The following is an 85,184-nucleotide window of genomic DNA, read 5'->3' as shown; positions in this document are numbered from 1 at the left end:
GACGGCGCCCGCGGGGGTTGGGGTGTGCGGGCGGGTGGAGTGCATGGGCTGAGTTTACTTGGTGGGCGGAGTGCGGGCGGGGCTTGCGGGACCGGGCGGGGGCTTGCAAGGCACGGTGTGGGTCACTCGAACGTTTGACTGGCTGAACTTGACTCATTCAAGAAAACGGGCGAGACTGCGGCCGTGCCCACCACCGCCGAGTTCGAGCGCCTGCTGCGCGGGGCCGACCTGCGCGTGACGCGCCCCCGGCTGGCGGTCCTGGACGCGGTGCACGCGCATCCGCACGCCGATACCGACACGATCATTGGCGTCGTCCGCGAGGACCTCGGCGCGGTGTCCCACCAGGCCGTCTACGACGTCCTGCGCGCGTTGACCACGGCCGGTCTGCTGCGGCGCATCGAGCCGCCGGGCTCCGTGGCCCGCTACGAGGCGCGGGTCGGCGACAACCACCACCACGTCGTCTGCCGCTCGTGCGGGGTCATCGCCGACGTGGACTGCGCGGTCGGCGCGGCGCCCTGCCTGAGCGCATCCGACCACCACGGCTTCGTCATCGACGAGGCCGAGGTCCTCTACTGGGGCCTGTGCCCCGACTGCTCCTCCACCACCACGACAAGCACCACGACAAGTTCCCGGAAGGATTCGCGTGGCTGACAGCCCCAACGCCGTTGTTGGCGAGATGAACGAGGAAGCCGCGGGCGGGTGCCCGGTCTCGGCAGGCCGCTTCAACCACCCGACCGAGGGCGGCGGCAACCGTGACTGGTGGCCGAACCAGCTCAACCTGAAGATCCTCCGGAAGCACCCCGCCGTGGCCAACCCCATGGGCGAGGACTTCGACTACGCGGAGGCGTTCCTCGGCGTCGACCTGGACGCGCTGGCCAGGGACGTCGACGAGGTGCTCACCACCTCCAAGGAGTGGTGGCCCGCGGACTTCGGCCACTACGGGCCGTTCATGATCCGCATGGCCTGGCACAGCGCGGGCACCTACCGCATCCAGGACGGCCGCGGCGGCGCTGGCGCGGGCATGCAGCGCTTCGCCCCGCTCAACAGCTGGCCGGACAACGGGAACCTGGACAAGGCCCGCCGCCTGCTGTGGCCGGTGAAGAAGAAGTACGGCCGCACCGTCTCCTGGGCCGACCTGATGATCTTCGCGGGCAACCGCGCGCTGGAGACCATGGGGCTCAAGACCTTCGGCTTCGCCGGTGGCCGCGCCGACGTGTGGGAGCCGGACGAGGACGTCTTCTGGGGCCCGGAGCGCACCTGGCTCGGCGATGAGCGCTACACCGGCCAGCGCGACCTGGAGAACCCGCTCGCCGCGGTGCAGATGGGCCTCATCTACGTCAACCCCGAGGGCCCCAACGGCAACCCGGACCCGCTGGCCGCGGCGCGCGACATCCGCGACACCTTCGGCCGGATGGCGATGAACGACGAGGAGACCGTCGCGCTGATCGCGGGCGGCCACACCTTCGGCAAGGCGCACGGCGCGGCCGACGCCGACAAGTTCGTCGGCGCCGAGCCCGAGGGCGCCCCGCTGGAGGAGCAGGGCTTCGGCTGGCGCAACTCCTTCGGCTCCGGCAAGGGCCGCGACGCCATCACCAGCGGCCTGGAGGTCACCTGGACCTCCACGCCGACCAGGTGGGGCAACGGGTTCTTCGACAACCTCTTCGGCTACGAGTGGGAGCTGACCAAGAGCCCCGCCGGTGCCAACCAGTGGCAGCCGAAGGACGGCGGGGGCGCGAACACCGTGCCGGACCCGGAGAGCGGTGAGCTGAACCGGCCGCCGACCATGCTCACCACCGACCTGGCGCTGCGCTTCGACCCGATCTACGAGCCGATCTCGCGGCGCTTCCACCAGAACCCGGAGGAGTTCGCCGACGCGTTCGCCCGCGCGTGGTTCAAGCTGACCCACCGCGACATGGGCCCGCTGCAGCGCTACCTCGGCCCGCTGGTGCCGCAGGAGAAGCTGCTCTGGCAGGACGTCATCCCCGAGGTGACCCACGAGCTGGTCGACGACGCGGACGTGACCGCGCTCAAGGCCAAGGTCCTCGACTCCGGCCTGTCGGTCTCCGAGCTGGTCTCGGTGGCGTGGGCCTCGGCCTCGACCTTCCGCGGCAGCGACAAGCGCGGCGGTGCCAACGGCGCCCGCATCCGCCTGGAGCCGCAGCGCTCCTGGGAGGTCAACGAGCCCGACACGCTGGCCCGCGTGCTGGGTGTCCTCGAAGGCATCCAGGCGGAGTTCTCCGCCTCCGGCAAGCAGATCTCGCTCGCCGACCTGATCGTGCTCGCCGGTTCCGCGGCCGTCGAGCAGGCCGCCCGCCGCGGCGGCGTCGACGTCCAGGTCCCGTTCACCCCGGGCCGCGCGGACGCCTCCCAGGAGCAGACGGACGTGGAGTCCTTCGCCGCCCTGGAACCGACCGCGGACGGGTTCCGCAACTTCCGCGGCAAGGGACACCGGCTGCCCGCCGAGTTCCTGCTCGTCGACCGCGCGAACCTGCTGACCCTCAGCGCGCCGGAGCTGACCGTGCTCGTGGGCGGTCTGCGCGTGCTCGGCGCGAACTTCCAGCAGTCCGAGCTGGGTGTGTTCACCGCGGAGAAGGGGTCGCTGACCAACGACTTCTTCGTGAACCTGCTCGACATGGAGATCGAGTGGAAGCCGACCTCCGGCTCCGGCTCGGAGGCCGAGACCTTCGAGGGCCGCGACCGCGCCACCGGCGAGGTCAAGTGGACCGGCAGCCGCGTGGACCTGGTGTTCGGCTCCAACTCCGAGCTGCGCGCCGTCGCCGAGGTCTACGCCAGCGATGACGCGCGGGAGAAGTTCGTCCGCGACTTCGTCGCCGCGTGGGCGAAGGTCATGGATCTGGACCGCTACGACGTTTCCTGATCCCAGCACCGAAAGCGGCCCCCGGGTTCTTGCCCGGGGGCCGTTTCACGTGCCGGTGTGCAGGTAGGCGGCCCACTGGGTGGGCAGCCTCGGGTAACGGTCGCGGTGGCGCCGGATCGTGTGATGCAGGGCCGTGGCCGCAACGTCGGTGTCGCCAGCCAGGCGCGTGTAGAAGTCCGCGGCCACCACTGTGGCGGCGTGATCGTTGATTGGCCACAGCGTCCCGATCACACTGCGGTACCCGGCCAGCTGGAACGCGGTGGTGATGTGCGTGGCCTCGTCGGCGTGCCAGCGCGTGGTGTCGGTGGTGCTGCACGCGGAGAGGTACGCCAGCTCGCAGTGTTCGAGGCGCAGCCTGGCGATGGTGGCGACGCTGAGCGGCCGGTCGAGGTGGTCGTGCAGCAGCAGCCTGCTCTCGGCGGGCGCGGACAGGTCGGCGACGCCGTGGCACGCGAGGTGCGCGATCCTGTGGCGCCCCAACGCTTCCGCGACGTCGTCGTGGGTCGGGTGAGGCAGTCGCACCGCGTTGGGGAACAGCTCCTGGAGGAGTTCGGCTTCGCGGGTCACGCCCACCAGCGGGGGACTGTCGGGCGCGTCGGGCACGGCCACGATCAGCATCGACGGCGACCGGCTCGCCCGGCCGGAGGCGCGCGCGTGACCGAGCGCGCGAATCGTTGGTGTGTAAGAGGAAACTACTCGATCCAGCACTGTGTCGCCGGACCGCCGCGTGTGCTGTCCGGCGGCGTGCAGCGGCAGGGAGGCGGTGATCCCGACGGGGCACCACCAGACCCTCGGCCAGGGCTCTCCGGCGGGTGGGGTGGCGTCGTGGCCGAGCTCCGCCAGGATCGGTTCGGTGACCGCGTCCCACAGCCACCCGAGCACTCGAAGCATTTTCTCTTGCGCCGCAACGCGTTCGGCGGCCGTTCGGTTCGAGGCGGAGGCGGTTCGCCGGGCGTCGCGGAGGAGATCTGCTTGCTCCGCGGCCGTTTCGTGGGTGAACTCCGGGAGCTTGACGACGCGGACCGGCTGATCAGGGTCGTCGACGAGGATGAGCCCGTGCCCGCTCTCCCGGTGCGCGGTGACGTAGACGATCGGCCCTTCCCTTGCCTCACCGCGGAGTTGCGCGATCAAGGGCGTCAGCAGGAAGTCGGCGTGCCCGGGGAGTTCGCGGATGCGGGCGAGGAGTTCCGTCCAGCGCCGGTTCAGCTCGGCGCGCTCGTCGGGATCTTCGGCTCGCTCGATCGCTTTGCCAACGGCGGCGAACTTGCGGGCGAGCTTCGCATCGGTCGCTCGGACCGCGGTGAGACTGCCGCGGGTGTCGAGGAGGTCGGCCAGCACGATCCCCCGGGTCTGTTCGAGCAGTTCCACCGCGCGGTTCGGCTCGCCCGCCGCCACGAACACCGCCGCCGCGGTGGTGGCCAACCCGGTGAGGGCGCTGGCCTGGTCGCCGCGGTTGGCCCAGTCGAGTCGGGGCGAGGCCACGCGCGGGATCAGCGTGACGGCCAGTTCCACCTTCGCCTTCGCCTGGCGGAGATCACCGGCGCGCAGCTCCAGGTCGGCCGCCATCCGCAGCGCGGCGATGCGGCGCGCCGCCGGTTGCCCCACGATCGCCACGCTGCGGCCGAGCACTTCGTGCGCCTCCTCCGCCAACCCCAAGTGCAGCAACGCATTGACGAGGGGAACTGACACCAGGCTCCGTTCGGTGCTGTTCCCGGGCAGGATGGCGAGAGCGCGCCTGCCGACTCGCGCGGCTTCCTCCCACACCTGTTCGTCGTCGTCGCGTTCGCCGAGGCGTTGCAGCGCGGCGCTGAGCGCGGCGAGTCGTCTGCCCAGCCCGGGATCGTCGTCGAGGGTGGCGTCGACCGCCCGCCGGGAGAACTCGACGGCCTCGCGGAGCACGGCCACGTCACCGGTTCGCCTGCCCAGCATCTGGAGCGCGGTGCTGAGGTTGGCGAAGCACATGGCTCGAAGTGGGCGATCGGCCCGCACGTCCGCGCTGGCGACGGCTTCCCGGCCCACCGCGATGGCCTCCTCCAACGCGGCCGTGTTCGCGGAGCGCGAATCCTCCGTCGCGAGGGCCGCAACGAGGTTGGCCATGCGCTCGATCCGCATCGGGTCCTCGCGGTCGGTCGCGGCTAGGACGGCGCGGGTGATCCGCACCAGCTCTTTCTGGATGGTCCAGTCCCCGGTGAGCTCGAACCAGAGGTAGAGCGGGAACGCCAGATCCGGCAGCTCGCCGACCTTGGAACCGTCGTCACCGGGAGCGGAGGAGAGCACTTCCCTGACCCATCGCACCGCCTCTTCCAGCACTTCCTCGTCCCTGTTCCGGGTGTACAGGATCGTCAGGGCGCGGGCGAGGACGGCCAGGTACGTGGTCCGCGACGGATCATCGGGCGCCGTGAGGCGGATCGCGTCGCGGCCGACCCGCACGGCTTCTTCGACGAGCTCCACGTCGTCGACGCTGTTGGCCAGGAGTATCAGTGCGTCGCACAGGGTTATCAGGTACTTCGGCCGATCCGGGTGCGTCAGCGGGGTAACCGCGACTACCTGCCTGAACACCGAGACGCTGGCCTTGACCTTGTCCAGGCGCTTGGAACGGATGGCTTGGGTGTGCAGTTTGCGAGCGTGCCGCCAGAGCCTGGCGTGGTCGAAAGGCGCTGCTGCCCTGGTCGTGATCACCCTGTGCGGCCTGATGATCAGCAACGCCACCGGGAGCAGGAGCCACCACGTCCCCCACGTCGCGTGGACGAGCATGCCGATCGCGTAGAGGGACACCAGGAACCCGAGTCCGCCGCCGATGCTCATGCTGGTCAGCACCACCAGCGTGATCGCCAGCCACTGCGGGCCGCCCACGACCCGGGTGACGATGAAGGCGATGATCAACACCGCGCTGAAGCCCGGACCACAGCCCGGTCTCAGCAGTGCCCAATCGGCCTCCGCGGGTATTCGGTCGGCCTCGTTCGTCACACGTGCCCCCCAAAGCCCGAACGCGGACGGTAGTCGTCTGAGTACGGTACTCGTGTGGGTGAGGCGGGGGAGGGAGTTCTGATGGTGAAGGAACGCCTCGGGCGGCTGTGCCTGAACCTGGCGCGAGATCCCGGGTTGTCGGCGGTGCTCGACGATGCCGGGCTGCCCGCCGAGCACTGGGACGCCCTGGCCGACGCGGTCCGCGCGGGCGCCGATCCGGACGCGCTGACGCGGGTGCTCGACGCGGTGGAGGAGGCGGCGGCTGCCGCGGGCATCGACGGGCTCACCAGTACTGATCGGCGTTTCCAACCGTTGCCCGGCGCCGCGTCCGGGGTTCGGGTCGCCCACGGCTGGCGCTGTCCGCACGCGCATCCGTGCGGCCGGGTCGAGGTGCGTGCTGACGGCGCGCCCGAGTGCTCGCTCACGGCTGACCCGCTGACGCCGGTGAAGGTGGTCAGCGGGTGACCGCGTTCCTGGAGTCGCTGAGCAAGAAGCTCGCCGAACGTTGGCTCACCCTGCTGGTCCTGCCCGGCGCGCTGTGGGTGGCGACCGCCGTTGTGGCGGCGCGGCTGCACAACCACGGCGCGCTGAATTTCCGTGCGCTGATTGAGGAAATCAACCGTTGGGCAACGCGTCCGCACGGCACGGGAGCGGTCGTGCTCGTGATCGTCGGGCTCCTCCTGGCCAGCGCGGTGGCGGGGTTGGCGGCCACCGGGCTGGGCGCCGTGGTCCGCCGACTGTGGATGACGCGCGGTCGCCGCCGACCAGCTCGATGGCTCGTCGGCTGGCGGCAACGGCGATGGCGGACGGCGTCGAAGGAGGCCGATTCCCTGGTGGCGGAAGCGATCCGCGCCGAGACGCGCGAGGACGTCGTGGTCAGCGGCCCGGAGATCGCGGACGCGCTCGCCCGCCGTGACGCCATCGCACTGGAGTTCCCGCAGCGACCCACCTGGATCGGGGATCGCTGGCTCGCGGGCACCGTGCGCGTCCGGCGGGCCTACGGGCTGGACCTGACCGTGGCCTGGCCGCGCCTCTGGACGGTGCTTCCGGAGCCGCTCCGCGTGGACATCGCCACGGCCCAGGCGTCCTACGTCGCCGCGAGCACGCTCAACGGCTGGGCCGTGCTGTACGGAGTGCTCGGTGTCTGGTGGTGGCCCGCTCTGCTCTGCGGTGCGGCGACCGTGATCGCGGGCGCCATCCGGTCCCGCGCGGCCACGGCGACCCTGTGCGTTCTCGTCGAGACCGCCGCGGACCTCCACGGCGTCACGCTCGCCGAACACCTGCGGCACCCGCTGAGCGCGAGCGAGGGCGACGAACTCACCAGCCTGCTCCGCAAGGACGACCACCCGCCCCCGGGCTCGTGAACCCGGGGGCGGGTGCGGTCTAGCGGTACCAGAGGCGCCAGCCCAACGAGAACGCCTCGCAGTAGAACTCCGACCACCGGCCGGCGGCGATGCCGTTGTTGCCCGCGAGGGCGCACCCCTCGTAGCTCGGCCACGCGCCGTGCGGATAAAGCGTCCACTGAGCGACCTCGGCGGTCACCGCGGGCCGCGGACCGGGTTCCACCGGCGCGGCCGAGGCCATTCCCGCCGCCGCGACCAGCGCGGGCAGCATCAGCGCGGGCAGGAACAGAACGACACTGCGTTTCATTTCTTTCTCCCCTTGCCTGAATTCCCCTGTCGGAAATCCGTTGTGCGACACGGGAATCGGTTTACCGCAATCAGGTTGTCCGGTATCGACGTCGTGGACGCCGGACAACAACGGCTGGACAATGGGCCGCCGACACACAGGGGGCGACACGCGATGCCACGGTCCGAGCGACCACTCGACACGGACGGCTCCACGCTCACGGAGTTCGCCGTCGACCTGCGGAAACTGCGGGTCCGCGCCGGGAGCCCGCCCTACCGGGAGCTGGCGCGGCTGGCCCACTACTCCGCCACGACGCTGTCGGACGCGGCGTCCGGGCGGAAGCTGCCGAGCCTCGACGTGACCGTGGCCTACGCGCGGGCCTGCGGCGGTGACCCCGAGGAATGGGACCGGCGCTGGCACGAGGTCGCGGCCGCGGTGCGCGCGGCCGAGGAGACGGTGGAGGACGCGGATACCGAAGAATGGGACGACGTCGTCTCGCCCTATGTGGGACTGACGGCGTTCGGACCCGAGGACGCCGAATGGTTCTTCGGCCGGGAAAAGCTCACCGGCGAGTTGCTCGACCGGCTCGGGGAACGGCGGTTCCTCGCGGTTTTCGGCGCGTCCGGGGTGGGGAAGTCCTCGCTGTTGCGGGCCGGGCTCGTACCGGCGACCCGCGGTCCGGTCGCGATTTTCGTGCCCGGAGCGCGGCCACTGGAGGAATGCGCGATCCAGCTCGCCGGATTCGCCGGTGTGTCCTCCGGGCGATTACGCCAGGAGCTGGCCGACGATCCACGCGCACTGCACCGGGTGGTGCGCGAGGCGCTCACCGGGCGGCCCGACCTCGCGGACCTGACCCTCGTCGTCGACCAGTTCGAGGAGGTGTTCACCCTCTGCGACAGCGCGGAGGAGCGGGCGCGCTTCATCACCGCGCTGATCACCGCGACGACGGAGGAGAACAGCCGGTGCCGAGTGGTGCTCGGGGTCCGCGCCGACTTCTACGCGCACTGCACGGGCCAGCCCGGCCTGGCCGAAGCGCTCCGCGACGCGCAGTTCCCGGTGGGGCCGATGACCACCGACGAGCTGCGCAGCGCGATCGTCCAGCCCGCGCGGCGCGCGGACTGCGCAGTCGAGGGCGCGCTGCTGGCCACCCTCATCGCGGAGACCAACGGCCAGGCCGGAGTGCTGCCGCTGCTGTCCCACGCGCTGTTGGAGACCTGGCGGCGTCGGCGCGGCCACACGCTCACCCTCGCCGGGTTCCACGCCGCGGGCGGGATCGACCACGCGCTCGCGCAGACCGCGGAATCCCTTTACGCGGCAATGGATTCCGGGCAGCAGCGGCGTACGAGGAGCCTGTTCCTGCGACTGGTCGCGCCCGGTGACGGCACGGAGGACACCAAGCGCCGCGTCCGCTTCGACGAGCTGGACCCGGCCGAGCCGGACACCGCGGCCGTGCTCGACCGGCTGGCGCGGGCGCGGCTGCTCACCCTGCACGAGGACAGCGTGGAGATCACGCACGAGGCGCTGATCCGCTGCTGGCCCCGGTTGCGCGAGTGGCTCGCCGACGACCGCGCGGGCCTGCGTGTGCACCGCCAGCTCACCGAGGCCGCCGACGCGTGGGAGGCGCTGGGCCGCGATCCCGGCAGCCTCTACCGGGGTGCCCGCCTCGCGATCGCGCGGGACTGCCCGCACGAACTGTCCACAAAGGAGCGTCAGTTCCTCGGCGCGAGCTCGGCCGCCGAGGCCGCCGAGCTGTCCTCGGTCCGCCGGAGGACCCGCAGGCTGCGGCAGCTCGTCGCGCTGCTCACGGTGCTGCTCGTGGTGGCCGGGTCGTCCACGATCTACGCGATCAACGCCGGGCGGGACGTGGCCGAGCAGCGCAACACCGCCGTCGCGCGGAAAGCCGCCGGGGACGCCGAGGCGCTGCGTCGGAACAACCCCGCGCTCGCGCGGCAGCTGAGCCTGGCGGCGCACCGCCTCGCGCCCGGCCCGGAGACCCGCGACACGCTGCTCGGCGTCGCCGCCGACCCGTACTCCAGCAGGCTGATCGGGCACACCGGCGACCTCTCCGGGAACGCGCTCACCCCGGACGGCCGGACGCTGGTGACCGGCAGCGGCGACCGCACCGCGCGGGTGTGGGACGTCAGCGACATCCTGCGTCCGCGCGAGCTCGCCGCGCTGCGGCACGCGGAGGGCCTGCGCTCGGTCGCGCTCGGCGCGGGCGGGCGGCTGCTGGCCACCACGGAAAGCCGCTCGGTTGTGTTGTGGGACATGGGAAATCCGGCGAGCCCGAGCCGCGTCGCCACCCTCGGCGAACCGGCTCGGATCCGCTCGGCGGTGCTCGACCCGGCCGGTGGGACCGTCGTCACTGCGGGCGAGGACGGCATGATGCGGCTGTGGGACGTGGCCGATCCGCGGTCACCGACCCGGCTCGCGACGGTGCGCGGAGAAGTCGGCTGGCTCTCGTCCCTTGCCTTCAGCCACGACGGGAAGTGGCTCGCCGCGGGCGGTCGCCAGGTGCGGCTGTGGGACGTCGGTGATCCCCGCGCACCGCGACCGGCGGGTGTGCTCGGCGAGCACGGTGACGCCGTCGCGGCGATCGCGTTCAGCCCCGACCGGCGCACCGCGGCCACCGCCAACTTCGACCACAAGGTGCGCCTGTGGGACATCGCCGATCCCGAACGGCCGCGCAACCTGGCCACGCTCACCGACCACAGCGGGATCGTCTGGTCCGTGGCGTTCAGCCCGGACGGCCGCACGATGGCCTCGACCGGGGACGGCACCAGGCTGTGGGACGTCACCGACCCGAGCAGGGTGAGGAGCCTGATCACCGTCCCCGGCGGCATCTGGGGCGCGGTGTTCGGGCAGGACGGCGCGCTGCTGGTGACCGGGGAGGACGACCGGTCGGTGCGGCTGCACGACCTGCGCCAGTTCCCGTTCATGGGGCACACCAACGTCATTTCCTCGCTGTCGCTGCGCGGGGACGGCCAGGTGCTGGCGACCGGGAGCTGGGACGGCACGGCGAAGCTGTGGCACGTCGGTGATCGACGGCTGATCGCCACCATCCCCGGTACCGGCGGCTTCATCAGAAGGGTCGCGTTCAGCCCGGACGGCGCGACCCTGGCCACCGCGAGCGACGACGGCATGGTCGGCCTGTGGGACGTCGCCACCCCGGCCGCGCCCCGGCGCGCGGCGGCTTTCACGGCGCACCGGGACGAGGTCACCTCCCTGGCGTTCCGCCCGGACGGCGGGGTGCTGGCCACCGGAAGCGATCGGAGCGTCAAGGCGTGGGACGTCACCGACCGGGCGAATCCGCGCGCGCTGGCCGACCTCGACGGGCACCAGGGAGTTGTCTGGTCGCTGGAGTTCAGCTCCGACGGTCGCGTCCTCGCGGCGGGCAACGACGACAGCGGCACCAAGCTGTGGGACGTCGCGGATCTCCTGAGCGCCCGGGAGCTGCCGTTCCCCTTCGGGGCCGATCACACCGTGCCGAACGGCGGCTTCAGTGCGACCGGCCGGACGATGGCGGCTGTCGACGCGAACACGGTGCGCCTGCTCGACCTGACCGAACCGGGCCGCGCCACCGCCCTCTCCGTCCTCAACGGCCACACCGACATCGTGTACGCGGTCGCGTTCAGCCGGGACGGCCGTTCCCTCGCGACCTCCAGCGCCGACAAGACCGTGCGGCTGTGGGACATCAGCGATCCTCGCGCGCCGCGGGCGCTGGCCGTTCTCACCGGCCACACCTCGCACGTGGGGACGGTGGTGTTCCACCCCGATGGGCATAGGGTGATCTCCGGCAGCAACGATCGGACCGTTCGGGTGTGGGACATCAGGATCGAGCGTGCGGTCGAGCACGTGTGCGCGGTGGCGCGTCCGGGGATCACACAACGGGAGTGGGAACGGCACTTCCCCGGAATGTCGGAGTTTTCCCTTTGCTGACAGGAGATCCTTCTTTGGTGCTGGAAGACGTCAAGCGGCTCGAAGACCGGTCGTACAAGACGTACCTGGCCCGGGTGCAGGCCCACCGGCGGCTGACCCGGATGCACGTCTCGTGGAACACCTCGCTCATCTCGTTGTCCACCTCGACGACCATCGCCTCGACCGGGCAGCTGGTCGAACCCAAGATGTACGGTGCGGGCGGGAACGCGTTGATGGTGGTGCTCGCCGTGCTGTCCCTCGTCGTCTCCCTCGTCGTGTCCAGCGTCAACTACGGTGCGCGGGCGCGGGCGATGGAGGCCAGCTACAAGCGGATCCAGCAGATCTCCCTGATGGCGGAACGGCTTCCCCGGGTCGTCGGGGCGGACGAGCTGACGCAGCGCTACGTCGAACTCCAGAAGGAGTACGAGATCGCCGTCGAGGCGTCGGAGAACCACGTGAGCGCCGACCACGACCGAGCGCGCGGGGTGCTGTCGATGGCCACCGCGAAGCACTTCACGCTGGACGTGCTGCCATACCTCACACTCCTCATCCCGGTGCTGTTGATGGTCCCGTTCGTCAACTGGTTCTTCCGCGTGTTCTAGCTCAGCCGAACCAGGGGCGGCCGACGAACGCCTCGGCACCGTCCGGCAACCGGACGTCTTCGCCCGCTGCGAGGCGACGGCACAGGTCGATCGCCACGGCGTGGTCCGTGCCGCCACCGGAAACCCCGCCGCCCGGGTACCACTGCGCCTGCCAGCCCGGGCCGCGCACCACGACGAACGGCCCGCCGATGACGCTGACGATCGCTTCGTCGATCGCGTCGAGCAGATCGGCCGAGCCCCAGTCGCACGCGTCGCACCCGCAGTCGGGCAACGTCGTGATCACCAGGTCCGGGCGGGCCACGGCGACGCGCAGCACGGCCAGCGTGGCATCCTCGGCATCGGTCACGGGAACGTTGTCGGTCAACAGAAACAGGGACAGCGCGCCCGGCCGCGACGAGGTGATCCGGACCCCGTCCTCGACCGAGACCCCGGGGAGCTCGCCCAGGTGCTCGGCCCAGAGCCGGGCGCGGGCGTGGACGATCTCGTACCGCTCCGGGTTGGTGACTCGTGTGTACTCCTCGTCGCGTGCGGGTGCTCCGTCGGCGTGCGGGTTGGGCCAGGAGGGCAGGTCGAAGCTCGCCGTCACCCGCGCACGCACCTCGGTTGAAGTCACCATGGGTCCACGATAGGGGCACGGTGTTGGTTCGCCGCGTGATTGCAGCGTTCGTGGGCTGGGTTTCCGGCTGGGGGCTGGGTTTCCTGCTTATGTGGCTGGGCTTCCAGCGTGGTCGGCTGGGCTTCCAGCTCGCGTCGGTACCAGCGTGGGGTCGGCTTGACCTGGGGCCCCTTGCGCGTGCCCTTGGGCCTTTCAGGGGCACGGGGATGGAACCCCGGCCCTCGCGGGAAGCGTATGGCACGCGCTCCCCAGGTAAAGCCGACCGTTTCGTGGGCGGCCTGCGGTGGGGCGGCGCCTGGGTTTTTCCTTGTGTGGCACCGATTTGACATCCTGAGAAGTTGTGATTGAGTGGAGGTATCCGCACTGGAGGGAGGTGTGATCATGTTGGATACCAAGGCAATCAAGGATCTACTCGCCGCGCAGCTGGCGGCCAACGACTCCTACCAGTTGCCCGAGAACGAGCACCTGGAGTTCCTGCTGGAGTTGGAGACGATCGGCAGGCTCCTGACCGCGGTGAAAACCGACGCCAACACTCAGGCTGATGACCGTGTCCTGCACGCCACCTACGGGTGTAAAGACCTGGCGATGCTGTTGTGCGGCAAGCTGAAGATCCACCCGAGTGAGGCGAAGCGGCGCACGAGGTTGGTGCGGGAGTTGCCGAATCTCCCCCACACCCGCGACGCGATGTATGCCGGGGAGATCAGTGGCGAGCATGCGTTGGTGATCTCGGATGCGATCAAGCGTCTCCCGTCGGAGTATGTGGCGGATGCGGATCGGGTGTTGGCTGATGTGGCGTCGACGTTGGACCCGCAGTTCCTCATGCGCGCCGGAAAATACGTGCGGACCGTGGTCGACCCCGATGGTGTCTACCGCGATGAGAAGGACGCGATTGCGCGGCGTGCGGCGCGGATGTTCCGGGACAAGGACGGGAGCCTGTCTTTCAGTGCCATGGTGGGTCCGCTCGATGGTGAGAAGATTTTCAACTTCTTGTTGGCGTTGTCCAAGCCCAGGTCGGTGGATGGGGAGAAGGACCCGCGTACGTTCGAGCAGCGGTTGGCTGATGCGTTCGTTGAGGCGATGACGATCGCGATGACCGCCCGCGACATCCCGGGTCTGCCGCGTTCCCTGCTGGTGGTGACGATGGACGCGGACAACCTGGCGGACAAGACCGGGTGCGCTCGGACCGACACTGGGCAGCCGGTGTCCCCGGGACTGGCCCAGCACACCGCCTGCGACGCCGACCTCGCCCACATCGTCCTCGGCGGAGAGGGCGAACCCCTCGCCTACGGACGCACACGACGACTCGCCTCACCCGCCCAACGCAGAGCCCTTGCCGTGCGGGACAAGGGATGCGCCTTCCCGGGTTGTGATCGGCCTCCGGCATGGACGGAAGCTCATCATGTGGTGCATTGGATCGACGGCGGGCCGACCGACCTGAACAACCTTGTTCTCCTGTGCGTGTATCACCATCATGTGATGCACGAACAGGATTGGGTGATCGTTTTCGAGCAGGGGATACCGAGCTTCATCCCGCCGAAATGGATCGACCCTGATCAGGCACCGTTACGGAACATCAGGGTGAATTGCCCATTGAAGCTGTGACGCTGGAAGTCAAGGGGCGTAAGGGAACGGAGGTGTGCGAGGATCGGTGGATGGCCGTGCCCGCGTAAGGCACTGGAGCACGCGCGAGGGACCCGGGTCATGCTGACCCGCGCCGGGAACCCCGGCTCGCTACGGTGATCGGCGAGAGAACGGAGAGCCCGATGACGCAGCTCGACCAGGCCGAGTCGGTGTTCGCGGAGGTGCGGCCGAGGCTGTTCGGCATCGCGTACCGGATGTCGGGCAGCGTCGCCGACGCCGAGGACCTGGTGCAGGAGGTCTGGCTGCGCTGGCAGGCCGCCGACCGCGCGGCCGTGGTGAACCCGGCGGCGTACCTGGCGACGGCGGTCACCCGGCTGGCGATCAACGAGAGCCAGAGCGCGCGGGCCCGCCGGGAGACCTACGTGGGGCCCTGGCTCCCGGAGCCCGTCGACACCTCCGCCGACCCGCAGCTCGGGGCCGAGCGGGGTGCGGTGCTGGAGCTGGCGGTGTTGGCGCTGCTGGAAAAGCTCACTCCGACCGAACGCGCGGCGTACGTGCTGCGCGAGGCGTTCGACTACCCGTACCCGCAGATCGCCGAGATCGTGCGGACCACCGAGGTCGCGGCGCGGCAGCTGGTCAGCCGCGCGCGCAAGAGGCTGGCGGGCGAGCGGCGGGCGCGGGTGGGGGCGGCCGAGCAGCGGCGGTTGCTGGCCGCGTTCGTGGCCGCCGCGGAGGCCGGTGACCTGGCCGGTCTGGAGCGGTTGTTCAGCGAGGACGTGGTGAGTTACTCCGACAGCAACGGCAAGGCGCGCGCCGCGCGGGTCCCGCTGATCGGCGCGGCCACCCTGTCGAAGGTCGTCGCCGGATGGGGCCCGGAGTTCTGGCGCGGCGCGGAAACCGAGTTCGTCGAGGCGAACGGGCAGGCGGCGGTCGCGCTGCGCCGGGAAGGCAAGACCTACGCGGTGGTGACCGTGACGGCCTCGGAGGCGGGGATCGACCAGGTGCTGTGGCTGGTCAACCCTGACAAGATCACCGCGTTCGGCGCGGTGTGACCGGGTCCCGTCACAACCGCGACCGCTGCCTTGTCCTAGCTCGTGAACGCCCGCGCGTCAGCGGGCTCACGAAGGGACGAAGGCCATGAGGATCGTTGTCATCGGCGGAACCGGGCTCATCGGCTCCAAGGTGGTTACCCGACTCGACGAGCACGGCCACGACGCCGTGCCCGCCTCCCCGACGAGCGGGGTCGACACGCTCACCGGGGAGGGTGTGAAGGAGGTGCTGCGGGGCGCCGACGTGCTGGTCGACGTGTCGAACTCGCCCTCGTTCGCCGACGACGACGTGATGCGCTTCTTCCGCACCGCCACCACCAACCTGGTCGAGGCCGCCAGGAGCGCCGGGGTCGGCCACTACGTGGCGCTGTCAGTGGTCGGTGCCGACCGCCTGCCGGAGTCCGGGTACCTCCGCGCGAAGGTGGCCCAGGAGCGGCTGATCACCGAGTCCGGGCTGCGCCACTCGCTCGTCCGGGCCACCCAGTTCTTCGAGTTCGCGGGCAGCATCGCCGACGCCGCCACGGAGAACGGCACGGTGCGGCTGTCCGGCGGGGGCGTGCAGCCGATCGCGGCCGAGGACGTCGCCCACGTCGTGGGCCGGACCGCGGCGGGTGATCCCCTGGACGGGGTGCTGGAGATCGCCGGGCCGGACGCGTTCGGGCTCGACGAGTGGGTCCGCGCCGTGCTCACCGCCCGAGCCGATGCGCGCCAGGTCGTCACGGACCCGGGTGCGCGGTACTTCGGCGCGCTCCTCGGGCCGAACTCGCTGCGGCCCGGCCCCGGTGGCGAGGTGGCGCCGACGAGCCTCGCGGAGTGGCTCGCCCGCTGAGCGCGTGCCGTCCGGTTCAGCCGGTGTGCGCGAGGATCTCCTCGACGATCTGGCCCTGCCGGGCGCGCGGCATCTCGTGACCGACCCCGGTCAACGGCACCAGCCGCGCCCCCGGCACCAGGCGGGCCATCTCCTCGGCGTGCTCGAAGGGCACGATCGGGTCCTCGGTGCCGTGCAGCACCAGAACCGGGAGAGTCAAGCCGCGCAACAACTCCCGGCGGTCGCGGGAGCCCGCGGCGGCGAGGCTGTGGTTCGTCGTGCCGTTGTTCGACGGAGCGCGCTGGAGATCGTTCTCGACGAGGCGGCGCACCGCGTCCTCGTCGAACTCCGTGCCGCTGCCGGTGACCGTGCGGGCCAGCCGCACCATGAAGTCGACGTGCTCCGCGTGGGACTTCGGCGGACTGGTGGCCATCTCGGCGGCGATCGCGACGACCTCCGGCCGCCTGCCCGGCAACGTCCGCCAGTCCATCGTCACCGGGTCGACGGTGTCCGGGCTGGACATCCACGACGTCAGCGACAACACGCGAGCGGGGTGCTCGATCGCCATCTCCTGCCCGACCATGCCGCCCATCGACGCGCCGACCACGTGCGCCGCGCCGATGCCGAGCGCGTCCAGCACACCCACGGCGTCGGCGGCCATGTCGGTCATCGTGTACGGCGAGGCGGTGAAGTCGACGCTGTCGGACCGGCCGGTGTCGCGGCTGTCGAAGCGCACCACGTACCTGCCGCCCTCGACCAACGCCGAGCAGAACGACTCGTTCCACGACGTGCCCTGCCCGCCGAGGCCCATCACGAGCAGGACGGCCGGGTCGGCGGGATCGCCGAAGTCCTCGCACCACAACGTGATCCCGTTGCTGCGCACCATGCGTTCCATCTGCTTCAGTCCTTGATGTCGAGAAGGTCGGCCGCCGCGCGCACCATCGCCGCCCGCACCGCGTCGTGTTTGTCGGCGAAGCGCGCGGTGAACATCACGCCCCACAGAGCAATGTCCACCCGGACACCGGCGTCCTGGCCGTCATCGGCGCGCAGCAGTTCGCGTAGCCGCATCCCGGCTTCGGCGAGCGCGTGCAGTTCGGCGTGCCTGCCGGACAGGTCCAGCAACGCGCCAAGTTCGGATCGGGTCAGCGCGAGGTCGACATAGCGCTCCACCGCGTGGCGCCGGGCGTCGTCGCCGGAGCGCGCGGCGTCGTCGTCGACGATCTCGGTGATGCGCGCGGCGGCCTCGCGGAGCACTGCTCCGAGCAAGGCGTCCTTGGACGGGAAGTGGTAGAGCACCGCGGCCTTGGAGTAACCCATGGCGTCGGCGATCTGCTGCACGCTCGTCGCGCCGTAGCCCTGGGAGCCGAACAGCCGTCCCGCGATCGCGACGATCTCCGCGCTGAGCTGCTCCTGGGTCTGTCGTGGCATGGGGTCGCCCTTTCGTTCGCCACCAAGCTACCTGACCGTGTGGTCAGCAATCAACCATGTGGTCAGTACGGGGCTTCTGCCTGGCGTGAAAGGATGACGCCATGACTTCCGCGCCCGAGGGCACGTCGGCCAGGTACGTCGAGCTGCTTGAGGCGGCCTACCGCTACGTCCTGGACCGCGGCATCAGCGAGTTGTCGTTGCGTCCGCTCGCGACCGCGATCGGGTCCAGCCCCCGGGTCCTGCTCTACCTCTTCGACAGCAAGGACGGACTGGTCCGCGCATTGCTGGCGCGCGCACGCGAGGACGAGCTGGCGCTGCTCAGGAGCGAGGCGCACGGCACGCTGGCCGAGGCCGCGCGGCACGTGTGGTCGTGGCTGGCCTCCGCCGAACACGCGCCACTGCTGCGCCTGTGGCTGGAGGCGTACTCCCGCTCGGTGATCGACCCGGACGGGCCGTGGGGCGAGTTCGCGCGGTCCACAGTGGAGGACTGGCTGGCCGTGCTCGCCGCGGCGCAGCCCCCGGCAGTGCGCAGGACCGCGCGCGGCTCGGCGGAGCGCACCCTTGCCCTGGCCGTGCTGCGCGGTGCCCTGATCGACCTGCTCGCCACCGGCGACGCGAAGCGGATCACCGCGAGCGTGCACCGGTATTTCGCATGAGGGAGACGCGCACCCGGCCGTTTCCGACGGCGAACTGTTCGTCTGCCGAGTCCTGTCCGACCGTGACCCCGTCCGCGCCGACGTCCCGCGCGAGCCGGTCGCGCCACCGGTCGAGCATCGCGGCGATCTCCCCGTCCGGGTCCCGCTCCACCGCCACCCGGAGCACGATGCGCTCGCCGCGCCGCAGCCCGCTGCGCCTGCGCAGGTCGTTGACCGAACGGGCCAGCTCCCTCGCGTGTCCTTCGAGCCGCAGGTCCTCGTCCAGCGTGACGTCCAGCGCGCAGCTGAACGGGCCATCGGTGGCCACCTGCCAGCCGGTGAGCGGCTTCTCGATCAGCTCGACCTGATCCGCGGTCACCGTGACCTCGGCGCCGTCGACCACCACCTGGAAGGAACCGCCGCCCGCCACCGCGGCCGCGTCCACCTCCCTGATCGCCTGCGCCACATTCGGTGTCGCGCGCCCGAAAACCTTGCCGAGAGCCCGGAAATTCGGCTTGAGCTCCACCGAGTGCTCCAGTCCGCCGAGGTCGACCTCCTTGACGTTGAGCTCGGCGGCGAGCACCTCCGACACCGCGCCGAAAGCCTCCCGCCACTGTTCCGGCAGCGTGATCGAGGCGCGTCGAAGTGGTTGGCGCACAGGGATTCCCGCCGCGCGCCGGGCGGCCCTGCCGAGCGTGACGACCCGCCGGGCCACGGCCATCACCGCGCGCAGGTCGTCGTCGCGCAGCCCGTCGTCGGCGGTGGGGAAGTCGGTGAGGTGCACCGACTCCGCCGCGTCCGGCCGCCACGAACGCACGAGGTTCTCGTGCAGCTCGTCGGCGAGGAACGGGACGAAGGGGGCGAGCAGCCCGCTGAGCGTCACCAGGCACGTGTGCAGCGTGGCAAGCGCTCCCGCGTCTCCGGCGAAGCGCGCCCGGCTGCACCGCACGTACCAGTTCGAGAGGTCGTCCACGAACCGGGCGAGGCGGTCACCGGCCCCATTGGCGTCGAAGTCGGCTAGTGAACTGTCCACAGTAGACACCGCATCGGCGAGTTCGGCCAGGACGTAGCGGTCCAGCACCGATCGCTGCGGCACTGGGGGAGCGCCGCGATCGGGCGTCCACCCAGCCTGGTTGGCGTGCTCGACGAAGAACAGGTAGGTGTTCCACAGCGTCAGCAGGAGCCTGCGGGTGATCTCGCGCAGCGACGCGTCACCGACCCGCCGCGACTGCCACGGGTTGCCCTCCACCAGCAACGACCAGCGCAGCGCGTCCGCGCCGTGCCGGTCGATCAGCGTCCACGGGTCGACGGTGTTGCCCGCGGACTTCGACATCTTCCTGCCGTTGTCGTCGACGATGTGCCCGAGGCACAAGGCCCGCTGGTAGGCGTGGGTGCCGAACACCGAGGTCGACACCGCCTGCAACGAGTAGAACCAGCCGCGAGTCTGGTCGATCGCCTCGCAGATGTAGTCGGCCGGGGCCATCTCGGCGAACCGTTCCCGGCTGCCCTCGGTGTGCGGGAAACCGAACTGTGCGAACGGCATCGACCCCGAGTCGTACCAGGCGTCGACGACCTCCGGCACGCGGTGCATCGTCGCCCCGCAGTGCGAGCAGTCGAAGGTGATCCGGTCGACGTGCGGGCGGTGCAGGTCCATTGTGGACAGATCATCCCCTGCGAGCTTGCTGAGCTCGGCGCGTGAGGAGACCGCCTGGACGTGGTCGCAGCCCGCACAAGTCCACAGTGGCAACGGTGTTCCCCAGTACCGCTCCCGCGACAACGCCCAGTCCACGTTGTTGGCGAGCCAGTCCCCGTACCGCCCCGTGCGGATGTGCGGCGGGCGCCAGTCGACCTCCGCGTTGTCCTCCACCATGCGATCCCGGACGGTCGTCGTCGCGATGTACCACGACGGCTTCGCGTAGTAGATCAACGCGGTGCGGCAGCGCCAGCAGAACGGATAGGTGTGCGAGTAGTCGTGCTCGAAGACCAGCAGCCCCGCGTCCTCCAGGTCCCGCACGATCGACGCGTCCGCCTCGCGCACGTCCATCCCCGCGTACGGTCCCGCGGTGTCGTCGAAACGCCCGTCCCGGCCGACGGGGTTGACCACCGGCATTCCGTTGTTCCGCGCCACGCGCATGTCGTCGGCACCGAAGGCGGCGCCCGTGCTCACGATCCCGCTGCCCTGATCGGTGGTCACGAAGTCGTCGACCACGACGGTCCGCCAGCTCGCCGGATCACCATCGGGATCAGCCGGCGAACCCGGGCCCACCAGGTCGAACGGCCCCCGGTAGCGCGCGCCGACGAGCTCGTCGAGCGAGACCTCCCGGATGATCTCGGCGTCCGCGCCCAGCGCGGCGGTCACCCGCTCCTCGGCCACGACGACCGGCCGCTCACCAGCCCGGCCGCCGCGCGCGAGGACGTAGCGGATGTCCGGCCCGACCACCGCCGCGGTCGTCGCGACGAACGTCCACGGCATCGTCGTCCACACCAGCAGGTCCACGTCCTGGGCCAGGGGACCGGTCAGCAGCGGCAGGCGCACGTACACGCTCCGGTCGTCGACCTGCTGGTAGCCCTGCGCGACCTCGTGCTCCGACAACGCGGTCCCGCACCGCGGGCAGTACGGGCTGACGCGGTGGTCCTGGTACAGCAGGCCCTTGTCGAACAGCTGCGCCAGCGACCACCAGACGCTCTCGACGTAGGTGTCCGACATCGTCCAGTAGGCGTCGTCGGTGTCCACCCAGAACCCGATGCGCTCGGTCAGCCGCCGGAACTCCGCCACGTACCGGGTCACCGACTCCCGGCAGCGCGCGTTGAACTCCTCGACGCCGTACTTCTCGATGTCACCCTTGCCGGAGAAGCCCAGGTCCTTCTCGACCTCCAGCTCCACCGGGATGCCGTGGCAGTCCCAGCCCGCCATCCTCGGCACCCGTTCGCCCTTCATGGTGCGGTACCGGGGAAAGACGTCCTTGAAGACCCGTGCCTCGACGTGGTGCACGCCCGGACGGCCGTTCGCGGTGGGCGGCCCCTCGTAGAACCTGAACAACGGCCCGTCCGCCGTGCGCTCCAGCGACCTGCGGAAGATCTCGCGCTCCCGCCACCGCGCGAGCACCCGCTCCTCCAGCGCCGGTAGATCGACTTCGGGGGACACCGGCTCGAACGCCATCCTCGACCTCCACTGACACGAGTGTTTCAGTTGGCGAGCATAGACCCAGGTGTTTGGCGATCGCGACCCGCTGGATCCGGTTGGTGCCCTCGCCCGCTCGCACGGCACTGCCCTTTGGGGCCGATGCGCGCGCGAACGCCGAATCTCCGGCAGCCGCGCTGGTGTACTCGACGTCCGCGCCAGGGCGAGAGGTCAAGAGCCATGAACCGTCGAGCGGACGTGCGCCGGAACACGACGCCTGAAGTGCCCCAAGCCGTGCACTCGGTGCTGTCCTCCTCGGGAGCACCACTGGAGGCGGCGACCCGCACCCGCATGGAGTGCTTGTTCGGCCAGGACTTCACCCAGGTCCGCGTGCACACCGACGACCGTGCCGCGGAATCCGCGCGAGCCGGTGAGCGCGCAGGCGTACACCGTGGGCCCGCACGTCGTCTTCGACTCCGGCCAGTACTCGCCGGGATCAGCGGCCGGTGACCGGCTGCTGGCGCACGAGCTGACCCACGTCGTGCAGCAGGGGACAGCTCCGGTGAGGCCGAGTGCCGTGGGCGGACCGCAGGACTCGGCGGAACGGGACGCGTCGGCGCTCGCGGACAGGGCCGCCGCCGGAGTCGGGGTGAGCCGGGAAGCCGCGCGGACGCGGGCGAGCCACGACGGCGTCATGTGCGTCCGGCGCCAGCACCGGGAGTCCCCGCAGATGACCGAACCGCTGAGCCCGCGGGAATGGCAGAGCGTGCAGGCGTGGCAGAGCGCGGGCCAGATCGGGGTCGACCCGCTCACCGAGGACTCCGCCCACAACGTCCTGCTGGTCGCGGACGCCATCTTCTGCGATCGCTTCATGGTTCGTGGCAACCCGCACACCGAGGACCCGCTGCTCTGCATCGACCGAGCCGTCACCCAGGCCGATCCCCGCGTCAAGGAGATCGCCAAGCACGTCGCCGCGCGCGGGGAGATCGTCAACTGGGCACGCGCCACCAGCGATCAGCGCATGCTGCGCGTGATGACCCGCCTCGTCACCAAGCACGGCTTCACCCCGCACGGTGCCGCCGGGCTCGTCGGCAACCTCTCGGCCGAGTCCGGCCTGATCCCGAACCAGGTGGAGGGAACCGTCATCGGCGCGGGCACGCCGATGACCGCGCCCGACAAGTCCGGCAAGCAGCGGGCGTTCAGCGCGCAGGAGGTCATGAACCGCACCGGCACCCGGGGGCCTGACAAACCCGGTGTCGGCCTCGCGCAGTGGACGTCGCCGTCCCGGCGGGAGGCGCTGTTCAAGCACCAGAACCAGGGCGCCTCCATCCTGTTCGACATGGACGCGCAGGTCGACTTCCTCGTCGCCGAGCTCCAGGGCTCGTTCTCGTTCGTGCACAAGGCGATCGTCCGCTCGGCCTCCGAGAGCGCGTCGAGCGACCTCGTCGTCAAGCGGTTCGAGGCCCCGGGAGCCCTCCTCAACGCCTCCGGCAGGCTCAAGCCGGACTCCGATCCCGGTGTCCAGAAGGTCCTCGCGGAGCGCAGAAGGCTTGCCCAGCAAGCACTCCGCGTGTTCCAGCAGAGCCAGAAGCCGAAGCCTAGCCCTGGCGGCGCACCATCTCCGTGATCCAGGCGGGCGCGAACGGGGACGTGCAGTTCGGGGGAGTCGGGTAGTCCTTGAGCACCTCCAGCCGCTCGCCGATGTCGAGCGCGCGCGGGCGGTGCTCGGCGTGCTCGATCCCGATCTGCGCCAGGCAGTGGTTCATCGCCCACTGCAGGCGGTCCGGGGCGTGCTTCATCTCCTTCTCGATGATGTCGAGCAGCCCGACCAGGTCGAGGCCCTCGGGCTTCTTCGCCACGCGCTCGGTCGTCAACGCCCAGCCCGCGCTCGCGACCACCGGGTCCGGATCGGTGAACCAGGCCACGCGCAGCTCCTCGGCGTGCGCGTTCTTCTTCACCACGTAGTTCACGAGCCAGTCGTGCACCTTGGGCGTGCGCGCGTCGCGCAGCATCCCGTCCAACTCCTCGCGCGCGAACGCCTTCGGGCGGCAGATCAACAGCGCCAGCAGCCTCGCCGCGGTGTCGCCCGTCGCCCACAGCTCAAGCGCGAGTTCCTGCTGCGTCTTCAGCCGCTTCGCGATCGCGCGCAGCTTGCCGAGGTTCACCCCGTGATCGTCGCCGTGCTTCTCGTTCACCGCGCGCATCTTCGGGTCTTCGAGCTCGGCCAGCTCGGCCAGCACCTCGGTCACCGTCTCGGCCACCTGAACCTCCAGTCCGTCACGTGCGCGTCAGCCTACGAGCAAGGACTGACAAGCGCGTCGAGGCAGCGCAGCACCGGCACCGCCCACAGAACCCCGTTTCGTACTCATAACGGCTCAAGAAGCGCTCCAAAGCCCGCTATGAGTACGAAACGGAAACAGGGGCGAAGCGCTTGTCCTGCAACGCCTCCAAGCACCCCGCACACCACGTAGACTGTGCCCATGCGCCCCACCCGCCCCCGCACCCAACGTGAGGCGGCCGCAACCTAGAGATCTCCCGTTTCGTACTCATAACGGGGAAGAGAGCGCTCCCAAATCCCGGCAAGAGTACGAAACGGGACTTGGGGCGGCGCCGGTGATGTTTCGGGGGGCACGATCGGTGGGGACCGTGTGCGCTTGGTTTGGGTTCCCAGTGCAGCGCGGGAAGTCACCGTCGTTCGTGCGCCCCGGTATCACCGTTTCGCTGATTCACCTGGGGGCAGGGTGAGGGACACGGTCAGACCGCCGTCTTGACGGGGCTGGGCCTCGACATCCCCGCCGTGGGCGTGGGCGACCGATCGCACGATGGACAGGCCGAGTCCGCTGCCGCGCCCGGTGGCGAGGCGGTCAGCGCCGAGGCGGCGGAAGGGTTCGAACAGCTGGGGCAGATCGTCGGCGGCGATGACGGCCCCGGTGTTGCTGATCGTGAGGGTGCCGGGCGGGCCGCAGCGCACGTGCACCCAGCCGCCGTCGGCGGCGTTGTGCCGGATACCGTTGTCGACCAGGTTCTGCACGGCTCGTTCGAGGAGTACTGGATGGCCGTTCACCGGTGTCGGGGTGAGGCTGAACCGCAGGGTGATCCCGGCCGCTCTCGCCTCGGCACCAGCCTGATCACCGACCCGGCGAGCGATCTCGGCGAGGTCCACCCGCTCCGTCTCGACCAGTTCGCCCTCGCTGTGGGCGAGGGTGAGCAGCCCTTCGATGAGGCGTTCCTGCCGTTCGTTGACGACCAGCAGCGCCTCGCCCAGCCCGCGCACCTCGGGCGGGGCCTGCCTGCGGCGCATGGCTACCTCGACCAGGGTTCGCTGCAGGGTCAGCGGGGTGCGCAGCTCGTGCGAGGCGTTGGCGACGAACCGGCGCTGGCCGTCGAAGGAGTGGTCGAGCCGGTCGAGCATGGCGTCGAAGGTGTCGGCGAGCTCTTTGACCTCGTCGTCCGGGCCGTCCAGCGCGATGCGCTCGTGCAGGCTCCGGCCCGCCACCTGCCGGGCGGTGTCGGTGATCCGGCGCAGCGGCCGCAGCATGCGCGCTCCCGTCACCCAGACCAGCACCACCGTCGCCGTGCCCACGACGGAGAACGCGATGGCGCCCTGCGACAACAACGACTGGAGGGCCTCGGCCCGCACGAGGGCGCGCTGGTCGGCGAGCAGGGCGGGGATGCTCACCTTGGGCGCTGAAACGGGCGCCATGTCGAGACTCGGGGTGGCCATCCGGTCGAGGCTGTGCCCGACGAAGAGGTAGGTCAGTCCGAGCAGTGCCGCGCTCGCGCCGAGAACGAGGCCGCCGCACAGCACGGTCAACCGGAGCCGGATCGTCCAGCGCTTCACCGGACGCGGTACCCGGTGCCGGGGAGGGTCTCGATCACCGGCGGGTCACCGAGCTTGCGGCGCAACTTCATCACCGTCACCGGGACCACGTTGGTGAACGGATCGATGTGCTCGTCCCAGACCCGCTCGAGCAGCTCCTCGGCGGACACCGGCAGCCCGTCGGCCCGCAGCAACTCCTCCAGCACGGCGAATTCCTTGCGGGACAACGAAAGCGGCCGTCCGGAGCGGTATGCCTCCCTGCGCCCGGGGTCGAGCTGGATATCGGCGCGGACCAGCACCGGGGGCGCGGCGGGACGGCAGCGGCGGCCGAGCGCGCGCACCCGGGCGACCAGCTCGACGAAGGCGAACGGCTTGGGCAGGTAGTCGTCGGCACCGAGGGCCAGGCCGTCCACGCGCTCGATGACCGAGTCCGCGGCGGTGAGCATCAGCACGCGGGTGGCCGCACCGGAGCCGACCACCGTGCGGCAGACCTCGTCACCGTGCACCGACGGCAGGTCCCGGTCGAGGACGACGACGTCATAGGAGTTCACGGCGAGACGTTCCAGCGCGGTGGCGCCGTCGTAGGTCACGTCCACGGCCAGCGCCTCTTCACGCAGACCTTCCGCGATCGCCTCGGCCAGCATCCGTTCGTCCTCGACGACCAGCACCCGCATCCGGATTCTCCTCTTCTGCTCCATTCGGACACTAGCCCGCCGGGGATAACCACGCGATAAACGTCAGTGGTTATCGCCGATTTATGTCCGGTGTTGCTGAATGTGTGCTCGCGAATCCATTTCCGTTGGGGAGGCACACTTGCGGTTCACCGCTTTGGGCGCGGCTCTCGTGCTCGGCGCCACGCTGTTGTCCACCGCGACCGCGCGAGCCGGGCAGGAGCCACCTCCGCTCACCGGCCCGGTGCGCTGGGTGACCTTGGTGACCGGGGACCGGGTGGGCGTCGCACCGGGCACGATCGCGGCCAGCACGATCACCCCGGCTCCCGGGCGCGAGCGGATGCGGTTCAGCACGCAGCAGATCGACGGACGCCTGCGGGTGGTGCCCGAGGACGCCGCCGATCTGCTCGCCCGCGGTGTGCTGGACGAGCGGTTGTTCGACGTCACCACCTTGATCGAGTCCGGCTTGGACGACTCGGCCAGCACCGATCTGCCCTTGATCATCAGTCAGCCGCGGGACCGCTTCCGCGACGCCCCGGGTGCGCGGGTCACCGCTGATCTGCCCAGCCTGCGCGCGGCGGCGGTGACCGCGGACAAGCGCCAAGCCCCACAGCTGTGGACGAGGCTCACGGCCTCCGGCGTCGACCGGTTGTGGCTGGACGGCGTCCGAAAGGCCACTTTGGACCGCAGCACCGCGCAGGTCGGCGCGCCCACCGCGTGGCAGGCGGGGCTGACGGGGGCCGGGGTGAAGGTCGCGGTGCTGGACACCGGGGTCGACCAGACCCATCCCGACCTCGCCGACCGGGAACTGGCGGAACGGAACTTCACCGACGAGGCCGACGCCGTGGACCGCAACGGTCACGGCACCCACGTCGCCTCGACCATCGCCGGGACCGGCGTGAAGTCGGGCGGCGCATACCGGGGTGTCGCCCCCGGCGCGCGAATCCTGGACGCGAAAGTGCTCAACAGGGCGGGGTCCGGCCGTGACTCCTGGCTCCTCGCGGGCATGCAGTGGGCCGTCGAGCAGGGGGCCAAGGTCGTCAACCTCAGTCTCGGCACCCGCGACACCCCGGGCACCGATCCCGTGGAGCAGGCGGTGGCCACCCTGACCGCCGAGCACGGCGCGCTGTTCGTCGTGGCCGCCGGAAACTCCGGTCCCGACGCGCGGACGCTGGACTCGCCGGGCACCGTCGAGGCCGCGCTCACCGTCGGCGCCGTGGAGCGCGACGAGAAGGTCTACGCCCGCTCCAGCCGGGGACCGGCCCCCTTCGACGGAGCGATCAAACCCGACATCACCGCTCCCGGCGTCGGCATCGCGGCGGCCAAGGCCGCCCACGGCACCATCGGCACACCCGGCGCGGACGGGTACGTGGCGCTCACGGGCACGTCCATGGCCACCCCGCACGTGGCGGGCGCGGCGGCCCTGCTCGCGCAGCGCAATCCCGGGTGGAAGGCCGACGAGCTCAAGTCGACGCTGACCGGCTCCGCCACCCCCAACCCGGCGCTGGGGCTCTTCGACCAGGGTTCCGGCAGGCTGGACATCGCCAAGGCGCTGACCCAGACCGTGACGACCACCCCCAGCAACCTCGGGTTCGGCGTCCAGCGCTGGCCGCACGACGACGACAAGGCGGTGACGAAGCCGGTCGTCTACCGCAATCCCGGCGCCGTTCCCGTCACGGTCGACCTCCGGGTGGAGGCGACCGGGCCGAATGGGAAGCCCACACCGCAGGGGATGTTCACCCTCGACCGCTCCACCGTGACCGTGCCAGCGCGGGGCGAGGTCACCGTGCAGGTCACCGCGAACACCGCGATACCGGGAGCAGACGGGCAGTACACGGGGCGCCTGATCGCGACCTCCACGGCGACGACCGTGAGCGTTCCCCTTGCCGTGGACAAGGAAGTGGAGAGCTACGACGTCACCATCGACCACATCGACCGCGCGGGCGCGTCCGCCCCGGCATTCACCGACACCATCGTGAATTCCACGGCGGAAAGGTGGCAAGCCACGGGCAGGCCCGACGGCAAATCCACTTTCCGGCTACCAAAAGGCCGTTACAGCGCCTGGTCGGAGGTGAAGAGCGACGACGACATGAGCCTGCACCTGAACCCGGCACTTGAGGTCGCCGGCGCCACCACTGTCACCGTCGATGCCAGGCGCGCCAAGCCGATCGTGGTCGGCCTGCCCAACGCCGCGGCCAGGAGCAAGGGCGTCGACGTCGGCTTCACCAGGCACATCGGTCAGGAACACCACTTCGTGGCCTCCGTCTTCCGCGACGACTTCAGCGGGATCTACACCGAACAGACGGGCCCCGCGATCGGCGCGGAGGAGTTGATCGGCAAGGTGGCGGGCCACTGGGCCGAGCCCGGCCCGGACGGCGGCTTCGCCACCAGCCCCCGCACCTACCACCTCGCGTGGTACGAGCACGGAGGGATCTCGACCGGGCTCCAGCGCCAGGTCCGGGACAGCGATCTCGCCGCCGTCCATGCCGATCACGCCAGCACGTCCAACGCTCGCCTCGGCCAGAAGAACGTCTTTTCCCTTCCCGTGCGCGGTGAATGCCCCGTGTACATGCCGCCGCTGGAGGTGTCGTTGCCGTCTCGGCGGACCGAGTACTACCTCGCCGAAGGCAACCGGTGGTACGCCACGCTCACGCGGCCCGACCTCAGAGATCCGGAGATGTCGCTGGAATCGACTCCGACCCGGTACCGGCCGGGGGAGTCACGGCAGCAGCGGTGGAACGGCGCTGTGGTGAGCCCGGGACTGCCCTCGCTCATCCGCGACGGTGACCGTCTCGCAGTGCACGCGCCGCTGTTCACCGATGGGGCGGGCCATCGTGGTGGCCCCACCGCGTCCGATCGCGGGACAACCACGGTGTACCGCGACGGCACCAAGCTCGCCGAGGTTCCCAGGCCCGGGGCCGGTGACTTCACCCTGCCCCCTCAGGAAGCCGAGTACCGCGTCGACACCGAGGTGACCAGACCCGCGACCACACTGTCCACAAAGGTCAGTGCATCGTGGACGTTCCGATCGGGACACACTGGCGAGCAGGTGGTCCTTCCCGCGCTGGCCGTCCGATTCGCCCCGAAGACCGACGAGTTCAACCGAGCACCGGCGGCGACGCGCTTCACCATCCCGGTCATCGTCGACCACACGCCAGGCTCACCGGCGGGCCAGCTACGCGACCTGGCTGTGGACGTCTCCTACGACGACGGCAAGACGTGGCAACGGGCACAGCTCGGAAACGACCAGTCCGCTGAGGTGAACCATCCCGCGGGGCCCGGATTCGTCTCGCTGCGCGTCAAGGCCACCGCCGCTGACGGCACCACATTCGAACAGACGACGCTCCGCGCCTACGCGCTGACCTCGTGATCAAGGAGAAGATTCGTGCGCAAGACGACCATGCTCGCCGCCATGTCGGTGGTGTTGACAGCCAGCGGGACGGTGTACGCCGAAGTGCGGGCCGCCGGACTGTCGTGGCAGCCCTGCAACGGTGTCTGGCAGGCGCCCCGGGTGGAGTGCACGAGTGTCGAGGTGCCGATCGACTGGGAACACCCGGGGAAGAAGATCGCGCTGACCATCGGCAGGCTCAAGCACACCGGCACGGGGCCGAGCCGAGGCGTGGTGTTCAGCATCCCCGGTGGGCCGGGCGGCTCGGGAATCCGGGACCTCAAGGAGCACGAGGCGAGCTTCGCCGAGATCCGCAAGGACTTCGACGTCGTCTCCTTCGACCGGCGCGGCCACGGGTACTCCGACCACCTGCCGAAGGAGTGCCACCAGCTCGGGATGCCGGTGGACGCCCCCGTCACCAAGGCCGACTTCGACGCGCTGAGCGCCACGAACCGCGCCGCCGTGCGCGCCTGCCAGGACCGCGCTCCGAAGGACTTGCTGCACCACGTGGACTCCGCCGCCGTCGCGCGGGACATCGACGCGGTCCGCGCCGCCCTCGGGCAACAGCAGCTGCGGATTCTCGCCAACTCCTATGGAGGCGTGCCCGCCACGACCTACGCGCGCCTGTTCCCGCGGCGGGTGGCGGCGCTGGTGATGGACGGCGCGATCGGCCACGTCATCACCCTCGACGAGGACGAACAGGAGGAAGTCACCCGTTTCGAGAAACTGTTCAACGTGTTCCTGGCGTGGTGTGAGGCCAACACCTCCTGCGCACTGCACGGCCGGGATGTGCGGGCCGACTGGCGCGGCGTGATCGACAAGGCCGAGCGGGAACCACTGCCCGTTCTCGGCACCGACATCACCTACACCAGCGCGGAGCTCCAGCGGGTCGCGGGCGCCTACCTCGGTCGGGGCACCAGGAACCAGGAGCTGTCCGTGGCGATCGACATGGCCATGAAGGGCAACGCGAAAGCCTTCCACGACACCTTCGGGGCGAAGCCCCTCGGGTCGCCCTGGCTGATCAGTGTCGAGTGCGGCGACGAGATGAACCGGACCTGGCGCGACCACGCCGACTACGAACGCTCCCAGCAACGCATGAAGGTCCTGCTGCCGGAGTTCTGGGCGATGCCGTTGCGCGGCGCCATGTGCATCGGCACCGACTACCCGGTGACAACCCCCGCGCCCCGCTGACCGGGACCAAGCTGCCGCCGATCATGGGTGTGCAGAGCGTCGGCGATGGCCACGGGCCGAGCCAGGCGACGGCGCAGGTGCCCGGCTCCGGGATGATCCGGATCGACGGCTACGGCCACACCATGTACCTCTCGGGCAACACGTGCGTCATCGACCACGTCAACCGGTACTTCCTCGACGAGAAGGTGGTCAGCACCACCTGCAAGCCCTGATGCTGGGGGCACCGCCCGCGAAACCTTTGCACGGCAACGCGATGCGGGCGGTGCCGACCCCCTTCCCGTGCTACGGACTCGTTCTGCTCGCCCATCGCTGCGCGGCGAGGTAGCCGAGGGTGGCGAGGATCGCGATGCCCATCAGGATCAGGGATGCCTGGTACAGACCGGGAATCGAGTACGAGTAGTAGCCCAGCAGCACCGTGCCGCAACCCCACAACGCGGCCCCGAGCGCGTTCGCGGGGAGGAACCGCTGGTAGGGCATGCGTCCGATGCCCGCCAGCAGCGGCATGATCGTGCGAATCCACGGGTACCAGCGCGCGATGACCACGGCGAACCACCCGTGCCGCCGGTAGAGGTCCTCGGCACGGGCCAGCAACCGTTGCCGCCGGGGTCGCTGGGACTGCCGCTCGACGGCGCGCCTGCCGACGACGCGGCCGATCCGGTAGCCGACGGAGTCCCCGGCGACCGCGGCCACGAAGACGAGTGCCACCAGGATCACCACCGAGGCCACCGAACCGGAACGCGCGACGAGCAGCCCGGACATGAACAGGATCGAGTCGCCGGGCAGGACGAGCCCGATCAGGACACCGGATTCCAGGAAGATCACCGTGAACACGACGAGGTGGACGACGATCATGCTCAGCTGCGTGAGGTCGATGGGGATCACGGGCCGAACCTCACCGGCAGCGCGCTCGGCCCGGCGAGGATTCCCGGCGGCCACACCAGTTCCCGCGCCGCGCAGGTGAGTTCCGGCCGGGGCAGGTGGCGCAGCAGGACGTCGAAGGCGACCCGCGCTTCCATCCGCGCCAGTGCCGCGCCGAGGCAGTGGTGGACGCCGGGACCGAAGGCGAGGTGGTTGCGCTCGCCCGTGGCGGCGGCGAGATCGGCCACGACGGGTTCTCCTCGCGGGATCAGGACTCCGCCGACCTCCACGTCCTCCAGCGGGTAGCGCTCCTGCACACGGGGGAAGGGGGGATCGGTGCGCAGCACCTCCTCGACGAAGGCGGGGACCTGCTCCGGCGTCGCGCGCAGGCGACTGAACAGTTCGGCTTCGGTGAGCAGGCGGAGCATGCCGTTCACCATCAGCGTCGCGGTGCTCTCGTAGCCGCCGACCAGAATGGACCGCACCATGGCCACGAGGTCGTCCTCGCGCAGGCCGGTCCCCGCGGCGGTGGCTGTGATCATCGCGCCGAGCAGGTCCTCTTGCTGGCTGCCGAGTCGGCGTTCGTCGATGACGTGCTGGATGTAGTCGTCCATCGCCTCGATCGCCGCCACGATCCTCCGGCCGCCTTCCGGGGTCGGGTCGATGCCGTGCACCTCCCGCACCCAAGGCGCGAACAGCGCCAGGTCCTCAGTGGGCAGGCCCACCAGGCGGCACATGCCCGCGGCGGCCAACGGTGTGGCGAACTCGCCGGAGAGCTCCGCCTCCCGCTGAGCGCGCAGCGCCGCGTGGAGACCTTCGGCCTCCTGCTCGATCCACGGTCGCAACCGCTGCACGCGTCGGGGCACGAACGCGAAGTTCACCGACGCGCGCAGCGCGGCGTGCCGGGGCGGATCGCAGTCCAGCAGGGTCACACCGCGACCGATCCGGCGATCGGGCAGCGGGGGCAACCCGTGCTCGGCGCGAACCCTCGCGGCGCGGCGCACCTCCCTGGTGAAGCGCTCGTCGGACAGGATCAGCCGCACGTCGGCGGGGCGGGTCACCCGCCACGCGCGAACCCCTTCCGGGAGGGTCTCCCATCGCGGCGGCCCGAGTTCGACGTCTTCCCGCAGCACCACGCGATCCTCCATCTTCACGACACCATGTCGCGAAGAATCATTACGACGCGGCGTCGTGAAGTCAACCGTGCGACGATGCCGTTCGTGCCGAAGATCAGCGCCGCCTCCCTCGCCGAGCACCGGGAGGCCACCCGGAACCGCATCCTCGACGCCTGGGGTGAGCTGCTGCGGCGGTACGGCTACGAGAAGCTCACCCTCGCCCAGGTCGGCGCCGAGGCGGGCATCGCGCGGACCGCGCTCTACAACTACTTCGCGGACAAGGAGGCGCTGCTCATCGCGCACACCACCCGCGAGTCCGCGACCTTCGTCGAGATGATCAGGCGGGAGCTCGGCGACAGCGACTCCGCGACCGAGCGGCTGCGCCGCTACATCCGGCTCAACCTCGCCGACTTCGCCACCCGGCCGCCGATCCCGGGGCGCGATCTCATGCACGTGCTCACCCCGGAGAAGTACCGGGAACTGTTGTCGCACACCGAAATGTTCGAGGCGCCCCTGCGCGAGATCATCGACGCCGGGGCGGCCGACGGCGAGTTCGACACCGACGACCCGGCCATGACGACCGCGTTGGTGCTCGGTTGCCTCTTCGCCGAACGCACACCGCTGAGCACGGGCAAGCACGACCTCGAACGCGCCACCGAGCACGTCACGACGTTCCTGCTCCGCGCACTGGGCTGCCCCCCGGGCGGCAGGGCTTCGGCGGGCTCGGGCAGCCAACGGTCCGGGTCGAAGCGGTAGGGGTCGGGGTTGTGGTGCATCCCGTGGGCGGTCCAGCACAGGTCCGTCCCGGCGGGCAGCCGGACCCCGCCGAGGTCGACATCGGTCAGCGTCCGGCGGGCGAGCATCCAGTTGGGGGGATAGCGCCGCAGCGCCTCGGTGAGGATCCGGCGGGTGTACTCCAAGCGCGGGAGGTCCTCCGCCGTGACGGGGTGGTCACTGGAGGGCTGATGTCGTTTCTGGGCGAGGCGTTCCAGCTGGTCGACATCTTCCAGGACTTCTCGATCGACCTGCCGCGCGGCCGGTGCTACCTAGCAACTTCCTGCCCTGGCACACCGCCTACGCGGAACTCGTCTTCACCGACGTGCTGTGGCCCGACTTCGACCGCCGACACCTGCTGGACGCGGTAACCGAGTACTCACGACGCCGACGCCGTTTCGGCGTTGACCAACCGCACCGGTTGCGTGACGGCGTTCTCGACCGTGCCTCCCCCGGGAGTCCTGCATGATCGCTTACCGGCCTGAGCGGGACCTGTCAGGCTGAGCGAGTTCGATCCTCACGCCTTGGAGGTTCTTATGCGCGCAGGTGTCGTAGTCGCCGCACAGCCCGGCGTGGAGGAGCTCGCCGTGCAGGCCGAGGAGTTGGGCTTGCACAGCCTCTGGATCAACGACACCCCGATGGTCCACGGCGACCCGTTCGTCGCCTTGAGCCTGTGTGCGAAGGCCACCCGCCGCATCAAGCTCGGCGTCGGCGTGACCTCACCGGCGCTGCGCTCGGCCCCGGCCACCGCGAGCGCGCTCGCCAGCCTCAACGCCTTGGCACCGGGCCGGATCTGCTGCGGGGTCGGCACGGGGAACACCGCCCGACGCACCCTGGGCATGCCGCCGACCACGGCGGCCGCGCTCGAGAAGTTCACCGCCGCACTGCAGGATCTGTGCGCCGGACGCTCCACCGAGTACCGCGAAGGTGATCGGGTCAGCGACATCCGCTTCCTGCACACGGGGGAGCACGTGAACACCGCAGACCCGATCGAGTTCGTCGTGGCCGCGCTCGGACCGAAAGCCGCCGCTGTCGCCGGTCGCCGCGGCACCGGCCTCATCTCCTTCGGCTTGCTCGACCCCGCCGCGTGGCGGGGACTGCACGACGCACGCCGCGTCCCCGGCTCCCACGCGGACTCCTACCTCGTCACCGCGCTCCACCTACTCGACGAGAACGAGGACCCGCACAGCGACGCAGCCCGCGACGCGACCGGCCACCTCGTCCTGTCCCTGCTGGCCTTCGCCGCCGACGCCCCCGCCTTCGCCAAGCAACTCGGCCCTGAGGAACGCGAGGCGGTGCGGCGATTCCTCGACCGGCGCGGCACCACCGCCACCGCGGCAGATCGATACACCAAGCTCTACCCCAACTACCTCGGACGGATCGCACCGCAGGACCGGGACCTGGTCGTGCCCTCGCTGATGAACACCCTGGCCCTGGTCGGCACCCGCGACGATCTCCTCGCCCGCATTGCCACCCTGGAACAGGCAGGTATCGACGAACTTCTCATCCAGCCGGTGATCGACCCGCCCACCGAGATGGCCCAGCTCGCGAAACTCCTCACCTGAAAGCCCAGGATGGAACCCATGACGACGTCAAGAACGGCGACTCTGCTTTCTCTGCTGGACGCCTACGACGAGGCCCCGGAGGCGACCGCGCTGCGCGCCCGTTCGTACGAGCTTCTGCGCCTGTCCCCGGGGGCCTCGGTGGTCGACGTGGGTTGTGGTGGCGGGCGCGCCGTCGCCGAACTCCTCGACCAAGGCGCACACGCGGTCGGCGTGGACGTCGACGAGGAGATGGTCGCAGCCGCCAAGCAACGCCGACCTGACGCGGACTTCCGCTTGGGAGACGCCTACGCCCTGCCCTTCGACGACGGGGAGCTCTCCGGCTACCGGGCAGACAAGGTCATCCACGTCCTGGACGACCCGGCGCGCGCTCTCAACGAGGCCCAGCGCGTCCTCGCCCCAGGGGGACGCATCGTCCTCCTGGGCCAGGACTGGGACGCGTACATCATCGACTCCGACCACCCCGAACTCACCTGGACGATCCTCCGCGCCCGTGCTGCGCAGATCAGCACCCCACGAGCCGCCCGCGCCTACCGAAGCCTCCTCCTGGAGGCGGGTTTCCACGACGCCAAGGCGGAAGTGCACACGAACGTCTTCACCGCGTCGATGCCCCAGACCCTCACCATGCTCTCCAACATCGTCGAACGCCCGCGCGCCGCCGGAGCCATCTCCGACGACGAAGCCGAAACCTGGCTGGCCGACCAACACGCCCGCGCGAAGCAGGACCGGCTCTTCCTGGCGATCCCCCTCATCCTCGCGTCCGCCTCCAAGTAGGGACCGCCTCCGCCGCTCGTTGTCGCAGACCTGTCACACGATGGTCGCGCCACGCGCGCAAAGACCGGGCAGCGTCATCCGCGTGCGAAGTCGTTCTCGGCTGACCGGGAAGGGATCATGATCATGAATTCGGGTTCGGCACGTGGTATCGACCGGCGGCGGCTGCTCGGCTGGGGCGGGGCGGCGGCCGCCAGCGTGGCGGCCGGGCCGCTGGTGGGCGCCGGACTCGGTCACGCCGCCCCGGCACCGGCTGACGCCGACATCCCGCCGGACACCCGGCCCGGCGGCGCCTACGACCGGTTCGTGGCGAACCTGGCCGCGCAGGACAAGTTCTCCGGCGTGGTCCTGCTGTCGCATCGCGGCCGGACGGTGCTGTCGCGCAGCTTTGGCATGGCCGACAAGGAGAAGAGGATCCGCAACCACGACGGTGTCGCGTTCAACCTCTACGGCGGGCCGTTCATCAGCCTGTCCATCGTGCAGCTGGCGCAGCAGGGCAAGGTGAAGCTGTGGGACACGGTGGGCACCTACCTGACCGGTTTCGCCAAGGAGATCGCTGAGCAGGTGCGCATCCACCACCTGCTCATCGGCACCTCCGGGCTGTCCTTCCCGGAGCACGACTACCAACGCGTCTTCCACAGCGAGGACGAGCAGCGCGAGTACTACCAGCGGCACACCCGACAGGCGAAGCTGGTGGCCGCCCCCGGCGCAGGTTCGAACAAGCCCGGCTGGGGCGCGGATGTCACCGTGCAGATCGTCGAGGCGGTCACCGGCATGACGTTCTGGGACTACGTGCACGAGAACGTCTTCGGACGCTGCGGCATGACCGGCTCGGCGTACTACACCAGGCCGCAGTGGCTGGCCGAGGAACACATCGCGCACTCGTACATGAAACAGGCCGACGGCAGCCGGGCGGACGCCGTCCGCAACCTGGACAAGGGCAGCCCGAGCCCGGACATGCCGGACCAGAACAACGCTCGCAACTTCGTCCCGGACGGCGGGTTCATCACCGCGCCGGATCTGGTCCGGTTCGCGGAAGCGTTGTACGACGGCACCGTGCTCGACCCGGCCTGGGCCGACGTGTTCACCTCGGTCAAGGCCCCCAACTTCCGAGGTTCCCCCGGGTTCAGCACCTATGGACCGACAGCCCACATCGTCAACGGGAAGTGGGAGCTGGCGCGCAGCGGCGTCCACCCCGGCAGCTCCACCCACTGGAGCATCTACCCGAACACCGGGTGGGTCGGCGTCGTCCTCAGCAACTACGACGACATACCGCTGCGGGAGATCATCGGACAGCAGACGCGAGCCATCACCGGGGCTTCGTCCGGCGACAGCAGCGGTGGTGGCTGACGACGGTACCCGTGGCGGATCGCACGGTCGAACTCCCGCGCCAGTACCGTGACTTCGGATGACCGAGCTCGAGATCACCGCGGACCTGGTCCGCGACCTGTTGCGGGAACAACATCCAGACCTTGCGGGGCTGGCCATCCGTGAGGTGGCGGGCGGCTGGGGCAACCAGATGTGGCGTCTCGGGGACGAGTTGGCCGTGCGAATGCAGCGCATGGACGCCACGCCGGAGCTCCAGCTCAAGGAACGGCGATGGCTACCTGTGCTGGCCCCGCTCCTGCCGCTCCCGGTGCCCACCCCGGTGCGGTTCGGCGAACCGTCCGAGCGCTTCCCCAAGCACTGGACCGTGATGACGTGGGTTCCCGGCGAGCCGCTCGACCACGGCTCGATCAGCCGTGGCGCCCACGCGGCCGACACGCTGGCGGGTTTCCTCCGCGCTCTCCATGTGGAGGCGCCCGCCGAGGCGCGGATCGCTACGGATCGCGGTGCCCATCCCAGGAACTGCACGGGCGGCTTCGAGAACTTCTTCCGGGCCGTTACCCCCGACGACATCGCTGCCGACGTCCGGGCCGTCTGGGACGACGCCGTTGCGGCCCAGGCGTGGGAGGGCCCGCCGGTGTGGGTGCACGGCGACCTCCATCCCGCGAACGTCGTCGTCTCGGACGGAACGCTCTCGGGCATCGTCGACTTCGGTGACATGTTCGTCGGCGATCCAGCGTGGGACCTCGCCGCCGCGTGGGTGGTGCTACCCGCGGGCACGGCCTCGAGGTTCTTCGACATCTACGCGCGGGCAGATGAGGCGGCGATCCGGCGCGCCCGCGGGCTGGCCGCTATGAAGAGCCTCTTCCTGATGCTCATGGGGCAGAACGGAGATCGCGGTCTTCCCGGCGGCAAGCCTCACTGGGGACCCGCGGGTCGGGCGGCACTTGATCGCGTTCTGAAAGGTGTTTGACCGTAGGAGTTCCCGCCTGTTCGCAGGTCCACCAACCCGTTTCGGCGGTCTGTCGCGTGTGGACCGTGAAGTCGGGTAGGCGCAACGTAAGGTCACCTGTCATGGACATGGGTGCGGACATGAACGTCGTCGTCTTCCAAGTGAACGGCGATGATGACGATCTCTTGCAGGGGGCCGCGCCCGCCCAGGCGGAGGATGCCGTTCGGCAGGCCTGGCGCCAGGTGCAGGAGGAGCGGCAGGTTCCGGCCTCCGAGATCACCCGGGTGCACTGCACCTGGCAGCCCTCAGGAGTGGACCGGGTCTTCCTGGCAGGGACCTTCCGTGGCGCGGAGTTCACCCACGTGTTCGACCGTCCCCGGGGCGGTGATTGGAGTGCCGCCCTCGCAACGGCGGCCCAGGTCTTCGCGCGGGCCCATCTGGAGCGCGGCGTTCAGACGGCCGCGAAGGCCGAAGCGGAGGGGGAATGGCTGCCCATCCTCCACACCTACGACGGTCCGTTGAAGATCTACGCGTCCTTCCCGGTGGCGGGCGACCGACTGCACATGGGGTTCGCCAAGGTGGTCATCTCGGACACTGGCCGGGTCGGCATGTCCCACCTCCTGCGGAACCGGCTCGCGGAGATGAGTGCGGACGAACTCGAGGAACTGGCCGCGGAAGCGAGTGGCAACCTCTTGGACGGGCTTCGCTTCGCGGTGCACGCGGACGAGAAGAAGGGACGCCTGGTCACCCTGGAGCGCGGCGAGGACAACCTGTGTGCCGCGTCCGCGGTTGTGATGGACGACTTCCACGAGGAGGCCGCCGCGCAGGTCGGTGAAGACGAGTTGGTCGTTGGGTTGATCAGCCCGGACCACATTTGTGTGGCGGGCGCGAACTCGGGCTGGGCCGAGGAGATCAAGGGCTGGGTCCTCGCCTCGCCCGACACGAGCGGTGACCTGGTTCCCTCCGTCCTGTTGATGGACGGTTCCGGGACTAGGGAGATCCTCGCCGAACGTCCGACTGGACGGCAGCCTGCGGGTTGAGAACACCGCCGGTTGCTTGAGCGAGTCGGCGAGCGGGCTTCCCCTGCCACCGAGGTGCGTCCTGGCCGCAGCGCCCGGACCGAGCTGAATGTACTGAGGAGATCGCCGCGTCTCGCTGGGTGGGAACCCCTGATGCGAATGGTGCTCGCCTGGCTGACGTCTGGCGGGAGGTTGCCGGGTTCATCCTGAACCTGGCGCAGGGGCCGAGTTCGCCCCCCATCTAGGGTGATCGCATGTCGCTGGTGGGAAGGGACGTCGAGCTAGCGCGGATTCAACGCCTGCTGACAAATGCGGGCGACGCGCGCAGCGGCGTGCTGGCGCTGCGGGGCGCAGCGGGAATCGGGAAATCGGCCCTTCTCGACTTCGCTGTGTCGATCGCCGAAGCCGAGGGCATGCGGGTGGTCCGCGGGGCTGGGATCGAGTCCGACTCCGAGCTGGCGTACGGCGGCCTGAACTCGTTCCGGGTTCGCCCGTCCTGACGACGTTGAACTGGTGGATTGGACGGTTGTTCGATCCGGAGAACCGGGACCAGACGGTGAAGGCCCTGGTCGCTCGCAGCAGGGCACCGCGAAGGCGCATGTCTCGCGTGAGGCGGCACGGAAGCGGTTGGACGCGGCGCTACCACTGAGCTCGAACGCTGGCAAGGCACCGTGCGCCTCGGCCCAGATATCCAGTTGGTCACTGCTCAGATCCGTGCCGCACCGCGCGGGGCGATGCGGCACGGAATTCGGCGCGGCTGAGCGTCACCCTCCAGTCAGAGAGGACAGTCGAACCTTCAAGTCCTCTCTGCCGAAACTGGAGAAGGCATTGCCCAACAACAGCACCAAGCGCTCACGAACGGCGTCGTCCGCCGTCGTGAGGAGTTGGTCCACGAGCGTCTCCGGCGACTCGGGCTCTTCCTTAGGGGACAAGATGTCCCGTAGTTGCTGGAAGTGCTGGGTGATCACCACGGCCTGTTCCGGACTGTCCTGGTTGTTGATGAACCACGAGGCGGTGGCACTGAGCGGATCGAGCAGCAGCGACCGTGCGCGCTCCTCCTCGCGGAGGCGTTGTTCCACGTGCCAGGACAACGCCGCGCGACGACGGTTCGCTTCTTCCCGCGCCTCGACAACGGTGAGCATCTGCACGTCCGTCCGGATCGACGTGCAGTGACCGCGCGCCCGCACGAGCACCCCCGGAATTGGCATCCAGCTGAACAACGCCGCGTTCAGCTCCCCTTGCAGCCGCTCCGACTGGGTCAGGGAGCGCTGCTTGCTCACCTTTTCGGCACGGAGGGTCACGCGTGCCTCCGCACTGCGGAACATGGCGGGGTGGAGGCTCCGCCGCCCACCACTGCTGGTGAGATCACCTCAATCATCCTTCCGTGTATTGCGATGAGGACGCGATAAGGGTTGGTGCGGCGCGCGTAATCGGGTACCTCTGGCTGTGCTGGACGTGTCAGAAAGAGAATTTCCCGTCCCGTTCACGATTCCTCCATTTTGAGGAGTTCGCCCGCCTTCGACTGGAATCCGAGTCCTTGAGCTGCTGTGACTCTGAAGAGAAAAGTGCTTTCTGTAGCCGCTTGTTCTTCGGGGTGACTGGTCCGATCGGGTTGTCGCGTTCTGTCCGGGGTGGTTCCCGAGGCGCGGTCCGATGGGGGTATGTGCCTAGGTACTTCGGCGTGTCGGGGCATTGGGCCGCAGCGCTTCCGGTGTCAGGGTCTTGGTGGTGAGTCCGCACCGCTGCGGGAGGCGACGCGTTTTCTCTAGAGAGGTTTTGTTGTCGTCCTTGGCGCTGATTGCGGTCGTATCGACATTTTGGTAACGGCATGGAGACGCGGAAGATAGTGAGTAACGCGATCTGAGCAGTCCGCGATGTGCTGTCACAGTGGCCTAATCGTTGCCATGTTCGGCCGGTGTTGGCTTTTTTCGTCACTGTTCTCGGTGTGGGGAGAAGATAGTGGTGGAGCGTTCTTCACGTGAGGATCCGATGCACCAGCTGCCGGTGCGGCTCCAGCGCGTCGTCGAGCTGGTCGGTGAGTTCGAGTCGGGGTTGACCCGGGCCCAGCTCGGTGACCTCGCGCGTCAACGTGGCCTCCCGGTGCACCAGAGGCTCGTAGAGAGGCTCGTTCTCGATGCCTGTGCCGCCGGCGTTCTGACTGAGACGGACGGCGTGCTGTCGGTTCTCGCCCGTGCGGGCGGCGACTCTCCCGATGACCACAACGCTGTTGGACGGGAATGCGGCGACCAACGGAGTCAGACAGCTCGCGCCGTCGTCATCGACCTGGAAGCGGTGGTTCGGACCACAACTGTCGAGCCCTACACCGACAGGCGCGTGTTCCAGATCGGCGCGGTTCGCATCGGCACGGATCCCGACTGGGTTGCCGCTCAGCCGACCTTCGGCAGGTTCCTCGCCCTGCCCGACGAAGCATGGGAGATCCGCTCCCAGGAAGTACGTCGCCGCCACGCTCGTGAGGCGATAGAACCCGTTGCAGCACTGCGGGAACTTCGCGACTACTGCGCCGGCGCGGACCTGATGGTCAGCTACAACGGGCACGAGTCCGACCTGCCACTGCTCACTGCCGCTTATCAGCGAGAAGAATTGCAGGCGCCGGACCTCGCACATGTGGACGCCCTCTATCTTGCGCACGCGCTGTGGCCCCGAGCCTCGACGCACCGGCTTGCTCCCTTGGCTGCTCAAGTCGGGATTGATCGCGAAGGACTCAACTGGCACGACGCCGTGGATGACGCCGTGCTTCTCGCTCGGCTCCTGCATTGCGCCGCTGAGAAGGTGCGGCAGTGGCCGAGCGGCATCATGGACTTGGTCGCGTCTGTGTGCCCGGATTCCGATGCGTGGGGACTGCTTCGCCGCTTGGCTGCCGCGGGCAGGCCAGACGGGGTGATGCTGGGCGAATCTCGGCCGCACGGTCATGCTGATGTCGCCGACGTTCTGGCGGCGCACCTTGGCACGCACACGCTTCGTCGAACCGCCCACGGCCCGCGCACCCATCGGTCCGGTCTTGTTGTGGGCGACGAGCTCCGAGGTGCGGATCGGCGCGTTGATCCAGCCGCGCTCGCGACAGCCGCCAGGGGTGTGCCAGCTGACCGTCGAGCCGCGCAGGAGCGCATGGCGACAGAGCTGCACGAGTTGGCACAGGCCGGTACTCCCGCGTTGATCGAGGCGCCGACCGGCACCGGCAAGAGCTTCGCGATTCTGGCGGCAGCGCTGGACTGGCTGGCTGGCGCGCCACAGCGGACCGCGGTCATCACGACGTTCACCAAGCAGCTCCAGGCACAGCTCGCCAAGGACGTCGCTCGGCTCGATGGTGCCATCCCGGGGCTTCTCGCATCCTGTGACGTGGTCAAGGGGCAGACGAACCGGCTTTCGTTGCGGTCGTTGGCGATGACCCTCGCCGACGCCACCGCTGCCCCATCGCTGCACGGCCACCCGCGCGCCAGCTCGGGGGGCCGATTCCTCGCCCGCCCCGCGTTTCGTGAGCTCGCGGTGTTCCTGCTCCTGCGTCTCATCGAGACCGACAACATCCCCTCGTCCTGGCGCGCGAGGTCTGTCGACCCTGTCGACCTGCCGCCGTTCTTCCTCACCTACAGCGACCCCGCGCTGCCAGTGTGGCTGGACTCCCTTTCCCAGGCCAGCAACGGCGAGTACCCGGCGAAGGCGTCAGCGGCCATCGCCGATCACACCGACTCGGTTCGGGAAGCTCTCTCCTCCCACCGGCTGCTGCTGGCGAACCACGCCCTGCTGCTGGCGCACCTGGACGATCTCGGATCGCTGGGCGGGGACACGTTGTTGGTGATCGACGAAGCGCACCAGCTCGAAGACGCGGCCACCTCAGCGCTGACGACCACAGTGGACTATCGCGCTGTTGAGAACCTGGTGGAGGAACTGGGAATCTGGTGTGAGAACGCCCAGAGAAGCCCCGCGAGCGACGCGGTGGCGAAGGCTCTGAAACACGTGCGGTACCTGCTTGAGCACGAGCAGCTTCCCCGCATTGCCGGTAGGGCCTTTGACTCCAAGGGCACCGGCGCGGGTGTGGTGGTGGGCTCGCGAACTGTGACGCTGGCGAGCTCATACTCGGGAAGCGCCGGAGCGGAGCAGGTGCGGCAACTGTCGTCGCTCCTGCGGCGATTGGGCGGTCACTGCAACGCGGTTTCCCGCGCGCTGGGTGGGTATGTCGCTTCCCACGAGTCGGTTCTGGACTTCTTCGAACACGAACGCGCCACCGCTCTGCGCGCACGGTGCACGGAGGTCTCGGAGTCCGCCGGGAGCGTCGTCGCCGACATCGAGAATACAGTCGGCCCAGTTCCGGTCCACGATGTCGTTGCCCCAGAAGGGGTAGCCGACTCGGGCGTCGAGGATCAGGACGACGTCGAGGATGACGGTCCGAGCTTGGAACTGCACTACACGACTGACGTGGACGACGGTGAGTCCGACGAGGAAACGGACGAGCTGGACGATGATCCGACCGCGTCGATGTCGATGGTGGTGCTGCCGGACACCTCGAACCGGGTGGTGTACGCGGAAGAGCTCGGAGTGCTCAGTGCCGGGTTGCGCCGCTACAGGTTCCGGATCGCCAGCAGCCCTGTCGAGCTTTTCGCTGACGCCACCTGGCAGCGGTTCCTCACCACCTTCGCGAGGACTTACTACGTCAGCGCCACGCTGCGCGTCGCTGGACGGTGGCAGTTCATCAAAGACCGGCTCGGTCTGCCGGCGGGCATTCGCGCGCTTGAACTGGAGACGCCGTTCGACCTGGACAAGCAGGCTGAACTGATCTGCTTGTCAGACTTTCCTTCCTGGGCCGAGCAATCAGAAGGGGCGATGCGCACGGTCGCTCACCAGCTGGCCGGGTACTCGCGCGAGGTCATCAGTGAGGTCTCCTTCAACGATGACGCCGAGGAGCGCCGAGGGGGCTTCGACGGTGGTGCGTTGGTGCTCACCACCGCGCGTTCGACCGCGGGTGGAATCGCCGATCACCTCGCAACGGAGCTGCGTCGTCGCGGTGACCAGACCACGGTCGTCTCCGCGCTGGTGCTGGGAAACCCGCGTGCGGTGGACCAGTTCACCGATGACGAGCATGGTGGCGGGATTCTTGTTGGCACAAAAGGGCTGTGGCAGGGCGTTGACGTCGCGGACCACCGACGACTGCGGTTGGTCTGGATCAACAAACTTCCCTTCGCGCCCTTCGCGGCCCCCGTCATCGAGACCCGGCGCGCCGCCGTTGCCGCCCGGGCCGAAGCCGCCAGGGCGGATGATCCGGAGGCGGTGGCGACCGAGACCTATTACCTCCCGCTGGCCGCATTGCAGTTGCGGCAGGCGGTTGGACGGCTCGTCCGATCGAAAGAACATCGCGGCGTGGTGGTGATCAGCGACCGGAAGCTGGCCGGTCAGGCGACCCTGCGGCGGATGTACCGCAGGACCTTCCTGGAGTCCCTCGACGGTGGGTTGCTGCGAGCCGATCCGATCACCGGGGAGCCGGCTGGCGGCAACGTGGTCACCATGGCCGAAGGCTGGTCGAGGATATGGGCGTTCCTAGCTGCCGAAGGTGTGCTCAGCGAGGAACGGGCGGCGGAGCTGAGTTCTCCGGAAGCGTTGGAGGAACAGACTCTGCTGCCGGAGACGCGCGAGATCAGGAAACTGGAGCTGACTGCCGACGAAGTCCGCCGGCACCGTGATGCCGGCACCCTCGAAGAAGTGGTGTTGTGCCGTGCAGCGAAGATCGGCGGATTGCTCCGCCTGTCCCAAGAACCCACGGAACTCAAACCGGCGCAGCGCAGTGTCATCGCCGCGGTGGCTCGCGGACAGAATGTCCTTGGACTTCTTCCCACCGGTTTCGGCAAGAGCTTCTGCTTCCAGCTGCCCGCGCTGGTGTTGCCCGGCGTGACCGTGGTGGTGTCGCCACTCATCGCTCTAATGCACGACCAGGCCCTCGAACTCAACCGCAGCATCGGCGGAGCGGTGCGCGCACTGGTCGCGCCGCTTCGGGAATCGAACTCGCGGGCGGGAAAGACCGAGGTCGCCGAGCAACTCCTGGGGCGTACCGACCACGGGATTCGCATGGTCTACGTGTCACCGGAACGCTTGTGCCAGCGTCGGTTTCGGGAGTTGGTCCGAGGAGCTGTCGAGAACGGGATCGTCACCCGGATCGTGCTGGACGAGGCGCACACGTTCGTGCAGTGGGACGATTTTCGTCCTGCGGTGAGCCGGGTCGAGCACTTTCTCGCCGAGCTGCGCCGGGACTTCGACTTGCCGGTCACCGCGCTCACGGCGACCGCGAACCGCACAGTGTGCTCAGGACTGCGTTCCGGTGTGTTCGGCGTCGAACCCGAAGCGCCCGGCGGGGCCTCCGGCGAGGTGGCCGAGGCGGCGATCGGTGCGCTGCACACCGTGCGGGAGAACCCGTTGCGCCCGGAGTTGGCGATCCACCGCAGGAGCATCAAGAACGCTGGGCCGTCGATCTCCGCCGGACTGGCCGAAGTCGTGCTGGACGCGGTGAGCGACCACGCGATCTTCTACTGCCTCACGGTGAAGGAGGTCGTCGCCCTGCACGCGCACCTGCGCGACTACCTCGGGGATGGCGGCGTGCGGGTGCGTCGATTCCACGGCAGGCTCACCGAGGTCGAGAAGTCCTCGGTGATGACCGAGTTCCGGGAAGCGCCTCGAAAGGACGACGAGGGGTTCGTGCCCCTGGTCATCGTCGCTACGAGCGCCTTCGGCCTGGGAGTGAACAGGCCCGACGTTCGAACCGTGTTCTGTGTGTCAGCTCCGACCGATCTTGCGGCCCTGTACCAACAAATCGGGCGTGCGGGTCGTGACGGGGCGGGAGCGGCGACGGGTGCTGACACCTCCGCGCCCGTGAACATCGGACTCGCGCTGATGACCAATCGGGGTTTGCGGACGATCCGGTTCATGACGACCAGCAGCATCCCGGAACCGCTGCTCGAAAGAATGGGACGCGCGGTGCTGGCGTGCGACGGGGTGCTCGACGCCGTCGCTGTCGCTGACGGGCTCATCGGCGAAGACCTCAAGTCGGACTTGCTGACCGCTGACGAGGCGAGGAGGAGCCGTACCAGCGAGAACTACCAGAGCACCGTGATGCGGGCGTTCGCGGTGCTCTCGGAGCGGGGCCTGGTGGCGGACCTCGGGGATTTTCCGCCGCTGTGCACTGTGAAGGCCGGTGAACTGCACGGCGTCAGGATCCAACGCGGCCAGGTCGATGCCGTGAGCACCGAGGACGCCGTTATCGCGGCGGTTCTTGCCTTGCCGGTTCGCGCCGAGCGGGCAAACGGCCTCCGTCGTGAGCGACTGGATGTTGTTCGACTGGACAACCAACTCGCCAAGGTGGTGCCGGAGTACCGGACGCTCTGCGAGGACGCGGCTGGCACTTGGCAGCTGTTGGCCGACCTGCACGATCGGGGGCTTCTTGATGTCTCAGCCGCCCCGTCTCGCCGACTGGTGACCGGAGTGCGAGTCGAAGACATCGAGCTTCCTCACGACTTCGTCGATCACATGTTGGCCAAGGCGTATCGCGTCGCCCAGGAAGTCCATCTGCTGGAGGAGTTTTTCGGGAACGACGGGACATGCGCGAACCAGAGGCTCGCCGACTACTTCGGAGTCGACCTCCCCGCAGGGTGTTGTTCTCATGCCGGCAACAGATGCTCTGGGTGCTGGAACGCGGGCGACTGGCCGCTGGGGGAGAGCATGCCGGGAATCGTCGATGCGTTCCGGACACCGAAGCCAAGACCCACCGGAGCGGGAGGTGATTCGGTGCAGCGGAAGCGACTTCTCGACAAACAGGTCTCACAGCTGGTCTGGTTGATGTTCAACGGCATCCGTGCCAGTGAGTTGTACCGGGCCCTGCGCGGTGAGGACTCGTACTTCAATCCGTACACCCGCCGACGAGTTCCGATTCGGGTCAAGCTCACCACCAGCCGTTACTTCGGCGCCAATCCCGCTGTACGCAGCAAGGAAATCGACAGCTCGCTCACTCGGCTCGTCGCCGCCGGTCGTGTGGTCGCGGACGGAAAGCGTTGGCGGGACGTGGCAAGCGCAGGCCAGCAAACGACCCTTGCGCTGCGGGCGAGCACGCCTGAGCAACCGCGACGTTCGAACGGAGAGGAGACGGTATGACCGAAAACGGTGTGTGGAAGCCGTACATCGATGTGGCGTTGTTGACACCTCCGATGGTGTTCGGTTTCGACAAGGCCGAGGCGCGCGACCAGGAAAGGCTGCTGGCGTACCTCTCCGCGCTGGTGGCGACGCGGACCGCGCCGGTCCACGTCAACGTCGCCTTCAACGCGGCGTTCTTCGGGTTCGACCTGGCGCAGCGGAGCTATGTCGGGGGTCCGGTTGATCCGTTCGCTTTCCCGGTCGTGCCGCCGACCGACGTGATCGACGCCCTGCCGGTAGGGGCGATGGTGCGGGTTGACGCTGGGGCAGAGCACGTCTACGCGGAGGTGGTCTACAAGGAAGGCGCACATCCCACACTCGGTGATGACGGCGAGGTGCACCCGTGGTTGTCCGGTGCGCCGCTCGGCGCTGTTGGCCCAGGGCGCGTCGACGATGAGGCAGATCCCCTGTTGTCCGAGCGACTTGTGGTCGACAGTGATGCGTTCGGATCAGGCTTCTCGCTCAGTGGCGAGAAACTGCACCGGTTGCGGCGGCTCGGTCGTGGGTTCCGCGGGGACGGTCACCTCGTTCGGCAATCGCGTTATCCCACTCGCGCTGATGCGGACCTCGACGACATGTCGTTCTACGCGCGATACCTGCTCACCCGGGTTGAGCCGCAGATCATGAGTTCCGCCGCCCCCATGCCGATGGAGGACGTGCTCGAAGGCAACGCCGACAGTGCTCAGTGGGAAGGTGCGATTCACGGGTTGTTGCGCACGATCCGCGCGGCGCTGGAACATTTAGAGGACGTTCGCATGTGGCGTGGCTACGCCTTCACCCGAGCGTCGATGTGCGCACGTCTCAACGATTCAGGCGTGCTCGGTGGTGGTGACATGACCGACATCGCTTCCCAACTGGCCCGCAGTCCGATCCCGTCGAGTCATCGGCGCCGGAGCGCGGAGCGGTGTGTGTCGTACACGGCGGTCGGCCCGCAGCTGCGCGGTGTGCAGGGCGCGGAGAGTCGACTGACCGGCCTCGACTACGCGCTGGCGGTGTGCCACGCCAACACCGTTCTGAGCGACTACACCCATCGTGAGGTCGACCAGGAAACGAAGCTGTTGGCCGGTGATGTCCACTTGCGACTCGACGATGAGTGGCAGGGCGGCGGTGTGTGGCGCGCCGAACGGCCTGGGAGCGCTTTCGCGCGCGTGGACGTCACCGAGCCGCTCGGCAGGGGATGGCTGGAAACGCTGGCTGGGCTTCCGGAAGCCGTTGTTCTCCAAGAGGAACGTGCACTTGAGTGGTTGTCCGAACCGACAGATGTCACTGAGGACGAGAACATGGCACCCGCTGATTGGGAGGTCACTGACAGCCAGCTGTCGTGGTCGCAACCGCTGAGGCTGGTGCACCTGCTCGAAGGACGGTTGCCACTACCCGATCGCATCGCTGACGCCATGGTCGCTTCGCGGCTCGCGGGAGTCGGTCTTCGTCTGCTGAGCAAACACGAGGGTTACCAGCTCGATCCGCAGGAAGCCGGACAGAACGTGCGGGCGGAGCTGCACGGTCCGCGACGAGAGATCACCTCGATCGACTGGCCGTTGGAGTTCTTCCCGGGAATGGTTCTGACCTGCTCGTGGACCAAGGACGGGACCTTGGTCCGGGTGTGCTCAACGCTGCTTGAGGTGCCGGTTTCCGTTGACGGGCAGACGATCGAGCACAGGTACGCGGCGTGGATCTTGGCTAGGGACGCCGCTCCCGGGGAACCTCGTTGGGGTAAAAGGGATTCTCGGTCGGTGGGGGTGCTCACTTTGCCGCAGCGAGTGCTTCGGGCCGTGCGCAGGAACGGAAAGGTGCACAGCGACGGCCGGACCGTGCTGGGGCGTTCCCAGCTCAGTCGCTCCGTGTACGGGGCGGAGGGTGCGGTCGAGGTTTCTCTCGACGACGTTGTCACGAAGCTCATTGCTTCCCAGGACCTCCGGGAAGACATCGCGAGCGTCGACGCGAACGGCGGCCTTCGTTTTCCCGCGGTAGCTGGTTTTTCCACCGTTCCCGTCCTGGTCTACCAGCCCTCGATCGTGCCGAGGGGGAGCGGACCTAGTCGAGAACCGGCGTTGCCGCACCTGGACTCGCGGTTCGTTCGCGAGCACCCCGTCACCGGCCATCTGCGCCGCATCGGTCATCTCGGCAAGCGGCCTACGGCGAAGGCGCGAGAGCTCTACCGGGCCGAGTGCGCACAACGCGGCGTCGTTGACGCAGAACTACCGGCGGACAGCACTTTCGTCTCCGATTTTCGGCGACGTCCCCGACGTGCGCTTGAAGCAACCAATCACTTCACGACGGAGGACTGATGGCCCACCACCGTTCGCGACAGTCGTGCCACTGCGGGCAGACCGCGATCATGGACTCGGTACTCGCCGTGCCCCCGCAGGAGCGTGCTGACAACCCAGAACTGAACAGCGCGCTGGTGGAGCTGTCCGTCGCGTTGACCGCGGCCCGTCCCGAGCTGCCGACGGTCGTCGCGGACCTCACGGAGCAGGACGTGCGGCGCGCTCTCAAGGTCATTCCTGTTGGCAGGCGAGGGGACGTGCTGCGCCCGCTGGGGATGACGATCCTTCCGAGACGGATCGCACTGCCCTTGTGTCAGGACGTCGTTGCCCGGTTGCATCGAGCGACCGGTCACACCGCGCGGCATGCTTCGCTGGCTCTGACCAGCGTGGTCCGTCGCGATCTCGCGCTGTGGGTCTTCGCGGACCAGCTCGGCGGTGACCTGAGCGCCCCAGAGCGGGGCCCGGAGGAGATATGGGGACCGACGCTGCTGCGCTTGACCCTGTGGGCCACCGGCAAAGCAACGATCCAGGATGCTCGATTGTGGCACTGGGCGGCGGACCGGCCATGGTTCAGCGCGAGCGGGGAAGCCGGTCCCTGTGCTGCTGTCCACCGGGCCGCGGAGCGGGTTGTTCGCGAGTCCGCTGCTTACCGCTTCCAGCCGAAACTCAGTGCACGGAGCAAGGGCAGCAAGGGGAAGTCCACTGTGGATGATCAGCCGCCGCGAGAGGTGAACGAAGCCGCGCACGCCGAGGAAAGCGTTGTGCCTTTGCCTGACACGAGTGTGGAATCTGAAAGGGAGAAGTCCACCACGGTTGACCTGCGGGCGGCGTGCGAAGCACTCGACGGGGCGTTCGCTGAGGCCCTGACAGCGGCCCGCCGTGTGGCGGAGTCGCTGGCGGCGTCATGCCCTCCCGCTCGGGACGACCTGACCGTGTTGGTGTCCGCGAGGTCCTCCTTCGACCTCGTCATCAACGCGCTGGGTGAGGCCGGTGCGGAGATCGCGGAGGAGAGTTCGGCTGCGGTTCGTGAGGCCGTCAACCTGATCGCCGCCGCTTCACGGGACGGTGACGTGAGAGCGTCGCTGACCTTGTTGTGCTCCTTGACCGTTGCCGATAACAACGTGTTGCTGGCGCAGTTGGCCTCGGTACGCGCCGAGGCCATAACTCTCCTGGAGTTGAGGGAGTGGGGCGATGCGGACAGGATGTCGGCGACGGTGCTGGGCACGCTCGTGTCGCTGGCGGAACCCACGGTTGACGTGCAGACCAGGATGGAAGCGATCCAACTGTTCACGACCGCCAAGCCGGAGTTCGCCGCGCTCGCCGTCCAAGCATCGCTGCTGGTTCTGAACACCGACGGAACCGATGCGGTTTCGGAGGCCGATGCCGATCGTTCAACTCCTGATCAGTCCATTGTGGATGAGCTGTCCGGTCCTCGGCGGTCCGAGGAGTCCGTCGCGGCGACGGGGCGGGAGGAGACGGACACCGCACCCGCGGAGACGATTGCCGCGAGCGCTCCAGTTCCCGTTGAGCGCCCGGAACTCGAACGCCCAGTGCTGAGCGAGACGGTCCTGGAACACAGCCGCCTCGTAGCGACTGTCGCGGATCTGGTCGCGGCGCAGCGGTTCGGGATGGCGGCGCTGCTGATCACCGCAGACGGGTGGCCCGTCGCCAAGCGGTCTGTCCTGCGTGTGGCCGCGCTGGCGGATGTGGTGCACAGCGAGAAGAGCGCTTGCGCCGTTGTTCTCCGACGTGAGCTGAGCACGGTCAACATGGACGAGGTTGTTGGCGACTTGGCGAGTGTGCTGCTCGCCATTCCTGCCCTCGTGCGCGCCGCGTTCGTCACTGGTGACCCGAACACCGGAGCGCTGCTCGGGGAGCTCTCGAACCGGGTCGAACCCAATCTCGCTGGCCTGGCTGAGCAGGTCGGCAAGCGCGCGCTTCAGGGCGCGCTCGTTGGGTCACCGGTGTTGACGGTGCTCGCGGACGTCAACGAGTCCGAACGCGTCCTTCGGGACGTGACCGACAAGGCGGCGCAGGTGCTCGGGCGCCATCGGTCGTTGCGCTTCAAACGAGCGACGGACATCGCGAAGACCTGGCTGGCCGTTGATGGAATGCTTGGCCGCCCGCTGACCCTGGTCGCCACCAACAACCAGAGCGCGGTCAACGAGGTCAGCACCGCGCTGGTGACCTTGAGCGACAGTTCCGCTGTGACCGGTGAACTCGACCTGCTCGACCGCAAGCTGCGCGGGTCCGGCGGCAAACCCGTTGAAGGTGCGGGACGGCAGGCGCTGCTCAACCTCGTGCAGGAGGCGTTGCGGCCATTGGCCGAGTGGACCGAGACGGTCCTTTCCCTGACCAGAGCGAATCGCCGGGACACGTGGAGCACCGGCGAGGTCACCGCCATGCGGGAAGCGCTGTTGACCAGCAGGCCCGAGGTTGTTGAGGCGCTGACGAAACAGGCTCAGCACAGCGACCGGTTGGTCGCCGCTGCAGCCCGTGCCGCGATCGGTTCTCTCACAACGACGTTCTCGGTGCTGGAGGGGAAGCGGGCTCTTCTGGCGCGTGAGCCTGCTCCGGAATTCGTGTTGACTGGCGAGCTGCTGAAGGTTCCCGGCGCAAGCATCGACCTGTCCCTGAGCAAGGTCACCGCGCCGGAGAACACCACCTCGGCCGAACTCGTCGTCGCGGCGGAGCGGGACTGGAACGAGGCCATTGGTGCGCAGATCGAAGCGGAGAACTACGCCGCGGCGCGATTCGTGCTCGATGCCGTGCAAGGAGGCGGGATCTCGAACGCGGACAGAGGCGATACGCCACTGGCGGTGTCGGAGGCAGAGCTCGACGTGGCGGAGCGCGCCAGTCGTAACGAACTGACCGCGCGGCACGCACAACTGACCATCGAGCTTCGTCAAGCGCGGTTGAACGCCGAGATCACCGACGAGCAGGACGGCGAACTCACCGGCCTTCTCAACGACGCCGCGCCCATCGGGCAAGACCTGGGGACCGTGCGCACCAAGTTGGCGCGCGTCGCCGAAACACAGGTGCGCTACCGCACCGAAGCCGGTCTGCGCCTTCAACAACGCCTCGCGGATCTGCCCAATGTCGATGAGGCGACGATCGAGCGAGTCACCCGGCTGATCAACACTGGCCAGCTCTCCACCGCGGAGGAGCTCACCTATTTCCTCGAAATCGGTGTCCCGGTGCCGAAAGTGCCCAAGCGCAAGGACCTGGTGCGCTACTTCCCGACGGTTCCGGATGCGTTGCCGCGAGGGCTCACTCCCGAACTCATCGCCGTGATCCGCGGCAGCCGCCAGGTGCAGGGGTGCGAGGTCCTGAACTTCTCGAAACTCAGCTCGGATGTTGCCGCGACCACGGCAGAGGCGTTGTCCGGCTGGCTCCAGATGAGCACGACGCCGCCGGAAGGACGATGGAACCGCATCAACGAGCGGCAGCTGTTGCTACCGGCTCTCAGGGTCATCGGGATCGAGTGCCGCAGGATTGAGCGGGTCACCGAGGTGCCGCACGGGCCGAACCGACGTTTCGTGGACGTGTGCGACATCAAGGTCCATGGCAGCGCCCTGGTGCCGGCGTTCAGCGAGAAGAAGCTCAACAAGCGACTCCGGGTGTTGCTCGCATGGGGGCAGCACGGCGCGGAACAGCTCATGGGTTTCGCTGACCAGGACCACTCCGAGGAATGTCTGTTGATCGCGTACTTCGGGACGATGAGCACGCAGACGCGGCAAGAACTCGCTAGGCGGGCGGTGCGCAGCGCGGCTCCCGTTCTGGTGCTAGATGACTCCGCGCTCGCCTACCTCGCGGCACAGGGCAATGGGCAGATGGACGCGACGATGAGCGTGCTGTTGCCCTTCTCCAACGTGAACCCGTACCTCAGGCAGAAGCGCGGACTGGTCGCGGAGGAGATGTTCTACGGCCGTGACGCGGAGCGGAAGAGCCTGCTCGACCCGGACGGCACGCAGTTGATCTTCGGCGGGCGTGGGCTCGGCAAGAGCGCGCTGCTACGCAACGCCGCAGCGCGTTTCGAGCACCAGAAACGACACGAGCACGTCGCGATCTACCTGAGCCTGGACACGGTCGGCATCGCGCCTGATTCGGCGATCGGGTCAGACGCCATCTGGAGCGCGTTGGCGCGGGACCTGATCGAGCGCGAGGTCATCACGCGTCCACGAGGCCGGAAGTCGGTGGCACCGTACGAGCAGGTTCGTTCGGGTCTGTTGGAGTGGACGAAGACCAACCCGCAGCGCCGTCTGCTGATCCTGCTGGACGAGTGTGACCGGTTCTTCGAGGCCGACGCTCCCCGGTTCTCCGAGACGACCCGACTCAAACACCTCGGCGAGTCCGCCAACAGCAAAGTGAAGGTCGTTTTCGCCGGACTGCACTCCGTCCAGCGCTACACGAAGAGTTCGCCGAACGGTCCTTTCAGCCACCTGGCGCAGCGCCCGACGGTGATCGGCCCGCTGCGCCCCCAGTTCGCCTCGGATCTCCTGACGCGTCCGTTGCAGGCACTCGGATTCGACTTCGCGGAACCCGACTTCGTCAACCGCGTCCTTGGCTATTGCTCGTACCAGCCGTTCCTGCTGCAAATGTTCGGCAACAGGCTGGTCGAGGCGATGCACGTGAAACGCGCGACGGTCGAACCCCTTGGTGAGGGCCCGCCGTTCAACATCACCCGTGCGGACGTCGAGAGCGTTGAGGCCAACGCTGACCTGAAGGCCGACATCAACGCGGCCTTCCGCGACACGTTGCACCTAGACCCGCGGTACAACGTCATCGCGAATGTGTTGGCGCACAACGCGCACGAGAGCGGCCTGGACGCGAGGCTGACGGACGTGCAGGTGCGCGAGGAATGCCTCGGCTGGTGGCCGGCCGGGTTCACCACACTGGACATCGAGGGTTTCCGGGCGTACTTGCAGGAGATGGTCGGCCTGGGTGTGCTGGCCCCGAACAACGACGGCAGGGGCTGGCACCTGCGCAGCCCGAACGTGCTGTCGATGATCGGTTCCCGCAAGGACGTGGAGACGCAGCTGGTCGGCGCCGAGACCTCCCTGCTCCCGGAGGAATTCACCGCGTTGGAGCAGCGCCTGGAGCTTGCGGACGGTCGCTGGTCCCCGTTGACAGCCAGTCAGGTCAACGACCTGGTGGGCGTGCACACGAACCAGGTCCGCGTTGTCCTGGGAACGTCGGCGACCGGGATCCAGATGGCCGCGACCGGGATCAGGAAGGCGACCGGCGAGGGAGGTCTGTTCACGGTGCCGTCCATCTCGATGCGTCGCCACTTCGAGGAAGAGCTGATCGCGGGAAAGCCCGGGGAACGACGGGTGATCATCGACGACCTCGTGGTGCCCGCGCCGAACGACGAGGCGTGCCTGGAGGCCCTCGCCGCCGCCGTCGAGCGGGTGCCGACAGTGCCCGGCGTGACACGCTCCGCCGTCATCATCGCCGGACCGGACCAGTTCAGCGTCTGGCGTGCGGTTCTCGGCGCCGCTCCTGCCAAGGGTGCGACGTCCGTGGGCGTGGTGCTGCTGCGTAGGTACGACAGGTCATCGCTGCGGGTGTGGACGTTGTCGAGTGGTCACTTCTCGCACGAGGAGCGCTTCGAGAAACTGCTTGAGGTCACCGGAGGGTGGCCGATGCTGGTCGAGGAAGCGGCGATGCTGGTGTCCACCGGCAGGGACGAACAGGAAGCCCTTCGGCGGGTAGCAGAGCGGTTGGCGCAGCCAGAAGGGGCAGCGGCCCTGGTCGACGCGGTCGGGCTGACCGCGGAGGAATCCCTCCTCCGGGCATTCGAGGTGGTGGTCGTGCTGGCTGACCTCGGCCCGATCTCGCGCTCAGATCTGCTGGAAACTGTCGAAGAAGTGCTGGAGGAACCAGAAACCACCCTCGATTGCCTGATCGCGTTGCAGTTGTTCGACATCGACGCTGAGGGCAGATACGAACTGGAGTCCCGAGTGCTCGCGGCCTGGCCACATCGAACGCGCTGACAGGCACGATCCATCGTCCACTGTGAACACCACCGGCCGACGTATTGCACTCTTTATCGAATAGGTGTTCGATAAAGAGTGCAATACGTCGGCCACAAGGCAAGTTGTCCCCTGAGCGGGCGAGCCTGGAAGGTGTAGGGAAGGATTGCGCCGTGCGAACTGCCCCCTACCCTTCCCTCACGGCATCGCGCCGGACGCGATGAGCTCTCCGCTGGCGAACACGATCCAAGTGGAACCGGGCACCGCACGCGACCTGCGCGAGGCCCGTTCAGTGAACGCGCGGATCTTCGACACCACGGCGACGATCGTCCACCGCCGCAATGATCTTGAGCATGAACGGCGGCGCAGCGCCGGCCTCGTCGATCTCAAGTCGATGGAGCTGCTCGATGTGTAGTACGGATCGTTGGCTCGGCGGGTGCCGTCAGAGACAACTGGGATGTAGGCCGAGAACGTCGTCGGCACCAGCTTCCGCACGACCGGTACGGGGAGAAGCTGCTCGATGGAGACGCCCATCCGCTCCAGCACGAGCCGGGCCGCTTCCACTTCCGGCGAAGCTCCGGACGGCGCCGTCATAGGCGATCACCGCCCAGCAGCTCGACGTGACGCGCCACGAGCAGCTCGTCCAGCGCGACAGGCGGGTGCACACCACCAGCACGTTCTGGTCGGGGTCGGCCACGAGCAGGACACGATCGCCCGGGACCAGGCCGCAGCAGTGCCGCACCGACGCGGGCAACCGCAGATGCCCCTGCTTGGTCACCGAACACCCCACCCGGAACCGCGTGGACAACCAGCAACCCGCAGGCCTCGCGAATGTTCAGCCGCGTTTCCGGACTCCACCGCAGCACGGTCATCACGGCATGGTTGGCGACACGGCCTCGGCTGTCCACCGCCGCCAACCCATAGACGACGCTGCTCATGCGCGAAGCCGGGATCGCCGACGGCGGAAACGGAGAACGAGCCGTCAACCGCGTAGACGAGCGGGGTGTGGTAGTTGGAAGCACAACAGGTGCGACCACCGGGCCGGTCCGAGGACCACGGCCACGCACAACAAACCAGCCCGGAAGGGGCTAGTTCAGTGTTTTGGAGCGCCTTCGAGCACAGGCGCGTCAGACGAGCATGTATGCGACGTTTTTGTGTCCGAGGGGGGACTTGAACCCCCACCCCATTTCTGGGACTAGCACCTCAAGCTAGCGCGTCTGCCATTCCGCCACCCGGACCTGGTGTGTGGGCACACAGTAGCCCACGGGGGCCGGGGCTGGGGCACCGGCCCCCTTCTGTCCGAAGAGGACGGATCAGCTGTGGCGGAGGAAGCGGTCCAGGACGCGGGTGCCGAACTGGAGGGCTTCGACGGGGACGCGTTCGTCGACTCCGTGGAAGAGGGCGGAGAAGTCGAGGTCGGCGGGCAGCTTCAGGGGGGCGAAGCCGAAGCAGCGGATGCCGAGGCGGGAGAAGGCCTTGGCGTCGGTGCCACCGGAGAGCATGTAGGGCACGACCTTGGCGCCGGGGTCCTCGGCCATGATCGAGGCGGACATGGTGTCGACGAGGGGGCCGTCGAAGCTGGTTTCGAGGGCGGGGAGGTTGGCGATCCACTCGCGTTCGACGTCGGGGCCGAGGATCTCGTCGAGTTCGCGTTCGAAGGCGGGCTGGCGGCCGGGGAGGATGCGGCAGTCGACGACGGCCTCGGCGCTGGAGGGGATGACGTTGGCCTTGTAGCCGGCGTTGAGCATGGTGGGGTTGGCGGTGTCGCGAAGGGTGGCGCCGATGATGCGGGCGAGGCCGCCGAGCTTGGCGACGGCGCCGTCGATGTCGTCCTCGCCGAACTCCAGGCCGGTCATTTCCGTGATGGCGGCGAGGAACTCGCGCACGGAGTCGGTCATGACGAGCGGGAATGTGTGCCTGCCGAGGCGCGCGACGGCCTCGGAGAGCCGGGTGACGGAGTTGTCGTCGGTGAGCATGGAGCCGTGCCCAGCGCGCCCGCGCACGCGCAGCCGCATCCAGGCGATGCCCTTCTCGGCGGTTTCGATGAGGTAGGCGCGGACGCCGTCCTTGACGGTGATGGAGAAGCCGCCGACCTCGCCGATTGCCTCGGTGCAGCCGTCGAAGAGCTCGGGGCGGTTGTCGACGAGCCACTGCGCGCCGTGCAGGCCGCCTGCCTCCTCGTCGGCGAGGAACGCGAAGACGATGTCGCGGGGCGGGACGATGCCGTCGCGCTTGAGGCGGCGGGCGGTCGCCAGCGTCATGGCGACCATGTCCTTCATGTCGACGGCGCCGCGGCCCCAGACGTAGTCGTCCTGGACGGCGCCGGAGAAGGGGTGCACCGACCATTCGCTGGCGTCGGCGGGGACGACGTCGAGGTGTCCGTGCACGAGCAGCGCCGGGCGGCTGGGGTCGGCGCCTTCGAGGCGGGCGAAGACGTTGCCGCGGCCCTTCATCCCGGTGCCGGACTCGACGTAGGTGGTGTCGTAGCCGACGTCGGCGAGCTGCGCCGCCACGTACTCGGCGGCCGCGCGCTCCCCCACCACGGTGTCGGGGTCGCCGGTGTTGGTGGAGTCGATCCGGATGAGCTCGCTGGCGAGGGTGATCACCTCCTCCTCGGCGAGTCGGAGGGTGTCCTGCGCTGTGCCGTCGTTGTCGCTGCCCACCTGGCCTTTCTACCACCCGGGGCGCCCGCGCGGAGGGTCGGCTTTTTCCACGGTTTCCTCTCATCGTCCTCTCGTGCCGATCTGCGCGCGGGAGAGAGTGCGGCGAGAGCACGGGGAGAGCTTTTTTCTAGCGTCACAAGGAAATGTCTGAATCTGAGAGGAGGTGTCAGTGCCGATATCCGCCGACACAGCGCGAGCCGCCATCGTCGGGGCGGGCCCGGTCGGATGCCTTGTGGCGATCGAGTTGCGGAAACGCGGGTTCGACGTCGAGGTCTACGAGCGGGGCGCCGACATCCGGAAGTCACCGCCCGCCCGCGGGCACTCCTTCAACCTGACGCTGACCCGGCGTGGCCTGAACTCCCTGAGCGGCCCCCTCGTCGACCTGCTCGCCGCAGCGGATCGTGCACCGCGCCGACGGGACGGTCTCCTACCAGCCCTACGGCCGAGCACCACCTGCTGTCCATCCCCCGGCTCGCGCTGCACAACCTGCTGCTGGAGGAGGCGGAGTGCGCCGGGGCGCGACTGTTCTTCCACCACGAAGCCGTTGCGGCGGACCCGGTGTCGGCGAGCGCGACGGGAAGCCGGTGCTGCTGAACGCTTCCCGCGGGCACGGTCTGCACTCGTGGCCGCGCGGAAATCTGATGCTGATCGCCCAGCCGAATGTGGACGCCACCTACACGACCAGTTTGTGGTTGCCGTTCGCGGCGGAGGACCCGGCGCGGCCGAGCTGGGCGACGATGCGCACACCGCAGGATGTGCGGCGGTTGTTCTCCGAGCATTTCCCGGACACTCGGCAGTTCTTGCCGTCTTTTGCCGAGGATGTGCTCTCCGCTCACCCTGGCGCGTTGAAGACTGTGCGGTGTTCGCCGTACCACCACGAACGCACGGTGTTGCTGGGCGATGCGGCGCACACGCTTGTCCCGTTCTTCGGCCAGGGGATCAACTACAGTTTCGAGGACGTTCGCTGCTTTTTCGAGATCCTGGACCGCAACCTCGCGGAGGTGGACGTCGACACCGCGCTGCGGGGCACGCTGCCGGAGTTCACGCGGCTCCGGAAGCCCGCGGGAGATGCGATCACCGATCTGTCGCTGGCGATGGGCGCTCAGCTAAAACGGCACTCCGCCACGGCGGGTTTCCAGGCGCGGGCAGTCCTGGAACGGCGTCTGCACGAACGGCACCCGGACCTCTACATCCCGCTCTAGAACGCGGTCGCGGTCACGAACACGCCGTACCACGAGGTCGTGGCCAGCGATGAGCGGCAGCGCGCGGTGCTGGACGGTCTGTGCCGGCGCTTCGACGCGACCACCGACGCCGAGCGCATCATCGACAGCTTCGCCGCCGCGTTCCGCGGTGGACCGGAGCCGGTGCTCTCCGACGTCTCCGCGCTGCCGGATCTGGATCTGGCGCCCGCGCAGTGCAAGGACCTCTTGGACGAGCCGGTGGCGCCCCGGACCGGACCGCGGCTGCCCGAACTGCTGGATACGGTGTTCGACCGTGCGCTGCCCAGCGGAATGATGCACGCGCACCCGGGTTTCATGGCGCACGTGCCCTCTGGCGGGCTGTTCCAGGCCGCTGTGGGCGAGTTCCTGGCGCGCAGCCTGAACCGCTTCGCCGGCGTGTGGGCCGCGGCGCCGGGCTTCGCGCAGATCGAACTGGACGTGGTCCGGTGGTTCTGCAACGCCATGGGCTACGGCGAAAACGCCTTCGGCTCCAGCCGAGCCCAGGCGCAGGCAGGATCGAGATCCCTGCTCCGAACATTTGACGCACCATCACCCGCTTTATATACGCCCTGCAGGCATAATCGCCTTACCAAAACTTCACACGCCGAGCCCACTCCACGAAAGCCCCGCCAAACAATCACTGTGGAATCGTTCAACACCACCATCGCGCCGAACCGGGCGAAGCCCACCCGTCGACACCCGGATCGGACCGGCCACCCGGACCGACGTCCACCTGCGGCTTCCACCCACCGCCGCCGACCCCCGGACCCCGATTTGGAGCCCGCCATGTTGATCAGCTAACCTGTGACCACACGCGGCGGGGACAACCGCCAAGTGGGTACGTCCGGGTGGCGGAATGGCAGACGCGCTAGCTTGAGGTGCTAGTCCCAGAAATGGGGTGGGGGTTCAAGTCCCCCCTCGGACACCAGCACTAACCCTACTCAGGGGGCGGATGGTCACAGCGACCGTCCGCTCTTCTGCGTTGTAGGCCCCTTCGAGTCGCCATTCGGCGAACAGCTCTTCCAGTCTCGCCGGGTTGGCGGCGCTTCAACTCCGCGCGGATGTCCCCGAGGGAATCGAGCATCGCGTAGACCTCGGCGTCGGTCAGCAGCTCCGGCGCGCGGCAGGCGTTCAGTTCGGCGCGAGCCGCCGTGCGCTGCGCTTGGGCGTCGTTGATGTCCTCGACCAGCGCCGTGGGGTCGACTCCCGCGTCGATCGCGGCGCGGAACCGCTTCAGCCGTGCCTCGGCCGCATTCAACCGCTTCTGTGCCGCATCCCGCGAGACGTGCGCTTTCGCGGTTCCGCCCTGTGAAGCGACCAGGGCCTTGACCGTCTCATCCCGGTTCTCCGGATCAAACAACCGTCCAATCCACCTATTCAGCGGCGGCAGGACAGCGAATTCTGGGAGATAGACGTTCTTCGGGTGGTTCTCCAGGACAGGCGAACCCGGAACGAGGGTTCGAGCCGAGCATCGGTAGTAGGTCCGCGTGGCCCGTGGCGTGCCCTCCATCCGTCGTTTACAGATGACACAACGGATACGGCCACGGAGCGGGTACGCGCGCTTGGTGCGCTTCGGTCCGCGTTCCAACTTCCGGCCAGCCGCCAACCCACCAGCCGCCCGCGAGCGCCGCAACAACTGTGCCTCGACGAACTCCTCTACCTCCACGATCGTCGGATGAGCGGGCTTTCGCGACCGAACCACCTTCTCCGGCGCTGACCGGCGAAACCGGACGGTGTGCCCAGCGGCAACGTCGTCAGGGTCGATCAGCGTTTCCTGTCGGGTCCATCGGCCGAAGAACGCGAACCCGGTGTAGCGCGGGTTCTCCAAGATCGACCGGACCGTGCTGCCCTGCCACCCGTCCGCGAGCCGGTGTCGGTTCTGGTCCGGTCGCCGCGCGGACGGACACGGAATGCCATCCCGGTTGAGCCCGTTCGCGATAGCGCGGTCGCCCTTCTCACCCGTCAGGTACTCGGCGAAGATCCGCCGCACCACTTCCGCGCTCGGCTCGTCGATCGCGAGAACCCGAAGGCGGTAACCCTCAGCCGCCTTGCGCGGGTTCGGATGCGGACCGCCGTCAACCACCACGTACCCGTACGGCGCACGTCCGCCCTGATGCCGTCCCTCGTTGAGCACCTGGGCATCCATGGCCGCGCGGACACGCGCCTGCACGTGCTGGCGCTCGGACTCGCTCATCCCGCCGAGCACGCTCATCAGCATCTTGTGCGACGGGTTCCGAGCGTCGAACTTCCCGCCCAACTCCGGCACCCACAGATCAACCCCGTATGCGGCGAACCGAGGCGCGATCAACGAGAACTGGTTACCGAACCAGCACCGCGTCCCCTCACCGACCACGACCGCGTTCCAGCTCCGGTCAGGGCTCTTCAGCGCCGCCAACAGCCGGGACGCCTCCTCGCGCCGCTCCCACGGCACCGACCGCCACTGACCGATGTCGAAGAACTCCTCGACCACCCTCCCGCCGAGCGGTTCGACGAACTTCCGCGCGTTGCCGACCTGCCACCCGCGCGAGGTCTCGGGGTCCTGGTTGTCCTCCGTCGAACACCGCCCGTAGACCGCCAGCGGACCGATGCCCTCGTCACCCGCCGTGACGATCTCGACGCCGAGCAGATCGTCCAGCGCAGACCACGGATCGCGGCTGATTTCAACAGTCACGGTCACCCCCTTCCGAAGGTCCGTCCAGGACCTTCACCTCGGTCAGCTCGACCAGTATGGCAAGCAGAATACGGCTGCTACGAGTAGTAAGCACGGGAGGTGAGGCGGGAACACGAACCTCCTCGTCGCGGTTAGTGTTCATGACTGCTCGACATCCGAAGAGCCGATTTCATCAGCGATAGCCGCTCGGAGGTCCGCAGTGAGGCAGCCGCGCACCCGCCGCGTACTGTCGCCGTCGGGCACGTACTGCCGCAGCGGCCGACAGCCCAGCTCGCCCATCTCGCGCCCAAAGGCAGTCGACTCGACGTCCAGCGCGTGGACCAGCTCCGCTGTCGGCACGAACTCGCGCTCGTCCAGCTCGTCGCCGAGATAGCTGATGACTGACGCCAGCGGTTCGGGCAGCTCGATCCGACTGCCAGCGCCAAGCGCCTTGACCACCGCCGCCGAGTCGACCGCGTTCGCAGTAACGTCGCCAACCGCGTGACCGCCGAGCGTTCCAGCGGCTTCGCGAAGCGCTCGACCGCGAGCGCAGATTGCCCGCCAATCGACGTTCGGCATGTAGTACGTCCGCACGGTCATGGCGAGCAAGTCCGCCCCTGCCGTCTCGCCGTCCGGCCGCAGGATGCCGACTCCCTTGTGGCTCGGCAGCAGCGTCGAAGCGTCGTACCCGCGCGTGTTCATCTGCTCGCCGAGCACGATGTTGGAGTCCCGCCAATCCATCACCCGCAGCGCGAACCGCGAGCCGAGCACCGCCCGCAACCGCGACGGGATGGTGTTGGAGTCTGGCCGCTGCGTGGCAAGGACGACCACCACTCCGGCCGCAGGTCCCTTGCGCACCAAGTACGTCAGCAGGTCCGCGACGTACGCGCCGAGCGTGGTCTTCTTGCCGCCGACCTGTTCGCGTGCCGGGTTCTGTAGGAAGACCTGAACCTCGTCGATGATCACGGCGGTGATCGGCATCCCAAGGTCGACATCCCGCGAGATCGTCGGGGTGATCTTCGACTCCGGGCAGACCTCATCGTCCAAAGTAGACATTCGCGCATACCGAGATTGAACCTCTGCCACCAGTTCCACGAGATACCCGCACACCGTCCTGATGTGTTCGAGTTCGTCACCGCATACGAATCGGTAAGCGATACGCTCCGCGGCTTCCCAGTCCTTCCCGCCCTTGCCGTCGAACACGTACAGCCGTGCGTATGGGTCCAGCACCACCCCAGAGGCAGCAAGTCGGGTCGCGAACGTCTTGCCCTGCCTAGGAATCGCGCCCACAAGCAGCGAGGTCCACACCAACGGAAGGTCCATCCGCCGATTGCGCGCGTCGCGACCGAACGGCACCGGCCGCCAGGCGTCCCACTGCTCCACTTCGAGCAGCGGAGTCCGCAAGGACGGACCGGCGTATGGGTCTTCGTCCGCCACCCACAGAAACACTCGCCCGGCGTGCCCACCGCGACCACGGACGCGCTCGACGATGAGTTGAACCTCATCGACCGCCAGGGCCGACGGCGAGCGCATCCCGATTCTTGATCACGTCGGCCGCCTTGCGCGTCGCCGGAAGGTCGACGGTCACCGACCATCCGTCGCCAACGCGCGCGGCACGCTCGACGAGCCGAAGGGTCTCGTCCTTCCCGATCAGCTTCACGTCCCGGAACGCATCAACGAGCACCTGCGGGTCCATCGTCCACGTCAGCGTGCGCGGACCAGCGAGCACCGCCTTCCGTCCAGGCGAACCATCCTTCCGCCGTCCAGCAACAGCCAGCGCCACCGACGCGACTCCCGCCGCCGGCGACAGTGCCTGCCCGCCGTAGAGCACGTATGTGACGGTGAGCGCCGCCGATGCGACCAGCGCGACAACGCCGGTCACCTTCCACCGGAACAGCGTCAGCTCACGGATCTCGACGAACTTGTCCGCCAGCTTCTCGGACTGCTCCGCCGCCTCCCGGTAGTCGTGCACTCGTACCCACCGTCGCCACGCTCGGACCACGACGACAGCGCCTCGACACACCGCACCGAAGAACCGCGCGGGCATCCGAACCAACCATGCGAGCGCGTCCTTCCGAGCTTGGCGAGATTTCAACGCGGGCGGGATCACTCGCGAGCGCCGCCAGCCGTTCTCCAACCGCTGCACGAGCTTCGGCTGCTCGACCAACTCGCCGTCGTACACGGGAACCAGGTCACCGTTAATGAACGGCCCCTGTTCTTGACGAGCGCCGCAGCGAGCCGCGACGACAATCCGCGCGAACACCCGGTCACCTCACGGACCCACGCGGGCGTCACCGCCACACCCGGTGTGCGTGCCGCCTTAGCCATTGCGAGGTAGTCCGCAAAGGACGTTCACGGGGTCTTCGGCACGGCGTTCACGACGGCAGCGCCGAGCTTGTCCCGCAGCTCCGTGACCGCCTCGGCAGCAACGAACACGACCAACGGCGGAACGGAGTGCAGCACCACCAACGCCGCCGAACCGGCCGTGAACGCGCTCCAGGTGTTCATGACGTAGGTCGCCGCGAGCGTGAACCACTTCGCGCCGCGCACCCAGCCGCCCATGTGAACGCCGTGCCGGGCGGTGACCTGCTCGGCGCGCAGGACCGCGAGCAGCACCAGCGACACCATCGGGTCGAGCAACCACGCCGGAGCACCAGCCGCCGCGAACTGCTGAACGTTGGTCATGGTGAACGCGAGTCCGAGCAGGATTCCGGCCCAGCACAACCGGTCCACCTGCGTCGCCACACGTTCGATCGGCTCGCTCATCGCCGCTCACCTCGGCGGCGCGGCACCTCGTAGGCGGTCACAGTCAGCGCCTTGGTCACCGCGTAGGCCGCGAACAGGGCAGGCACGGCGAGAACCACCAAGAGCAACCACCCGTTGCCGCCGTAGGTGATCACCACCCACTGCGCACCGACTATGAACGCCGCGTTGAACGACACCCGACCCGCGAGCGACAGCAGGCGAACGCCGCTCCGCTTAGCACCGGCTTTCGCTCGGCGCGCACCCGCTCGCCAGACGAGAACGAGCACGAGGAGCAGGCCCAGGCAAGCCATGATCTGAGTCGCGTTCATGGCTTCGACCACCGTTCACCGCGCTGAAGCCAGTGCCAATGAAGGTCGCGCCTGTCCTCATCGGACAGTGCGCCCCACACACCGACCGTGTCTTCACCGGCGGTCCGCAGTTCCAGTTCCAAGCACTCGTCCTGAACCGGGCAGCCCACGCACAACCTCGCCGCGAGACCTCGGTCAGTCAGTTCTTCGTCAAGCAGTCCATCGGCGGACTGCCACATGCACGAGCCGTCGCGTTGGACAAGGTCATTGAGTACGTCGGTCGGCACCCACTGCAGGCGGTCGAGCCGCCAAGCGATGCCGATCAGCCAGAGGTCCGCGTCCGTCAAGGCATACCCCCGGAGCTGGGCTCGCCGAGAAGTCGAGCGAGCACGTGCGCCGGGATGACGGGGCGCCCGTGCCGCCAGACGACGTGCACCGTGCCGAGCCGAATGGCGCGGGAGACGGTGGAGGGCGCAACGCCGAGCAGCCAAGCGGTTTCGCGAACGGAGTAATGGGCGTTTGACAGAGAAGTGCGCATGAGAAAGGCCCTTCAAGAAGAATTGATGATTTCAGCAATATGCTGATGATTTCAGCGCCAACGAGGGCGCGTTTGTCCGCGACCGACACGAGAAGCGCCGTGTCACGCCACGCGAGAGCGGAAGGCAGCTAATCTCAGCGCTGAGGCGGAGCGCGGAGGAATACGTGTCGGAGGATTGGGCGGCAGTCGCCAAGGCCATCAACGAGCGCGTGAACGCGCTTGGTTGGCGTCAACGAGAACTCGCGGAACGCTCGCACGTTTCGCAAGCCATCGTGCGCGAGGTCCAGCACCACACCGTCGAGCGCCGACGGAGTCCGCGGACGCTGGAGTCGCTGTCCACGGCACTCGGCTGGCACCCGCAGCACCTCGAAGCCGTGCTCCACGGCCGCAAACCGCCGAACTTCGACGAGCCGGTCACGGACCCGACCGACACCTTGTGGTCGCGCCTCGACACCTTCGAGGACCGCCTGAGTGACATCACCGAGCGACTCAGCGAACTCAAGTCGGATCTGTCGACGGTGATTGAGCATGTCCGCAAGAACGGGTAGCTGTTCCTTGTGGAATCGGCTGTTCTTCATGTCGATAATTCCACTGCGAATCAGCGTCCAGTCCCATGCATCGTCGATGCACATTCACCGCACATCCAGCGCAGGTCGGCTGGTGGCAGCGTGAGCTTGGCCAACGGTTGGACCGGCGAAACGGCCTGCGCGTTGCAGAAGGCGCTTCGGCTGAGCAACGAGACGTTCGCCGAGCGCCTGGGCATCGGTTCGCGAACCGTCGCCGCATGGCATCAGAAGCCGAGCCTTCGCCCGAAGTCGGAAATGCAGCAGCTCTTGGACACGGCGCTTGAGCAGGCGTCCGCGTCCGTCCAGGAGCGGTTCGCCGAGCTCACGCAGGACTCGCCTGCGCAGGTGCCCGAAGGTGCGGCGGCTGACGCCGAGCGGCGGCTCAGCTCGGACCCGAACATGGCCGCCGCGCTCGACTGGTTGGACGAGAAAGCCCGCTGGGAACCGGGAACTGCCCGGCGAGAAGTCGCGGCACGGCTCGCCCAGTTGGATGTTCGCGACCTGCACGACCGAGGCGTCCGCCGAGGACGCGTGGATCAACGTCGCATCGCTCAGGCGCTCGGCGATTACTACTGCGGCACAAGGGAAAGCCACGGCCGCTACGGCGCGCACTTCGGCTCGGACACCGACGTCACGACGAGCGTTCTCACGCACCCGGACTGGCTGGACCTCGACTGTCCGCTGACTGCGAAGCACGACCGGCTCAGGCTCACCAGCACGACGCCCCAAAGCGGGCTCTCGCTGAATGACGAGACCGCGCGGCAGGCTGCTCAGCGCTTGGCGGAGACGCTGGCACTCGGAATCCGCCTCGTGGACACGCCGCTGTATCGGCTGCTCCACATCGGCGTCGGCAAGCAGCTCGTCGCCGGATCAGTCGGCGTGACGCGGTTCGTCGAGTACGCGGTCACGATGGACCTGCTCGAAGGGGAGCTGATCGACGCGCTCAGCTCCGGCGCGTCGACACAACCGGGTTCGCTGCCGCTCCGTGATCGCTATCTGCCGAACCTCGCGTCGGTCCTCGGCGTCTCTGGTCGCCTCTGCTCGGGCGGTGCGCTCGCGCTGACCGCAATTGCCCGCCCCGCAAGGGCATTCCACGGCGAAGCCGACTACCTGCTCCTGGTCCAGGAGCGCTCGGGGAGCGTGCTCAACGCCGCCCGCCGACTCGCGGTGATCCCGAAGGGCTTCCACGAGCCGCTGAACGACCTGCGAGCTGGCGCGCAGTTGGGCGCGACGCTGCGCCGCGAGATGGAAGAGGAGCTGTTCGGCCGCGACGACATCGACAGCACCCTCGGCGACCAGCGCCACGCCGACCCCATGCACCCGAGTCGGCTGTCCGAGCCGATGCGATGGCTCATGGAGGAACCGGGCAGGCTCCGCATGGAGTGCACCGGCTTCGGCCTCAACCTCGTCAGCGGTAACTTCGAGTTCGCTGGCCTGGTCGTCATTGACGACGAGGAATTCTGGAACCGTTTCGGCGGGCAGGTGAAAGCCAACTGGGAGTCCTCGATGCTCCACCAGTATTCGAGCCTCGACGCCGACCTTCTAGAGGAACTCGTCGGTGATGTAGCCTGGAGCAACGAGGGGTTGTTCGCGTTTCTCCAAGGACTTCGACGTCTGCGCGAGATCGGCGGACACCGCGTGAACCTGCCAGAGATTGAATGGGAGATACGGTGACCGCGAACTGGCACATCGGAAACGCTGCCGATGAGGGAAGCGGGAACCGCGGCTGGGTGGTCGGACACTTCATCGACCCGCCCGAGGACGTGCGCTCGTCGAAGGACGTCGAAGTGAAGTGGGGCGTTCACCCGGCGGGCGACAAGCGTACACAGTGGACCGCTGACGACCAGCGCACGACGATGGCTCTGTTGGTACAGGGCAACTTCCGCGTCGACCTCACCGAGGGAAGCGCCTCGCTGACGCGCCAAGGCGACTACGTGATGTGGGGACCGGGCGTCGACCACTCCTGGGAAGCACTCGCCGACTCGGTGGTCATCACCGTCCGTTGGCCGTCCCAAACATGACGTCGATGCGGGGCAAATTCACACGCTCGTCACCAATCGCGCTCAGTCGCCACAGCCCCTGAAGAAACGCGAACAAACCCTCGTTGCTCCAGTTTTCCTGCGACACGAGATCGCTGATCAGCTCACCGTCAAGGCTGGAGTACAGCCGCAATCCAGCCGTTTCCCAGTTCGCTTCAATCTCGCCGCCGTACCGTGCCCAGAACTCTTCGTCATCAATGACGATCAGGCTGGCGAACTCGTAGTTTCCGCTGATCAGATTCAGCCCGAATCCAGTGCACTCCACGCGCAAGCGACCGGACTTGTCCATGAGCCACCGCATCGGCTCGGACATCCGGCTCAGGTGCATCGGCACGGCCGCCTGATCTCCGGCAGCGGTGCTGTCGATGTCCTCGCGACCGAACAGCTCCTCTTCCATTTCCCGTCGCAGCGTCGCAGCCAACTGCGCGTCGGCGCGCAGGTCAGTCAGCGGCTCGTGGAAGCCCTTCGGGATCACCGCGAGTCGACGTGCCGCGTTGAGCACGTGGCCAGACCGTTCTGGCACAAGGAGCGCGTAGTCCCGCCCGCCCCGGAACGGATCGCTTGGTCGAGCGATGGCGCACAGGGCGAGCACTCCGCCAGCGCACACCCGGCTCGACACGTCGAGCGCGGACGCCAAGTCACTCAAGTACTTGTCCCTGAGCGGCAGGCTTCCCCGCCTCACCTCGGCTCCGCCAACAACGGCGTCGACAAGCTCGCCTTCAAGCAGATCCATAGTCAGCGCGTACTCGACGAACGGGACAAGCCCGACCGTCCCTTCGATCGCGGGACCGACGTTGACGTCTAAGAGCCGGTAGAGCGGCGAGTTAGTGATCCGCACGCCAAGCACGGCCGACTCTGCGAGCCGCGACACGGCCGCCGCTGCTCCCACCTCGTCGAGGCGGGGCCGAGCCTCGAACTGACGATCGGTGAACGCCAACCGATCACCACCTGAGAACAGCGGCTGGGCCAAGTCGAGCCAGTCAGCGCGAGTCAGCACGCTCGTCGCGATTTCCCTTTCCCCGCAACGTATCCGGTACGGCGCGTACTCCGCGATGCCGCCGCCGTAGTAGTCGACCAGCGCCCGCGCGAGCTTCGTCCGGCTCACACTCGCGCGCCGCACACTCCGGTCGAGCAGCTTCCCCTCGTCGAGTTCCGCGAGCCGCCCGTTGACCTTCCTCCGGCTCGTCCCCGGTGACCATCCGGCGCGTTCGTCAAGCCAGTCGAGCGCGACCGCGAGGTCCGATTCCGCGCGCTCCCGCGAGGCACGAACCGGAACGGTTCTCTCCGCGGTCGCTCGTCGCGGTTCGGCAAGCAACTCGTCGACGCTCGTGTCGAAGATCCGCTCCAGCAGCCGAGCAGTCACCGGCTTGATCGACCCGAGGGGCTCGCCGGACGGCTTGCGCCCCGCGATCAGCCGTTGCAGATGACGGACGCCAAGCGTTCCGGGCTCCTTGTGCTCGCGAGCGAACACCTCGGCGTACTCGGCGAACTCCTCCAGCGTCAGCCGCCGTTCCCAGATCTTCTGCTCCAGCACGGTGCGAAACGTCCGCATCGGTTGCCCCCGTCCCAGGTCGCCGCATGTCGTCGCCAAGTCGCCCACAGGTCGTTCCAGCTGACCAAGCGCTGATCGAAGCTTGATTTCAGTCTGACACGAGCCGCCTTCACGCGGTCCCTTGATTGTCCGGCGGCGCACCGTTCCGCCCCTCGACGCGCCGCCGGACACCCACTCCACGCGGGGGTTTCCGTGACACAAGTCCGATGGTGGGCTTTGGCCCCACTCGCCCTCGTCACTTTCGTAACCGGCGCATGGGCTCTGATCGACGCAGTTCGCGCGATCCCTCGCCGACGACGCTCGACGACTTCCCGCCCGGTGGAGCACCGGATCTACGCCAATCCGATCACGTGCGGATACGACGGCCAGGAACACCACGTCACCGACGCGGCATTCCATAAGGGCCAGCAAGCCGGGCGCTACCTCGCTCTGTGCAGACACCTCGTCGAGCCGATGCCCATGGCAGCCCCATCCGGCCGACCGTGCGCAGACTGCCTCGGCGCCCTGCGCGCGCCTTCGGACGGTGCACGATGAGCGGCAGTCCACCCAAGCCCGCCTGCACTCCTGTCGAGCCGGTGATCCGCAGTCAGGCGAGCGTCGCACAGGCACTGTTCGCGTTGTTTATGTCCAATGTGGACGCCGAAAACGACGCAGCGAACGACGAACTGATAGCACTCATGGACCAGCGCCGCTACCGCAGGTCTAACTAGCAATAGCGGAACGTCTGTCGTCCTACCCGTTGCGATGTCGTATTCGCGCAGCCCCAACACCCTCTAGAAGAGGCACAGACTGCGTGAAACAGCGCGAACACGACCATGCGCAGTATCTAATACTGAATAGCTTCACGAAGAAATTCGCTCATTGGATTCCGTTAATCGCTACCCAGTGCCCCTTTGTCGGGATCCAACAAGCGCTCGACTTCCACGCGCTTTTGTCCCAGGTAGGTGATCAGGGAATTTTCATTATGCCGATGAATGAGTGCCTTTGATTCCAAGGTGCGCAACGTGCGCCGGAGGTTTGCCCTCATGTGACTTGGCACCCATTGCTGCAGTTCCGACGTTCGAGCACCTTCTGGGCCGACGTGATAAAGCAAGACGAGGACGTAGTCACCTGCCCGAAGGTCCGTGCGCAGAATCTTTGGGAAGCTCCCAAAGTCCTGTACCACCGGAAGCTTTCGAGTTACTAGATTCTCAACTAGTCTTTGCGCAACATCGGCGGATGCGGAGCCACTCAGCCTAATAAACTCCGCGAGAACCCAGTCCAACACTGACACGACAAGGGTCGCGTCTTGCAGATTTGGATCTATGCCGTCGCCCAGGTGAGCCGCATCCCTACTGTTGCGAATATCGTAAACAACACGCAAGGCTCGCGGAATGTAAATGCGCAAAGACTTCGAGTAGCTTGCGCCAGGCAGGCCAGACAACCGCTTGGCCACTCGTTCGGTGTCTAGAATATCACCGATTGGGGTAAATTTCGCCGTCGTGACGAACTCTAGGATGCGGTACGCCGCCTCACAGAATCGTCCGCCCTCGACCGCGCTTAGGCGATGCCCGCCAAGATAGTAGTTTTGCTTTGCCTGCTCGTATGCGGCAAGAATTTCCTTTACAAGTGATTTATCATAAGCAGCTTCTAGTACTGCGACCGTAGATTCACTCATGTCTTAATCCTTGGTCGATGCTGTCGTTTTCTTCCCTGCGGTCGAGGGCCGCTTCGGTCGGTAGGCATGTTCCTGCAGAACCAGCTTAACCGCTTCTCGGTCAGGTAGTGCTACAACTAGCGCCTCGCCGCGAACAGTAATCTGCTTCGCTCCGTTTCCCGCCGAGACGATATATCCATTCTTTCGATCTGCATTGTCTACATCCCGCGATGGGTTGGCGAACTTGTGAGATGCAGCCTCCGTGTTCAATGCGACGATGTCGGGCGCCCTGAAGTGTTGGACATCCCGATAATGGGCCAGATAATAAGCAAGGCAGGCAACACGTTCAACGGCGGACTGGGGCTTCTTTTGGCCGATGAATTCCTTTGGGTCAGGAGAGTCCTGGCCCGGAGGCAGCACTGCCGCTCCGCTGGCGGCTGCAGCCTCCACCCTCGGCACAATTGGAACACTCTCTGCATTACCTGTGAAATCCAGTGCATCCGCCAACCATTTAAAAGCCCTATTGCGAGCTTCATGGTCCAGCAAAGCGAGCGCGGCATACGCGCTCTCCATTGCCTGCAACTCTGCAAAGCGTGCGTTACGCTCTTGCACTTCCCCCGTTAGTCCATCCTGCTCGCTCGCCTGCCGTTCAGGAGTCTCTTCGATCACATGTTCGACTAGCTCGGCAACGTAGCCATCGGGTCCCGTCAAGGTGGTTCCTCCAACTGTCCAGTGCTGTACGTCTACCTCCGACGCGTGGATCCGATCTCACAACAGATCTGTCGCGCTTATGTCGCACCGCGGGACTTCCGAAGGCCAGGGACTGTATCTTCGCAGCTAGTGACCTACGTTCATCACTCTTTCGAGGGAGCAAGCATGCTACCGGCCCACTACGATCTCTGAAGGACCTTGGAGGTGACTGTATTGACGCAGCCCGACCGAAACATCTCGGCAACTTGCGCACTCCTTCGAGATCTGCTTACCCACGATCCTCGGTACCGGCGGCACTGGCGCACCAAGGCTGAAAGAAGGCGAAGCGAGCTGAGCCAAGCCGCAGTTGCCAGGGTTGTGGAATCCTACTTGGTCGATAGTGGTGAACGAGGCGAGTTTGAAAGCGCCGTTGCACGTCAACTGAAAGACCGAGTATCGCGTGCCCTGACCGGTACGGCACTTTCCGCGCAGACGCTCGGATGGCTTATAGCCGCATTCAATATGGACGAAAATGACAAAGATCGCCTATTTGAGATCTTCTCTGGTCAAGAAAATTCAAGGACTGGAATCTCGCACACCTTGCGACGCAGGCGGGCAATGGTGAGGAATCAGTGCCATCGGACCGTTAGTCTATTTGAGCGGTACGCTATCGCCATGGATGGCTCTTTGGTCGGCAGGCGCACATTGCACACTATTCGCGCAGTACAGGATGGCGTAGATATTTATATCTTTAATCATGAGCCGCAAGCCTCCTGCATTAAGGTAATCCATGGCGGCCGTGTTGGGCAAAGCTTCGCATATGGCGACGGATTGTCGAGCGCGGAAATAGTTCTTGACAAACCGCTCCTGAAGGCGGAAACAACCGCGCTTGAGTATCAGGCCAACTTCATTCCCGGCACGGTTCGTCCGACCGAGGTGCGTCGAGCAGCATTTGCCCGATCTGAAAATGTTGATCTGGCAATAGAGTTTGAGGGCAGGGTACCGCAAGCTGCTTGGTGGTGCATTTGGGATGACCAGATTGACGGAGGAAGAATCTGGGAGGAGAGAGTGAACTTCCAGGGAAATGCCGTGCGGCAATACGTACCCTTTATCGAAGAAACAGTCGTGGGCTTCCGGTGGGAATGGTGAAGTATGGAAATAGGGGTGATTATGCGCTGGCGGTATACGCCACAATTAGCCATTGCCGCGCGGGGACAATCTCCTAAGAGTCTCGCACACCAGCAGGAGCTTGAGCGTCGAGGATGCTGAGACACCTCGTCTTTCAGGTAGTTGTCAGGGTGATCGATTGTGGTCGTCCCGCCCGAGTGATGGCCGTTGTGTCGGAGGGGGAGTACGACCGCTGGTGGCCTACTCCCAGCTCCTCGCTGCCGTGCGACTGTGACCTCTGACGGGTCCGAGACATGCACCGGTCAAGCCGCCACCGAATCACCGCTCTGTAGCCGAAAGTGTGACTAGTGGGACGCCTACGCGGCAACCTGTCCCGCCTGTGGCAGTGATGTATCCGCAGATAGACGGCTTTCCGCCCGTCCTGTGCGGCGGGACGGGTGGCGGCCTCATCGATCATTATGGGACGGCTGGTATCACGCACGGCCCGTGAGGGCGAGGCGGGTGGATAGTGCGCAAGTCGCTCCTCGGACACCAGCACTAGCCCTACTCGGTGGGCGGATGGTCACAGCGACCGTCCGCTTTTCTGCGTTGTAGGCCCCTTCCGATCTGGCGTGGATGGCACCGTCAACGAGTTCGTCGACGGAGACGGCACGCGCCGTCGCCGCTACCGCGGGTTCAGTCGTAGAACGTGACAATCGAGTCCAGCGGTTCTCGTGCTGCTGGCTTGAACGCTCCACCCCTTGTGTAGGCAACCGGAATCAGCGCGACTTGCCAAGTCGTGTCGTAGGATATGTCAAGAATGTCTGCGGCCTCCTGCTCGAAGAACAGGTGGAGTGTTGTCCAAGCGGTACCGAGACTGCGAGACCTGGCCGCCAGGCAGAAGCTCCAGGCCGCGGGTAACAGCGACCCCATCGCAGAGGCCACGCCGGGTCTCGACGGACTTTCCTCTGGCCAGCCAGTGAGGCACGGCACAACCATGACGGGTGCTCGATGGAGATTCTCGGCAAGGTATTCGGTCGAGGACGCCACTCGTCGTTGAGTCTTGTCGTGAACCCGATCGCCGGTCGCCAGGTTGCCCGCCGCGAACGGCAGATCGCGATAGATTTCGAAGCCTTTGCGGTAGAGTTCCGCAAGCGCCTTCCTCCTCTCCTCGTCCTCCACTACCAGGAACCGGGACAGGGAGAGATTGAAGGCCCTTGGTGCCTGAAATGCGAGGCTCAGGCATTCTCGAACGAGCTCGCGGGGCACCTTGCGGTCGAAGTCCAGTCTCCTGCGGACCGACCGCGTGGTGGACAGCAGTTCATCGGTCGACAGGTCACGTGACGCTGACATGGCCCGTGATCTCCGAATTGCCCCGCATCCAGGTCTTACGCACGCTGCGATGGGCGAACCGCCAGCCACCGGGTGTGCGCCGCAGCCGGTCGACGTAGGCGCCCGCGACGATGAACTGCTCGCCACCCGGCAGACCGCGTCGCACGTGCTGGGCCTGGAAGTAGCAGGTGTGCTCGGCCTCGTCGCCGTGCACGGTGACCACGTGGTTGGTGTTGATGTGCTGGGTGGCGTCAAGCGGACCGAGCACGGCGCTGATCAACGCGACGATCGCGGCGGGACCTTCCTGTCGTTCGAATCTACCCGCGAACTCGAAGATCGCGGCATCGGTGAACAGCGAGCCGAGCAGCGCCCAGTCTTTCGTGTCGAGGGCCGTGGCGTAAGCGACCACGACATCCACCACATCCAGCCGATCCGCAATCTCCTGAACGCGGCTGCTGGTATTCGGAAGGGCTGACATGGCTCGCCACGGTAGCAGCTTGAATCAGGCGCGGATGTAATTTGTTTTGGGGACACGGGCGAGCAAGAGCATCAACACAGGCGATTGTGTCCAGTCGACTCGTCCGCTAGACATCTCAGTGCGTCTGGTTTTCGCAGCCGAGCCACCCAAAAGGACGAGTGAGCCGGGTATGCCTTCCTCCCCATCAAACACGAAACGACTTGCGAGACTCGGTTTCCTCGCCACTGTCCAGGGTTTTCGTCGCGATCCGTTCAAGCTGTTCACCGACATCGCCGCACTTCCGGACGGGCTGGCTACCGCGAGTGCGCCCGGAATGCGAATTGTATTCATCACCCATCCGGATCACGCGCACCACGTATTGCAAGAAAACCACCAGAACTACGACAAGAACGCGATCATCTACAACAACGCACGACCCTTCCTGGGCAACGGCCTGCCGGTCACTCACGGCGGTGAGGACTGGGTTCGCCGCCGCAGGCTGATGCAGCCGGCGTTTCAATGTCGTGGTGCTCTGACGCTTCGCTAGAGCCCCGATGCCGTGGCGCATAACGGAAGAACGCTCGTTTCAGCGGGTGAGGTGGCGTCCGCCGGCTACCGAAACCGCCTCACCGTTGACGTGGCTGTTGGCGGCGGAGCCGAGGAACACGGTGAGGGCGGCGACGTCCTCGGGTGTGCAGATGCGCAGCGTGGGCGTCTTCGCGGACTCCGAGTCGACGGCCTCCTGGCCGAGACCCGGGCTGGTGAGCGCGCGCTCGGTGAGGGTGAAACCGGGGCGCACCACGTTGGTCAGCACGCCGTGCCGGGCCTCGCGGGTGGCGAGCACGCGGGCGGCGGACTCCAGCGCGGCCTTGGCGGCGGGATAGGCCACGCCCGCGGGCAGGGGCTGTTCCACGATGTCGGTGGAGATCACCACCACGCGGCCCCAGCCCGCGCGCCGCATTCCGGGCAGTGCTCGCTCGATGGTGGCCATGGTGCCCGCGACGTTGCTGGTCAGTCCGTCGATGAGGGTCTCCCTGGTGTCGGTGCGCGCGGTCGGCCACGTCACCGCGTTGGCCACCAGCACGTCGATCTCGCCGAGTTCGCGTTCGACGTCGGCGATCGCCTGGTGGACGGAGCTCTCGTCGCGCTGGTCGACGCGCACGGCGACGGCCCGGCCGCCTGCGCCGGTGATCTCCTCGACGAGGGCGTCCGCCCGGTCGCGGTTGGTGTGCCAGGTGAGGGCGAGCGTGGCGTGCTCGGCGGCGAAGGCGCGGGCGATGGCGGCCCCGATATCACCGGACGCGCCGGTCACGAGCACGACGCGATCGCGAAGTCCCAGGTCCATGCGGTTCCTCCAGGTAGTTAGTCGGCTAGCTATTAGTCGACTATACAGATCGGTAGGCTGGGTGTGTGGACCTGTCGGAGGCGATGCGCGTCAACCGTGCGCTGAACAAGATGAGCAAGCTCTACCGCGAGGCCAAGACCCGCAGGCTCGCCGCGCTGGGGCTGCATCCCGGCCAGGACGTGCTGCTCTGGCTGCTCGCGGGGGAGGCGGAGGGGATGACGATCTCCCGGCTGGCCGCGCGGCTGGGCATCGAACCGCCCACCGCCACCCGCAGCGTCGCGCGGTTGGAGGGCGGGGGCTGGTTCCGCCGCGAGCCCGTGCCCGGGGACCGCCGTCAGGTCCGCATCGTCGCCACTGAGGCCGGGCGCGCGCTCGTGCCCGAGATCGAACGCGTGTGGGCGGAGCTGGCCGAGGACGCGCTGGGGCCGGTGCCCGCGGCCGGGCTCGACGCCTTCCTGAACACGCTCGAAGAGGCCAACGACCGGCTCCGCGCGCTGATCGGCGACGAGGTCCTGGCCGACGGCTGAACTCCGGGCAGAGGGAGTTGACCCCGCCCCAGGGTCAGGCTGAAGCCTGGCCGCATGAGGAACAACATCACTTTCACGGCTCGGCTCGCGGTCACGGCGCTGGCGGTCACGTTGCTGGTCGGGGTGGCCGCTCCGACCAACGCGGCAGTGCCGGGAGCGGCTGCCGGGCGGGAGCGCCCGGAGTTGCGGGAAGCCATGCAGGCGTTCGTCGACATCGGTTTCGCCGGGATGCAGCTGCGCGTGCACGACGAGCGGGGCGAGTGGGTGGGCAGCGCCGGGGTGCGGAAGTTGGGCGAGCCCGCGAAGCCGGCGACGAACGGACGGTTCCGGATCGGCAGCAACACCAAGACCTTCGTCGCGACAGCAGTACTGCAACTGGTGGCCGAGGGCAAGGTCGGCCTGGACGCTTCGGTGGACGACTACCTGCCGGAGTTCCGGCTGGACCGGCAGATCACGGTGCGGATGCTGCTGGCGCACACCAGCGGAGTGTTCAACCACACCGGCGACTACTACAACGGGACGGCCATGCCGGGGCTCCCTTCGACGGGCCAGGAATGGGTGGACAACCGGTTCCACACCTACCAGCCCGACGAACTGGTCCGGTTCGCGTTGTCCAAGCCGCCGGTGTTCAAGCCGGGGAGGGACTGGAACTACTCCAACACCAACTACACACTGGCCGCACTGCTGATCGAGAAGTTCGCACCGAGCCACTCCTACGCCGAGGAGATGGAGCGGCGGATCCTGCGGCCGCTCGGGTTGCGGGGCACCGAGGTGCCGGGCGCCCGGACGGGAATCCCCGGCCCGCACGCCCACGGCTACTACCACTACCAGGACGCTGGCCAGTGGAAGACGGTCGACGTCACTCGCCAGAACCCCTCCCTGATTTTCGGTGCCGGTGACATGATCTCGACCACCCAGGATCTCCACACGTTCTTCTCCGAGCTGATGAGCGGCAAGCTTCTGCCGGCCCCGCTGCTGGCCGAGATGCGCACGCCGCACCCGAAGAGCGGCTACGGCCTCGGGCTGTACGTGGAGGACGCGGGCTGCGGCGTCACCGTCCTGCGCCACAACGGCAGCACCATCGGCTACGGCGCGTTGATGTACAGCACCCCCGACGGCAGGAAGACCCTGACCGCCTCGGTCACCGGCGGAGACACCGAAATCGACCTGGCAGAGGGGTACCCGAAGGCGTTGCGCAACCTCCTCGACGAGGTGTTCTGCGGCGGGCTGGCCTGACGGGCCCAGCAGGCTCAGTCGACGGGGGCCGAGCACCACGGCCCCCGTGCGCGTTCGGGGGTGCCGGGCGGGTTGACCTTGACCTCGGGTCAGGCTTCACACTCCTCGCATGGCTCCCTCGACGGGAACGACGACCGGCGGCGTCACGATCGGTCAGGCGGCGGCGTTCGCCGGGGTCACGGTGAAGACCGTGCGGCACTACCACCAGCACGGGCTGCTCGACGAACCACCACGCGACAGCTCCGGCTATCGACGGTACGGATCGGCCGACCTGCTGCGGCTGGTCCAGGTCCGGACCCTGGCCACCGCCGGCGTACCACTGGCCGAGGTCAGGCCGCTGCTCGACGCCGACACCGAGCAGTTCACCGCCGGGCTCGTCGACGTCGAACAGCGCCTCACCGAGCGGATCGCCGACCTGATCGCCCGGCGCGACACACTGCGACAGCTCACCGAGGGCGACCGGCTCCTACTGCCCGACCGCGCTCTCGCGATCCTGGACCGGCTCACCGATCTCGGCTTCGACCCGGACTACGTGGCCAGCCAACGGGAAGCCCTGGTGCTGGCCAGGGCACTGGCGCCGGAGCTGTTCGACATCTTCCTGACCCAGCTCGAACACCGGCTCGACGACCCCGGGTTCGTCGACCTGACCAAGCGCGGCTGGGACGCGCGGTCCTGGGATCCGGACGACCATCGGATCGACGACCTCGCGTCCGCGCTGGCCGACAACCTGCTGGCCAACCCCGAGCACCTGGCCTTGCCAACGGACTACCAGCCCCGGCCCGACGACGTCACCCGATACGGGCTGATCAATCACCACCTCGAAGATCACGCACCGACCTGGACACGGCTGAACACGCTCGTCGAGGCCAAACTGCGCGCCGCGGGCGTACCCATCCCACACCAATGACAGCGACCTGACACCCTGTGGTGACCGACCGTTGGGAGCCCGCATGACTGTTCCGCCGCACCACTCGCAGCAGCAGTTCACCCCGTACTCGCCAGCACGGTCGCGCTCGGTGCTGCTGTGGGCAATCGTCGGTGGCGCGGGTGTCGTCGTGGCCGTCGTGGTTGCCGTGCTGGTGGCTCACGCTGGGGGAGACCGTGGCGTCACCGACAGCCACGCGGCCAGCGACCGCGACGGCGAACCCGGGACTTCCTACGACCTCAGCACTCCGCAGCGAGCCGCGCGGTCCGTGGCCACTGCCTCGAAGGCCGGTGACGGAAACGCACTGCTGAAGCTGACCTGCGTCGGTCATCCCGATTGCGTCCGGCGATTCCACGCGGACACCACCGACAAGGAGGTCACAGCCTCCCAGGACAAGATCCGTGACGGGGTCCACGAGCTCGCCGCAAAGCTCGACCAAGCCACGTTCGCCCCGCCCAACAACGGATCGAAGCCCGGTGTGAAGGAAGTCCGCTACCTCACTCCGAACATGAACGGAGACCAGTACGGTGCGATCTCGTTCGTCGAGTTCAACGGCAACTGGCTCTACTACAACGCGCGGTGAAATCCACTGATGGGGGCATGACGGCTGGTCACTACGCCCATCTGGGCAGCTACAGCGATTGGGTTCGGCACACCGGGATCGTGGAGCGCAGGAGCGTGCGGCCCGACCCTCGGCACGTGCGGGAGGTGGTTCGCGACAGCCTGCGAATCCCTGCCTTCGGGGAGGAGGCTTTCCCGGCGGACGTGCGCGTCGAGCGGCGCTGGGCCGCTGATGGGCTTGTCGGGGAAGAGCTTTCCTACTCCGCGGGCTTCGGCCCCCGCACGAGGGCGTGGGTGCTCAAACCCGCCGACGCGGGCGGCCCGTTGCCGGGAGTGCTGGCGTTGCACGGCCACGACGGTGTCAAGTACTACGGCAAGGAGAAGATCGCCGACGGCCCCGACCCCGTACCGGCCGCGGTCACCGCGCTGCGGGCCGGTCACTACGAGGACCGTGCCATCGCCAACGACCTCGCCCGCGCCGGCTTCGTCGTCCTCGTCTCCGACGTGTTCGGGTGGGGAAGCCGCCGGTTCCCGCTGCACGAGATGCCACCGCAGGTGCAACGGCTGGGAGAGCTCACGGCCGGAGCAGCCGCAGCGCCGGGAAACCCCGCCGAGACCGAGCTCTACGACGCGGCCGCCTGGCACCACGAGCACCTGCTGGAGAAGTACTGCGCTCTGTTGGGCACCACCTTCGCCGCCGTGGTGGCCAGGGAGGACCGCCTCGCCTTGAACTACCTGCGGTCCCGGCCTGATACCACCAACCGGACCGGCAGCGTCGGTCTCTCCGGTGGCGGCTGCCGCTCGGCGTTGCTGCGCGCCGCCGCTCCCCAGCTGACCGCCGCCGTCGTGGTCGGAATGATGAGCAGCTACGAGGCTCTGTTCGACCACAACGTCATCGACCACACGTGGATGGTGCTGCCGTCCGGTTTCGCCTCGCACGCCGACTGGCCGGATCTCGCCGCCTGCCAGGCCCCGGCGCCCCTGCTCGTGCAGTACAACCGCCAGGACCACTTGTTTCCCCTCGCCGGGGCACGCGCCGCGCACGACCGCATCGCCGAGCACTACGAAGCGGCAGGTGCCGCCACCGCCTACAGCGGCCGGTTCTACCCGGGCCCGCACAAGTTCGACCTCGCCATGCAACGGGACGCCACAGCATGGCTGCGCGACCGGCTGGTGGCCGACGGGCCGTCAGGCTGTGTCGAGGCGGGGGAAGAGCACTTCTTCGGCGAGCAGCAGCACGGCCGCGGCGACGGGGATCGCGACCAGGGCGCCGATGATGCCGAGCAGCGTGCCGCCGAGCAGGACGGCGACGATGGTCACCAGCGCCGGAACCTTCACCGCGGAGCCGATGATCTTCGGGATCAGCAGGTAGTCCTCGAGCAGCCGGTAGACGACGACGAATCCGACGGTCGCCAGGCCCACCGGTGGCGACACGGTGAACGCGACGAGGCTGACCAGCACTCCGGCGACGGTGGAGCCGACGATGGGGATCAGGTCCAGCACGGCGACGGTGATGGCCAGCAGCACGGCGTAGGGGACCCCGAAGCTCAGCAGCCAGATCAGTGTGAGCAGCCCGGCGATGGCTGAGACCGCCAGGTTGCCCAGGACGTAGCCGCCGACCTTGGCGAAGATCTCATCACCGATGAGGACGGCGCGCGGCCGGCGGGAACGCGGGATCAGCCGGTACAGGGCGGTGCGGAACCGGGGTAGGTCGGCGACGAAGTAGATCGTGAGCACGACCAGGATGAGGACGTTGGTGACGGCGTTGAACACAGCCTTGCCCGCGCCCAGCACGCCTGTGAGCCCGGCGCCGCTGAACGCGGTTTCGACGAGCTGCTGCAGGCGGAGGCGTTCGTTGAGCTGACCGAGGATCGTGCTGTGGTCCTGGACCTGGCGGAAGTACTCCGGCGCCGCGGTCACCAGGGCGGTCGCCTGGTCGACGAGGACCGGGATCGCGGCGGTGAGGAAGCCGCCGACGGCGACCAACGCGACGGTGACGACCGTGGTGACCGCCAGCCAGCGCGGCAGGCGCCGCCCGACCAGCCACGACACGGCCGGTTCCAGGCCGATCGCGAGGAACAGCGCCAGACCGAGCAGGATCAAGATCTCCTGCGCGCCGATGACGAGCTGGATCAGCCCGTAGGTGACGGCGACACCGGCCGCGGCGGCCATGCCGACCAGGAACGGCGACCGGCGGTCCAGTCGCTTGCCCAACGGGCCCAGCGGTTGGTGTGGCGTGCTGATCTCGGCGGCCTCGGCTTCAGCCTCGGCGACCGTGCCTTCGTCATCGGTGTGCGGCTGGCTGACCAGTTCGTGATGTCCGTCAGCGGCGGACTCGGTCTCATCGGCGGGGTCGGACGAGGACGTCATCGGGACACCGTTCTGCCAGCACCGGACAACAGGGAGCACATACCGGAACGGCAACGGAGACCGCGTCGCCCCGATGTCCTGACGGACGGGCCGTGTACTCCACGCGCGCGCAGCCTAGCGAGCACAGGGACTCGGCGCCGACTTGAGCCGTTGGGAAGCAAGGGTTTTCGAGCGCGAGCAGCGATATGACCCGCTGCGGGTTGAGCGCGACCGCGGTCATGGTGTCGCCGGTGCTCTTCGGCGATGCGGGAGCAGGAACAGTTCGTAGTCCACGGAGACGCCGAAGGTGCAGAACATGGACGCGTTCCTCTTCGCAGTGGTGCCGATCACGTCCTGAGCGTCGTAGGCTGCCCGTATCGTCACCCGGCCGTGGGTCACCCGATTGGGGAGTCACAATGCATCCGGAGCTGCTGAAGAACTACCTGAATCGCCGCGAAGCCCTTGGTCTCGCGGGAAAGGCCGGCGTGGTCGCGGCGACGGTGGGCACCGCCGGCGCCTCGACCGCTGACGGCTCTCCGCGCGGCGGGATCAACGACGTCCCCTTCGACTACGGCAACCTCGCCGCCTGGGTTCCCGGGCCGTACGGACCCGACGACCAGCGCGGCAGCTTCAACGAGGTCACCGAGGAGAAGACGGCCAAGGCGCTGCGCGGCGTGCTCGGCGCCCGCGAGGTCAGGACCTACAACCTCGGCCAGCTGATGTGGAACGGCATCCCGGCGTTCATCACGACGCCGGTGCGCAGCTACGAGCAACGGCTGACCATCGGCGGCTACCGCTCGCCCCGGTTCGAGGCGGAGGGTGGGATCGTCCAGTTCCGCGACCCCGGTGGAACCAACCGGTTAAGCCTGCACGAGGAACGCTTCGCCGCGGTCCAGACTCCGGGCTACGACCGGCCGTACTCGACGACCTACCAGATCGGTACGCAGCTCGACAACCTGAACCACATCGGTTACGGCGAGTACTTCTACAACGGCCACCGCGGCCCGGACATCGACCAGCTCTACGGCACGTCCAAGCTGGGCGCCGAGCACGCCGGCCCGATCGTGACCCGCGGCGTTCTGCTCGACATCCTCGGCCTCAAACTGGCCAAGGGGGACAACCGGGCGCTCGGCCGGCCAGCAGCCAACGGCAAGCCGGTGCTGGCCAGCAACTACCGGATCACCGTCGAGGACATCAAGCAGGCCATGGAGTTCGGCCACATCCACCGGTTCGAGCCTGGCGACGCGATCGTGTTCCGCACCGGCTGGAACCAGCTGCTGCACCGGGTCAACCGGCAACCGAATCCGGCCGACATCACCCGGTGGGGCGGAGCCGAGGGTCTTCCGGGCATCTACCTCAGGGAAGCGCGCTACCTGGCCCAGTTCCGTCCGGCGCTGATCGGCAGCGACACCTGGGCACTCGAAGTGGCCGGCAACGTGGCCAACAACGACGGCACCGCGTTCCCGGTGCACCAGGACCTGATCATGCGTTTCGGGATCCGGATCGGCGAGTCGATCGTGCTCGACGGCCTGGCCCGCGACCGGGTCCACGACTTCGTCTACATCGTGACTCCGCAGTTCGCTGAGGGCGCCACCTGCGGCAACACCCCACCGGCCGCACTCGGCTGTCCCCGTACCCCGAGCTGACGGCTCGTCGGGCCTGCTGATGGTGGCGGCGCTGCCGATGGACACCGTCGCCGCGCATCTCTTGGCGAATCGGTGTACCATGTTACCATGGTAACAGTCGAGCGAACGCAAACGGGAGTCCGGCTGGAGCGGAACCTGTTGAAGGTGCTCAAGGGGTTGGCCGAGTACTTGGACATCTCCTTGGGGGAACTCCTGGAGGGGATCGTGTTGAACGCGTTCGAGGGCAAGCAGCCCTTTGAGGAGGCGACGATGGACAAGATCCGGCAACTCAGCGCGGTGTACGGCATGTCGCTGTCGGCGGCGGACACGCACAAGCTCAAGGAATCCCGGTGAGTCCCGGCGCCGAGTGCCGCCTCGTCGGCGCACTGCGGGTGCCGCTGCCGCCCGCGGAGGCGTTCCGGCTGTTCACCCCGCGTGGCGAAGAGAGCTGGGTGCCGGGATGGCGACCGGAGTTCCCGGTACCGACCGAAGATGACACGGCACCGGGAACGGTGTTCCAGACGCGCGCCGACGGAAGGACGACGACGTGGGTCGTCCTCGCGCGGCAACCCGGCCACTTGCTCCGCTACGCCCGGCTCACCCCGGAAGTCTGGGCGGGCACCGTCGAGGTCGAACTGACACCGGCCGGCGATGGCAGCGAGGTCAAGGTCGCCTACGAACTCACCGCGCTGAGCGAGCCGGCACGAACCGAGTTGCGCGAGTTCGCCGATCGCTACCCGGAGTTTCTGGCCACTTGGTCAGAAGCGATCACCGAAGCTCTGACCGGCGTCCACCGTTGAGGACAGGAAAACCGGTCTACTGTTCGAGCAGTTCGGCCAGCCGCAGCGGAGTGCGGTCCTCGAACATTGGACCGATGAGCTGCACTCCGACCGGCAGGCCCTCGGGGGACCGGCCCGCGGGTATGGCGGTGGCGGGCAGGCCGGGCATGGTGGCCAGGCCGGCCCAGACGAGCTGGTCGAGGTACGGGTACTCGACGCCGTCGATGTCGATGCGCCGCTCCAACAGGTTGGGTTCGTGGTCGTGCGGGAACGCGGGCGTCGGCGTGATCGGGCACACGACGGCGTCGAACTCGGCGAACAGCTGCCGCCAGCCGTGGCGGTGGAGCTCGCGGCGGTTGTTCGCCTCAATCCAGTCGCCGTGGCTGAACACCATGGCGCGCAGCCGAGTAGCGTCCAGGCTCTGGTCGTCAGCGCGCAGTCCGGCGGCGCGGGTCCGCAGCTGCTCGTGCGACTCGATGGGAAAACGCGCAACGGAGCCCGAAATCAGCAACTGCATGTAGATCGTCGCGGCTTCGGTCAGATTGGGCAGCAGTGGACTGTGCCGTTCGACGCGGGCGCCGCCGTCGACGAGCGCGGCGGCCACCCGGTTCACGCCCGCTCGCACGGCGGACCCGGTCGGAATGAGCGGATGCTCGTCGAGGACCAAGACCCGGAAATCGCCGAGCCGCTCGTGGCGCGCGGGCGGCAGCCTCACGTCGTGCGCGACGCCGAGCGTCAACGGGTCCGGCCCGGCCATGACGTCGAGCAGGAGCGTGAGGTCGCGGGCGGTGCGCGCCATCGGCCCGACGACGGCGAGGTCGAGGTCGACCGGCAATGCGGGCGCGGGCGGCGGGACCATGCCGCGGTTGGCCGCCAGCCCGAGTGTCGGCTTGTGTGCGTAGACACCGCAGAAATGCGCAGGGGTGCGCAGCGAGCCCGCGATGTCGGAACCGATGGACAGCGCGCCGAATCCGCACGCCAGGGCCGCCGCCGACCCGCCTGAGGAACCGCCCGCCGTGCGACCGTGATCCCACGGGTTGTTGGTGGTGCCGTAGATCTCGTTGAAGCTCTGGATGTCTTGCGGTCCCAACGGCACATTGGTCTTGCCGAGCACCACCGCGCCCGCGGCCTTCAGCCGCGACACCTGTACCGCGTCCTCGGGCGGCACGTAGTTCCGGTGCGGCGGCATGCCCCAGGTCGTGGGCAGCCCGGCGATGTTGTAGGACTCC

Annotated in this window: 67 protein-coding genes, 2 tRNA genes and 4 pseudogenes (1 of these 73 running past the window's edge); 43 read left to right on the top strand and 30 right to left on the bottom strand. The window is 67.9% G+C overall.

Features of this window, described 5'->3' with window-relative positions; all coding sequences use genetic code 11:
- Positions 1–183 precede the first annotated feature (183 nt).
- Positions 184–651, top strand: a complete 468-nt coding sequence (locus NLX83_RS29960; RefSeq protein WP_254238566.1) for a Fur family transcriptional regulator — start codon at positions 184–186, stop codon at positions 649–651.
- Positions 644–2,878 (top strand): catalase/peroxidase HPI, encoded by a 2,235-nt coding sequence (gene katG / locus NLX83_RS29955; protein WP_254238565.1) that lies wholly within the window; start codon positions 644–646, stop codon positions 2,876–2,878. Before NLX83_RS29960 ends, katG begins: the two co-directional genes overlap by 8 nt.
- A gap of 45 nt (positions 2,879–2,923) precedes the next feature.
- Here the strand turns inward: katG and NLX83_RS29950 are convergent, their stop codons facing one another.
- Positions 2,924–5,845, bottom strand: a complete 2,922-nt coding sequence (locus tag NLX83_RS29950) for a CHAT domain-containing protein (protein WP_254238564.1) — start codon at positions 5,843–5,845, stop codon at positions 2,924–2,926.
- 81 nt (positions 5,846–5,926) lie between these two features.
- Between NLX83_RS29950 and NLX83_RS29945 the strand changes: the two genes are divergently transcribed.
- Together NLX83_RS29945 and NLX83_RS29940 are read left to right on the top strand one after the other, a co-directional pair.
- Positions 5,927–6,310 (top strand): hypothetical protein, encoded by a 384-nt coding sequence (locus tag NLX83_RS29945; RefSeq protein ID WP_254238563.1) that lies wholly within the window; start codon positions 5,927–5,929, stop codon positions 6,308–6,310.
- A complete protein-coding gene (locus NLX83_RS29940) occupies positions 6,307–7,209 on the top strand; it encodes a hypothetical protein (protein WP_254238562.1) in 903 nt (300 codons plus the stop codon). Before NLX83_RS29945 ends, NLX83_RS29940 begins: the two co-directional genes overlap by 4 nt.
- Positions 7,210–7,228: 19 nt before the next feature.
- Here the strand turns inward: NLX83_RS29940 and NLX83_RS29935 are convergent, their stop codons facing one another.
- Positions 7,229–7,495 (bottom strand): hypothetical protein, encoded by a 267-nt coding sequence (locus NLX83_RS29935; RefSeq protein ID WP_254238561.1) that lies wholly within the window; start codon positions 7,493–7,495, stop codon positions 7,229–7,231.
- Positions 7,496–7,648: 153 nt separating this feature from the next.
- Between NLX83_RS29935 and NLX83_RS29930 the strand changes: the two genes are divergently transcribed.
- Both NLX83_RS29930 and NLX83_RS29925 read left to right on the top strand, forming a co-directional pair.
- Positions 7,649–11,413 (top strand): nSTAND1 domain-containing NTPase, encoded by a 3,765-nt coding sequence (locus NLX83_RS29930; protein WP_254238560.1) that lies wholly within the window; start codon positions 7,649–7,651, stop codon positions 11,411–11,413.
- Between the two features lie 17 nt (positions 11,414–11,430).
- Positions 11,431–11,994, top strand: coding sequence for an SLATT domain-containing protein (locus NLX83_RS29925; RefSeq protein ID WP_254238559.1), 564 nt, complete (start codon positions 11,431–11,433; stop codon positions 11,992–11,994).
- Position 11,995: 1 nt separating this feature from the next.
- Here NLX83_RS29925 and NLX83_RS29920 read toward each other — a convergent pair whose 3' ends face one another.
- Positions 11,996–12,610, bottom strand: a complete 615-nt coding sequence (locus NLX83_RS29920) for a DUF6226 family protein (protein ID WP_254238558.1) — start codon at positions 12,608–12,610, stop codon at positions 11,996–11,998.
- A gap of 348 nt (positions 12,611–12,958) precedes the next feature.
- Here NLX83_RS29920 and NLX83_RS29915 point away from each other — a divergent pair, with 348 nt between their 5' ends.
- The 3 genes from NLX83_RS29915 (at position 12,959) to NLX83_RS29905 (ending at position 16,069) form a co-directional block, all read left to right on the top strand.
- Complete coding sequence (locus NLX83_RS29915) at positions 12,959–14,212, top strand: HNH endonuclease signature motif containing protein (protein ID WP_254238557.1); 1,254 nt, start codon at positions 12,959–12,961, stop codon at positions 14,210–14,212.
- A gap of 161 nt (positions 14,213–14,373) precedes the next feature.
- Positions 14,374–15,243 (top strand): RNA polymerase sigma-70 factor, encoded by an 870-nt coding sequence (locus NLX83_RS29910; RefSeq protein WP_254238556.1) that lies wholly within the window; start codon positions 14,374–14,376, stop codon positions 15,241–15,243.
- Between the two features lie 85 nt (positions 15,244–15,328).
- A complete protein-coding gene (locus NLX83_RS29905) occupies positions 15,329–16,069 on the top strand; it encodes an SDR family oxidoreductase (protein ID WP_254238555.1) in 741 nt (246 codons plus the stop codon).
- Between the two features lie 16 nt (positions 16,070–16,085).
- On the opposite strand, the gene NLX83_RS29900 is transcribed toward NLX83_RS29905, so the two are convergent.
- Together NLX83_RS29900 and NLX83_RS29895 are read right to left on the bottom strand one after the other, a co-directional pair.
- Positions 16,086–16,943, bottom strand: a complete 858-nt coding sequence (locus NLX83_RS29900; RefSeq protein WP_254238554.1) for an alpha/beta fold hydrolase — start codon at positions 16,941–16,943, stop codon at positions 16,086–16,088.
- A gap of 5 nt (positions 16,944–16,948) precedes the next feature.
- Positions 16,949–17,476, bottom strand: a complete 528-nt coding sequence (locus NLX83_RS29895) for a TetR/AcrR family transcriptional regulator (protein ID WP_254238553.1) — start codon at positions 17,474–17,476, stop codon at positions 16,949–16,951.
- 101 nt (positions 17,477–17,577) lie between these two features.
- On the opposite strand from NLX83_RS29895, the gene NLX83_RS29890 reads away from it, so the two are divergent.
- Positions 17,578–18,132, top strand: coding sequence for a TetR/AcrR family transcriptional regulator (locus NLX83_RS29890; RefSeq protein ID WP_254238552.1), 555 nt, complete (start codon positions 17,578–17,580; stop codon positions 18,130–18,132).
- Here NLX83_RS29890 and ileS read toward each other — a convergent pair.
- Positions 18,101–21,271, bottom strand: coding sequence for an isoleucine--tRNA ligase (ileS, locus tag NLX83_RS29885; RefSeq protein WP_254238551.1), 3,171 nt, complete (start codon positions 21,269–21,271; stop codon positions 18,101–18,103). The genes NLX83_RS29890 and ileS overlap by 32 nt on opposite strands.
- 123 nt (positions 21,272–21,394) lie before the next feature.
- On the opposite strand from ileS, the gene NLX83_RS42070 reads away from it, so the two are divergent.
- Both NLX83_RS42070 and NLX83_RS29880 read left to right on the top strand, forming a co-directional pair.
- The gene (locus NLX83_RS42070; protein WP_308209402.1) at positions 21,395–21,742 is read left to right on the top strand and encodes an eCIS core domain-containing protein; all 348 of its coding nucleotides are present in this window, start codon (positions 21,395–21,397) and stop codon (positions 21,740–21,742) included.
- Complete coding sequence (locus tag NLX83_RS29880; RefSeq protein ID WP_254238550.1) at positions 21,639–22,859, top strand: phage tail tip lysozyme; 1,221 nt, start codon at positions 21,639–21,641, stop codon at positions 22,857–22,859. The genes NLX83_RS42070 and NLX83_RS29880 overlap by 104 nt, the downstream gene beginning before the upstream one ends.
- Here NLX83_RS29880 and NLX83_RS29875 read toward each other — a convergent pair.
- From NLX83_RS29875 to NLX83_RS29865, 3 genes are all read right to left on the bottom strand, one after another.
- Complete coding sequence (locus NLX83_RS29875; protein WP_308209401.1) at positions 22,831–23,493, bottom strand: DNA alkylation repair protein; 663 nt, start codon at positions 23,491–23,493, stop codon at positions 22,831–22,833. The two genes, NLX83_RS29880 and NLX83_RS29875, sit on opposite strands and share 29 nt — an antisense overlap.
- Positions 23,494–23,942: 449 nt before the next feature.
- Complete coding sequence (locus NLX83_RS29870; RefSeq protein WP_254238549.1) at positions 23,943–25,073, bottom strand: sensor histidine kinase; 1,131 nt, start codon at positions 25,071–25,073, stop codon at positions 23,943–23,945.
- Positions 25,070–25,726 carry a response regulator transcription factor gene (locus NLX83_RS29865; RefSeq protein ID WP_254238548.1) on the bottom strand — a complete coding sequence of 219 codons (657 nt, stop codon included), beginning with the start codon at positions 25,724–25,726 and terminating at the stop codon, positions 25,070–25,072. The genes NLX83_RS29870 and NLX83_RS29865 overlap by 4 nt, the downstream gene beginning before the upstream one ends.
- Before the next feature lie 139 nt (positions 25,727–25,865).
- Here NLX83_RS29865 and NLX83_RS29860 point away from each other — a divergent pair, with 139 nt between their 5' ends.
- From NLX83_RS29860 to NLX83_RS29850, 3 genes are read left to right on the top strand one after another with little or no spacing between them, the layout of a single operon-like run.
- Entirely contained in the window at positions 25,866–29,093 is a 3,228-nt protein-coding gene (locus NLX83_RS29860; protein ID WP_254238547.1) for a S8 family peptidase, read from the top strand.
- Between the two features lie 15 nt (positions 29,094–29,108).
- On the top strand, positions 29,109–30,302 hold the full coding sequence (locus NLX83_RS29855; protein WP_254238546.1) for an alpha/beta fold hydrolase: 1,194 nt from the start codon (positions 29,109–29,111) through the stop codon (positions 30,300–30,302).
- 23 nt (positions 30,303–30,325) lie between these two features.
- Complete coding sequence (locus NLX83_RS29850) at positions 30,326–30,514, top strand: alpha/beta hydrolase (RefSeq protein WP_254238545.1); 189 nt, start codon at positions 30,326–30,328, stop codon at positions 30,512–30,514.
- 70 nt (positions 30,515–30,584) lie between these two features.
- On the opposite strand, the gene NLX83_RS29845 is transcribed toward NLX83_RS29850, so the two are convergent.
- Together NLX83_RS29845 and NLX83_RS29840 are read right to left on the bottom strand one after the other, a co-directional pair.
- Positions 30,585–31,184 (bottom strand): DedA family protein, encoded by a 600-nt coding sequence (locus NLX83_RS29845; protein WP_254238544.1) that lies wholly within the window; start codon positions 31,182–31,184, stop codon positions 30,585–30,587.
- Complete coding sequence (locus NLX83_RS29840) at positions 31,181–32,308, bottom strand: cytochrome P450 (protein ID WP_254238543.1); 1,128 nt, start codon at positions 32,306–32,308, stop codon at positions 31,181–31,183. Before NLX83_RS29840 ends, NLX83_RS29845 begins: the two co-directional genes overlap by 4 nt.
- 63 nt (positions 32,309–32,371) lie before the next feature.
- On the opposite strand from NLX83_RS29840, the gene NLX83_RS29835 reads away from it, so the two are divergent.
- Positions 32,372–33,031: a TetR/AcrR family transcriptional regulator gene (locus NLX83_RS29835; protein WP_254238542.1), complete on the top strand. Its 660-nt coding sequence runs from the start codon at positions 32,372–32,374 to the stop codon at positions 33,029–33,031.
- Positions 33,032–33,051: 20 nt separating this feature from the next.
- Here NLX83_RS29835 and NLX83_RS29830 read toward each other — a convergent pair.
- Positions 33,052–33,267, bottom strand: a pseudogene (locus tag NLX83_RS29830) (cytochrome P450); the annotation flags it as partial.
- A gap of 47 nt (positions 33,268–33,314) precedes the next feature.
- Here NLX83_RS29830 and NLX83_RS29825 point away from each other — a divergent pair.
- The 7 genes from NLX83_RS29825 (at position 33,315) to NLX83_RS29795 (ending at position 39,179) form a co-directional block, all read left to right on the top strand.
- Positions 33,315–33,518, top strand: a complete 204-nt coding sequence (locus tag NLX83_RS29825) for an undecaprenyl diphosphate synthase family protein (RefSeq protein WP_374118826.1) — start codon at positions 33,315–33,317, stop codon at positions 33,516–33,518.
- 67 nt (positions 33,519–33,585) lie between these two features.
- Complete coding sequence (locus NLX83_RS29820) at positions 33,586–34,614, top strand: LLM class flavin-dependent oxidoreductase (protein ID WP_254238541.1); 1,029 nt, start codon at positions 33,586–33,588, stop codon at positions 34,612–34,614.
- An 18-nt stretch (positions 34,615–34,632) separates the two neighbouring features.
- Positions 34,633–35,385: a methyltransferase domain-containing protein gene (locus NLX83_RS29815; RefSeq protein WP_254238540.1), complete on the top strand. Its 753-nt coding sequence runs from the start codon at positions 34,633–34,635 to the stop codon at positions 35,383–35,385.
- Positions 35,386–35,502: 117 nt separating this feature from the next.
- Complete coding sequence (locus NLX83_RS29810) at positions 35,503–36,732, top strand: serine hydrolase domain-containing protein (RefSeq protein WP_254238539.1); 1,230 nt, start codon at positions 35,503–35,505, stop codon at positions 36,730–36,732.
- Between the two features lie 58 nt (positions 36,733–36,790).
- The gene (locus tag NLX83_RS29805; protein WP_254238538.1) at positions 36,791–37,681 is read left to right on the top strand and encodes a phosphotransferase; all 891 of its coding nucleotides are present in this window, start codon (positions 36,791–36,793) and stop codon (positions 37,679–37,681) included.
- A gap of 101 nt (positions 37,682–37,782) precedes the next feature.
- On the top strand, positions 37,783–38,700 hold the full coding sequence (locus NLX83_RS29800) for a hypothetical protein (RefSeq protein WP_254238537.1): 918 nt from the start codon (positions 37,783–37,785) through the stop codon (positions 38,698–38,700).
- Between the two features lie 233 nt (positions 38,701–38,933).
- Positions 38,934–39,179 carry an AAA family ATPase gene (locus NLX83_RS29795; RefSeq protein ID WP_254238536.1) on the top strand — a complete coding sequence of 82 codons (246 nt, stop codon included), beginning with the start codon at positions 38,934–38,936 and terminating at the stop codon, positions 39,177–39,179.
- A gap of 264 nt (positions 39,180–39,443) precedes the next feature.
- Here the strand turns inward: NLX83_RS29795 and NLX83_RS29790 are convergent, their stop codons facing one another.
- The gene (locus NLX83_RS29790) at positions 39,444–39,980 is read right to left on the bottom strand and encodes a hypothetical protein (protein ID WP_254238535.1); all 537 of its coding nucleotides are present in this window, start codon (positions 39,978–39,980) and stop codon (positions 39,444–39,446) included.
- Positions 39,981–40,638: 658 nt separating this feature from the next.
- On the opposite strand from NLX83_RS29790, the gene NLX83_RS42065 reads away from it, so the two are divergent.
- The 4 genes from NLX83_RS42065 (at position 40,639) to NLX83_RS29770 (ending at position 55,520) form a co-directional block, all read left to right on the top strand.
- Complete coding sequence (locus NLX83_RS42065) at positions 40,639–46,824, top strand: DEAD/DEAH box helicase (RefSeq protein WP_254238534.1); 6,186 nt, start codon at positions 40,639–40,641, stop codon at positions 46,822–46,824.
- Complete coding sequence (locus NLX83_RS29780) at positions 46,821–49,151, top strand: hypothetical protein (protein ID WP_254238533.1); 2,331 nt, start codon at positions 46,821–46,823, stop codon at positions 49,149–49,151. Before NLX83_RS42065 ends, NLX83_RS29780 begins: the two co-directional genes overlap by 4 nt.
- Positions 49,151–55,126, top strand: coding sequence for an ATP-binding protein (locus NLX83_RS29775; RefSeq protein ID WP_254238532.1), 5,976 nt, complete (start codon positions 49,151–49,153; stop codon positions 55,124–55,126). The genes NLX83_RS29780 and NLX83_RS29775 overlap by 1 nt, the downstream gene beginning before the upstream one ends.
- Positions 55,127–55,325: 199 nt before the next feature.
- A complete protein-coding gene (locus NLX83_RS29770) occupies positions 55,326–55,520 on the top strand; it encodes a hypothetical protein (protein ID WP_254238531.1) in 195 nt (64 codons plus the stop codon).
- A gap of 27 nt (positions 55,521–55,547) precedes the next feature.
- Here the strand turns inward: NLX83_RS29770 and NLX83_RS29765 are convergent, their stop codons facing one another.
- The 3 genes from NLX83_RS29765 to NLX83_RS29755 form a co-directional block, all read right to left on the bottom strand.
- Entirely contained in the window at positions 55,548–55,883 is a 336-nt protein-coding gene (locus NLX83_RS29765) for an AbrB/MazE/SpoVT family DNA-binding domain-containing protein (protein WP_254238530.1), read from the bottom strand.
- Positions 55,884–56,260: 377 nt separating this feature from the next.
- Positions 56,261–56,343, bottom strand: a tRNA-Leu gene (locus NLX83_RS29760).
- A 75-nt stretch (positions 56,344–56,418) separates the two neighbouring features.
- A complete protein-coding gene (locus tag NLX83_RS29755) occupies positions 56,419–57,768 on the bottom strand; it encodes a M20/M25/M40 family metallo-hydrolase (RefSeq protein WP_254238529.1) in 1,350 nt (449 codons plus the stop codon).
- A 163-nt stretch (positions 57,769–57,931) separates the two neighbouring features.
- Here NLX83_RS29755 and NLX83_RS42325 point away from each other — a divergent pair.
- The 4 genes and pseudogenes from NLX83_RS42325 to NLX83_RS29740 form a co-directional block, all read left to right on the top strand.
- Positions 57,932–58,051: pseudogene (locus tag NLX83_RS42325) on the top strand (NAD(P)-binding protein); the annotation flags it as partial.
- Between the two features lie 223 nt (positions 58,052–58,274).
- On the top strand, positions 58,275–58,970 hold the full coding sequence (locus NLX83_RS29750) for an FAD-dependent oxidoreductase (protein WP_254238528.1): 696 nt from the start codon (positions 58,275–58,277) through the stop codon (positions 58,968–58,970).
- A 39-nt stretch (positions 58,971–59,009) separates the two neighbouring features.
- A complete protein-coding gene (locus NLX83_RS29745; protein WP_254238527.1) occupies positions 59,010–59,789 on the top strand; it encodes a pyridoxal-dependent decarboxylase in 780 nt (259 codons plus the stop codon).
- A 41-nt stretch (positions 59,790–59,830) separates the two neighbouring features.
- Positions 59,831–59,916, top strand: a tRNA-Leu gene (locus NLX83_RS29740).
- Positions 59,917–59,925: 9 nt separating this feature from the next.
- Here NLX83_RS29740 and NLX83_RS29735 read toward each other — a convergent pair.
- The 5 genes and pseudogenes from NLX83_RS29735 to NLX83_RS29715 form a co-directional block, all read right to left on the bottom strand.
- Complete coding sequence (locus tag NLX83_RS29735; protein ID WP_254238526.1) at positions 59,926–61,659, bottom strand: recombinase family protein; 1,734 nt, start codon at positions 61,657–61,659, stop codon at positions 59,926–59,928.
- A 138-nt stretch (positions 61,660–61,797) separates the two neighbouring features.
- Positions 61,798–63,841, bottom strand: a pseudogene (locus NLX83_RS29730) (cell division protein FtsK).
- A pseudogene (locus NLX83_RS29725) lies at positions 63,745–64,392 on the bottom strand (hypothetical protein); the annotation flags it as partial. The pseudogenes NLX83_RS29725 and NLX83_RS29730, both read right to left, overlap by 97 nt.
- An 8-nt stretch (positions 64,393–64,400) precedes the next feature.
- Positions 64,401–64,712, bottom strand: a complete 312-nt coding sequence (locus NLX83_RS29720; protein ID WP_254238525.1) for a hypothetical protein — start codon at positions 64,710–64,712, stop codon at positions 64,401–64,403.
- The gene (locus tag NLX83_RS29715; protein WP_254238524.1) at positions 64,709–65,038 is read right to left on the bottom strand and encodes a WhiB family transcriptional regulator; all 330 of its coding nucleotides are present in this window, start codon (positions 65,036–65,038) and stop codon (positions 64,709–64,711) included. Before NLX83_RS29715 ends, NLX83_RS29720 begins: the two co-directional genes overlap by 4 nt.
- 355 nt (positions 65,039–65,393) lie before the next feature.
- Between NLX83_RS29715 and NLX83_RS29710 the strand changes: the two genes are divergently transcribed.
- The 3 genes from NLX83_RS29710 to NLX83_RS29700 all read left to right on the top strand — a co-directional run bounded on the left by NLX83_RS29710 (position 65,394) and on the right by NLX83_RS29700 (position 67,816).
- Positions 65,394–65,777, top strand: a complete 384-nt coding sequence (locus NLX83_RS29710; protein WP_254238523.1) for a helix-turn-helix domain-containing protein — start codon at positions 65,394–65,396, stop codon at positions 65,775–65,777.
- 120 nt (positions 65,778–65,897) lie between these two features.
- The gene (locus NLX83_RS29705) at positions 65,898–67,469 is read left to right on the top strand and encodes a transcriptional regulator (RefSeq protein ID WP_254238522.1); all 1,572 of its coding nucleotides are present in this window, start codon (positions 65,898–65,900) and stop codon (positions 67,467–67,469) included.
- Positions 67,466–67,816 carry a signal peptidase I gene (locus tag NLX83_RS29700; RefSeq protein ID WP_254238521.1) on the top strand — a complete coding sequence of 117 codons (351 nt, stop codon included), beginning with the start codon at positions 67,466–67,468 and terminating at the stop codon, positions 67,814–67,816. The genes NLX83_RS29705 and NLX83_RS29700 overlap by 4 nt, the downstream gene beginning before the upstream one ends.
- Here NLX83_RS29700 and NLX83_RS29695 read toward each other — a convergent pair.
- From NLX83_RS29695 to NLX83_RS29685, 3 genes are all read right to left on the bottom strand, one after another.
- Positions 67,788–69,368, bottom strand: coding sequence for a transcriptional regulator (locus NLX83_RS29695; RefSeq protein WP_254238520.1), 1,581 nt, complete (start codon positions 69,366–69,368; stop codon positions 67,788–67,790). The two genes, NLX83_RS29700 and NLX83_RS29695, sit on opposite strands and share 29 nt — an antisense overlap.
- An 889-nt stretch (positions 69,369–70,257) precedes the next feature.
- Complete coding sequence (locus NLX83_RS29690) at positions 70,258–71,043, bottom strand: winged helix-turn-helix transcriptional regulator (protein WP_254238519.1); 786 nt, start codon at positions 71,041–71,043, stop codon at positions 70,258–70,260.
- A gap of 3 nt (positions 71,044–71,046) precedes the next feature.
- Entirely contained in the window at positions 71,047–71,733 is a 687-nt protein-coding gene (locus tag NLX83_RS29685; protein WP_254238518.1) for a hypothetical protein, read from the bottom strand.
- 213 nt (positions 71,734–71,946) lie between these two features.
- Here NLX83_RS29685 and NLX83_RS29680 point away from each other — a divergent pair, with 213 nt between their 5' ends.
- Entirely contained in the window at positions 71,947–72,861 is a 915-nt protein-coding gene (locus tag NLX83_RS29680) for a hypothetical protein (protein ID WP_254238517.1), read from the top strand.
- Positions 72,862–73,515: 654 nt separating this feature from the next.
- Here the strand turns inward: NLX83_RS29680 and NLX83_RS29675 are convergent.
- Positions 73,516–74,172 (bottom strand): nitroreductase family protein, encoded by a 657-nt coding sequence (locus NLX83_RS29675; RefSeq protein ID WP_254238516.1) that lies wholly within the window; start codon positions 74,170–74,172, stop codon positions 73,516–73,518.
- Entirely contained in the window at positions 74,156–74,629 is a 474-nt protein-coding gene (locus NLX83_RS29670; RefSeq protein WP_254238515.1) for a nuclear transport factor 2 family protein, read from the bottom strand. Before NLX83_RS29670 ends, NLX83_RS29675 begins: the two co-directional genes overlap by 17 nt.
- A gap of 169 nt (positions 74,630–74,798) precedes the next feature.
- On the opposite strand from NLX83_RS29670, the gene NLX83_RS29665 reads away from it, so the two are divergent.
- The gene (locus NLX83_RS29665; protein WP_254238514.1) at positions 74,799–75,155 is read left to right on the top strand and encodes a cytochrome P450; all 357 of its coding nucleotides are present in this window, start codon (positions 74,799–74,801) and stop codon (positions 75,153–75,155) included.
- Between the two features lie 39 nt (positions 75,156–75,194).
- Here NLX83_RS29665 and NLX83_RS29660 read toward each other — a convergent pair whose 3' ends face one another.
- Positions 75,195–75,953, bottom strand: coding sequence for an SDR family NAD(P)-dependent oxidoreductase (locus tag NLX83_RS29660; protein WP_254238513.1), 759 nt, complete (start codon positions 75,951–75,953; stop codon positions 75,195–75,197).
- Positions 75,954–76,018: 65 nt separating this feature from the next.
- On the opposite strand from NLX83_RS29660, the gene NLX83_RS29655 reads away from it, so the two are divergent.
- The 4 genes from NLX83_RS29655 to NLX83_RS29640 all read left to right on the top strand — a co-directional run bounded on the left by NLX83_RS29655 (position 76,019) and on the right by NLX83_RS29640 (position 79,224).
- A complete protein-coding gene (locus NLX83_RS29655; protein WP_254238512.1) occupies positions 76,019–76,480 on the top strand; it encodes a MarR family winged helix-turn-helix transcriptional regulator in 462 nt (153 codons plus the stop codon).
- Between the two features lie 54 nt (positions 76,481–76,534).
- A complete protein-coding gene (locus NLX83_RS29650) occupies positions 76,535–77,716 on the top strand; it encodes a serine hydrolase domain-containing protein (protein WP_254238511.1) in 1,182 nt (393 codons plus the stop codon).
- Positions 77,717–77,825: 109 nt separating this feature from the next.
- Positions 77,826–78,623 (top strand): MerR family transcriptional regulator, encoded by a 798-nt coding sequence (locus NLX83_RS29645; RefSeq protein WP_254238510.1) that lies wholly within the window; start codon positions 77,826–77,828, stop codon positions 78,621–78,623.
- 43 nt (positions 78,624–78,666) lie between these two features.
- Positions 78,667–79,224: a hypothetical protein gene (locus tag NLX83_RS29640; RefSeq protein ID WP_254238509.1), complete on the top strand. Its 558-nt coding sequence runs from the start codon at positions 78,667–78,669 to the stop codon at positions 79,222–79,224.
- Between the two features lie 1,166 nt (positions 79,225–80,390).
- Here the strand turns inward: NLX83_RS29640 and NLX83_RS29635 are convergent.
- On the bottom strand, positions 80,391–81,572 hold the full coding sequence (locus NLX83_RS29635) for an AI-2E family transporter (protein ID WP_254238508.1): 1,182 nt from the start codon (positions 81,570–81,572) through the stop codon (positions 80,391–80,393).
- A 216-nt stretch (positions 81,573–81,788) separates the two neighbouring features.
- On the bottom strand, positions 81,789–81,935 hold the full coding sequence (locus tag NLX83_RS29630) for a hypothetical protein (RefSeq protein ID WP_254238507.1): 147 nt from the start codon (positions 81,933–81,935) through the stop codon (positions 81,789–81,791).
- A 32-nt stretch (positions 81,936–81,967) separates the two neighbouring features.
- Here NLX83_RS29630 and NLX83_RS29625 point away from each other — a divergent pair, with 32 nt between their 5' ends.
- From NLX83_RS29625 to NLX83_RS29615, 3 genes are all read left to right on the top strand, one after another.
- Complete coding sequence (locus NLX83_RS29625) at positions 81,968–83,197, top strand: cyclase family protein (RefSeq protein ID WP_254238506.1); 1,230 nt, start codon at positions 81,968–81,970, stop codon at positions 83,195–83,197.
- An 87-nt stretch (positions 83,198–83,284) separates the two neighbouring features.
- Entirely contained in the window at positions 83,285–83,530 is a 246-nt protein-coding gene (locus NLX83_RS29620) for a hypothetical protein (RefSeq protein WP_254238505.1), read from the top strand.
- Positions 83,527–83,976, top strand: a complete 450-nt coding sequence (locus tag NLX83_RS29615; protein ID WP_254238504.1) for an SRPBCC family protein — start codon at positions 83,527–83,529, stop codon at positions 83,974–83,976. The genes NLX83_RS29620 and NLX83_RS29615 overlap by 4 nt, the downstream gene beginning before the upstream one ends.
- A 16-nt stretch (positions 83,977–83,992) precedes the next feature.
- Here the strand turns inward: NLX83_RS29615 and NLX83_RS29610 are convergent, their stop codons facing one another.
- Positions 83,993–85,184: the 3' portion of an amidase gene (locus NLX83_RS29610; RefSeq protein ID WP_254238503.1), read on the bottom strand. 233 nt of this gene lie beyond the right edge of the window; the window shows 1,192 of its 1,425 coding nt (coding positions 234–1,425); the start codon falls outside the window, past its right edge; it ends in the stop codon at positions 83,993–83,995.

The organism is Allokutzneria sp. A3M-2-11 16, assembly GCF_024213555.1.
Taxonomy (GTDB): Bacteria; Actinomycetota; Actinomycetes; order Mycobacteriales; family Pseudonocardiaceae; genus Allokutzneria.
This window is presented reverse-complemented; position numbering and strand designations above follow the sequence as displayed.

Excerpts from the sequence above, each read along its gene's own strand:
- NLX83_RS29675 (WP_254238516.1), bottom strand. The coding sequence starts at position 74,172 with ATGTCAGCGTCACGTGACCTGTCGACCGATGAACTGCTGTCCACCACG.
- NLX83_RS29770 (WP_254238531.1), top strand. The coding sequence starts at position 55,326 with ATGAGCTCTCCGCTGGCGAACACGATCCAAGTGGAACCGGGCACCGCA.
- NLX83_RS29670 (WP_254238515.1), bottom strand. The coding sequence starts at position 74,629 with ATGTCAGCCCTTCCGAATACCAGCAGCCGCGTTCAGGAGATTGCGGAT.
- NLX83_RS29920 (WP_254238558.1), bottom strand. The coding sequence starts at position 12,610 with ATGGTGACTTCAACCGAGGTGCGTGCGCGGGTGACGGCGAGCTTCGAC.
- NLX83_RS29815 (WP_254238540.1), top strand. The coding sequence starts at position 34,633 with ATGACGACGTCAAGAACGGCGACTCTGCTTTCTCTGCTGGACGCCTAC.
- NLX83_RS29900 (WP_254238554.1), bottom strand. The coding sequence starts at position 16,943 with ATGGAACGCATGGTGCGCAGCAACGGGATCACGTTGTGGTGCGAGGAC.
- NLX83_RS29945 (WP_254238563.1), top strand. The coding sequence starts at position 5,927 with ATGGTGAAGGAACGCCTCGGGCGGCTGTGCCTGAACCTGGCGCGAGAT.
- NLX83_RS29800 (WP_254238537.1), top strand. The coding sequence starts at position 37,783 with ATGGACATGGGTGCGGACATGAACGTCGTCGTCTTCCAAGTGAACGGC.
- NLX83_RS29890 (WP_254238552.1), top strand. The coding sequence starts at position 17,578 with ATGACTTCCGCGCCCGAGGGCACGTCGGCCAGGTACGTCGAGCTGCTT.
- NLX83_RS29910 (WP_254238556.1), top strand. The coding sequence starts at position 14,374 with ATGACGCAGCTCGACCAGGCCGAGTCGGTGTTCGCGGAGGTGCGGCCG.
- NLX83_RS29935 (WP_254238561.1), bottom strand. The coding sequence starts at position 7,495 with ATGAAACGCAGTGTCGTTCTGTTCCTGCCCGCGCTGATGCTGCCCGCG.
- NLX83_RS29660 (WP_254238513.1), bottom strand. The coding sequence starts at position 75,953 with ATGGACCTGGGACTTCGCGATCGCGTCGTGCTCGTGACCGGCGCGTCC.
- NLX83_RS29625 (WP_254238506.1), top strand. The coding sequence starts at position 81,968 with ATGCATCCGGAGCTGCTGAAGAACTACCTGAATCGCCGCGAAGCCCTT.
- NLX83_RS29645 (WP_254238510.1), top strand. The coding sequence starts at position 77,826 with ATGGCTCCCTCGACGGGAACGACGACCGGCGGCGTCACGATCGGTCAG.
- NLX83_RS29635 (WP_254238508.1), bottom strand. The coding sequence starts at position 81,572 with ATGACGTCCTCGTCCGACCCCGCCGATGAGACCGAGTCCGCCGCTGAC.
- NLX83_RS29810 (WP_254238539.1), top strand. The coding sequence starts at position 35,503 with ATGATCATGAATTCGGGTTCGGCACGTGGTATCGACCGGCGGCGGCTG.
- NLX83_RS29650 (WP_254238511.1), top strand. The coding sequence starts at position 76,535 with ATGAGGAACAACATCACTTTCACGGCTCGGCTCGCGGTCACGGCGCTG.
- NLX83_RS29620 (WP_254238505.1), top strand. The coding sequence starts at position 83,285 with ATGGTAACAGTCGAGCGAACGCAAACGGGAGTCCGGCTGGAGCGGAAC.
- NLX83_RS29775 (WP_254238532.1), top strand. The coding sequence starts at position 49,151 with ATGGCCCACCACCGTTCGCGACAGTCGTGCCACTGCGGGCAGACCGCG.
- NLX83_RS29835 (WP_254238542.1), top strand. The coding sequence starts at position 32,372 with ATGCCGTTCGTGCCGAAGATCAGCGCCGCCTCCCTCGCCGAGCACCGG.
- NLX83_RS29895 (WP_254238553.1), bottom strand. The coding sequence starts at position 17,476 with ATGCCACGACAGACCCAGGAGCAGCTCAGCGCGGAGATCGTCGCGATC.
- NLX83_RS42070 (WP_308209402.1), top strand. The coding sequence starts at position 21,395 with ATGCGCGCGCGAACGCCGAATCTCCGGCAGCCGCGCTGGTGTACTCGA.
- NLX83_RS29690 (WP_254238519.1), bottom strand. The coding sequence starts at position 71,043 with ATGAGTGAATCTACGGTCGCAGTACTAGAAGCTGCTTATGATAAATCA.
- NLX83_RS29795 (WP_254238536.1), top strand. The coding sequence starts at position 38,934 with ATGTCGCTGGTGGGAAGGGACGTCGAGCTAGCGCGGATTCAACGCCTG.
- NLX83_RS29640 (WP_254238509.1), top strand. The coding sequence starts at position 78,667 with ATGACTGTTCCGCCGCACCACTCGCAGCAGCAGTTCACCCCGTACTCG.
- NLX83_RS29840 (WP_254238543.1), bottom strand. The coding sequence starts at position 32,308 with ATGGAGGATCGCGTGGTGCTGCGGGAAGACGTCGAACTCGGGCCGCCG.
- NLX83_RS29805 (WP_254238538.1), top strand. The coding sequence starts at position 36,791 with ATGACCGAGCTCGAGATCACCGCGGACCTGGTCCGCGACCTGTTGCGG.
- NLX83_RS29665 (WP_254238514.1), top strand. The coding sequence starts at position 74,799 with ATGCCTTCCTCCCCATCAAACACGAAACGACTTGCGAGACTCGGTTTC.
- NLX83_RS29850 (WP_254238545.1), top strand. The coding sequence starts at position 30,326 with ATGGGTGTGCAGAGCGTCGGCGATGGCCACGGGCCGAGCCAGGCGACG.
- NLX83_RS29930 (WP_254238560.1), top strand. The coding sequence starts at position 7,649 with ATGCCACGGTCCGAGCGACCACTCGACACGGACGGCTCCACGCTCACG.
- NLX83_RS29820 (WP_254238541.1), top strand. The coding sequence starts at position 33,586 with ATGCGCGCAGGTGTCGTAGTCGCCGCACAGCCCGGCGTGGAGGAGCTC.
- NLX83_RS29720 (WP_254238525.1), bottom strand. The coding sequence starts at position 64,712 with ATGAACGCGACTCAGATCATGGCTTGCCTGGGCCTGCTCCTCGTGCTC.
- NLX83_RS29780 (WP_254238533.1), top strand. The coding sequence starts at position 46,821 with ATGACCGAAAACGGTGTGTGGAAGCCGTACATCGATGTGGCGTTGTTG.
- NLX83_RS29905 (WP_254238555.1), top strand. The coding sequence starts at position 15,329 with ATGAGGATCGTTGTCATCGGCGGAACCGGGCTCATCGGCTCCAAGGTG.
- ileS (WP_254238551.1), bottom strand. The coding sequence starts at position 21,271 with ATGGCGTTCGAGCCGGTGTCCCCCGAAGTCGATCTACCGGCGCTGGAG.
- NLX83_RS29865 (WP_254238548.1), bottom strand. The coding sequence starts at position 25,726 with ATGCGGGTGCTGGTCGTCGAGGACGAACGGATGCTGGCCGAGGCGATC.